This is a genomic window from Pantoea sp. ICBG 985, from assembly GCF_002928365.1.
In the GTDB taxonomy this organism is placed as follows: Bacteria; Pseudomonadota; Gammaproteobacteria; order Enterobacterales; family Enterobacteriaceae; genus Pantoea; species Pantoea dispersa.
In genome coordinates this window covers 1-115,343 of the sequence record NZ_POWM01000008.1, presented here as the reverse complement: position 1 = coordinate 115,343, position 115,343 = coordinate 1, and the positions used below count along the sequence as shown (strand labels likewise).

The 115,343-nt window shown below is 59.4% G+C and carries 94 protein-coding genes, 4 tRNA genes and 1 other RNA gene (1 of these 99 running past the window's edge); 75 read left to right on the top strand and 24 right to left on the bottom strand.

Translation table 11 applies throughout. The annotated features are described in order from the left end of the window. The 14 genes from dppA to C1Y42_RS20410 form a co-directional block, all read left to right on the top strand. On the top strand, positions 1 to 923 hold the 3' portion of the coding sequence (gene dppA, locus C1Y42_RS20475) for a dipeptide ABC transporter periplasmic-binding protein DppA (RefSeq protein WP_021507022.1). It extends 688 nt beyond the left edge of the window; only the last 923 of its 1,611 coding nucleotides appear in the window; the start codon falls outside the window, past its left edge; the stop codon is at positions 921 to 923. 245 nt (positions 924 to 1,168) lie between these two features. After that, a complete protein-coding gene (dppB, locus tag C1Y42_RS20470) occupies positions 1,169 to 2,188 on the top strand; it encodes a dipeptide ABC transporter permease DppB (protein ID WP_021507021.1) in 1,020 nt (339 codons plus the stop codon). Between the two features lie 9 nt (positions 2,189 to 2,197). Beyond that, entirely contained in the window at positions 2,198 to 3,100 is a 903-nt protein-coding gene (dppC, locus tag C1Y42_RS20465; RefSeq protein ID WP_021507020.1) for a dipeptide ABC transporter permease DppC, read from the top strand. Between the two features lie 12 nt (positions 3,101 to 3,112). Next, a complete protein-coding gene (gene dppD, locus C1Y42_RS20460) occupies positions 3,113 to 4,099 on the top strand; it encodes a dipeptide ABC transporter ATP-binding protein (RefSeq protein ID WP_021507019.1) in 987 nt (328 codons plus the stop codon). After that, the gene (dppF, locus tag C1Y42_RS20455) at positions 4,089 to 5,099 is read left to right on the top strand and encodes a dipeptide ABC transporter ATP-binding subunit DppF (RefSeq protein ID WP_021507018.1); all 1,011 of its coding nucleotides are present in this window, start codon (positions 4,089 to 4,091) and stop codon (positions 5,097 to 5,099) included. Before dppD ends, dppF begins: the two co-directional genes overlap by 11 nt. A 474-nt stretch (positions 5,100 to 5,573) precedes the next feature. Then, positions 5,574 to 6,206: a cellulose biosynthesis protein BcsO gene (gene bcsO / locus C1Y42_RS20450; protein WP_059010818.1), complete on the top strand. Its 633-nt coding sequence runs from the start codon at positions 5,574 to 5,576 to the stop codon at positions 6,204 to 6,206. After that, complete coding sequence (gene bcsQ / locus C1Y42_RS20445) at positions 6,197 to 6,997, top strand: cellulose biosynthesis protein BcsQ (protein ID WP_031279622.1); 801 nt, start codon at positions 6,197 to 6,199, stop codon at positions 6,995 to 6,997. The genes bcsO and bcsQ (C1Y42_RS20445) overlap by 10 nt, the downstream gene beginning before the upstream one ends. Before the next feature lie 61 nt (positions 6,998 to 7,058). After that, the gene (gene bcsA / locus C1Y42_RS20440; protein ID WP_021507015.1) at positions 7,059 to 9,164 is read left to right on the top strand and encodes a UDP-forming cellulose synthase catalytic subunit; all 2,106 of its coding nucleotides are present in this window, start codon (positions 7,059 to 7,061) and stop codon (positions 9,162 to 9,164) included. Beyond that, positions 9,161 to 11,698, top strand: coding sequence for a cellulose biosynthesis cyclic di-GMP-binding regulatory protein BcsB (gene bcsB, locus C1Y42_RS20435; RefSeq protein ID WP_104094237.1), 2,538 nt, complete (start codon positions 9,161 to 9,163; stop codon positions 11,696 to 11,698). Before bcsA (C1Y42_RS20440) ends, bcsB (C1Y42_RS20435) begins: the two co-directional genes overlap by 4 nt. A gap of 11 nt (positions 11,699 to 11,709) precedes the next feature. Then, complete coding sequence (locus C1Y42_RS20430) at positions 11,710 to 15,513, top strand: cellulose biosynthesis protein BcsC (protein WP_104094236.1); 3,804 nt, start codon at positions 11,710 to 11,712, stop codon at positions 15,511 to 15,513. Continuing rightward, positions 15,513 to 15,959 carry a cellulose biosynthesis protein BcsD gene (bcsD, locus tag C1Y42_RS20425; protein WP_058758083.1) on the top strand — a complete coding sequence of 149 codons (447 nt, stop codon included), beginning with the start codon at positions 15,513 to 15,515 and terminating at the stop codon, positions 15,957 to 15,959. The genes C1Y42_RS20430 and bcsD overlap by 1 nt, the downstream gene beginning before the upstream one ends. 9 nt (positions 15,960 to 15,968) lie before the next feature. Beyond that, positions 15,969 to 16,973 (top strand): glycosyl hydrolase family 8, encoded by a 1,005-nt coding sequence (locus C1Y42_RS20420; protein ID WP_031279620.1) that lies wholly within the window; start codon positions 15,969 to 15,971, stop codon positions 16,971 to 16,973. Between the two features lie 223 nt (positions 16,974 to 17,196). Next, positions 17,197 to 17,496: a BrnT family toxin gene (locus tag C1Y42_RS20415; protein WP_104094235.1), complete on the top strand. Its 300-nt coding sequence runs from the start codon at positions 17,197 to 17,199 to the stop codon at positions 17,494 to 17,496. Further along, the gene (locus C1Y42_RS20410) at positions 17,477 to 17,779 is read left to right on the top strand and encodes a BrnA antitoxin family protein (RefSeq protein WP_058781646.1); all 303 of its coding nucleotides are present in this window, start codon (positions 17,477 to 17,479) and stop codon (positions 17,777 to 17,779) included. The genes C1Y42_RS20415 and C1Y42_RS20410 overlap by 20 nt, the downstream gene beginning before the upstream one ends. Before the next feature lie 5 nt (positions 17,780 to 17,784). Here the strand turns inward: C1Y42_RS20410 and bcsC are convergent, their stop codons facing one another. Genes bcsC through bcsR form a run of 5 tightly spaced genes read right to left on the bottom strand, consistent with a single transcriptional unit; the run spans position 17,785 to position 27,008 of the window. After that, positions 17,785 to 21,165, bottom strand: a complete 3,381-nt coding sequence (gene bcsC / locus C1Y42_RS20405) for a cellulose synthase complex outer membrane protein BcsC (protein ID WP_104094234.1) — start codon at positions 21,163 to 21,165, stop codon at positions 17,785 to 17,787. Continuing rightward, positions 21,158 to 23,455 carry a cellulose biosynthesis cyclic di-GMP-binding regulatory protein BcsB gene (gene bcsB / locus C1Y42_RS20400; RefSeq protein WP_370445718.1) on the bottom strand — a complete coding sequence of 766 codons (2,298 nt, stop codon included), beginning with the start codon at positions 23,453 to 23,455 and terminating at the stop codon, positions 21,158 to 21,160. Before bcsB (C1Y42_RS20400) ends, bcsC begins: the two co-directional genes overlap by 8 nt. A gap of 15 nt (positions 23,456 to 23,470) precedes the next feature. Next, the gene (gene bcsA / locus C1Y42_RS20395) at positions 23,471 to 26,086 is read right to left on the bottom strand and encodes a UDP-forming cellulose synthase catalytic subunit (protein ID WP_104094232.1); all 2,616 of its coding nucleotides are present in this window, start codon (positions 26,084 to 26,086) and stop codon (positions 23,471 to 23,473) included. Beyond that, entirely contained in the window at positions 26,083 to 26,814 is a 732-nt protein-coding gene (bcsQ, locus tag C1Y42_RS20390) for a cellulose biosynthesis protein BcsQ (protein WP_058758088.1), read from the bottom strand. The genes bcsA (C1Y42_RS20395) and bcsQ (C1Y42_RS20390) overlap by 4 nt, the downstream gene beginning before the upstream one ends. Continuing rightward, on the bottom strand, positions 26,814 to 27,008 hold the full coding sequence (gene bcsR, locus C1Y42_RS20385) for a cellulose biosynthesis protein BcsR (RefSeq protein ID WP_021507005.1): 195 nt from the start codon (positions 27,006 to 27,008) through the stop codon (positions 26,814 to 26,816). Before bcsR ends, bcsQ (C1Y42_RS20390) begins: the two co-directional genes overlap by 1 nt. Before the next feature lie 197 nt (positions 27,009 to 27,205). On the opposite strand from bcsR, the gene bcsE reads away from it, so the two are divergent. The 6 genes from bcsE to C1Y42_RS20355 all read left to right on the top strand — a co-directional run bounded on the left by bcsE (position 27,206) and on the right by C1Y42_RS20355 (position 36,052). After that, positions 27,206 to 28,750 carry a cellulose biosynthesis protein BcsE gene (gene bcsE, locus C1Y42_RS20380; protein WP_104094231.1) on the top strand — a complete coding sequence of 515 codons (1,545 nt, stop codon included), beginning with the start codon at positions 27,206 to 27,208 and terminating at the stop codon, positions 28,748 to 28,750. After that, positions 28,747 to 28,935, top strand: a complete 189-nt coding sequence (bcsF, locus tag C1Y42_RS20375) for a cellulose biosynthesis protein BcsF (RefSeq protein ID WP_010617915.1) — start codon at positions 28,747 to 28,749, stop codon at positions 28,933 to 28,935. Before bcsE ends, bcsF begins: the two co-directional genes overlap by 4 nt. Next, positions 28,928 to 30,565, top strand: a complete 1,638-nt coding sequence (gene bcsG, locus C1Y42_RS20370) for a cellulose biosynthesis protein BcsG (RefSeq protein ID WP_104094230.1) — start codon at positions 28,928 to 28,930, stop codon at positions 30,563 to 30,565. The genes bcsF and bcsG overlap by 8 nt, the downstream gene beginning before the upstream one ends. 204 nt (positions 30,566 to 30,769) lie before the next feature. Then, complete coding sequence (gene hmsP, locus C1Y42_RS20365; RefSeq protein WP_021507002.1) at positions 30,770 to 32,782, top strand: biofilm formation regulator HmsP; 2,013 nt, start codon at positions 30,770 to 30,772, stop codon at positions 32,780 to 32,782. A 232-nt stretch (positions 32,783 to 33,014) separates the two neighbouring features. Further along, entirely contained in the window at positions 33,015 to 34,295 is a 1,281-nt protein-coding gene (locus C1Y42_RS20360) for a dicarboxylate/amino acid:cation symporter (RefSeq protein ID WP_031279619.1), read from the top strand. Positions 34,296 to 34,537: 242 nt separating this feature from the next. Further along, complete coding sequence (locus C1Y42_RS20355; RefSeq protein WP_058771050.1) at positions 34,538 to 36,052, top strand: pitrilysin family protein; 1,515 nt, start codon at positions 34,538 to 34,540, stop codon at positions 36,050 to 36,052. A 135-nt stretch (positions 36,053 to 36,187) separates the two neighbouring features. Here the strand turns inward: C1Y42_RS20355 and C1Y42_RS20350 are convergent, their stop codons facing one another. Continuing rightward, complete coding sequence (locus tag C1Y42_RS20350) at positions 36,188 to 37,060, bottom strand: alpha/beta hydrolase (RefSeq protein WP_058771051.1); 873 nt, start codon at positions 37,058 to 37,060, stop codon at positions 36,188 to 36,190. 396 nt (positions 37,061 to 37,456) lie between these two features. Beyond that, positions 37,457 to 38,395, bottom strand: coding sequence for a sugar kinase (locus tag C1Y42_RS20345; protein ID WP_058775504.1), 939 nt, complete (start codon positions 38,393 to 38,395; stop codon positions 37,457 to 37,459). A 283-nt stretch (positions 38,396 to 38,678) separates the two neighbouring features. Between C1Y42_RS20345 and pdeH the strand changes: the two genes are divergently transcribed. Together pdeH and C1Y42_RS20335 are read left to right on the top strand one after the other, a co-directional pair. Beyond that, a complete protein-coding gene (gene pdeH, locus C1Y42_RS20340; protein WP_021506997.1) occupies positions 38,679 to 39,452 on the top strand; it encodes a cyclic-guanylate-specific phosphodiesterase in 774 nt (257 codons plus the stop codon). Between the two features lie 61 nt (positions 39,453 to 39,513). Beyond that, the gene (locus tag C1Y42_RS20335) at positions 39,514 to 41,574 is read left to right on the top strand and encodes an AsmA family protein (protein WP_104094229.1); all 2,061 of its coding nucleotides are present in this window, start codon (positions 39,514 to 39,516) and stop codon (positions 41,572 to 41,574) included. Here C1Y42_RS20335 and ppiC read toward each other — a convergent pair whose 3' ends face one another. After that, complete coding sequence (gene ppiC / locus C1Y42_RS20330) at positions 41,575 to 41,856, bottom strand: peptidylprolyl isomerase PpiC (RefSeq protein ID WP_058758095.1); 282 nt, start codon at positions 41,854 to 41,856, stop codon at positions 41,575 to 41,577. Positions 41,857 to 42,022: 166 nt separating this feature from the next. On the opposite strand from ppiC, the gene rep reads away from it, so the two are divergent. Beyond that, positions 42,023 to 44,044, top strand: a complete 2,022-nt coding sequence (rep, locus tag C1Y42_RS20325) for a DNA helicase Rep (protein WP_021506994.1) — start codon at positions 42,023 to 42,025, stop codon at positions 44,042 to 44,044. Positions 44,045 to 44,182: 138 nt separating this feature from the next. Here rep and ppx read toward each other — a convergent pair whose 3' ends face one another. Both ppx and rhlB read right to left on the bottom strand, forming a co-directional pair. Next, positions 44,183 to 45,667 carry an exopolyphosphatase gene (gene ppx / locus C1Y42_RS20320; RefSeq protein ID WP_031279616.1) on the bottom strand — a complete coding sequence of 495 codons (1,485 nt, stop codon included), beginning with the start codon at positions 45,665 to 45,667 and terminating at the stop codon, positions 44,183 to 44,185. 6 nt (positions 45,668 to 45,673) lie between these two features. Next, positions 45,674 to 46,969, bottom strand: coding sequence for an ATP-dependent RNA helicase RhlB (gene rhlB, locus C1Y42_RS20315; protein WP_031279615.1), 1,296 nt, complete (start codon positions 46,967 to 46,969; stop codon positions 45,674 to 45,676). Positions 46,970 to 47,085: 116 nt separating this feature from the next. Here rhlB and trxA point away from each other — a divergent pair, with 116 nt between their 5' ends. The 19 genes from trxA (at position 47,086) to C1Y42_RS20220 (ending at position 62,856) form a co-directional block, all read left to right on the top strand. Further along, on the top strand, positions 47,086 to 47,418 hold the full coding sequence (gene trxA / locus C1Y42_RS20310) for a thioredoxin TrxA (protein WP_021313352.1): 333 nt from the start codon (positions 47,086 to 47,088) through the stop codon (positions 47,416 to 47,418). A gap of 346 nt (positions 47,419 to 47,764) precedes the next feature. Further along, positions 47,765 to 49,024: a transcription termination factor Rho gene (rho, locus tag C1Y42_RS20305; protein WP_021506991.1), complete on the top strand. Its 1,260-nt coding sequence runs from the start codon at positions 47,765 to 47,767 to the stop codon at positions 49,022 to 49,024. Positions 49,025 to 49,305: 281 nt separating this feature from the next. Beyond that, positions 49,306 to 50,382 (top strand): UDP-N-acetylglucosamine--undecaprenyl-phosphate N-acetylglucosaminephosphotransferase, encoded by a 1,077-nt coding sequence (wecA, locus tag C1Y42_RS20300; protein ID WP_021506990.1) that lies wholly within the window; start codon positions 49,306 to 49,308, stop codon positions 50,380 to 50,382. A gap of 37 nt (positions 50,383 to 50,419) precedes the next feature. Then, on the top strand, positions 50,420 to 51,469 hold the full coding sequence (wzzE, locus tag C1Y42_RS20295; protein ID WP_021506989.1) for an ECA polysaccharide chain length modulation protein: 1,050 nt from the start codon (positions 50,420 to 50,422) through the stop codon (positions 51,467 to 51,469). A gap of 10 nt (positions 51,470 to 51,479) precedes the next feature. Beyond that, positions 51,480 to 52,604 carry a non-hydrolyzing UDP-N-acetylglucosamine 2-epimerase gene (wecB, locus tag C1Y42_RS20290; RefSeq protein ID WP_104094228.1) on the top strand — a complete coding sequence of 375 codons (1,125 nt, stop codon included), beginning with the start codon at positions 51,480 to 51,482 and terminating at the stop codon, positions 52,602 to 52,604. Positions 52,605 to 52,606: 2 nt separating this feature from the next. Next, entirely contained in the window at positions 52,607 to 53,866 is a 1,260-nt protein-coding gene (gene wecC / locus C1Y42_RS20285) for a UDP-N-acetyl-D-mannosamine dehydrogenase (protein ID WP_058781637.1), read from the top strand. Next, on the top strand, positions 53,863 to 54,939 hold the full coding sequence (gene rfbB / locus C1Y42_RS20280) for a dTDP-glucose 4,6-dehydratase (protein WP_104094227.1): 1,077 nt from the start codon (positions 53,863 to 53,865) through the stop codon (positions 54,937 to 54,939). Before wecC ends, rfbB begins: the two co-directional genes overlap by 4 nt. 23 nt (positions 54,940 to 54,962) lie before the next feature. Beyond that, entirely contained in the window at positions 54,963 to 55,844 is an 882-nt protein-coding gene (rfbA, locus tag C1Y42_RS20275; protein WP_021506985.1) for a glucose-1-phosphate thymidylyltransferase RfbA, read from the top strand. Further along, a complete protein-coding gene (rffC, locus tag C1Y42_RS20270; protein ID WP_104094226.1) occupies positions 55,822 to 56,517 on the top strand; it encodes a dTDP-4-amino-4,6-dideoxy-D-galactose acyltransferase in 696 nt (231 codons plus the stop codon). The genes rfbA and rffC overlap by 23 nt, the downstream gene beginning before the upstream one ends. Beyond that, the gene (gene rffA, locus C1Y42_RS20265; protein ID WP_021506983.1) at positions 56,517 to 57,647 is read left to right on the top strand and encodes a dTDP-4-amino-4,6-dideoxygalactose transaminase; all 1,131 of its coding nucleotides are present in this window, start codon (positions 56,517 to 56,519) and stop codon (positions 57,645 to 57,647) included. Before rffC ends, rffA begins: the two co-directional genes overlap by 1 nt. Continuing rightward, complete coding sequence (wzxE, locus tag C1Y42_RS20260; RefSeq protein WP_058758104.1) at positions 57,647 to 58,900, top strand: lipid III flippase WzxE; 1,254 nt, start codon at positions 57,647 to 57,649, stop codon at positions 58,898 to 58,900. The genes rffA and wzxE overlap by 1 nt, the downstream gene beginning before the upstream one ends. After that, positions 58,897 to 59,967, top strand: a complete 1,071-nt coding sequence (locus C1Y42_RS20255; RefSeq protein WP_104094225.1) for a TDP-N-acetylfucosamine:lipid II N-acetylfucosaminyltransferase — start codon at positions 58,897 to 58,899, stop codon at positions 59,965 to 59,967. The genes wzxE and C1Y42_RS20255 overlap by 4 nt, the downstream gene beginning before the upstream one ends. Next, complete coding sequence (wzyE, locus tag C1Y42_RS20250; RefSeq protein WP_104094224.1) at positions 59,964 to 61,307, top strand: ECA oligosaccharide polymerase; 1,344 nt, start codon at positions 59,964 to 59,966, stop codon at positions 61,305 to 61,307. The genes C1Y42_RS20255 and wzyE overlap by 4 nt, the downstream gene beginning before the upstream one ends. Before the next feature lie 28 nt (positions 61,308 to 61,335). Then, positions 61,336 to 62,070, top strand: a complete 735-nt coding sequence (wecG, locus tag C1Y42_RS20245) for a lipopolysaccharide N-acetylmannosaminouronosyltransferase (RefSeq protein WP_021506979.1) — start codon at positions 61,336 to 61,338, stop codon at positions 62,068 to 62,070. Positions 62,071 to 62,229: 159 nt separating this feature from the next. Further along, positions 62,230 to 62,306, top strand: a tRNA-Arg gene (locus tag C1Y42_RS20240). A 90-nt stretch (positions 62,307 to 62,396) separates the two neighbouring features. After that, positions 62,397 to 62,472: transfer RNA gene (locus C1Y42_RS20235), tRNA-His, on the top strand. A gap of 16 nt (positions 62,473 to 62,488) precedes the next feature. Then, positions 62,489 to 62,575: transfer RNA gene (locus C1Y42_RS20230), tRNA-Leu, on the top strand. 36 nt (positions 62,576 to 62,611) lie between these two features. Next, positions 62,612 to 62,688: transfer RNA gene (locus C1Y42_RS20225), tRNA-Pro, on the top strand. 38 nt (positions 62,689 to 62,726) lie between these two features. Continuing rightward, positions 62,727 to 62,856: non-coding RNA, RtT sRNA (locus C1Y42_RS20220), on the top strand. 627 nt (positions 62,857 to 63,483) lie between these two features. On the opposite strand, the gene hemY is transcribed toward C1Y42_RS20220, so the two are convergent. From hemY to hemC, 4 genes are read right to left on the bottom strand one after another with little or no spacing between them, the layout of a single operon-like run. Next, the gene (hemY, locus tag C1Y42_RS20215) at positions 63,484 to 64,680 is read right to left on the bottom strand and encodes a protoheme IX biogenesis protein HemY (RefSeq protein ID WP_058775512.1); all 1,197 of its coding nucleotides are present in this window, start codon (positions 64,678 to 64,680) and stop codon (positions 63,484 to 63,486) included. 2 nt (positions 64,681 to 64,682) lie between these two features. Next, positions 64,683 to 65,813, bottom strand: coding sequence for a uroporphyrinogen-III C-methyltransferase (gene hemX, locus C1Y42_RS20210; RefSeq protein ID WP_058758109.1), 1,131 nt, complete (start codon positions 65,811 to 65,813; stop codon positions 64,683 to 64,685). A gap of 23 nt (positions 65,814 to 65,836) precedes the next feature. Further along, complete coding sequence (gene hemD / locus C1Y42_RS20205) at positions 65,837 to 66,577, bottom strand: uroporphyrinogen-III synthase (RefSeq protein WP_059012016.1); 741 nt, start codon at positions 66,575 to 66,577, stop codon at positions 65,837 to 65,839. Continuing rightward, positions 66,574 to 67,515 (bottom strand): hydroxymethylbilane synthase, encoded by a 942-nt coding sequence (hemC, locus tag C1Y42_RS20200; RefSeq protein ID WP_104094274.1) that lies wholly within the window; start codon positions 67,513 to 67,515, stop codon positions 66,574 to 66,576. The genes hemD and hemC overlap by 4 nt, the downstream gene beginning before the upstream one ends. A 317-nt stretch (positions 67,516 to 67,832) precedes the next feature. Here hemC and C1Y42_RS20195 point away from each other — a divergent pair, with 317 nt between their 5' ends. The 9 genes from C1Y42_RS20195 to C1Y42_RS20155 all read left to right on the top strand — a co-directional run bounded on the left by C1Y42_RS20195 (position 67,833) and on the right by C1Y42_RS20155 (position 78,794). Then, complete coding sequence (locus tag C1Y42_RS20195; RefSeq protein WP_104094223.1) at positions 67,833 to 70,391, top strand: class I adenylate cyclase; 2,559 nt, start codon at positions 67,833 to 67,835, stop codon at positions 70,389 to 70,391. 125 nt (positions 70,392 to 70,516) lie between these two features. Beyond that, positions 70,517 to 70,723, top strand: a complete 207-nt coding sequence (locus C1Y42_RS20190; protein ID WP_022548017.1) for a lipoprotein — start codon at positions 70,517 to 70,519, stop codon at positions 70,721 to 70,723. A 29-nt stretch (positions 70,724 to 70,752) separates the two neighbouring features. Then, a complete protein-coding gene (dapF, locus tag C1Y42_RS20185) occupies positions 70,753 to 71,577 on the top strand; it encodes a diaminopimelate epimerase (RefSeq protein ID WP_031279612.1) in 825 nt (274 codons plus the stop codon). Continuing rightward, positions 71,574 to 72,278, top strand: coding sequence for a DUF484 domain-containing protein (locus C1Y42_RS20180; protein WP_021506972.1), 705 nt, complete (start codon positions 71,574 to 71,576; stop codon positions 72,276 to 72,278). Before dapF ends, C1Y42_RS20180 begins: the two co-directional genes overlap by 4 nt. Further along, the gene (xerC, locus tag C1Y42_RS20175; protein ID WP_058781630.1) at positions 72,275 to 73,186 is read left to right on the top strand and encodes a tyrosine recombinase XerC; all 912 of its coding nucleotides are present in this window, start codon (positions 72,275 to 72,277) and stop codon (positions 73,184 to 73,186) included. The genes C1Y42_RS20180 and xerC overlap by 4 nt, the downstream gene beginning before the upstream one ends. After that, positions 73,183 to 73,899, top strand: coding sequence for a 5-amino-6-(5-phospho-D-ribitylamino)uracil phosphatase YigB (gene yigB / locus C1Y42_RS20170; protein WP_021506970.1), 717 nt, complete (start codon positions 73,183 to 73,185; stop codon positions 73,897 to 73,899). The genes xerC and yigB overlap by 4 nt, the downstream gene beginning before the upstream one ends. Positions 73,900 to 74,072: 173 nt before the next feature. Further along, a complete protein-coding gene (gene uvrD / locus C1Y42_RS20165) occupies positions 74,073 to 76,235 on the top strand; it encodes a DNA helicase II (protein WP_104094222.1) in 2,163 nt (720 codons plus the stop codon). 321 nt (positions 76,236 to 76,556) lie between these two features. Continuing rightward, positions 76,557 to 77,510, top strand: a complete 954-nt coding sequence (gene corA, locus C1Y42_RS20160) for a magnesium/cobalt transporter CorA (RefSeq protein ID WP_010617090.1) — start codon at positions 76,557 to 76,559, stop codon at positions 77,508 to 77,510. A 231-nt stretch (positions 77,511 to 77,741) separates the two neighbouring features. Next, positions 77,742 to 78,794, top strand: a complete 1,053-nt coding sequence (locus tag C1Y42_RS20155) for an AbrB family transcriptional regulator (RefSeq protein WP_058775517.1) — start codon at positions 77,742 to 77,744, stop codon at positions 78,792 to 78,794. On the opposite strand, the gene rarD is transcribed toward C1Y42_RS20155, so the two are convergent. Together rarD and C1Y42_RS20145 are read right to left on the bottom strand one after the other, a co-directional pair. Further along, positions 78,765 to 79,664, bottom strand: coding sequence for an EamA family transporter RarD (rarD, locus tag C1Y42_RS20150; RefSeq protein ID WP_021506967.1), 900 nt, complete (start codon positions 79,662 to 79,664; stop codon positions 78,765 to 78,767). The two genes, C1Y42_RS20155 and rarD, sit on opposite strands and share 30 nt — an antisense overlap. Positions 79,665 to 79,706: 42 nt before the next feature. After that, the gene (locus C1Y42_RS20145) at positions 79,707 to 80,177 is read right to left on the bottom strand and encodes a thioesterase family protein (protein ID WP_031279610.1); all 471 of its coding nucleotides are present in this window, start codon (positions 80,175 to 80,177) and stop codon (positions 79,707 to 79,709) included. Between the two features lie 164 nt (positions 80,178 to 80,341). Between C1Y42_RS20145 and pldA the strand changes: the two genes are divergently transcribed. From pldA to rhtC, 3 genes are read left to right on the top strand one after another with little or no spacing between them, the layout of a single operon-like run. After that, complete coding sequence (gene pldA / locus C1Y42_RS20140; protein WP_021506965.1) at positions 80,342 to 81,220, top strand: phospholipase A; 879 nt, start codon at positions 80,342 to 80,344, stop codon at positions 81,218 to 81,220. 20 nt (positions 81,221 to 81,240) lie between these two features. Continuing rightward, positions 81,241 to 83,064 carry an ATP-dependent DNA helicase RecQ gene (recQ, locus tag C1Y42_RS20135; protein WP_058758115.1) on the top strand — a complete coding sequence of 608 codons (1,824 nt, stop codon included), beginning with the start codon at positions 81,241 to 81,243 and terminating at the stop codon, positions 83,062 to 83,064. A 12-nt stretch (positions 83,065 to 83,076) separates the two neighbouring features. Next, the gene (gene rhtC / locus C1Y42_RS20130; protein WP_021506963.1) at positions 83,077 to 83,700 is read left to right on the top strand and encodes a threonine export protein RhtC; all 624 of its coding nucleotides are present in this window, start codon (positions 83,077 to 83,079) and stop codon (positions 83,698 to 83,700) included. 81 nt (positions 83,701 to 83,781) lie between these two features. On the opposite strand, the gene rhtB is transcribed toward rhtC, so the two are convergent. Next, the gene (gene rhtB, locus C1Y42_RS20125) at positions 83,782 to 84,405 is read right to left on the bottom strand and encodes a homoserine/homoserine lactone efflux protein (RefSeq protein ID WP_021506962.1); all 624 of its coding nucleotides are present in this window, start codon (positions 84,403 to 84,405) and stop codon (positions 83,782 to 83,784) included. Between the two features lie 103 nt (positions 84,406 to 84,508). Between rhtB and pldB the strand changes: the two genes are divergently transcribed. Beyond that, positions 84,509 to 85,504, top strand: coding sequence for a lysophospholipase L2 (gene pldB / locus C1Y42_RS20120; protein WP_058775518.1), 996 nt, complete (start codon positions 84,509 to 84,511; stop codon positions 85,502 to 85,504). A 32-nt stretch (positions 85,505 to 85,536) separates the two neighbouring features. Continuing rightward, complete coding sequence (gene yigL / locus C1Y42_RS20115; RefSeq protein ID WP_104094221.1) at positions 85,537 to 86,337, top strand: sugar/pyridoxal phosphate phosphatase YigL; 801 nt, start codon at positions 85,537 to 85,539, stop codon at positions 86,335 to 86,337. 34 nt (positions 86,338 to 86,371) lie between these two features. On the opposite strand, the gene glpT is transcribed toward yigL, so the two are convergent. Further along, positions 86,372 to 87,709, bottom strand: coding sequence for a glycerol-3-phosphate transporter (gene glpT / locus C1Y42_RS20110; RefSeq protein ID WP_104094220.1), 1,338 nt, complete (start codon positions 87,707 to 87,709; stop codon positions 86,372 to 86,374). Between the two features lie 405 nt (positions 87,710 to 88,114). On the opposite strand from glpT, the gene C1Y42_RS20105 reads away from it, so the two are divergent. Next, positions 88,115 to 88,993, top strand: a complete 879-nt coding sequence (locus C1Y42_RS20105) for a carboxylate/amino acid/amine transporter (protein ID WP_104094219.1) — start codon at positions 88,115 to 88,117, stop codon at positions 88,991 to 88,993. On the opposite strand, the gene C1Y42_RS20100 is transcribed toward C1Y42_RS20105, so the two are convergent. Continuing rightward, complete coding sequence (locus C1Y42_RS20100) at positions 88,990 to 89,472, bottom strand: DUF1456 family protein (protein WP_021506956.1); 483 nt, start codon at positions 89,470 to 89,472, stop codon at positions 88,990 to 88,992. The two genes, C1Y42_RS20105 and C1Y42_RS20100, sit on opposite strands and share 4 nt — an antisense overlap. 90 nt (positions 89,473 to 89,562) lie before the next feature. Continuing rightward, entirely contained in the window at positions 89,563 to 90,495 is a 933-nt protein-coding gene (gene metR / locus C1Y42_RS20095) for an HTH-type transcriptional regulator MetR (RefSeq protein ID WP_104094218.1), read from the bottom strand. A 226-nt stretch (positions 90,496 to 90,721) separates the two neighbouring features. On the opposite strand from metR, the gene metE reads away from it, so the two are divergent. Next, positions 90,722 to 92,992 (top strand): 5-methyltetrahydropteroyltriglutamate--homocysteine S-methyltransferase, encoded by a 2,271-nt coding sequence (metE, locus tag C1Y42_RS20090; RefSeq protein WP_104094217.1) that lies wholly within the window; start codon positions 90,722 to 90,724, stop codon positions 92,990 to 92,992. Between the two features lie 53 nt (positions 92,993 to 93,045). On the opposite strand, the gene C1Y42_RS20085 is transcribed toward metE, so the two are convergent. Continuing rightward, on the bottom strand, positions 93,046 to 93,885 hold the full coding sequence (locus C1Y42_RS20085) for a dienelactone hydrolase family protein (RefSeq protein ID WP_104094216.1): 840 nt from the start codon (positions 93,883 to 93,885) through the stop codon (positions 93,046 to 93,048). Positions 93,886 to 94,186: 301 nt separating this feature from the next. On the opposite strand from C1Y42_RS20085, the gene udp reads away from it, so the two are divergent. The 10 genes from udp to tatD all read left to right on the top strand — a co-directional run bounded on the left by udp (position 94,187) and on the right by tatD (position 103,574). Then, the gene (udp, locus tag C1Y42_RS20080) at positions 94,187 to 94,948 is read left to right on the top strand and encodes a uridine phosphorylase (protein ID WP_021506952.1); all 762 of its coding nucleotides are present in this window, start codon (positions 94,187 to 94,189) and stop codon (positions 94,946 to 94,948) included. Between the two features lie 100 nt (positions 94,949 to 95,048). Continuing rightward, positions 95,049 to 96,320, top strand: coding sequence for a hypothetical protein (locus C1Y42_RS20075; RefSeq protein WP_104094215.1), 1,272 nt, complete (start codon positions 95,049 to 95,051; stop codon positions 96,318 to 96,320). A gap of 117 nt (positions 96,321 to 96,437) precedes the next feature. Continuing rightward, entirely contained in the window at positions 96,438 to 97,949 is a 1,512-nt protein-coding gene (rmuC, locus tag C1Y42_RS20070; protein WP_104094214.1) for a DNA recombination protein RmuC, read from the top strand. Between the two features lie 75 nt (positions 97,950 to 98,024). Further along, a complete protein-coding gene (ubiE, locus tag C1Y42_RS20065) occupies positions 98,025 to 98,783 on the top strand; it encodes a bifunctional demethylmenaquinone methyltransferase/2-methoxy-6-polyprenyl-1,4-benzoquinol methylase UbiE (protein WP_021506949.1) in 759 nt (252 codons plus the stop codon). Positions 98,784 to 98,789: 6 nt separating this feature from the next. Then, a complete protein-coding gene (locus C1Y42_RS20060) occupies positions 98,790 to 99,395 on the top strand; it encodes an SCP2 domain-containing protein (protein ID WP_058758122.1) in 606 nt (201 codons plus the stop codon). Next, positions 99,392 to 101,029 (top strand): ubiquinone biosynthesis regulatory protein kinase UbiB, encoded by a 1,638-nt coding sequence (ubiB, locus tag C1Y42_RS20055; protein ID WP_021506947.1) that lies wholly within the window; start codon positions 99,392 to 99,394, stop codon positions 101,027 to 101,029. The genes C1Y42_RS20060 and ubiB overlap by 4 nt, the downstream gene beginning before the upstream one ends. A 110-nt stretch (positions 101,030 to 101,139) precedes the next feature. After that, positions 101,140 to 101,382: a Sec-independent protein translocase subunit TatA gene (tatA, locus tag C1Y42_RS20050; protein ID WP_010618194.1), complete on the top strand. Its 243-nt coding sequence runs from the start codon at positions 101,140 to 101,142 to the stop codon at positions 101,380 to 101,382. Positions 101,383 to 101,391: 9 nt separating this feature from the next. Then, entirely contained in the window at positions 101,392 to 101,919 is a 528-nt protein-coding gene (gene tatB, locus C1Y42_RS20045) for a Sec-independent protein translocase protein TatB (protein ID WP_104094213.1), read from the top strand. A gap of 2 nt (positions 101,920 to 101,921) precedes the next feature. After that, on the top strand, positions 101,922 to 102,683 hold the full coding sequence (gene tatC / locus C1Y42_RS20040) for a Sec-independent protein translocase subunit TatC (RefSeq protein ID WP_021506945.1): 762 nt from the start codon (positions 101,922 to 101,924) through the stop codon (positions 102,681 to 102,683). A 108-nt stretch (positions 102,684 to 102,791) separates the two neighbouring features. Next, positions 102,792 to 103,574: a 3'-5' ssDNA/RNA exonuclease TatD gene (tatD, locus tag C1Y42_RS20035; RefSeq protein WP_058758125.1), complete on the top strand. Its 783-nt coding sequence runs from the start codon at positions 102,792 to 102,794 to the stop codon at positions 103,572 to 103,574. Here the strand turns inward: tatD and rfaH are convergent. Next, positions 103,571 to 104,059: a transcription/translation regulatory transformer protein RfaH gene (gene rfaH / locus C1Y42_RS20030; protein WP_104094212.1), complete on the bottom strand. Its 489-nt coding sequence runs from the start codon at positions 104,057 to 104,059 to the stop codon at positions 103,571 to 103,573. The two genes, tatD and rfaH, sit on opposite strands and share 4 nt — an antisense overlap. Positions 104,060 to 104,268: 209 nt before the next feature. Between rfaH and pepE the strand changes: the two genes are divergently transcribed. The 3 genes from pepE (at position 104,269) to fre (ending at position 107,291) form a co-directional block, all read left to right on the top strand. Then, positions 104,269 to 105,000, top strand: a complete 732-nt coding sequence (pepE, locus tag C1Y42_RS20025) for a dipeptidase PepE (protein WP_104094211.1) — start codon at positions 104,269 to 104,271, stop codon at positions 104,998 to 105,000. A 73-nt stretch (positions 105,001 to 105,073) separates the two neighbouring features. Beyond that, on the top strand, positions 105,074 to 106,558 hold the full coding sequence (ubiD, locus tag C1Y42_RS20020; RefSeq protein ID WP_021506941.1) for a 4-hydroxy-3-polyprenylbenzoate decarboxylase: 1,485 nt from the start codon (positions 105,074 to 105,076) through the stop codon (positions 106,556 to 106,558). Between the two features lie 31 nt (positions 106,559 to 106,589). Further along, positions 106,590 to 107,291, top strand: coding sequence for an NAD(P)H-flavin reductase (gene fre, locus C1Y42_RS20015; RefSeq protein WP_021506940.1), 702 nt, complete (start codon positions 106,590 to 106,592; stop codon positions 107,289 to 107,291). Positions 107,292 to 107,378: 87 nt separating this feature from the next. On the opposite strand, the gene fadA is transcribed toward fre, so the two are convergent. Both fadA and fadB read right to left on the bottom strand, forming a co-directional pair. Beyond that, the gene (gene fadA, locus C1Y42_RS20010) at positions 107,379 to 108,542 is read right to left on the bottom strand and encodes an acetyl-CoA C-acyltransferase FadA (protein WP_031279606.1); all 1,164 of its coding nucleotides are present in this window, start codon (positions 108,540 to 108,542) and stop codon (positions 107,379 to 107,381) included. Between the two features lie 10 nt (positions 108,543 to 108,552). Then, positions 108,553 to 110,736: a fatty acid oxidation complex subunit alpha FadB gene (gene fadB, locus C1Y42_RS20005; protein ID WP_104094210.1), complete on the bottom strand. Its 2,184-nt coding sequence runs from the start codon at positions 110,734 to 110,736 to the stop codon at positions 108,553 to 108,555. Between the two features lie 185 nt (positions 110,737 to 110,921). Here fadB and pepQ point away from each other — a divergent pair, with 185 nt between their 5' ends. From pepQ to hemG, 4 genes are read left to right on the top strand one after another with little or no spacing between them, the layout of a single operon-like run. Then, the gene (gene pepQ / locus C1Y42_RS20000; protein ID WP_058758128.1) at positions 110,922 to 112,253 is read left to right on the top strand and encodes a Xaa-Pro dipeptidase; all 1,332 of its coding nucleotides are present in this window, start codon (positions 110,922 to 110,924) and stop codon (positions 112,251 to 112,253) included. Beyond that, positions 112,253 to 112,870, top strand: a complete 618-nt coding sequence (locus C1Y42_RS19995; RefSeq protein WP_021506936.1) for an IMPACT family protein — start codon at positions 112,253 to 112,255, stop codon at positions 112,868 to 112,870. Before pepQ ends, C1Y42_RS19995 begins: the two co-directional genes overlap by 1 nt. 27 nt (positions 112,871 to 112,897) lie before the next feature. Then, positions 112,898 to 114,349: a Trk system potassium transporter TrkH gene (gene trkH, locus C1Y42_RS19990; RefSeq protein ID WP_021506935.1), complete on the top strand. Its 1,452-nt coding sequence runs from the start codon at positions 112,898 to 112,900 to the stop codon at positions 114,347 to 114,349. A 17-nt stretch (positions 114,350 to 114,366) separates the two neighbouring features. Beyond that, a complete protein-coding gene (hemG, locus tag C1Y42_RS19985; protein WP_104094209.1) occupies positions 114,367 to 114,915 on the top strand; it encodes a menaquinone-dependent protoporphyrinogen IX dehydrogenase in 549 nt (182 codons plus the stop codon). Positions 114,916 to 115,343: the final 428 nt, after the last annotated feature.

The following is a 115,343-nucleotide window of genomic DNA, read 5'->3' as shown; positions in this document are numbered from 1 at the left end:
CGGACTTCTGGGGCACCAAGCCAAAAATCGATCGCCTGGTGTTCTCCATCACGCCAGATGCTTCAGTGCGCTACGCCAAACTGCAAAAAGGCGAGTGTCAGGTGATGCCGTATCCCAACCCGGCTGATATCGCCAGCATGAAGAAAGACACCAAAATCAACCTGATGGAACAGCCAGGGCTGAACGTCGGTTACCTGTCTTTCAACACCGAGAAAAAACCGCTGGATAACGTCAAAGTGCGTCAGGCACTGACCATGGCGGTGAACAAACAAGCGATCATTGATGCGGTCTATCAGGGCGCCGGTCAGGCAGCGAAAAACCTGATCCCACCAACCATGTGGGGCTACAACAATGACGTCAAAGACTACGCTTACGATCCGGCCAAAGCCAAAGAGCTGCTGAAAGAAGCGGGCATGCCGGATGGCTTCAGCATTGACCTGTGGGCGATGCCGGTACAGCGTCCGTACAACCCGAACGCCCGTCGCATGGCGGAAATGGTTCAGGCTGACTGGGCGAAAATCGGCGTGAAAGCCAAAATCGTTACCTTCGAGTGGGGCGAGTACCTGAAGCGTGCTAAAGCCGGTGAACACCAGACCGTGATGATGGGCTGGACCGGTGATAACGGGGATCCGGATAACTTCTTCGCCACCCTGTTCAGCTGCGCGGCAGCGAAAGACGGTTCCAACTACTCACGCTGGTGCTACAAGCCGTTTGAAGATCTGATTCAGCCAGCGCGTGCTGAAGCCGATCACAACAAACGTATTGAGCTCTATAAGCAGGCGCAGGTGGTGATGCACGACCAGGCGCCAGCACTGATCATCGCGCACTCAACCGTGTACGAGCCAGTGAGCAAGAAAGTGAGTGGCTATGTGGTTGATCCATTAGGTAAACATCACTTCGAAAACGTCGACATCCAGGAATAACCTTTCGGATTATCGCGGTCAGGGCCAGCATGGCTGGCCCTCGGGCGGCACCTTCGCCGCCCGTACTCCGCACTTTATTTCCGGCTAATTTCTTATAAACCCTCAATACCTTGCGCTGATGCAGCGTGAAGTATGACGGGGATTTTGAAGCGCTTCTTGCGTCGCGTCCGGCTATGCCGGCTGCGGATTGTGAGCAATGTAGTCCATGGCGTTAGCGCCACGGAAAATGACTGAGAATCCGGCTTATGCTGCAATTCATACTCCGACGTCTGGGCCTTGTCATCCCGACGTTCATCGGTATTACATTATTGACCTTTGCCTTCGTTCACCTGATCCCCGGCGACCCGGTGCTGATCATGGCCGGTGAACGCGGCATCTCCCCCGAACGTCATGCGCAGCTGATGGCCCAGTTTGGTCTCGATCAGCCGATGTGGAAACAGTACATCACTTACATCAACGGCGTGCTGCATGGCGACCTCGGCATCTCGCTGAAAAGCCGCATCCCGGTGTGGGATGAGTTCGTGCCGCGCTTTAAAGCCACGCTTGAGCTGGGCATTTGCGCCATGATCTTCGCCGTTGCCGTGGGTATTCCGGTCGGCGTGCTGGCGGCGGTGAAACGCGGCTCAATTTTCGATCACACCGCCGTGGGCATCTCGCTGACCGGCTACTCAATGCCGATCTTCTGGTGGGGCATCATGCTGATCATGCTGGTGTCGGTGCAGCTCAACCTGACGCCGGTCTCCGGCCGCGTCAGCGACACCATCTTCCTTGACGACAGCCATCCGCTCACCGGCTTTATGCTGATTGATACGCTGCTGTGGGGCGAAGAGGGTGATTTCAAAGATGCGGTGATGCACATGATCCTGCCGGCCATCGTGCTGGGCACCATTCCGCTGGCGGTGATTGTGCGTATGACGCGCTCCTCGATGCTGGAAGTGCTGGGTGAAGATTACATCCGCACCGCGCGCGCCAAAGGCCTGACGCGCATGCGCGTGATCGTGGTGCATGCGCTGCGTAACGCCATGCTGCCGGTGGTCACGGTGATCGGTCTGCAGGTGGGCACGCTGCTGGCGGGCGCCATCCTCACCGAAACCATCTTCTCCTGGCCGGGACTCGGCCGCTGGCTGATCGAAGCACTGCAGCGCCGTGATTATCCGGTGGTGCAGGGCGGCGTGCTGCTGGTGGCAATCCTGATCATTCTGGTCAACCTGCTGGTTGATTTGTTGTACGGCGTGGTGAATCCGCGCATCCGTCATAAGAAATAAGGGGGAATCATGTCTGCTGTTGATCCCGCAAGCGTCACCGCTGCACCGAAGCCGATGACCCCGATTCAGGAATTCTGGCACTATTTTAAACGTAACAAAGGCGCGGTTATCGGCCTGGTTTACATCATTCTGATGCTGCTGATCGCCATCTTCGCCGATGTGCTGGCACCGCATGCCCCGGCTGAGCAGTTCCGCGATGCGCTGTTGCACCCGCCGGTGTGGCAGGAGGGCGGCAGCTGGAAATTTATTCTGGGCACCGATGACGTCGGCCGTGACATCCTGTCGCGCCTGATGTTTGGTGCGCGCCTGTCGCTGCTGGTGGGCTGCATGGTGGTGGTGCTGTCGCTGATTCTGGGGGTGATTTTCGGTCTGATGGCCGGTTATCTCGGCGGCGTGGTGGATGCAGTGATCATGCGCCTCGTCGATATCATGCTGGCGCTGCCAAGCCTGCTGCTGGCGCTGGTGCTGGTGGCCATCTTTGGCCCGTCGATTGTCAACGCCTCGCTGGCGATCACCTTCGTCGCGCTGCCGCACTACATTCGCCTGACGCGCGCAGCGGTGCTGGTGGAAGTCAATCGCGACTACGTAACCGCCTCCAGCGTGGCCGGTGCCGGTACGCTGCGCCAGATGTTCATCAATATTCTGCCTAACTGCCTGGCACCGCTGATCGTGCAGGCGTCGTTAGGTTTCTCCAACGCCATCCTGGATATGGCCGCGTTGGGCTTTCTCGGTATGGGGGCGCAGCCGCCGACGCCGGAGTGGGGCACCATGCTCTCCGACGTGTTGCAGTATGCGCAGAGTGCCTGGTGGGTCGTGACCTTCCCCGGAGTGGTCATCCTGCTGACGGTTCTGGCCTTTAACCTCATGGGCGATGGTTTGCGTGATGCACTCGACCCGAAACTCAAGCAGTAAAGAGGCACCGAGATGGCGTTATTAAATGTAGAAAAACTGTCGGTGCATTTCGGCGACGAAAAGGCACCGTTCCGTGCGGTTGACCGCATCAGCTACCAGGTAGAACAGGGCCAGGTCGTCGGGATTGTCGGCGAGTCCGGCTCCGGTAAATCGGTCAGCTCGCTGGCGATCATGGGGCTGATTGACTATCCCGGCCGCGTGAAAGCGGAGAAGCTGGAGTTCAATCAGCGCGACCTGCAGCGCATCTCCGAAAAAGAGCGCCGCCAGCTGGTGGGCGCAGAAGTGGCGATGATCTTCCAGGACCCGATGACCAGCCTCAACCCGTGTTACACCGTGGGCTACCAGATCATGGAAGCGCTGAAGGTGCATCAGGGCGGCAGCAAGCGCACGCGGCGTCAGCGTGCCATCGACCTGCTGGAGCAGGTGGGCATTCCCGATCCGGCGTCGCGGCTTGATGTCTATCCGCATCAGCTGTCTGGCGGCATGAGCCAGCGCGTGATGATCGCCATGGCCATTGCCTGTAAGCCGAAGCTGCTGATTGCCGATGAGCCAACCACGGCGCTCGACGTAACCATTCAGGCGCAAATCATCGAACTGCTGCTGGAGTTACAGAAGCAGGAGAACATGGCGCTGATCCTGATTACGCACGATCTGGCGCTGGTGGCCGAAGCGGCGCAGCACATCATCGTGATGTACGCCGGTCAGGTGGTGGAAAGCGGCAAAGCGGTGGATATCTTCAAAGCGCCGCGTCACCCGTATACGCAGGCGCTGCTGCGTGCGCTGCCGGAGTTTGCCGCCGACAAAGCGCGGCTGGCGTCGCTGCCGGGCGTGGTACCGGGCAAGTATGACCGCCCTAACGGCTGTCTGCTCAATCCGCGCTGCCCGTACGTGACCGACCGCTGCCGTACTGAAGAACCTGAGCTGCGCGATATTCCGGGCCGCCAGTCCAAATGTCACTTCCCACTGGATGATGCCGGGAGACCGACTTATGAGTCTTGATAACACGAAGCAGGATTACCTGCTGCAGGCGATTGACCTGAAAAAACACTATCCGGTGAAAAAGGGTCTGTTCGGCCAGGAGCGCCTGGTGAAGGCGCTGGACGGCGTCTCCTTTAACCTCGAGCGTGGCAAAACGCTGGCGGTGGTGGGCGAATCCGGCTGCGGTAAATCCACGCTGGGTCGCCTGCTGACAATGATTGAAACGCCGACCGCCGGCGAGTTGTACTGGCACGGGCAGGATCTGCTGAAACACGATCCGCAGGCGCAAAAGCTGCGCCGGCAGAAAATCCAGATTGTGTTCCAGAACCCGTATGGCTCGCTCAATCCGCGTAAGAAAATCAGCCAGATTCTGGAAGAGCCGCTGGTGATCAATACCGCGCTGAGCAAAGCGGAACGGCGGGAAAAAACGCTGGAGATGATGGCTAAAGTGGGCCTGAAAACTGAGCACTACGATCGCTATCCGCACATGTTCTCCGGCGGTCAGCGCCAGCGTATCGCTATTGCACGCGGCCTGATGCTCGATCCCGACGTGCTGATTGCCGATGAGCCGGTCTCGGCGCTCGACGTCTCGGTGCGCGCTCAGGTGCTCAACCTGATGATGGATTTACAGCAGGATCTCGGCCTGTCCTATGTGTTCATCTCGCATGACCTGTCGGTGGTGGAGCACATCGCCGACGAGGTGATGGTGATGTACCTCGGACGCTGTGTGGAAAAGGGCAGCAAAGAGGCGATCTTCAGCAACCCGCGCCATCCGTATACTCAGGCGCTGCTGTCGGCCACGCCACGCCTCAATCCGGACGAACGCCGCGAGCGCATCAAACTGACCGGTGAGCTGCCGAGCCCGCTGAATCCGCCGCCGGGTTGTGCGTTCAACGCACGCTGCCGCCGTCGTTTCGGTACCTGCGTGCAGCTGCAGCCGAAACTGAAGCAGTATGGTGAGCAGCAAATCGCCTGCTTCGCCGTCGACCAGGATGAGAATCAGCCGGTGGCGACGCCGTAATTACGGCCAGCCAGTGCGAAAGGCTCCTGCGGGAGCCTTTGTTATTGGTGGCCTGATACATGAGTAAAATTAACCTGACGTGTCTTAATCGCCTGCGATGGCAGAAATGTATTACGCGACTGAATCTTTAAATCGCTGGTCCTGAACCACAGCGAAAAGGTTAAGGCAAATTCTGAATCCGTGCCGCATTGTGTGAGCGCCGTCACGGCCAGAGATAACTGCACATTTCAATAGTAAGTTGTTTATTATCAGTGTATTAGCTTAATTATCTTCCGGCTGCTATTTCCGTTAATCGATTTTTATTAATCCTGCTCAATTAATCAGTGCATGCTTTTTGCATCTGTATATTTTCAATCTTTCAGATAAAACTCTTTTGTCGAATCTGCGGTTTTAATAATCAGAATTCTCTCACCGTGTCTTAACGTGTGTGTTATATTCGCGGAAATTACCCCTCCGCTTTAACAGGCTCTGATCATGAAGAACTACGACGATCTGCAGCGTTTCCAGGAAAAAACGCAAACGCTGGACATTGCTTTTAAGGATATGTCCGGGCAATCGCTGGAAGCCGATCACAGCCAGTGGGCGATCATCCGTCAGCTGGCGACGGATGATGAGCCGGAGCTGGGTAGCGGCCAGCGCGTCGATCTGCCGCAGCCGCAGCCAATTCGCGGCGATGAGTTTGTCGCGCCGCCGCAGGCTCTCAATCCGGCGCCCGTCGCCCGCAGTGAAAAGGCATCGCTGCTGCAGAGCCTCGCCGCCAGCGCGCCGGCACCCGACACAGAAACACCGCGCAGCGCGTTATTCCCGCCAGCAAGCAGCGCGCCCACTGCCGCGTCCGTGTCGTCGCTGGCACCGGCAGCCACGCACGTAGCGCGTCAGGCGGCCACTTCACTGTTCCCACCGCCGCCGGTCAGCGCGCCGGTTGCTGAACAGGCTGTTGCCCCTGCTGCCGCAGCACCGGCCACTGCGCCCGCCGTGGCGCAGCCGGAGCCTGCTACGCCCTCGCGCTTTGGCGCACTGTTCCGCTCACGTGCGGCGGAACCGGTTCATTTATCTAAAGAAACACTGCTCAAACCGTTACTGGAGAAGATCGCGCTATGCCATTAGTTTGTGTGTGCTCGCCAAAAGGGGGAGTAGGAAAAACCACCATGGCGGCCAACCTGGCCTGGAGTCTGGCGCGTGCCGGCAGCAAAGTGCTGGCGATCGATTTTGACGTACAAAATGCGCTGCGCCTGCATTTTGGCGTACCGCTGCACGACAGCCGCGGCTTTGTGGCGCGCTCGGAAGAGCAGGCTGACTGGAGTCAGTCGATCCTCACCACCGGCAGCAACATCTTTGTCATGCCTTACGGTGAGGTGACTGAAGCGCAGCGTGAGCGCTTCGAACACAACCTGGCGCACGATGCCCATTTCTTAAAACGCGGCCTGGATACCGTCCTGAATTATCCGGGTCTGGTAATTATTGCAGATTTTCCGCCGGGACCCGGTCCGGCGCTGAAAGCCATGCAGGCGCTGGCCGATATGCATTTAGTGGTGATGCTGGCGGATACCGCCTCGGTGGCGCTGCTGCCGCAAATTGAAAACCATCGCATGATTGGCCAGCCATTAAATAATCAGCACGGTCATTATTTCGTGCTCAACCAAAGTGATAATCGCCGGAATATCAGCCGTGAAGTGACCGCATTTATGCAGCAGCGGCTGGGCGATAATTTACTCGGCGTGGTGCACCGCGATGAAAGCGTGGCTGAGGCCAATGCCTCGCAGCAGTCAATCTATGATTTCAGCCCGGCTTCAGCAGCGGCGTTTGATATTGAACTGGTGGCAAAACGGGTGGCGAATATCCTGAATATCAACGTAGGCAACGGCGAAGTTCAGGCACCGATCCGCAGTCATTATTAACAAGCCCGGCCGCCAGCGGCCTGGTTCAAATAATAACAACACAGCTTCTTCAGGGTGAATCATGAGTAAACTCGGGTTTTACCTGCTGCTGCTGGTGCTTGCACCGGTCGCTGCGGTAATCGTCATCACGCCTATGGACAGCCAGAAACAGTATATTTTTGGTTTGATCAGTATTGGCATGATGTTTTTACTGGGCTTCAGTAAAAGCCGTAAAATAACCATTGTGATGGTTTTTCTTTCCGCGCTGATGTCGACCCGATATATCTGGTGGCGCACCACGGAAACGCTGCAATTTAATTCCGAAATTGAAGCGATTCTCGGTATCGGCTTATATCTGGCCGAGCTGTACGTGTGGCTGATCTTAATTCTCGGCTTCCTGCAAACCAGCTGGCCATTAAAACGCACCATCGAACCGCTGCCGGATGATACCCGCTTGTGGCCGACGGTCGATGTCTACGTGCCGACCTATAACGAAAGCCTCGACGTAGTGCGGGATACCGTGCTGGCGGCGCAGTGTATCGACTACCCGCGCGATAAGATCAAAGTTTACCTGCTGGATGATGGCAAACGCAGCGAGTTCGCGGTATTTGCCGCCGATGTTGGCGTCGGCTATATCACCCGCGACGATAACCGCCACGCCAAAGCCGGCAACCTCAATCACGCCATGAAAATCACCAAAGGCGAGCTGATTTGCGTGTTTGACTGCGACCACGTGGCGACGCGCACGTTCCTGCAGGCCACCGTCGGTCCGTTCCTGAAAGATCCGAAGCTGGCGCTGCTGCAGACGCCGCACTACTTTTACTCGCCGGATCCGTTCGAACGTAACCTGCGCGCCGCGCGCAGCATCCCGAATGAGGGCTCGCTGTTTTACGGCCCGGTGCAGCAGGGCAACGACAACTGGAACGCCACGTTCTTCTGCGGCTCCTGTGCGGTGATCCGCCGCAGCGCGCTGGAACAGATTGGCGGCTTCGCGGTGGAAACCGTCACCGAGGACGCACATACCGCGCTGAAAATGCAGCGTCTCGGCTGGGGTTCGGCGTTCCTGGCAATTCCGCTGGCGGCGGGTCTGGCGACCGAACGTCTGGGTCTGCACGTGATTCAGCGTACCCGCTGGGCGCGCGGCATGACGCAGATTTTCCGTGTCGATAATCCGCTGCTGGGCCGTGGGCTTAAGTGGCAGCAGCGTCTGTGCTATCTCAACGCCATGCTGCACTTCCAGTTTGGCCTGCCGCGCGTGGCGTTCCTCACTGCGCCGCTGGCTTACCTGCTGTTTAACCTGAATATTATCCACTCGTCGGCGTCACTCATCTTCGCTTACGTACTACCGCATCTGGTGATGTCGCTGTACGTTAACTCACGCATGAACGGCAAATTCCGCTACACCTTCTGGGGTGAAATCTACGAAACCGTGATGTGCTTCCACCTGGTGATTCCGACGCTGCTGACCCTGCTGTCGCCAAAGCACGGCAAATTCAACGTGACGGATAAAGGTGGTCTGCTGGACCAGGGCTTCTTTGACTTCCACATCGTGCGGCCTCACGTCATCGTTGCCGCGCTGCTGTCGATTGGCATCGTGGCCGGCGTGGTGCGCGCCGTGGCGCATGATTACTTCGGGGTGGACCCGTATGTGATTGCGCTCAACGTCGGCTGGGCGGTGTTCAGCCTGATCATCCTGATGGCGGCGATTGCCGTGGCGCGTGAAACCAAACAGGTGCGTAAAACCATTCGTATCGAGGTGCAGATCCCGGCGGTGATTCACTATGCCAGCGGCATCTCTTCGCGCACGCAAACCAGCGATCTGTCGATGGGCGGCGCGCAGCTGGATGCGCCGGACAACCGGCATGAGCACGATGAAATCGAAGAGATCGATCTGCTGCTGAAATCGGGTGCCATCACCATTCCGGTGAGCAAGATCTCCGGTGATGAGGAGACCATTCGCCTGCGCTTTGGCGCGATGCCGCTGGCGCGCCGCCGTGAACTGGTGCGCGTGGTGCTGGCGCGGGCCGATGCGTGGATCCAGCCGGAATATAAGCAGGACAATCCGCTGGTGTCGCTCGGCACCATCATCCGTACCGTCTTTGAGCTGTTCTGGCTGAGCTGGAAAGATCGCCGTGAGGCGCGCAAGCGTGATGGCCAGGCAACGGCCAAAGAGGACAGCGCAGCATGAAAACATTGACGTACACGCTGCTGGCCAGCGCGCTGACCACCACGCTGCTGCTCGCCCCTGCCCTGGCAGAGACGTCGGCGGTAACCCAGGACAGCGCCGCGCTCTCCGACGTACCGCCGCCGCAGGGGCTGGATGGCAGTGCCGATCCGCAGCTGAAGCAGGCCGCGGGCGACGCGCCGTACACACCGGGCGCTGCCGCGCCGCAGCAGGAAAACACTGCGCCAGCACAGCCAGCAGCATCGGCTGCGCCTGTACAGTCAGCACCGCCAGCAGAGTCAGCAACGCCAGCAGCATCGGCGGCGCCTGACATCGTCATACCGCAGGTGGCTGCAGAGGCACCGGCTGCCGCTGAGCCCGCTGGCGCGCTGTTAAACCAGCCGGTGAGTAGCACCATTTCGGTGGCGCAGATGGGACAGCCGCGCGGCATCACCCTGACCGGCGGCCAGCTGCAGTCCGGTATTCTGTTTACCCTGCCGGGTGATGAGGTGATCACTAATGCGCGGCTCAACCTGTCGCTGCGCGTCTCTGCCGCGCTGGCGGCGCGCAACACGTCGCTGCAGCTGATGCTCAACGGCCAGCCGCTCGGCACGCTGCCGCTGGGTGCCAGCGACAGCGACGTCAGCGACTATCAGCTGGATATTCCGGCGGCGATGGTGGTTTCCAGTAATAACCTCAGCTTTAAAATTAACGATGCCGACAAGTTGCTGTGCGAAAAAGAGAGCGCGCAGCAGTATCAGGTCACCATTCTGCCGAAAACCACGCTCAGCCTTGAAGGCCAGCAGCTCAACATTGGCACCAGCCTGCGCAACTTCCCGCGTCCGTTTATTGATGTGCAGCGCATGACGCCCGCCAGCGTGACCTTTGGTTTTGCCGCTAACGTTTCGCCGGATAGCGTCAGCGCCGCCGCGCTGGTGGCTTCCTGGCTCGGCATTCAGTCGGATTACCGTGGCATCCGTTTCCCGGTGGTGCGCGGCGATCTGCCCGAGCACAACGGTATCCTGATCGGCCATCCGGGTGACAAAATCGGCAGCGTGACGCTGCCCGCAGCCCGTGGTCCGCTGCTGCAGGTGATCGATAACCCCAACAATCCGGTGTACAAACTGCTGCTGGTGGTCGGTGCGGATGATACCCAGCTGCGCCAGGCGGCCAACCGCCTGACCACGCAGCCGCTGGCCACCGATGCCAGCAGCCTGAACGTACCGCCGCAGCCGATTGGCACGCGCAAACCGTACGACGCACCGCGCTGGATCAACACCAGCCGCCCGGTGCGTCTCAGCGAGCTGCTGCGTAAAGATCAGAGCCTGACCACCACCGGTATCTGGCACGATGCGCTGCGGGTTAACTTCCGCGCGGCGCCGGATCTGTTCCTGTGGGACGGCGACGCGATTCCGGTCAATCTGCACTACCGTTTCCCGTCCGAAAGCTGGATCGATGAAAACAATTCGTTCCTCAACGTCACGCTGAACGGCACTTTCCTGCGCAACCTGACGGTGAATAAAGTCGGGCTGCTGGAGAGCGCCTGGCACCGGCTGGGCGGGGATGCACGCCAGGAGCAGTACACGCTGAAGCTGGAGCCATACCTGATTTACGGCGACAACCAGCTGGCGCTCTACTTCAACATCAAGCCAAAGGCGGATGCGCCGTGCGGCGTGCTGCTCAACAACAACATCAAGAGCCGTATCGAAGAGGATTCGTGGATCGATCTGAGCCACACGCGCCACTTCACCATGCTGCCGAACCTGTCGTACTTCGTCGGTGCTTCGTTCCCGTTCTCGCGGCTGGCGGATTTTTCGCAAACCACGCTGCTGCTGCCGGAGGCGCCGGGTGATGCCGAGATCGCGACGCTGCTGGACATGGCCGCGCGCGCCGGTAACGCCACCGGCGTGCCGCTGGTGCAGAACCAGGTGTTATTTGGCCTGCCGAACGGTGGCACCAATCTGACGCGCCTGCAGCACAGCGATGTGCTGGCAGTGAGCACCATGCAGCACAGCGCCTTCACGCAGCAGATGCTGGCTGGCACCGCTTACCAGACCAGCGGCAACACGCTGGGCGTCAAAGAGCCGACCACCGTCGATAAGCTGCGCGGCTGGCTGACCGGTGACTGGTCTCGCCAGCAGCTGGATGCCGATCGCTACTTCTCCTCAAATGAAGCGTGGCGCGGCTTTGTCAGCTATCGCTCACCGTGGAGCGCCGATCGTCTGGTAGTGATGACGGTCGCCACCAGCGATCAGCAGCTGCTGCGTTTGCACGATGATTTGAATTCGGCGCGCATCAACGCCGGCATCCGCGGTGATACCGCCATCATCACCGATGAGAATGGCATCCGCAGCTTCCGCGTCGGGCCGCAGTTCCCGAGCGGTGAAATGCCGTGGTACATGATGGTGGTGTGGTATGCCAACCAGCACTCGGTACTGATGGCGCTGGCGGCGCTGCTGCTGTCGGCGCTGATCGGCAGTGCGGCCTGGGTGATGCTGAAGCGTCATGCGTGGCGCCGTCTCCACCCGAAAGACGATAGTCACTCCGGCCGGAAGTAAGGATAAAAATAATGAAAAAACAGCTGATAAGTGCCGGTATTCGTCAGGCGTTGCTGCTGGGCGGCGCGCTGGCCTTCTCACAGCCGCTGCTGGCGGCGGAGAGCACCAATCCGGCGTTACAGGCACTGTTCGACCAGGCGGCCTACTGGCATCAGAAAGCGCATGACGATCTGGCGAAAGCCTCGCTGCAAAAGATCCTGATGGTGGAGCCGAACAATACTCAGGCGCTGTATCTGCTGGCGCTCTATTCACAGCAAAGCGGCAGCGCGGCCGATGCGGCACAGTGGCGCGCCCGCCTGAGTGCGGTATCGCCCAACGATCCGCATCTGACGGAACTGGACAACGCCCGGCAGCTGCAGAGCATTCCGCAGGCGCAGCTGTCGCTGGCGCGTCAGCAGGCGCGCAGCGGTAACATCGCCGCCGCGCTGCAAACCTGGCGCAATACCTTCAGCGGCAACGAGCCGCCACCGAGCGTGGCGGCAGAATATTATCTGACCATGGCCGGCGACCGCACGCTGCTGCCCCAGGCGGTGGAGGCGCTGCGGCAGTTTGCCGCCGACCATCCGCAGGATACCGGCGCTCAGCTGGCGCTGGGCAAAGCGCTGACCTATCAGGAAGCGACGCGCCGCCAGGGTATTGATGTGCTGGCCAGCATGGCGGACGGTAATAAAGAGGCCGATCGCTCGCTGCGTCAGGCGCTGCTGTGGCTGGCGCCGCAGGCGTCGGACGCCGCGCTGTACCAGACCTGGCAGCAGCGCCATCCGCAGGACAGTGCAGTGGTGGATTACTACCGCAAAAACGTCGGTGGCGCGGAGAAGGGCGCGGGCTTTAGCGCGCTGAACAGCGGCGACGTCAGTGGTGCGCAGAACAACTTTGAAAAAGTGCTGCAGGCCAACCCGCAGGACGCCGATGCACTGGCCGGTATGGGCTACGTGGCGCAGCGCGCCGGACGCTACGCCGAAGCCGCCGATTATCTGACGCGCGCCGCACAGCTGGGCGGCGATCAGAGCCAGCAGCGTCAGCAGCAGGCGGCCGACGCCCGCTTTTACGCGCAGCTGGCGAATGCCCAGCAGGCGCTGAAAAACGGTGACAGCGCGCAGGCGCTGGCGCTGAGTGAGCCGCTGACGCAGGCCGAGGGCGAAAAAGGCATATCGGCGAAGCTGTTCCGCGCTGATGTGCTGCGCCGCAGCAATCAGCTGCAGCAGGCGGAGCAAACCTACCGGGCCATTCTGCAGGGCGATGCCGATAACCGCAGCGCCAAAGAGGGGCTGTTTTATGTGCTGCGCCAGCAAAACCGCAGCGCCGAAGCCAATACCCTGCTGGCATCATTGCCCGACAGCGTGCGCCAGAGCGTGGCACCGCGCGGTAACAGCAGCGATCCGCTGCGTGCGCAGGCAAAACGCGAACTGGCGGCAGGCAACCGCAGTGCGGCCATTGCCACGCTGAACAGCGCCATTCAGCGCTATCCCAGCGACGGCTGGCTGCGACTCGATCTGGCGCGCATCTACCGCGCGCAGGGCGATAATTTACTGGCCGCCAACGTCATGCAGCCGACCCTGCGCAGCGGTGCCAGCACCAGCGAGCTGTATGCCGGTGCGCTCAACGCCAGCGAGAGCGGTGCCTGGCAGCAGGCCAGCCAGCTGCTGGCGCGCATTCCCAACGGCAGCAAGAACAGCGAGATGCGCGAACTGGCGCAGCGCGTGAATTTCAATCTGCAAATGGCCACCGCCGATCGCTATCTGGCGCAGGGCTCTGACGCGGCGGCGGCCAATACGCTGCGCGCGCTGGCCGCCACGCCGCCAGCCAATCCGGTCGATGCCGGTAATCTGGCGCAGAAACTGGCCAAAGCCGGCGATCTCACCACGGCGGTGACGGTGGTGCGCGGCAACATGCAGCGCGGCGTGCAGGGCAACGCGGGAGATTACGCCGCGCAGGTGGCGGTGCTGAATCAGGCCGGGCTGACGACCGAAGCACAGAGCTTCCTCAGCAGTCCGGAGCTGCAGGCGCGCAGTACGCCCACGCAGCTGGCCGGCATCCGCAACGGTTATCTCATCAATGAAGTCGATCGCCTGCGCGAGCAGAAGCAGTACGCCGCCGCCTATGACAAGCTGGTGGGTGCGCTGCAGCACGATCCGCAGAACCGCGATCTGATGTTTGCCATGGCGCGTCTGTATCAGTCCGGCAAGATGAACAAAGAAGCGGGCGTGGTGTATGACTATCTGCTGACGCAGGATACGCCCACTCAGGATGCGCGCACCGGTGCTATTGATGTGGCGCTGGCGCAGAACGACGTCGACAAAGCGAACACCTTAACCCGCGGCCTGCGCAATGAGCAGACGCCGGATCGCCTGTTACTGCTGGCACGCGTGGCGGAAGCCAACGGCGAGCACAGCCAGGCGATGAACTACCTGCGCAGCGCGCGCGGTCAGCTAATTGGTCTGCAGGGCGCACAGAGCGGCAGCGTGCCGACCGTCGGCGGCCTGGCGCTGGCGGACAATCCGTTTATCAACCGCAGCACCTCGCCGGTGTCCGGTTCGCCTTCCAGCTATGGCACAGTGATGCCGTGGCAAACGGCGCCGGCCACCAGCAGCAGTGCGCAGGATGTCACGCTGGCGAGCACCACGCCGGCGGTCCGGCAGAGCCAGACGCTGCGCCAGATTGACGAGATGATGGACAATCTGCAGGAGAAAACCGGCACCTGGGTGCAGGGACAGATGCAGGTGCGCGGACGCGACGGCGAATCGGGGCTCAGCAAGCTGACCGAAGCCAAAGCGCCGCTGACCTTCTCGACCGTGCCGTTCGGCGAGTCGCGCTTCGACTTTACTATGACGCCGGTGTCGCTCACCGCTGGCAGTGCGGCCGGTGATGCGTGGCGTCGCTTCGGCAGCAACGCGCTGGTGCAGGGCAATGTGGTGGCATCCGGCGCGGCCAAAATAGACGACACGCCGTCTTCGTCGACCGATTCGCAAAAGGCCACCGGCGTGGAACTGAATATGGCGCTGAAGGGCGACAGCTATAAGATCGATCTCGGCAGCACGCCGCTCGGCCAGGATCTCAGTACGCTGGTGGGCGGCGTGCAGTGGTCGCCGAAGCTGACCGATTTCCTGACGCTGATCCTCACCGGTGAACGCCGCGCCATGACCGACAGCCTGCTGTCGTACGTTGGCGTGGAGGACAAGACCAGCGGCAAGCGCTGGGGGCGCGTCACCAAAAACGGCGGCAACGCCATGCTGAGCTTCGATAACGGCGACGCGGGTTTCTACGTCGGCGGCGGCGCTTACAGCTATCTGGGCGAGAACGTGGCGAGCAACAACAGCGTGCAGGCCACGGCGGGCGCTTACGTGCGGCCTTACCACTACGACGACCGCGAGCTGAAGGTCGGCATGAGCCTGTCGTGGATGGATTTCTCCAAAAACCTGAGTTACTTCAGCTACGGTCAGGGCGGCTATTTCAGTCCGCAGAATTATGCCGCGGTGTCGTTCCCTGTCGACTTCAGCCGCAAGTTTGATGATCTGAAAGTCAACGTTGGCGGTTCGGTCGGCTATCAGTCGTACAGCCAGGACAAGAGCGCGTATTTCCCCAACGATCCGTCGCTGCAGTCCCAGCTGCAAAGCCTCGCCGATCAGGGCTTTGTCAAAAGCGCCTATTACAGCGGTGAGAGCAAAAACGGCATCGGCTATAACCTGCACGCCGGTGCCGATTATAAGATTAATAAAGATGTCACCATCGGCGGCCAGCTCGGCTATGACACCTTTGGCGATTACAACGAAAGCACAGCCAATCTGTACTTCCGTTATCTGTTTGGAGACAACTAATGAGTGAGCAACCGGGCGCACGCATCAGCCATCCGTATCAGCCGGGCTGGTTTGATCTGGTCAGCGTGATGATTGAGAGCATGCTGGACAACGCTGGCGCGGAGGCGGAAGCCTTCCTTAACGGCGTGGGCGAATTGCTGGCAACGCGCTATCCTTTGCCGGAGGCGCGTACGGTGCAGGATCTGGAGCGCGAAATTAATCTTCAGCTGGCGCGCTTTAACTGGGGCTTTGTTCAGCTACAGCCGCAGCAGAACGCGATTATGCTTGAGCACCATGCCCTGCCGCAGGGCGACAGCCAGCTTGATGCAGAACGCTGGCAGCTGGCGCTGAGCGCAGTGCTGGCCGGCGTGTACGCGCAGTGGCTACGTGCGCAGGGTGGCAGCGCGGCGGTACCGCTGACGCTGGAAAAAATCGACGGCGGCACGCTGCATTATCGATACCAATAGGAAGCTGTGATGAGAGTGATGCGGTTCTGGCGTCAGTGGATGCTGTGTTTCATGGTGATATTTTTCAGTGCTCAGGCGGCCGCCGATGGCTGGAGCAGTTACAAAAGCCGCTTTATGAGCAGCGACGGCCGCATCAGCGATACGGCCAACAACAACGTCAGCCACACCGAAGGTCAGGGCTACGGCATGCTGCTGGCGGTGGCGTATAACGATCGCGCCACCTTTGATTTGCTGTGGCAGTGGACGCGTACCCATCTGCGCAATCCGCAGAATGACCTGTTCTACTGGCGCTATACGCCGGGCGCAGCCGATCCCATCGCCGATAAGAATGATGCCTCGGACGGGGATGTGCTGATCGCCTGGGCGCTGCAGCGCGCGGCACAGAAGTGGGGCGGTGATTATCAGCAGGCGTCGGATCGCATTCAGCGCGCGGTCATCAAGCTAACGGTGATCGACTACGCCGGCCGCAAGGTCATGCTGCCGGGTGCGCAGGGCTTCAATAAAACCAGCTATGTGGTGCTTAACCCTTCCTATTTCCTGTTCGCCGCATGGCAGGAGTTTGCGCAGCACAGCCATCTGCGCGTGTGGAACACGCTGATTGATGATGGCCTTGCGCTGCTGGGCGACATGCAGTTTGGCAAAACCGGCCTGCCGCTGGACTGGGTGGCGCTGAACGCCGATGGCTCCGTCGCGCCGGCGGTCGGCTATTCCAACCGCTTCAGCTATGACGCGATTCGTATTCCGCTGAATATCTGGTGGTACGATCCGCAAAGCCTGCGGCTGGTGCCCTTCCAGCGCGTCTGGCAGGGCTACGCGCGCGACACCACGCCAGCGTGGTTTGATGTGCTGGCCAACACCCCGGCACCTTACAATATGGAAGGTGGCCTGACCGCGGTGCGCGACCTGACGCTCAACCAAACCGGCTACCTCAGCGACCGCCTGGCGCCGGAGCAAAACTATTTCTCCGCCAGCCTGCAACTGCTGACCTGGCTGGCTTATCAGGAGAAGCGATAGCCTCTCTGTGCCGGACGGAATCAACCTTCCGTCCGGCCGATCACCATCAGGCCCGCCCGCCTGGCTTCAAACCGCTGTTCCAGCGTTTCACTCGATTCAAGACCTGTCTGTATTTCATTTCATTCCTGTACTGACCGCGCAGCTATTGCGCCCGATCAACACCATCAGCGCGTACTACACGCAATTTGTCATGCTAAAATGTATAGACAAAAGTGTATGATAAATGCAAACGGAACCGGAGTTTGAGTGGGATACCACCAAGGCGGAAACAAATTTCCGCAAGCATGGTGTCCGCTTTGAAGTTGCAGCCCGCGTGTTTGAGGATCCTTTCCACCTGTCGGTGCAGGATCGTTATGAAAATGGGGAATATCGCTGGCAAACCATTGGTAATGTTATGGGGCATGTGGTCATTCTGGTGGCCCATACGGTGCGCTTCGAAACAGATGTTGAGCGAATAAGGATTATCAGCGCACGCCATGCAACGCGTATTGAGAGGAGGCGCTATGAGCAAAGTCAGGTTTAAACGCAGTGAATTACCGCCGCTCACCGATAAGCAACAGGCGGAGCTGGATGCTTTGAGCCGGAAACAGGACAGCGACATCAAGTGTGATGATATTGCGCCGTTAGACGACAGTTTCTGGCAGGCTGCCGAACGGGGGCGTTTTTACCGCCCGGTAAAAACCCAGGCTTCGATCAGAATCGATGCGGATATTCTTGAGTGGTTAAAGGCGCCTGGCAAAGGTTACCAGACGCGCCTCAACGCGATCCTGCGAGCCGCGATGCTAAGAGAACTGCAGGGTAAATAGTGTGCTTATTTAAAATCCGCATACGGTTCCAGTGGCTGTGGTGGCATATCCATGTCGCCGTTCCAGCCGGCCATTGAGTAGCGCACATACAGCAGTCCGTGGCTTGGGGTGTAATCTTTCGCCTGCTGAATGTCCATGGCCAAACCCAGCGACCAGTGCGGCGTGATGCGCCGCTCTATCAACGCCTGCACGGTATAGCCGAAACCGCGTCCGGAACTGCTGTCCGATGACGGATTGCTGGCCAGCGTAAAGCCGGGATTCACCGGGTAGCGCGCCTGAGCGTCGGTGGTTGACTGTGACCACGACACCGAGCCGCCGAGTTCATACGACCAGTTTTCCGTGCGCTGACGCCAGGTCAGCGGCACCGCCAGCGAGAAGTAGCGCTGCGGGCTGTAATAGCCGCCCTGGCCAAAGGTGTAGTCGCTCAAATCTTTCTGATAGTGCCACAGCATACTGTTCAGGCCGATGGTGGCGCGCTGGTTGTCGCTATTGATCAGCTTGTAGTAGTAGCCTGCCATCAGCCGTTCGCGGCTGTTGTCCGCCACGTTTTCACCGCTGATTTGATGGGCGCTGAGATCGGCCCACACCCCGTGCGCGCCGCCCCGATCGTAACTCAGGCCGATGCCGCCGCCGGTCGCGACGACGCCGCCCCAGTTTCTGCCGCCGTTGGTGGCCGGATCGCGCGCGCCGGCGTAAGCCAGCAGCGAACTGGAGATCGGGCGACGTGAAGCGGTAAAGGTCACCCCGAGATCGTCGATGTCAGTTTTCCAGCTTACGCCGCCGACCCAGTTAGTGACGGTAAAACCGAGCGGCGTGGTGCCGATATCGGCTGACCAGCGATCGTTGTGCCAGCCGACGCCCAGCGCGGTGCCTTCGTCCCGCTGGGTGAAATCGCGCCGGCAGCCCCCGGCGTTGGCGTCGTTACAGCTGCCGAACAGTTCACTGTGGCTGCCATCCGTGGTGGAAAACGTCCCGGCAGACACCTGTACGTGATCGATGCGCACAAAGCTGCGGCCATCGACCAGCGGGGTTTCCGCCTGCAGCATGGTGGTATGGGCGGTAAAGTCAGAGGTGCCACCGTTGCCCTTATCGCGCGAGTAGTCCTGTTCCAGCGTCACAGTGGTGTCCTGCTGGCGATACAGGTCAGCGGCGTCGCTGCGAATGCTGCGCTTCAGCCAGTCGTCCTGTGCCTGCGTGCGCGTCAGCCGGGTATAGCGGGCGTTATCGTCTGGCAGCGCAGGGGTGATGCCGCTGGCGACCATCGCCGCGCGGTAATCCTGCTGTGCCAGCGCGGGCTGGCGCTGCTGTCTCTCCAGCCGCGCGGCATCACGCAGCACCAGCGCTTTTTCCTGTGACGGCGCGACAGCGGCGGCGCGGGTTTTCAGCGCGCTGAACAGCTGCTGCGCTTTGAAGAGATCGCCGCTGTTTTGCCAGGCGAGCGCCACGCGCCGGCCGCTGTTCAGGCTCTGCTGCGCCACGCTGTCTGGCAGGCTGTGCAGCGCTGCGCGCGCTTCGGTGGTGCGCTGCAGCGCCAGCAGCGCCTCGATGCGGCCGAGCGCGGCATCGTTGTTGCTGGCGTCCTGCTGCAGCACCTGCTGATAACCGGCCAGCGCTGTTGTGGCATCGCCTCGCTCCAGCGCCCAGTCGGCCAGCGTAATGTCGCGGCGCGGCGAGGCCGGCTGCTGTTGCAGCAAGCGGATGGCGGCGGCTTCATCACCGCGGGCGCGTAGCTCCCCGGCACGCCCGAACGCCTGGTTTTGCGCCAGGCGGTCCGCCAGTTCATGCATGTTGCTGTCCCAGCGGGCGGTGGGTAAACGGTGCAGCGTGGCCAGCGCGGCGGCATCGTCGTCGCCGGATGACTGCCACAGTGCCGTGGCATACAGCGCGGCTGGCTGCTGCGGCTGCTGGCGCACCATCGCGGCCATTACCGCCGCGCCTGCCTGGTTGTCACCGCTGCTGCGTAGCGCATTGGCCAGCCGCCAGGCCAGCCAGACATCATCCGGTCGCGCCTGAGCCGCCTCACGGTATTTCGCTACCGCCTGCGGCCATTGCTGCTGCTGCGCCAGCGTGTCTGCGTCGGCCAGCAGGCTCTCAATACGTAAATTGCTCAGGCGCTGCTGCGCCGTGCCATTGCTGCGGTCAAGGCGCAGCGCCTGCTGCCAGTACTGCCGGGCTAACGCGCTGTTTTTACGCGCCTGCGCCACATCACCGAGGCCGATGAGCGCCCAGCTGTCATTACTGTCGATAGCCTGCGCGCTGCGGTACTGCCGCTCAGCGCCGGATAAATCCCCCTGCTTCAGCGCCGCGTCGCCGCTGTCGATAGCCAGCCAGTAACGATTGGTCTGTAACAGGGACTGCCACTTGCCGATTTGCGTGCTGGCCTGGCCCGCCTGAATCGCTTTCTGTAGCCAGCTGATGGCGGCGGCGCGGTGACCGGCACGCGCCTGTGCCTGGCCCATGGCACCGAGCAGTTCGGCGTCGTCCGGATTGGCCTTCAGCGCCGCCTGTAATGCGCCGATTGCCGCTGCGCCGCCGCCAGCTTCGACCAGCGCCAGGCCGCGCATGCGCTGGCGGAAGGCCGGATCGGCCAGCATTTTTTGCTGACGCGCCAGCTCATCCGCTCCGCGCTGTTGCGCATCGCCGCTGGTGAACACCTGCAGATACTGCTGCAGGCTGGCAACGCTGCGCTCGCTCACCGGCTGGTTCTGGATCTGCTGCAGCCACAATTCAGACGCGGCATCGCGGCCGCCGTCGCGGTTGGCCAGCTGACGCAGCTGGGTCACCGCCTGATCCGGCTGATTGTTATCAAACGCCATGCGCGCCAGCTGTAGCTCGACGCCGATATTGCCCGGATAACGCTGCTCCAGCGCCTGCAACTGACGCCAGGCGAGCGGCTGCTGGCCCGGCAGGCGCGCCACCAGCCGCCAGTACTCCAGTTCGGTGTTTACATCGGGAAAGACGCCGTGAAACAGCGCATCCCACGCTGCTTTGGCCTCCGGCAGCCGTCCGGCGGTGGCCAGCAGCCGCGCCTGCTGCAGCTGCTGACGCCCTTCGGGGCTCATCAGGCGCAAACCTGCCGCAGATTCGCGTGTGGCGGCGTCATCCGGTGCAGCCTTTTGCAGTGCATCGAACAGCTGCTGCGCTTTGGCCTGATCGCCCTGACGCAGCGCCATACGAATGCGTGCCGCCAGCACCTGCGGGTTATCCGGATCGATTTTTTCCAGCCGGTACAGCGACTGCTGCACCAAATCGTATTTGTTGGTGGATTCGCCGGTACGAATCTGCATCAGCAGCCACGCTACCGGCGCCACCTGCGGACCGGGCGCGGCCGCCACGCTGCCGGCCAGCGCACTGGCGATCAGCAGCGCAAGCGGTAACTTATTCATCGTCATCCAGCTCAGCCAGGCGACGACGGCTCACCATGCGCATCAGGCGCCAGGCCATCAGGGCGAACAGGATCACCACCAGCACGGCACACACGGCCAGCCATACCGGATGGGTGGCCAGCAGATTCCACAGCCGCTCCCACCACGGCAGATGCCCGACAAAGTAGGTATCGCCCACGCGCACGCTGTTGACGCCGGACTCCCGGACGATGCTGACAGAACCGAACATCGCCGCGCGCTTACCGCTGTCGCGCAGCGCACCGTTCAGCAACTCCCAGCCGCGCGGGCTGTCAGCCAGCAGCGCCACCACGCTGCGCTGATCGTGGAACGGCGACTGGAAGCCAACCAGGGCGCCGAGCGGACCGCGCGAACTGATGCCGGTCTGGCTTTCGGCAGTGCGCTCGCTGGCTGACAGTGGCACGTTGGGCGCGCTGCCCGGGCGCGATGGCATGTTGAGGGTGCTGCGCGTGCGATCCACCAGCAGATTGATCGCCGTGTCCGCCTGCAGATCCGGCGGAATGCTGCCGATCAGCAGCAGATCGGCATCGTGGTCTTTGGCGTTGCGCCAGTCATCGCTCATCTGCACGCGCAGTGCCGGATAGCCGGTCTGGGCGCCGATCGCCCCCAGCGCGTCAAGCAGCGTACTGACTTCGCCGCTCTCCGGTTTTGCCGGCACCAGCACCAGGGTTTGCGCCAGATCGGCGTAGCGGCTGAACGGGAAGCCAGCGCTGGCAAACGCGCCGAGCGAAGGCATTTCGATGTAGTGACGATAGCCGGAGAAATCGATGCTGGAGCGATCGTCGATCACCGCATGATGCGCGACGGGGGTGACGGTTTCACAGCGGCCATCGGCAGTGCCGCCGATAAAGGTATTGGCGTAGTCAAAATCAAAGCGCAGCTGGTTCACCACACCGAGACGCAGTGCCGGAATGGTCAGCTGACGGCTGTTGTCCTGCAGGCCCTGCATCAGCGGAATGCGCATCAGCTGCTGGCCCGCGCCATCTTTACTGGTCAGCGGATAATCCTGCATGAACTGGTTATTGAGATGCACCGCCAGCCGTGAGCCGTCCTGCTGCACCGGTGAGGTGTAGCGATAGATCAGGTCCATATCAATGCCGCGTGCGCGCACCAGGAACAGATCCGGTGGCAGGTTGAGCGTCAGGCTAATCGGGTTGGGTTGCAGGCCATCAGCCTGCAGCTGGTTCTGATACTGCGTCAGTTCACCAAAGGTGGTGCGGCGATCGGTGCGTACCCAGTTTGGCGCATCGTACGGCTGGCGCGGGGCCAGCAGTTTCACGCTGTCGATAGTGGCGCGATCGCCGCGCAGTAGCAGTTCACCCTGCGCAATGCCCTCTACTGCGGTGATCAGATCGTTATCGTCGCGGCCGAGAATCAGCAGCATCTTCTGATAGGGATTGTCCGGCTGGCTGACCATTTCCACGGTGGGTTTGTCCACCGGCGGCAGCGTTTGCAGGAAGTCAGGCCGGCGATCGTTGGTGGCGAACACCACCGCGTGCTGTCCTTCCGGCAGCTGGTTATACAGCACCGGGAAGGACTGGCCGCGCCACTGTGCCTGGCTACCGAACCACGAGGCCAGCAGGCCTGCCGCACGCTGTTGCTGCACATCCGGCTGGCCGCTGAACACCATCGGCAGCTGCAGCGGCCGGTTGTCGCGCGCGTCAAAGAATGGCTCCGGGAAATGAGAGAGATCGTTTTTCAGCGGCAGCTTCTGCAGCGTCAGGTCCAGTTTGCTCGCTTTACCGATATCCAGCCAGATGGTGCTGTTGGCCGGATTTTCACACACGTTGGCGTAGTGGCCGACCAGTTCCAGGCGGATGCGGTTGAAGTCGCTAATGTAGCGCGGGTCGATCGCCAGCTGCGTCTGGTTCTCTTTGCCGAGCTGATCGGCGGTGACGGTGACCAGTCCCACCAGTTCATCGTTGAGATACACCTTGAGTTGCGACTGCGTCGGCAGCAGCGCCGGCGAAGGCCGGTAGTTGAGCGTCAGCAGCGCGCGCGTGACCACCTCGTCGCTGCGCACGCCGAACTCAATCTGGCTGGTGGGGACGGTGCCGCGCAGCGTCATGCTACCCGGCGGCGGTGCCACCTGGGTAAACAGCAGCTGGCTATCGCGCAGCGGGGCGCTGGTATCGAGCGGTTGGTTCAAGTCGGACAGCGGCGCAGAGGTTGCCGCAGGCGGTGCAGCAGGAAGCGCCGCCGGAAGTGCCGCCTGCGCCAGAGACGCCGTGCCCAGCAGCAGGGCGGTGAACCAACTCAGTTTTCTCGTCATGGTCATATCATCAGCTTAGGTAAAATCAGTGTTGAGCGTTGCCGGTCGCGGACGGACGTTGTGCGGCAACAGCGTTGCCAGCCAGTGCAGTCCGGCGGTCAGGCCACGGAACAGGCGGCGCAGCGGTGCCGGACCATACTCCGCCAGCCGCAAATAGCCTTTGAAGCCGAGCAGCATAATGTCCGCCAGGCTCTGCACCGGTTTATCCTCCGGAAAACCGTCCTGCCACAGCGCCCAGGTATCGGCGCGCGCAAAGGTGCACTGAATAAATTCGATGTGCTGGCGGGTGGAGAGCTGGTGAAGGCGGATACCTGCGCGGCGGCCAAATACGCGCTGTACCTGGCATGGGAAGCTGAACTCCTGCTGTCCGCGCCGCAGCAGCAGCGACACGCTTTCGTTCTCGCGCAGTGCATCCGGCTCGCGCAGTTCGACGCCCACGCCGCCGTCAGAGTAGTCGCGCAGCGTGCACGGCAGCATATGACCATCGGCGCGTGCCAGCGCCGCCGGCATGGCGATCTCTACGCGGTGCGCTTCACGGATTTGACGCGCTTCCACCGACACCGCCACCGCGCCGCCGAGAATAATCATGTTGTAAACCACCCACACCAGACTGACCCAGATGGTGAGCAGCTCATTGGCCGGGCCGTGCGCCATGCGCCAGAAGCCCATGCCGATACCGGCAATGTTCAGCAGCACTAGCAGCATATAGGGTTTGGTGATCACCCAGTCGAGATGGCGCTCTTCTACCAGGCCCCCTTTGGCGGTCACGTTGAATTTGCCTTTGTGCGGATTAAACAGCGCGACGGTGGTGGGGCGGGCGATGTACCAGGCGAGCACGGTTTCATATACCTCGCTCCAGAACGAGTGGCGCCAGCGCCCCTGGATGCGCGAGTTGGTCAGGCTGGTATGCACAATGTGCGGCAGCACGTAGATGGCGATGGCCAGCGCGGGCGCATAGATGATGTAGGCATGGCACAGCAGGAACGCCAGCGGCGCCAGCAGAAAGATCAGCCGGGGGATACCGGCAAGAAAGTGCAGCATGGCATTGGCGTAACACAGCCGCTGTACCAGCTTCAGCCCTTTGCCAAACAGCGGATTATCGAGACGGAAGATCTGCACCATGCCGCGTGCCCAGCGGATGCGCTGGCCAATATGCGCTGACAGACTTTCGGTCGCCAGCCCGGCGGCCTGTGGAATGCGGATGTAGGCCGAGGTGTATCCGCGGCGGTGCAGTCGCAGCGAGGTGTGCGCATCTTCGGTAACGGTCTCTACCGCGATGCCGCCAATCTCATCCAGCGCGCTGCGGCGCAGCACTGCGCAGGAGCCGCAGAAAAAGGCGGCATCCCATGTGTCGTTACCATCCTGCACCAGACCGTAAAACAGCGAGCCTTCATTCGGCGTCTGGCGGAAGCGGCCGAGGTTGCGTTCAAACGGGTCTGGTGAGAAGAAGTGGTGCGGCGTCTGCAGCATGCCCAGCCGGTGATCTTTCAGGAACCAGCCCATGGTGAGCTGCAGGAATGAGCGCGTCGGCACATGGTCGCAGTCAAAAATCGCCACGTATTCGCTGCGGCAGGTGGTTTTCAGCGCATGGTTGATGTTGCCGGCCTTGGCGTGTTCGTGGCTGGGGCGCACCACGTAATTGACGCCCACGCTGGCGGCAAACTCGCGGAACTCCTCGCGCGTGCCGTCATCAAGAATATAGATGTTGAGTTTATCCTGCGGCCAGTCGATGCCCAGCGCAGCATAGATGGTGGGTTTGACCACGCTGAGCGGCTCGTTGTAGGTCGGCACCAGAATATCGACGCTGGGCCAGCTGGCGATCTCCGGCGGCATAGAGACCGGCTGGCGGTTGAGCGGCCACAGCGTCTGGAAATAGCCCAGCACCAGTACCGTCCACGCGTAGGTTTCCGCGCCAATCAGCAGCAGGCCAAACGTCAGGCTGAGCGGATCGTCCCAGTTAAGGGTTTCCGTATAGCGCCACCACAGATAGCGGCAGGAGATGGTGAGCGACAGCACGATCAGCATGATGGTCACCAGCCGGCCCGGCATACGGCGCACCAGCATGGCCAGCGCCCACAGCAGCAGCACAAACACAAACTGGGTGGTGATATCAAACGGCTGCGAGATGCACAGCAGCGCCAGCAGACTGGCGGCTATCGCCACTACGATGAACAGCAGCTGACGCACGCGCCGTGGCAGGCGCTGCAGCCAGCGTTCGCTGCGCTGCGGCACGCCGCTGTGCTCCAGCCGCGCCGGCAGCTGCGCCAGCCATTGATACAGCTGCTGGCGCCAGCGGAACAGCGAGCCAAAGGCGTTAAAACGTTTACGCTCGCTGCGCGCACTGCCGTCCAGCGGCAGCATGATAAGCAGCCACAGGCTCTGGAGTGCATAGCGCACAATATCGAGCGGACGCGGGCGCAGCGGAGAGATATGCGGGAAGTAGCGCTGACGCTGCTGCAGCACGCGCTGCCACGCCGGCGTTTCCAGCCGCAGCAGCGACCAGGCGAGCACGCACCACAGCAGATGCAGCGCGACCGTTAACCGCCCGGCGCCGTGCTGACGCGCCAGGTGCGCGCGCTGCTGCAATGCCTGCGAGGCCTGCGGCACCAGCAGCCAGCGCAGCGCATTCATGCGCCACCTCCGGCGACATGCAGCAGCAGCCAGTTGGCCAGCGTATTGATCTCTTCGCTGGCCAGCGCATGCGGACGCCAGGCGCCCACCGGCTGTTTCATCATCAGCGCTTCCGCCAGCGCTTCATCGCGATGAATTACCTGTGGAATCAGGTTTTTAAGCGAGCGCAGCCACAGCTGATGCAGATCCTGCTGCAGCTGGCTGTTGGCGTTGAACTGGTTAATCAGAAACAGCGTCTGCGGCGAAAAGTGCGCGCGGTGCAGGCGCAGCTGGCAGTTGGCATCCAGCGTTAACAGCTGAAGCAGCCGATCGGCGGCCGGGATGAACGCCTGCTGCCACGGCAGCAGATCCGCCGGAAGGTCGAAAATAATCCACTGATAGCGCTGTTTCAGGGCCGGCAAAGCCTTAAGCAGCGGTTGTGCAATTTCCGCTGTCGCTGCGTTTAAGGATAAGGTCTGCTGATGCGTGAGCGTGCCAGACGGCAGGAAATCCAGCCCCGGCTGATAGCGCAGCGCGCTGTGCTGCCACGGCTGGTTATCCAGCTGCGCACGCAGCCAGCCGTACGGCGTGTCGAGCGGCAGATTAAAGTGGGCCGCCAGTTGGTTGGCTGGCGAAAGGTCAATAAGCAGCACCGACTGCTGCAGCGCGTTTAGCGCCCAGCCCAGCGCAGCACTGAGTGCCGTCGCGCCACACCCGCCACGCAGCCCCTGTAAGGCGAGAACCGGCATTAGCGTGGTGACTCCGGTCCCTGCGTGCATTCCTGCAACAACGGCCAGCGCGACAGCAACTGTTGCAGACGCGCTTCACGGGCAATATCAATATAGCGAAACGCCTTCAGTGAAAAGGCGTCACTCAGGGCGTTAATATCATCCTGATCTTCGCTGCCGACAGCGATCAGTGAAAAAGCATTTTCAGTTTTCATTACTTTTTTGCCACCAAAGAAACGACAACGGATAAAGAGGGGTGATATTTTCTTGTCGCGTATAAAACCGCAGCCAGCGATTTCTGGCCCGGCAAAGTCAAACAGTCTGGCGCGTGCGCAGCTTTTTTTATTTCAGCAGTTCCAATCGTTGCCGTCTATATTAAACTAGCCTGGATTGTACAGATCGCGACGCTAATATGAAAAATCTTTATACGCTTGGCCTGCAGCAGGTACAACAGGAATTAATCGCCCTGCAGTCGCCGGGATTTTACTGGATAACCTGCCAGCGGCCCGAAGACGCACGAACGCTGTTACGTCAGGTGGTTAGCCAGCAAAAGGCGGCCACGCTGGTGAGCGCGGATGGACCCCCGCAGGCGCTGTTAACGCCCGATCCGCCCGGCGGTCCGGCACGTATTCCCTTATTTTCGCTGCCTGCCAATAAAGCCAGCCTGCAACATCTGGCCAGCGATATAGCGCGCGTAATGAATAAACGTAGCGGTCTGGTCATGTTTTATAGTCAGGCGGCGCTGTGGAGCAAATTATCCCCGGATGAACTGACCGTGTGGATAAAAGGCTTGCGCCGGGTTCTGTTAAAAAAACAAATGACGCTGCTAATGATCACCTGCGGAACCGCAATTATTCCCCTGCGAAATCATCTGCAGCGTTATTTTCGTCAGCTTGATGGTGTCGCTCATTTAGAATTTCAGCAGGATAGCTGGCAATATCGAATTAACTGGTGGTATTCCGCCGATAAATTGCTGGCCGACCGCGCTATCCGCCTGAACTGTATTGATAATCAGTTTATTGCGCAGGCTGAAGCCGCCGCGTCGCAGCCGCTGAGCCTCAATGATGAAAACCAGTTTCTGGCCCAGCAGGATGTGCTGGAAGGGGCGCCGCCGCTTTCCGCGCAGTGGCAACTGTTCAGCGATAACGAGAGCGTGTATGCGCGCGCGCAGCAGGCCAACGCCGCCACGGTCATCTTTAGCCTGGCCCATAATCAGGATGTGCCGACTCTGGCGAGCATGGTCCATGGTTTGCGGCGATCGCGCGGCAACGCGCTGAAAATCGTGGTGCGGGAACTTGGCACCAGCCTGCGCTACAGCGATGAACGTTTGCTGCTGGCGTGCGGCGTTAACAGCATTGTTCCGACGGCGGCGCCGCTGTCGCGCTTGCTGACCGCACTGGAAGGGGTGCAGGGCCAGCAGTTTACCCGCCACGTGCCGGCCGATCTGCCGGCGCTGGTGCAGGCGCTACAGCCGCTGCAGCAGAAAGGCTATTTGCCGCTGGAGCGATTCTGTGCGGCGGTACAGCAGTTGATGAACAATACGCTGCTGCCGGAAAACGACAAAGGGCTGATGGTGGCGCTGCGCCCGGTGCCGCAGCTGTCGCCGCCGCAGGTGCTGACGCTGTGTAAACCGCGTCGTTTTGGCGACCTGGTGACGCTGGTTGACGATCGGCTCTATTTATTCCTCTCTTCCTGCCGCTTTAACGACCTGGACATTGCCCTGAAATCGATATTTTCCCTGCCGCACGACGAGCTGTTTAGTAACCGCATGGTGTGGTTTGCCGACAACCAGATTTTGTCGGAGGTGAATAAAGTGCGGCAGCTGACGCCGGTGGCGCAGTTCGAACCGCTCAGGGTACCGGCCGCTGCGCAACCTGCCGCGCCGGCAGCGGCCGCGCCGCGCGGCCCTCAGACGCCGCAGCCGATCATCATCGACCTCGGGGAGCCGCACGTATGACGCTGATGGATGGTGTGCAGGTGGCGATCCTGCTGTTACTGATTTTGCTGTTCCTGAAATCGCTGTGGCGACGCTGGCTGCCGCAGCGCAGCACCAGCCTGCTGATGCGCCTGTTACCTGCCCGCGCCCTCAAATCGGAAGGGCAGTGGCAACGCCAATCGACCAAAACGGATAAACATGGATAACACACCTTCGACGCTGCACGCGGCGCGCTGGCGCGGCCTCGGCGGCTGGAACTTTTACTTTCTGATCAAATTTGGTCTGTTGTGGTACGGCTATCTCAACTTCCATGCGCTGAGTAATCTGGTGTTTCTGGCGTGGCTGCTGTTTCCGCTGCCATCAGCGCGGCTGCATCGTCTGCGCCAGTGGGTTTCGCTGCCGATTGGCTTCGCGCTGTTCTGGCACGATACCTGGCTGCCGGGTCTGAACTCGCTGCTCAGCCAGGGCAGCCAGGTGGCGGGATTCTCGCCGGCCTATCTGCTGGATTTGCTGCAGCGCTTTATTAACTGGGAGATGATCGGCGCGGCCTTTGTGCTGCTGGTAATTTACCTGTTCGTGGCGCAGTGGATTCGCGTCACCGTGCTGGTGTCACTGGCGCTGATCTGGCTGAACGTGCTGACGCTCGCCGGCCCGGCGGTCAGCCTGCTGCCCAGCAAAGCCGCCGTACCGCCGGTGGCGCTGAATGACAAACCGGCCGCCAGCCCGGCCGCGGCGGGACTCGATCAAAGCGCGCCGCCCACCAGCGCCAACCTCACCGCGTGGCTGAATCGCTTTTACGACAGCGAACGCCAGCGCGTCACGCACTTCCCGGATGCGCTGCCCGCCGATTCGCAGCCGTTCGATATTCTGGTGATCAACATCTGTTCGCTGGCGTGGTCGGACATTGATGTGGCACAGCTGCGTGACCATCCGCTGTGGAAGCACTTTGATATCGTGCTGAACAACTACAACTCCGCCACCGGCTACAGCGGTCCGGCTGGTATTCGCCTGCTGCGCGCCAGCTGCGGCCAGACCTCACACAGTAACCTGTATAAAGCCACCGACCAGCGCTGCTATCTGTTTGATAATCTGGCGAAGCTGGGCTTTAAGCAGCAGCTGATGATGGACCATACCGGCGTGTTCGGTAACTACCTGAAAGAGCTGCGCGAGGACGGCAACATGCAGGCGCCGCTGATGTCGCAGGCCGGGATTGCGCCGGAGCTGACGTCTTTTGATGGTTCGCCGGTGTACAACGACGGGCAGCTGATGCAGCGCTGGCTTGATGACCGCAGCAAAAGCAGCGATGCGCGCAGCGCCACCTTCTACAACCTGATTCCGCTGCACGACGGTACGCGCGAGCTGGGCAGCACCCGCACCGCCGAGTGGCAGCCGCGCGCACGGGTGCTGTTCGACCAGCTCGATACCTTCCTGACCAATCTGGAGAAGTCGGGACGCCGGGTGATGGTGCTGGTGGTGCCAGAGCACGGTGCGGCACTGCAGGGGGATAAAATGCAGATGTCCGGGCTGCGCGACATTCCGAGCCCGGGCATCACCCACGTGCCGGTTGGCATTAAATTTGTGGGCATGAAAGCGCCGCATCAGGGCCAGCCGCTGACCATCGATACGCCTGTCAGCCTGCTGGCAATTTCCGAGCTGGTGTCGCGGGTGGTGGACGGTCAGGTGTTTAACGCACCGAACGTCAACATGTCGGTGCTGGCGGATAACCTGCCGCAGACGCCGGTGGTGTCGGAAAATGATAACGCCGTGGTGATGATGTATCAGGGCAAACCGTGGATTCGCCTTAACGGCGGCGACTGGGTAGCCTATCCGCAGTAAAACCTGAGCGGCAAACGGTGCGGGCTGGCGCGCACCGTTTTGTCTCTGCGCCGCTAATGGCTGACAAAATGCTGAAACCGCGCGCAAAGCGGGGCAGTTGCGTGATTTTCGCCTTTATCCCGGCGCAAAAAAATGCTGACCTGGGATATACTTGCTGCGCATTCCGGCAACTGTCACGGCCCCCGGCGGCCAGGAGAGGTTTTGTTGCGCGTCAGTCGTTCGTTAACGATAAAGCAGATGGCCACCGTGTCCGCCGTGGCGCTGGTCACTATCTGTATTTTTATCGTCATCCAGTTATTCCATTTTGTGCAGCAGCGCAGGGTGGATTACGCCCAGCAGATGGAGAACGTCGCGCATACCGTGCGTCAGCCGCTGTCCGAAGCGGTGCTCAAAGCCGATATCCCGCAGGCCGAACGCATTCTGAATACCCTTAAGCCGGCGGGCATTCTGTCGCGCGCCGACGTGGTGTTGCCGAACGCCTTCCAGGCGCTGCACGCTGACTTCGCGCCGGAGAAACCGGTGCCGCGCTTTGTCGCCCGGCTGTTCGAACTGCCGGTGCAGATTACGCTGCCGCTCTATTCGGTCGAGCGCAGCGGGCTGCCGAAGCCGATTGCCTATCTGGTGCTGCAGGCTGATTCGTCGCGCGTTTATCAGTTCCTGCTCAGCACGCTGTCCACCATGATCACTACCTATCTGCTGCTGGCGCTGATTCTGTCCGTGGCGATCAGCTGGTGTATCAACCGGCTGATCGTGCATCCGCTGCGTAATATTTCGCGTGAGCTGCAGGAGCTGCCGCCGCCCGCCATTCTCACCCATAAGCTGGCGCTGCCGCACAATCATCGCGACGATGAGATCGGCATGCTGATTCGCAGCTACAACCGCAACCAGCAGGTGCTGGAGTCGATTCACGATGAGATGAGCCGGCTGACCACCCATTTCGCGGTGACCGATTTGCCCAACCGCGCGCTGTTTCTGGCGCTGCTTGATCAGCACATCCGCCATCGCCACAGCCAGCAGCCGTGGGGGCTGATGGTGATCCGCATCGAAACCCTGCAGGAAGCCAATGGTGTCCTGAGCGATGAACAGCGCGATACGCTGATGCTGACGCTGGTGGAAAAAATCCGCAGTACCATTGATGACCATACCCTGCTGGCACAGACCGGACCGAGCGACTTTGCGCTACTGATGAAGCGTGCGCACAACCCGTTTCGCGCCATGCGGCTGGCGCGCAACCTGATGCTACGCATCAACCAGCCGGTGAACCTGTATCAGCTGCAGCTGCGTCCTAACGCCAGCATTGGCCTGGCGCTGCATGACGACAACACCGTGTCCGCAGGCGAACAGCTGGCGCGCGCCACGTCGGCGATGATGTCGGCGCGCCATCAGGGTAAAAACCAGATTCTGTTCTTTGACCCGGCGCTGACCGAGCGGGCGCAGAAGCGCTTAACTCAGGAGCACGACATCCTGCAGGGTCTGCAGGATGGCCAGTTTGCGCTCTATCTGCAGCCGCAAATCAATATGGCCACCGGCGAGCTGGCCGGCGCAGAAGCGCTGCTGCGCATGCGAATGCCGGACGGCAGCTATGGTTTATCCGAAGAGTTCATCGCCAGTGCCGAAGAGATTGGCGTCATCTCCGCGCTCGGCCGCTGGGTTTTTGAAGAGGCGTGCCGCATTATCGCTGGCTGGCAGCGCCACGGCATCAATCTGCCGCTCAGCGTGAATATCTCCGCAGTACAGCTGCGCGATGCCAGCGTGGTGAGCCACCTGCAGGGGCTACTGGAGCGCCATCGCATTGCGCCGGGTAACTTCGTGCTGGAGATCACCGAAACCGCGCAGATTGGCGATGCTGAACAGGCGATGGCGCTGCTGCGCTCGCTGCAGCAAACCGGAGTGGCGGTCGCGCTGGATGATTTCGGCATGGGCTACTCCAACCTCAACTACCTGCATCAGTTCAAAGCGCTGCCGGTCAATAAGCTAAAAATGGATCGCAGTTTTGTCGCCGCGCTGCCGGATGATGACACCATGGTGCGCATCGTGGCGGCAATTGCCGATATCATCCACCTCGACGTGATTGCCGAAGGCGTCGAAACCGCCGAGCAGCGCGACTGGCTGCTGGCGCGCGGAATTACCATTGGGCAGGGCTACTTATATGCTGAAGCCCTGCCGTTATCGGTGTTTAACCAGCGCTGGCTGGCCAGCTCGTCACCATCTGAATAATCACCTTATTTATTGATTTTCCTTGCAGAATTGCACCGTTATGGGGTGCTGAAGCGTTTCAGTTCATAGTTAGAGTTTTGTAACTTTTGTAAGGAATGTAAGGGTATACTAATCCTGTTAACAGAGTGTTATTTTCCTCGCCATCGGTAAGGTCATACGCTTCCAGGCGGCTTGCCGCATGCGTTTCTCCATAACAATGGCGGTGAATGCCGTCTATACCTGGACACCTGTTATGAAACTGTTCAAAAGCCTCTACTTTCAGGTACTGGTTGCCATCGGCATCGGCGTCCTGTTAGGCCACTACTACCCTGAGTTAGGCGCGCAAATGAAGCCGCTTGGCGATGGCTTCGTTAAGCTGATCAAGATGATCATCGCCCCCGTGATTTTCTGTACGGTGGTGACCGGTATTGCCGGCATGGAGAGCATGAAAGCAGTTGGACGGACCGGCGCAGTAGCGCTGCTCTATTTCGAAATTGTCAGCACCATCGCGCTGATTATCGGTCTGGTGGTGGTCAACGTGATCCAGCCGGGCGCGGGAATGAACGTCGATCCGGCGACGCTGGATGCCAAAGCGGTTGCGGTCTACGCGCAGCAGGCTGAGCAGCAGGGCGTGATTGCCTTCCTGCTGGACGTGATCCCGAACAGCGTGGTCGGTGCCTTCGCCAGCGGTAACATCCTGCAGGTGCTGCTGTTCGCTATCCTGTTTGGCTTTGCGCTGCATCGCCTCGGTAACGCCGGCACCGTGATGTTCAACGTCATCGAGAGCTTCTCGAAGGTGATTTTTGGCGTGATCAACATGATCATGCGTCTGGCACCGATTGGTGCGTTCGGCGCCATGGCGTTCACCATCGGTAAATATGGTGTCGGATCGCTGGTGCAGCTCGGTCAGCTGATTATCTGCTTCTACATCACCTGCGTACTGTTCGTAGTGATTGTGCTCGGGATTATTGCCCGCTGGGCCGGCTTCAACATCTTTAAGTTTGTTGCCTACATCAAAGAAGAGCTGCTGATTGTACTGGGTACATCTTCTTCCGAGTCGGCGCTGCCGCGCATGCTGGATAAGATGGAGAAGCTGGGCTGTAAGAAATCGGTGGTCGGGCTGGTGATTCCAACTGGCTACTCGTTCAACCTCGATGGCACGTCGATTTACCTGACCATGGCGGCGGTGTTTATCGCTCAGGCGACCAACGCCCACATGGATGTCTTCCACCAGATCACGCTGTTAGTGGTGCTGCTGCTCTCCTCCAAAGGCGCGGCAGGGGTGACCGGCAGTGGCTTTATCGTGCTGGCGGCTACGCTGTCGGCGGTGGGACATCTGCCGGTGGCCGGTCTGGCGCTGATTCTCGGCATTGACCGCTTCATGTCGGAAGCCCGTGCGCTCACCAACCTGGTGGGTAACGGTGTGGCGACTGTGGTGGTGGCGAAGTGGGTCGGCCAGTTGGATGAAGCGCAGATGAAAGCGACGCTTTCTTCAGCGAAAAAGGTCAATAACGCTTCACAGACCAGCGCGTAATCCTCTATTTGCGTTAATTTGCCGTGAAATGCCCGCTGTCGCTTGCCCTGACAGCGGGCATTTGCATAATAACCCCATTGATTTTTTTCCCGATTTTTTTCCTCGTCGCGCGACATCCTGGCCTTCCTGTGGTCAAAGAGTCTGTCGTTGAATAAACGTGGCGGCAGCCTGCCGCCGTGGTTCGCTGAAAAGCGGCCGCCTATGGCGCGCACGAGCGTTTATCTGTTTGAGTAGGGGTTCACATGCAGGGCACCAGAATTCGGCTTTTGGTTGGCGGATGGCTGCTTGCGGCATCTGGCTTCGGCGTCCACGCCGAAACACTTCAGCCTGATCCCGCCTGGCAGGAAGGCAAACTGGACAATGGTTTCAGCTGGCAGCTGCTGACCACACCACAACGTCCGAGCGATCGCATCGAGCTGCGCCTGATAGTTAATACCGGTTCGCTGGTGGAAAGCGCCCAGCAAACCGGGTTCAGCCATCTTTTACCGCGTCTGGCGATGGTACATAACACCGCGCTGGATACCAATCAGCAGCGCGCACTGTGGCAACAGGCGATGGATCCACAGCGACCGCTGCCGCCGGCCATCTCGTCTTATGATTTCACTCAATACAATCTCAGCCTGCCGAACAACCGGCCGGAGCTGCTGAAAGAGGCGCTCAGCTGGCTGGCGGCCACCGCCGGTAAAATGACCATCAATGAGCAGGTGGTGTCGACCGCGCTGACCGCCACCGATCCCATCGCGACCTGGCCGCCCAATACGCAGGATGTGTGGTGGCGCTATCGCCTGAAAGGGTCGACCATGCTGGCGCATGATCCGGGCGAACAGCCGCGCGCGCCGGTGGATATCGCGCAGCTTAATGCCTTTTACCAGCAGTGGTACACGCCGGACGGCATGACGCTGTACGTGGTGGGCAACGTGGATAGCCGCAGCATGGCGGAGCAGATCAACAAAGCGTTCTCGCCACTGCAAGGCAAACGGGTGGCGCCCGCGGCGCTGCCCACGCTGTCGCCGCTGCCGCATCAGCCAATCAACCTGGTTAACGGCGGCATGATGCAGGATCGCCTGTCGCTGGTGTGGGATACGCCATGGCAGCCAATCCGCGACTCGCAGAATCTGCAGCGCTACTGGCAGAGCGATCTGGCGCGCGAAGCGCTGTTCTGGCACGTCCAGCGCGCGCTGGCCGACAGCAAAGCGCAAAACGTGCAGGTTGGCTTCGACTGTCGCGTGCTGTATCAGCGTGCGCAGTGCGCCATTAACATGGATTCGCCTAACGCGTCGCTGGCGCAGAACCTGAACCAGGTGGCGCGTGAGCTGGCCACCGTGCGTGATAAAGGTCTGCCGCAGGAGGAGTTTGATGCGCTGATGGCGCAAAAGCTGCTGGAACTGAACAAACTGTTTGCCACCTACGCGCGCACCGACACCGATATTCTGATGGGGCAACGTTTGCGCTCACAGCAGAATTCCGTGGTGGATATCGCGCCGGAGCAGTATCAGAAACTGCGTCAGGCGTTTCTCAGTGAGTTAACGCGCGACCAGCTCAACCAGGAGTTGCGCCAGCAGTTAACGCAGGAGCTGACCATGGTGCTGATTCAACCGCAGGGTGAGCCCGAAACCAACGTCAGGATGCTGCAGGACAGCTGGGACAAGGTGATGAAGGTTCCGGATGCGCCTGCCGCCGCTGCTACCCCGGACGAAGCTAAACCCGAAAATAATGGCAGCGCGAGCGCGACAGATCCGGCTCAACCCTCGTCATAACACAGGGCGCATAAATCCCCCGCAATAAGGTGCGCAGCAGCAAGGCGGCACGGGTGTTCATCCTCAGGAGCTTACGTAAGTGACCGGGATGAACGCGCGCCGCCAGCGCCGCTGCGGTTCAACGTAGCAGGGGCATCAGGTCTTTGCGCGCAGCCATTCGGTCACCAGCATCGGCCAGCTGGCCAGCGGCAGATCCGCCACGCCACGAATCCCAAAGCCGTGGCCACCTTTCTGATAAAAGTGAATTTCCGCCGGTACCTTGTGCTCCCGCAGGGCACTAAAAAACACCATGCTGTTATTAACGGAAACCGTCTCATCGTCAGCGGCGTGGATCAGCAGCGTCGGCGGAGTCTGGCCGTGCACGCGCGTCTCCAGCGAATAAGCCTCAATGCTTTTCTGATCCGGCCACGCGCCCAGCAGGCGGGTGCGTGAACTTTCATGCGCCAGACCGTCGCGCATGCTAATGACCGGATAAAGCAGTACCATCGCATCAGGCCGCGGTGACAGGCTGTCGGCCTGATCCTGCAGCGGATAGATTTTTTCGCCAAAGCGGGTGCCGAGGCTGGCGGCCACGTGCCCGCCGGCCGAAAAGCCCATCATCACGATGTACTTTCCGTTCAGGCCGCGCTGTGAGCGCTCGCGCAGCACGCGCACCGCACGCTGGGCATCAGCCAGCGGCGCATCCGGTCCTTCATGATGGCCGTCGTACGGCAGGCGATAGGTCATTACCGCCAGTGTGTAACCCATCGAGGTGAAAAAGGTGGCGAGGGCGCTGCCTTCGCGGTCGATCAGTACGCGCTGATACCCGCCGCCCGGTGCCACCAGCAGGGTGATACCGTTTGAGGTTTCCGGATGCCAGATCGCCATCTCCGGGCAGCGCACGCCGGTGGCGGCGCGGTCGTAAGGTTCGAACTCTCTGGCCAAATCGACGATCTGCGGCTGAGCGCGCGAGTCACTCGCGCCTGGCGCGTCGCCGTGCGGCCAGATATTGATAATTTCTGTGTGCATAAATCTGTCCTGAGCGAGTCATGTTGTCGTTATTGTGTTCGCGGTCGACCTGACAGCTTCCTGCTGTGGTTGATTAAAACATGGTCTTTTTTCGCGCGATCGTCCAGCCGAAAACCGCCGGCGTCGCCAGTTTCGGACTATGCCTGGCGGTCGGGTTTATCGTCGTAATGCATTGAATTTAAATCAGTCTGATTAGCGGCATTTAAGTGGTGAGCGTCAGGCAGAGAGGAGGCTGGATGGCGTGCGTCATTAGTAAAAATTGCCCGGTGAATCTGCGTCATTAAGCCAAATTTTCGCGGTGATATTTTTCAGCGTAATAATCAATTTGCCGTCAGGGCAGAGGGGAAATTGTCGCGACGCGTAGCAGGCAGCGCGGCGCGACACTCGTGTGCGGTATTAAACGGTTTTTGGCATCGCGCTGTGCGGAATAATCGCGCCGCGATGCTGGATCACCGTACTGGCGGTGAGATGGCCGCGCGCTGCGGCCTGCTCCACGCTGCCACCCGCGAGGCGCACCGCCAGATAACCAGCGCTGAAGGAGTCACCTGCGGCGGTGGTATCGACAATCTGCGCCGGAGCCAGTTTGATGGCCGCAATGTCCCGCAGCGGCTCGTCGCCGCGCGCCACCAGGCAGGAGTCAGCACCACGTTTGATCACAATCTCCTGCACGCCGGCGGCGCGCGTGCGCGCAATCACGTCCGCCAGCGGCTGTTCGCCCCACAGCAGGTGTTCATCATCCAGCGTCAGAAAGGCGATATCGGTGTGGCGTAGCATCGCCGCATAAGCCTGCTGCGCACTGGCGCTATCCGCCCACAGACGCGGCCGGTAGTTGTTGTCAAAAATCACGGTGCCACCGTTTTGCCGGCAGGCACTGAGCAGCGCCATCAGCTTTTCGCGGCTGGCCTGAGGCAGGATCGCCAGGCTGATGCCGCTCAGGTAGAGATAGTCGTAATGCGCCAGCTGCTGACAGATGGCCCCGGCCTGCGGGCTATCCAGCCAGAAGCGCGCGGCTGCATCGCTGCGCCAGTACCAAAAGGTGCGCTCGCCGTGGGCATCGGTTTCGATGAAGTAAAGCCCGGGCATTTTGTCCGGCAGGCGCTGCACCAGCTGCGTGTGCACCTGCTCCTGCTGCCAGGCCGCGATCATCTGGTCGCTGAAGCTGTCGGTGCCAAGCGCGGTGACATACTCCACACGCAGCTGGCTGGAATCGCTCTGCCGTGCCAGATAGACCGCGGTATTCAGCGTATCGCCGCCAAAGCCGCGTTTGATGTTCTCACCTTTTTCGGACAGCTCAATCATGCATTCGCCAATAATGGCGATGGTTTTCTGCGTCATGGTGTTTGGCCTGTAGTGAATGCTGCGCTCTAGTCTCGCGTCTGGTATGGCAGTCGTCAATGCTTTTTAAAACGCTGTTTTAATTTGCCTTAAGGCGTAAAACCGCGCTTCTGCACCGATTTAGCGGCCAAACCGGGGGTTGTTTTGCCGATTAAGCCGCAGACACGCTGCTAGACTCAACAGCTCGTGTGGCTGCGCAGACCAATAAAGTTATCCAGGGGAGAGCCGATACTTGCCACTGAGATGCTATTTGCAGGCACTCAATACCAACCAGGAAAACACCATGGTGATGAAGAATTTGAGTCATCGGCTGCCTTTTTCTCCCGAACTTGAGCAACAACAGGAAACCCGTCTCTACTGGCAGCAGTGCCAACGGTGCTACACTTTCCAGCCGATTTACCAGGTTTCTGGCCGCTTACTGGCTATTGAACTGCTTACCGCCGTGGTGCATCCCGCCGCACCTGAGCAAAACGTGTCACCCGAAGACTATTTCGAGGCGCTGACCATTGCCCAGCGTCTCGACATCGTCCAGGAGCAGCTTGAACTGTTATTACAGTGGGCTTCCTTCTTCAGCCAGCGTCAGCTGGTGGCCTCCGTCAATATTGATGGTCCCACATTATTGGCCATTCAGCAGCATGCGCCCGTGCGCGCGCTGATCGTCCAGCTGCCGTGGGTGCGCTTCGAACTGACCGAACATCACGCGCTGCCGCAGGAAGAGATGGTGGCGCAGATGCCGGAGCTGGGCCCGCTGTGGCTGGATGACTTTGGGTCCGGCATGGCCAACTTCTCCGCGCTGACCGAACTGCGCTACGACTACATCAAGCTTTCGCGCGAGCTGTTTATGCTGCTGCGCGCCAGTGATGAAGGGCGCTCGCTGTTCTCCATGCTGCTGGCGCTGATCAACCGTTACTGTAACGGCGTGATCGTCGAAGGGGTGGAAAACGAGGAGGAGTGGCAGCAGGTACGCAACTCGCCCGCCATGGCCGCACAGGGCTATTATTTTTCACGTCCGCTGCCGTTTAACCAGCTGGAAAACCTGGTACTTGAGCTTCCGTAATTCCGTTCTGCCACGTCTCGACTATCTTTAAGGAGACGTGGAAGGGCAAGGAGGAGGCAAAATGTCGCGTACAGGAAAAATAATTAGCTGGGTGGTCGGGATTTTATTGTTGCTGGTTGTGGTGGTCGTGGTGATTATCGCCACCTTTGACTGGAACCGCCTGAAGCCAACCATCAACCAGAAAGTCTCGGCAGAACTGAACCGACCGTTCGCTATTCGCGGCGATCTTGGCGTTGCCTGGGTGCGCAATCGCGAAGAGCCAGGCTGGCGCAGCTGGGTGCCGTGGCCGCAGGTGCACGCTGACGATGTTATGCTCGGTAATCCGCCCAGCGTGCCGGAAGTGACAATGGTGCATTTGCAGCGGGTGGAAGCCACGCTGGCGCCGCTGGCGCTGCTGCACAAAGAGATTTACCTGCCGTGGATTAAGATGCAGCAGCCGGATGCGCGACTGGTGCAGACCGCCGATAAGAAAAATAACTGGACCTTCAACCTCGCCAGCAGCGAAAACAGCGACCCCAACGCGCCGCCTTCGGCATGGTCATTCCGCCTTGATAATATCCTGTTCGATCAGGGACAGCTGCGCTATCGCGACGCCATCAACAAAGCCGATGTCACGGTGAAGATCAATCCGCTGGGCAAACCGGTGCCGTACGCGCAGGTCGCGGGCGGTAACGACCAGCAAAAAGGGGCCGACGATTTTGTGTTTGGCTGGCAGGCAAGCGGGACCTACAACAACCAGAAACTCGATGGCGACGGTAAGATTGGCGGTATGTTGTCGCTGCGCAGCAAAACCACGCCGTTCCCGTTGCAGCTCGACGTACGCAATGGCACCACACGTGTGCGCGTGGATGGCACCCTGCAGGATCCGCTCAATCTCGGCGGGCTGGATGTGCGGCTGCGCTTCTCCGGTGACACGCTGGCAAATCTGTACGGCTTAACCGGCGTGCTGCTGCCGGACACGCCACCGTATGAAACTGACGGCCACTTGATTGCGCGTTTCAATGAAGAGAAAGGGCCGCTGTTCCGCTACGAAAAATTCAACGGTCATATTGGTGACAGCGATATCCACGGTTCGCTCAGCTACCGTCAGGGTAAACCGCGTCCGACGCTGAGCGGCGAGCTGACGTCGAACCAGCTGCGTATGGCGGACCTTGGGCCGCTGATTGGGGTTAACTCCGGCAAGGGCAGTGAAAAAACGGCGCAGGCCAAAGCGCAGCGCGGTGAGGCCAGCACCCAGCCGGCGGATCGCGTGTTGCCACATGACAAGTTCGATACCAAAAACTGGGATGTGATGGACGCTGACGTGAAGTTCAGCGGCAAACGTATCGAGCACAGCAGCAAGCTGCCGCTCAGCGATCTCTATACCCATCTGCAGCTGAAAAATGGCGACCTGCTGCTGGATCCGCTGCGCTTCGGCATGGCCGGCGGCAGCATTAATTCGACCATCCATCTGGAGGGCGATCGCTCACCGATGCGCGGCCGCGCCGACCTGCATGCGCGCAAGCTGCAGCTGCGTCAGCTGTTCCCGGATGTCACCGCCATGCAGCGTAGTCTCGGCCAGCTCAACGGGGATGCCAGCCTGACCGGCACCGGCAATTCGGTGGCCGACCTGCTGGGCACCAGCAATGGCGAGCTGAAACTGTTGATGAACGATGGCCTGATCAGCCGCAGCCTGATGGAGATTGCCGGGCTGAACGTTGGTAACTATGTGGTGGGTAAACTGTTTGGCGACGATGAGGTGCGCATCAACTGTGCCGCGACCGACCTGAATATCCGTCAGGGACTGGCGACGCCGCGGCTGTTCGTGTTCGATACCGAGAACGCGGTGATCAACGTTACCGGCAACGCTAACTTTGCTAATGAGCGACTGGATCTGTCGATCAATCCGGAGAGCAAGGGCATTCGTATCATTACGCTGCGTTCGCCGCTGTATGTGCGCGGCACCTTCAAAAATCCGGATGCCGGAGTCAAAGCCGGTCCGCTGCTGGCGCGCGGTGCCGCAGCCGTCGCGCTGGGGGCCGTGGTCACGCCGGCGGCTGCTCTGCTGGCGCTGATTTCGCCGAGCGATACCGATGATAATCAGTGCAGCAACGTACTCCAGCAGATGAAAAGCAAAAAGTGATCAGTTACGCCACAGCACTTTGATGATGTGGTAGCCAAAAGCGGTTTTCACCGGTCCGTAAGGTTGCAGCAGCGGGCAGGTGAACACCGCTTTATCAAACGCCGGCACCATCTGCCCTTTGCGAAACTCCCCCAGATCGCCCCCGTTACGCCCGGACGGGCAGGTCGAGTGTTTTTTTGCCAGTTGCTGAAAGTTCGCGCCTTTTTCCAGCTGCGCCAGCAGCGCTTTCGCCTGCGCTTCCTGTTTCACCAGGATATGTAAAGCCGCCGCGGTTTTCGCCATGATGGTGTTCCGTTATGTATGTATAATATTCGACGCATTATAGCGTAGTGCGCGTCAGTTGTAGGGTCGCCATTGATGGCGACCTTTGCGCTCAGGTGCGCATCAATGCGCACCCTACGGCGCGATGTAAATCTTCCTGTCTGATTAAATTGAGTGATGTTTTTCTATGCGTCTTAATCCCGGCCAACAACGTGCTGTCGAATTTGTCACCGGTCCCTGTCTGGTGCTGGCCGGTGCGGGTTCCGGTAAAACCCGCGTGATCACCAATAAAATCGCCCATCTGATCCGTGAATGCGGCTATCAGGCGCGCCATATCGCGGCGGTGACCTTCACCAACAAGGCGTCGCGCGAGATGAAAGAACGTGTGGCGCAAACGCTGGGACGCAAAGAGGCGCGCGGCCTGATGATCTCAACCTTCCACACGCTGGGCCTGGAGATCATCAAGCGCGAATACAAGGCGCTGGGCATGAAATCGACCTTCTCGCTGTTCGACGATCAGGATCAGCTGGCGCTGCTTAAGGACCTGACCAAACAGTGGCTGGAAGAAGATAAAACCCTGCTGCAGCAGCTGATTTCCACCATTTCCAACTGGAAAAACGACCTGGTCGATCCGCAGGGTGCGGCCGGTCTCGCCAAATCACAGCGCGACCAGATTTTTGCCCACTGCTACGCGCTGTACGATCAGCATCTGAAAGCCTGTAACGTGCTGGATTTCGACGATCTGATTCTGCTGCCGACCCTGCTGCTGCAGCGGAATCAGGAGGTGCGCGAACGCTGGCAACAGCGCATCCGCTATCTGCTGGTGGATGAGTATCAGGACACCAACACCAGCCAGTATGAGCTGGTGAAGTTGCTGGTCGGCGCCCGGGCGCGCTTTACCGTGGTCGGCGATGACGATCAGTCTATCTACTCGTGGCGCGGCGCGCGGCCGCAGAACCTGGTGCTGCTGAAAGAGGATTTCCCGGCGCTGGAAGTGGTGAAGCTGGAGCAGAACTATCGCTCGACGCAGCGTATTCTTAAATGCGCCAATATCCTCATCGCCAACAATCCGCACGTGTTTGAAAAGCGGCTGTTCTCTGAGCTGGGCGAGGGCAGCGAGCTGAAAGTGCTGAGTGCCAACAACGAAGATCACGAAGCCGAGCGCGTGGCGGGCGAGCTGATTGCCCATCACTTTATCAATAAAACCCAGTACAAAGATTACGCGATTCTTTATCGCGGTAACCATCAGTCGCGCGTGTTTGAAAAGCTGCTGATGCAGAACCGTATTCCTTATCGCATCTCCGGCGGCACGTCGTTTTTCTCGCGGCCGGAAATCAAGGACTTGCTGGCCTATCTGCGCGTGCTGACCAATCCGGAAGATGACAGCGCGTTTCTGCGCATCGTGAACACGCCACGCCGCGAGATCGGCCCCGCGACGCTGCAGAAGCTGGGTGAGTGGGCCAATCTGCGCAACAAAAGCCTGTTTAACGCCAGCTTTGATATGGGGCTGGAACAGACGCTTTCCGGGCGCGGGCTGGAGCATCTGCAGCGCTTTACCCACTGGCTGAATGACATCGTTCAGCTCACCGAGCGTGAACCAGTGAATGCGGTGCGCGACCTGATTCGCGGCATCGACTACGAAAGCTGGCTGTTCGAAACTTCCCCCAGCCCGAAAGCGGCGGAAATGCGCATGAAGAACGTCAATACGCTGTTTCAGTGGATGACCGAAATGCTGGAGGGCGACGAACTTAACGAGCCGATGACGCTGGCGCAGGTGGTGACGCGTTTTACCCTGCGCGACATGATGGAGCGCGGCGAGAGCGACGAAGAGCTCGATCAGGTCCAGCTGATGACGCTGCACGCCTCGAAAGGCCTGGAGTTCCCCTATGTCTATCTGGTGGGCATGGAAGAGGGGCTGCTGCCGCATCAGAGCAGTATCGATGAGAACAATATCGAAGAGGAGCGTCGCCTGGCCTACGTGGGCATCACCCGCGCGCAGAAAGAGCTGACTTTTACCCTGTGCCGCGAGCGCCGTCAGTACGGCGAGCTGGTGCGTCCGGAACCAAGCCGCTTCCTGCTGGAATTGCCGCAGGATGATGTGGCGTGGGAGCGTGAGAAAAAGGTGATCAGCGCCGAAGAGCGGGTGAAAACCGGGCAAACGCGTGTCGCCGGCTTACGTGCGATGCTGGAGAACGCGAAGAAGGGGTAATGGTTTTGTCACAGCCGCAAGCCTGGCCTCTGGCGAAATCTGTTGCGCGCGCCGCAGAGGCAAAGCGCCCGGCAAAGCAAAGTTCACTCGCGTAAAAGCGCAGTTGCCGGGCGTTTTTCAATGCAGCAGCAGGTTCGATCAGGAAATCGTCAGCAGCCAGTGCACATACGACTGGTAATGGCTCTCCTGCTCCAGCAGCTCGGCGCGCAGCGGATGCGCAGCCAGCCAGCCTGCCGGCAGCGTCAGATGCAGCGCATCATCATCCGCCTGCAGACGCACCGCCGGCAGCGTGTCGTCGCGCCGCCGGCTGGAGAAGATGATTGCCAGCCGCAGCAGACGGCTCAGCCGCTCTGCCATGCGCGGCGGCACGGCGTTTTGCTGCGTCAGCAGCGCCAGATCAATGCTGCCGCTCTGGTTCTGCAGCAGGCAGGCCAGCATTTTTTTCTGTGCGGGGGTGAAACCAGGAAGATCGAGATGGCGAATCAGATACGCGGCGTGCTGCGGTGCCTGGCGGAAATCGACGCTCAGGCCAATTTCGTGGATTGAACAGGCGCTGAGGAGTAAATCGCGACATCGCTGATCCAGCTTCCAGCTGCTGCTCACCTGACGGAAAAAGCTCTCTGCCAGCTGGCGCACGCGGCCCGCCTGCTCAACATCAATGGCGAAACGACGCTGAACGTTCTGCAGCGTGCGGCTGCGAATATCGCGGTCAATCGGCAGATGCAGCATGCCGTACACCAGCCCTTCGCGCAGTGCGCCGCCGGCCAGCGTCATGCTCTCAATGCTCAGCTCGTGGAAGATGGCGATCAGAATCGACAGGCCGCTGGGAAACACCAGCGCGCGCTCCAGCGTCAGCCCTTCAATCTCCAGCTCCTCCAGCTTGCCGCACTGAATGGCACGCTGCTTGAGCTGCTGCAGTTTGCTCAGGGTGATGCGCTCATCCATGCCCTGCGCCACCATGATCTCCTGCAGCGCCTGGACGGTGCCGGACGCGCCCACGCAAATCTGCCAGCCTTTCTCTCGCAGTGCCGGCGCAATCGGACGGATCATTTCACGTGCGGCCTGTTCGGCCTGGGCAAAGTTCTCTTTGGCGAGATGACGATCGCTGAAGAAGCGCTCCAGCCAGGTCACACAGCCCATCGACAGGCTAAACAGCGTCGTGGCGTGCGCACCTTCGCCGGTCACCAGCTCGGTGCTGCCGCCGCCGATATCGACCACCAGCCGCTGGTCAGAGCCGCCGGTGGTGTGCGCAACACCCTGATAGATCAGGCGCGCTTCTTCTTCGCCGCTGATGACGTTCACCGCGCAGCCGAGAATCTGTTCCGCCTGAGTCAGGAAATCCTGCGCGTTGCTGGCAATGCGCAGCGTGGCGGTTGCCACCACGCGGATTTGTTCCGGGGGAATGTCCTGCAACTGCTCGGAGAACAGACGCAGGCACTGCCAGCCGCGCTGCATCGCCTCAGCCGAGAGATGGTTGGCCGCATCAAGACCTGCCGCCAGACGCACCTTGCGTTTAATTCGCGCGACGGTCTGAATACTGCCGGACACTTCGCGCACCACCAACATATGAAAGCTGTTAGAACCTAAATCAATCGCAGCATAAAGTGACGATGCGCTTAGCATGTGTGCTTAACCCGAACGTTTACGGTTGTTGTTGCGCGGGGCACCGCCGCGACGGTTGCTGTTGTTGCCACCGCGACGTGGACCGTTGCCCGAGCGGTTACGCTGCAGACGTTTTGGTGGCGGCAGGTCGCTCAGCAGGGCGTCGCTGTTATACTTGCTCACCGGAATACCGTGACCGATGTACTCTTCAATCGCCGGCAGGTTAAGCGCGTACTCTTCACAGGCCAGGCTGATGGAGTGACCGCTGGCGCCAGCACGACCGGTACGGCCAATGCGGTGCACGTAATCTTCGCGATCGTCCGGCAGGTCGTAGTTGAAGACGTGCGTAACTGCCGGGATGTGCAGGCCGCGCGCGGCGACGTCGGTGGCAACGAGGATATCCACGTCACCTTTGGTGAAGTCGTCCAGAATGCGCAGGCGTTTTTTCTGCGCCACGTCGCCGGTCAGCAGGCCCACGCGGTGACCATCGGCAGCCAGGTGGCCCCAGATATCTTCACAGCGGTGCTTGGTGTTGGCGAAGACGATGGCGCGGTCCGGCCACTCTTCTTCCAGCAGGGTCTGCAGCAGACGCATCTTCTCTTCGTTCGAAGGGTAGAACAGCTCTTCTTTAATGCGGTGGCCGGTTTTCTGCTCGGGCTCAACTTCAACGTATTCGGCGTTGTTCATGTGCTCGAACGCCAGTTCACGTACGCGATAAGAAAGCGTGGCCGAGAACAGCATACTCAGGCGCTGGGTGGCCGGCGGCATGCGGCGGAACAGCCAGCGAATGTCTTTAATGAAGCCGAGATCGAACATGCGATCCGCTTCATCCAGTACCACGACCTGAATGGCGCCGAGGTTGATGTGATTTTGTTTGGCGTAGTCAATCAGGCGTCCGGTGGTGCCCACCAGAATATCGACGCCGTCTGCCAGCACTTTCAGTTGCTTGTCATAGCCGTCGCCACCATAGGCCAGGCCCAGCTTCAGACCGGTGGCCTGCGCCAGCGGCTCGGCATCGGCATGAATCTGCACCGCAAGCTCACGCGTCGGTGCCATGATCAGCGCGCGTGGCTGATTAACCTGGCGGCCTTCAGCAGCAGGATGAGAAAGAAGATAATGAAACGTTGACGTCAGGAACGCCATCGTTTTGCCGGTACCGGTTTGCGCCTGACCCGCGACATCACGCCCTGAAAGCGCAAAAGGCAACGCGAGCGCCTGAATCGGCGTGCAGTTATGAAAGCCTTTCTTATCAAGGGCTTCCACTACCTGTGGGTGCAGGGCGAAGTCGGAAAACTTCTGTTCTGTTAAGTGTGTTTTGCTCATAGTGTGGTAGAATATCAGCTTACTATCGCTTTACGAAAGCGTATCCGATGAAATAAAGTCAACCTACGTTGGTATATTTTACGCCAATTCGCCAGGCATAATCTTTGGAGTTAAACATGAGCAGCGATAAAATCGTTCACCTGACCGATGACAGTTTCGACACTGACGTGCTGAAAGCCGACGGTGTGACGCTGGTAGATTTCTGGGCTGAATGGTGTGGTCCTTGCAAAATGATCGCCCCGATTCTCGACGAAGTCGCAGAAGAGTACGACGGTAAGCTTACCATCGCCAAGCTGAACATTGATGAAAACCCAGGTACTGCGCCAAAATACGGTATTCGCGGTATCCCGACCCTGCTGCTGTTCAAGAACGGCGAAGTGGCGGCGACCAAAGTGGGTGCGCTGTCTAAAGGTCAGCTGAAAGAGTTCCTGAACGCTAACCTGGCCTAAGCCCGGCGCGGTGTTTGTTCGGCAGTGGTGAATTTTTTCGCCACTGCTGGACGTCTCCCTTCAGGCGTGTTAAGTTGACCTCACTGCATTACGCACTTACCTTGTAGTTTGCATCTAAAGTTTTCCCTTGTCAGACCCAGCTCGCATTGAACGTTTTCGTGGTTTGGCAATCTGACGGCTAGCACATTCGGCATCACCTTTCGACCGTCTCCTCGCTTCCTATCGCCACATCTGACGATAACCGTCGAGCAGCGTTGAAAAAGAGCCATTAACAGGCATGGAATTTTTGCCATACCATTCACGACAAACATTTCGAGAATTACCCCGAGTTTAAGAACCCATCACTATGAATCTTACCGAATTAAAGAATACGCCGGTTTCTGAGCTGATTACTCTCGGCGAAAATATGGGGCTGGAAAACCTGGCGCGTATGCGCAAACAGGACATTATTTTCGCCATCCTGAAACAACACGCGAAGAGCGGCGAAGACATCTTCGGTGATGGTGTGCTGGAGATACTGCAGGATGGATTTGGTTTCCTCCGCTCCGGAGACAGCTCCTACCTCGCCGGTCCCGATGATATCTACGTTTCTCCCAGCCAAATCCGCCGCTTCAACCTCCGCACTGGTGACACCATTTCTGGCAAAATCCGCCCACCGAAAGAAGGTGAACGCTATTTTGCGCTGCTGAAAGTTAACGAAGTTAACTACGACAAGCCAGAAAACGCCCGTAGCAAGATTCTGTTTGAAAACCTGACGCCGCTGCACGCGAACAACCGTCTGCGCATGGAGCGTGGTAACGGTTCGACCGAAGACCTGACGGCGCGCGTGCTGGATCTGGCATCGCCAATCGGTCGTGGTCAGCGTGGTCTGATCGTCGCACCGCCGAAAGCCGGTAAAACCATGCTGCTGCAGAACATCGCGCAGAGCATCGCGTACAACTACCCTGACTGCGTGCTGATGGTGCTGCTGATTGACGAGCGTCCGGAAGAAGTGACCGAAATGCAGCGTCTGGTGAAAGGCGAAGTTATCGCATCTACCTTTGACGAACCGGCCTCGCGTCATGTGCAGGTTGCAGAGATGGTGATCGAGAAGGCTAAGCGCCTGGTCGAGCACAAAAAAGACGTTATCATCCTGCTGGACTCCATCACCCGTCTGGCGCGCGCCTACAACACCGTAGTGCCGGCGTCGGGTAAAGTCCTGACCGGTGGTGTTGACGCCAACGCCCTGCATCGTCCGAAGCGTTTCTTCGGTGCGGCACGTAACGTGGAAGAGGGCGGCAGCCTGACCATCATCGCCACCGCGCTGGTTGATACCGGTTCGAAGATGGACGAAGTGATTTACGAAGAGTTTAAAGGTACAGGTAACATGGAACTGCACCTGTCACGTAAAATCGCTGAGAAGCGCGTGTTCCCGGCTATCGATTACAACCGTTCCGGTACGCGTAAAGAAGAGCTGCTCACCTCTCAGGAAGAGCTGCAGAAGATGTGGATCCTGCGCAAAATCATCCATCCGATGGGTGAAATTGATGCGATGGAGTTCCTCATCAATAAACTGGCAATGACCAAAACCAACGACGAATTCTTCGATATGATGAAACGCTCGTAATCTGTTGCCGCCGGTAACGGCCTTGAGCCAGCCGGCTAACGGCACAAATTGCCAGGATTTATGACTAACGCCACGTCTTAACGTGGCGTTTTTCATTTGTGGGCATTAGGATTATGCCTGTCAGGAAGCAGACATATTGACTGAGGCAGCAAAGCGGCGGTTTTTTCAGCAAACGCACGCGCTGCGACAGAATTCAGACCAGGGATATACAGCAATGGCGGGAAAATTGCTTATTGTTGTCCATGATTTTAGCTGAGAGCGTTAACGTGAATTTACTCACTATGAGTACTGAGCTTGGTTTAGTTTTTCTTTTTTCTTTAGCGTTCCTGTTTTTTGCTCGTAAAGCGGCTAAAAAAATTGGGCTTGTGGACACGCCGAATTCCAGAAAACGACACCATGGCGCCATTCCGTTAGTCGGCGGTATCTCCGTGTATGCGGGGATTTGCTTCGCCTTTGCCATCTCAAATTATTATCTGCCGCACGCCGTGCTGTACCTCTTCTGCGCCGGGGTACTGGTGCTGGTCGGCGCGCTCGATGACCGCTTTGATATCAGCGTCAAAATCCGTGCCGTGGTTCAGGCGGCGATTGCCATCGTGATGATGGTCGGGGCAAAACTCTATTTACTGAGCCTGGGGTTTATCATTGGTCCGGTCGAGCTGATCGTCGGGCCTTTCGGCTATGTGCTGACGCTGTTCGCGGTATGGGCAGCGATCAATGCTTTCAATATGGTGGACGGTATTGATGGTCTGCTGGGTGGCTTATCCTGCGTCACCTTCGCCGCGATGGGCATCATCCTCTATTTTGACGGACAGACCAGCCTGGCGATGTGGTGCTTCGCGATGATCGCCGCCACTATTCCCTACATTCTGCTTAATCTCGGCTTTTTAGGCCGGCGTTATAAAGTGTTTATGGGTGATGCCGGCAGTACCATGATCGGCTTCACCATCATCTGGATTCTGCTGGAAACGACGCAGGGCCTCAGCCATCCCATCACGCCAGTCACCGCCCTGTGGCTGATTGCTATTCCGCTGATGGACATGGTGGCGATCATGTATCGTCGCCTGCGCAAGGGCATGAGCCCGTTCTCGGCCGATCGTCAGCATATCCATCACCTGATCATGCGGGCCGGTTTTACCTCCCGCCAGGCCTTTTTATTGATTACCGTGGCCGCCGCGCTGCTGGCCGGAATTGGCGTGCTGGGCGAATATCTGGCATTTATTCCCGAGTGGGTCATGCTGGCGCTGTTCCTCGCTGCTTTCCTCCTTTACGGTTATTGCCTGAAACATGCATGGCGCGTCGCGCGCAAAATCCGTCGTATCAAACGTCGCTGGCAAAGCAGCGGCGAAGAGAAAAAATAATTACCCAGATAAGTACCCGGATAAGGACACTTTTGTTATGACCTCTGTCGTTGTGGAGAACGAACTGGATGTACGCGGCCTCGGCTGCACGCTGTGGCGCGGCAAAGGCTGGATTATTGGCCTGGCGCTGCTGTTTGCGCTGCTGGCGTGGCTGGCTTCCATGTTAATGAAGCAATCCTGGAGCGCCACGGCGGTGACCGATCGGCCGACGGTGAATATGCTGGGCGCATTCTTTGTGCAGCAGCAGTTCCTCAATAATCTGGATGTGCGCAACGAGACCGTCAGCCTGAATACGCCAGCGCCGACGGTGATGGATGAGGTCTATCAGGAGTTCACCATGCAGCTGGCGTCGTGGGATACGCGTCGCGATTTCTGGCTGCAGACTGATTACTATAAGAGCCGAAAAAGCGGTAATGCACACAATGATGCCGCGCTGCTCGACGATCTGATCACCAACATTCAGTTCACCCCGGCCGATGCCACCCACAATACGCTGGATAACATTAAGCTGATCGCGGAGACCGCCGGCGACGCCAACAATCTGCTGCGGCAGTACATTGCCTATGCCAGCGAACGCGCCGCGCGTCATCTCAACGATGAGCTCAAAGGTGCGTGGCAGGCGCGCAGCGTGCAGCTGCAGGCGCAGGTCAGTCGTCAGCAGGAAGTGGCACAGGCGGTGTTTGATCGCCGTCGCCAGCGCATCGAGCAGGCGCTGAAAGTGGCCAGCCAGCAGGGCATTAAAGAGAATCGCGCGCCGGTCAGCGGAGAAGCGCTGCCGGACAGCGATCGCTTCCTGCTGGGGCAGCAGATGCTGCAGGCGCAGCTGGATACCCTGCAAGCCAGCGGACCTGCTTACGATTTAAGCTATGATCAAAACAGGGCGATGCTCAATACACTGCAGGCCGGACCGCGCCTGGATAAACCGTTCCAGACCTACCGTTACCTGCGCACGCCGGAAGAGCCGGTCAGCCGCGATAGCCCACGTCGTCTGTTTATGATGGTGATGTGGGGCGCGATCGGTGCGCTGGTGGGTGCCGGCGTAGCGCTGGTACGTCGTCCGCGTGCAACATTCGCCAACCGTCACTAAGAGAATCCGCGTGAAAGTTCTGACTGTATTTGGCACGCGCCCTGAAGCGATCAAAATGGCTCCGCTGGTGCAGGCACTGGCGCAGGATGCTGCCTTCGAATCGCGCCTGTGCGTGACGGCACAGCATCGTGAAATGCTTGACCAGGTACTGCGCCTGTTCCGGCTGCAGCCCGACTATGATCTCAATATTATGCGGCCCGAACAGGGGCTGACCGAGATCACCAGCCGCATTTTGCAGGGCATGAAAACCGTGCTGGCAGACTTCCAGCCAGACGTCGTGCTGGTGCACGGTGATACCACTACCACCTTTGCCGCCAGCCTGGCCGCGTTTTACCATCAGATTCCGGTGGGCCACGTTGAGGCGGGTCTGCGGACCGGTAACCTGATGTCACCGTGGCCGGAGGAGGCCAACCGCACCCTGACCGGTCATCTCGCCAGCTATCACTTCACGCCGACAGAAAATTCGCGGCAAAACCTGCTGCGCGAAAATCTGCCCGATGCGCGCATTTTCGTCACCGGCAATACGGTGATCGACGCGTTGCTGTGGGTACGCGATCGGGTGCTGGATGATGCCGATCTCAATGCCCGCCTGGCGGCGCGTTACCCGTTCCTTGAGGCCGGTAAAAAGATGATTCTGGTTACCGGCCATCGGCGCGAAAGCTTTGGCGAAGGCTTTGAACGCATCTGCAGCGCGCTGGCGCAGCTGGCGCGTCAGCATCCGCAGCTGCAAATCGTCTATCCGGTGCACCTCAACCCTAACGTCAGCGAGCCGGTGAACCGTATTCTGAGCGGTATCAACAACATCATTCTGATTGAGCCGCAGGAGTACCTGCCGTTTGTCTGGCTGATGAATCGCGCCTGGCTGATTCTTACCGATTCCGGTGGTATCCAGGAAGAGGCGCCGTCGCTGGGCAAACCGGTGCTGGTGATGCGTGAAACCACCGAGCGGCCGGAAGCGGTCGCGGCCGGTACGGTGAAGCTGGTCGGCACCGACGTGAATAAAATTGTTGCTGAAGTCAGCCTGCTATTGCAGGACGACGAGGCGTGGCAGGCGATGAGCCGCGCGCACAATCCGTATGGCGACGGCCATGCCTGCGCGCGCATACTGCAGGCACTTAAACAACACAGAGTTTAACTATGCGTTTTTCAACCATTTCCGTTATCGGACTGGGCTACATTGGGCTGCCGACGGCAGCCGTTTTTGCTTCGCACGGGAAACAGGTCATCGGCGTGGATATCAATGCGCGCGCGGTGGAAACCATTAATCGCGGCGAAATTCATATCGTCGAGCCTGAACTGGGCGACGTAGTACGTGCAGCGGTGCACAACGGCAACCTGCGCGCCACCACCCAGCCTGAAGCTGCCGACGCCTTTCTGATTGCCGTGCCGACGCCGTTTGTCGGCGATCATCAGCCGGATCTCAGCTACGTGCAGGCGGCTGCGCTGTCGATTGCGCCGGTGCTGAAGGCCGGCGATCTGGTGATCCTCGAATCAACTTCGCCGGTGGGCGCTACTGAACAGATGGCGCAATGGCTGGCGGCGGCGCGCCCGGATCTGCGCTTCCCGCAGCATGGCGAGCAGCCTGATGTGTTTATCGCTTACTGCCCGGAGCGCGTGCTGCCGGGGAAAGTGATGGTCGAGCTGCTGGAAAATGACCGCGTGATTGGCGGCATGACGCCGGCCTGTTCGGCGCGCGCCAGCGAGCTGTATCGCATTTTCCTGCGCGGCGAGTGTGTGGAAACTAACGCGCGCACCGCAGAGATGTGCAAGCTGACGGAAAACAGTTTCCGCGATGTGAACATCGCCTTTGCCAACGAACTGTCGCTGATCTGCGCCGAACAGGGGATCAACGTGTGGGAGCTGATTGCGCTGGCGAACCGCCATCCGCGCGTAAATATCCTGCAGCCGGGACCGGGCGTTGGCGGCCACTGCATTGCGGTCGATCCGTGGTTTATCGTGGCGCAAAACCCGCAGCAGGCACGGCTGATCCGAACCGCGCGTGAGGTCAACGATGCCAAGCCGGGCTGGGTGCTGGATCAGGTTAAACAGGCGCTGGCCGAGTGCCTGACGGCCAGCGGCAAGCGTGCCACGGACGTGACCATCGCCTGCTTCGGTCTGGCATTCAAACCTAATATCGATGACCTGCGTGAAAGCCCGGCGATGTCGGTGGCGCAGCGTATTGCGGGCTGGCACAGCGGCCGCACCTGGGTGGTCGAGCCGCATGTGGCGGATATTCCGCCGCAGCTCGCCGAACGCGCTACGCTGGTGCCGATGGCTGATGCCCTGCAACACGCCGACATCCTGGTGATGCTGGTCGATCATGCGCAGTTCCGCGCCATCACCCCTGAACAGGTGACGCAGCCGTGGATTGTGGATACCAAAGGAGTCTGGCGATGAAACAGTTTTTAGTCACCGGCGGCGCCGGTTTTATTGGCTCCGCGCTGGTGCGCTTCCTGATTGCCAATACCGACCACCGGGTGGTGGTGGTGGATAAGCTGAGCTATGCCGGCAATCTGGCGTCGCTGGCTCCGGTTGAGCAGGATGCGCGCTTTGCTTTTGAGCAGGTCGATATCTGCGACCGCGCCGCGCTGGATCACGTGCTGGCGCAGTACCAGCCGGACTGCATCATGCATCTGGCGGCAGAGAGTCACGTGGACCGCTCGATTGACGGGCCAATCGCCTTTATCGAAACCAACATTGTCGGCACCTACCAGCTGCTGGAGGCGACGCGCCATTACTGGAACGGCATGACGGATGAGCGCAAGAAAGGCTTCATCCTGCACCATATCTCCACCGACGAAGTGTTTGGCGATCTGCACGGCACGGAAGATTTCTTTACCGAAACCACGCCGTACGCCCCGAGCAGCCCCTATTCGGCGACCAAAGCCAGCAGCGACCATCTGGTGCGCGCATGGCTGCGCACCTACGGACTGCCTGTGGTGGTCACCAACTGTTCCAACAACTACGGGCCTTACCATTTCCCGGAAAAACTGATTCCCCTCACCATTATCAATGCGCTGGCCGGTAAGCCGCTGCCGGTGTACGGCAACGGCAGCCAGATTCGTGACTGGCTGTATGTGGAAGATCACGCCCGCGCGCTGTACACCGTGGTCAGCAGCGGCAAAGTGGGCGAGACCTACAACATTGGCGGCCACAACGAGCGGCGCAATATTGAGGTGGTCGAGACGCTGTGTGATTTGCTGGATGAGCTGGCACCGCAACAGCGCGCTGCCGGGCTGAGCAGCTACCGGGAACTGATCACCTTTGTTCACGATCGTCCTGGCCACGACCTGCGCTATGCCATTGATGCCAGTAAAATCGCCCGTGAACTGGGCTGGACGCCGCAGGAAACATTCGACAGCGGCATCCGCAAAACCGTGCAGTGGTATCTGGCCAATCCGCAGTGGTGGCAGGCGATTCTCAACGGCAGTTATCGCGGCGAGCGACTGGGCTTAGCCACCCCGCGTTAAGCGCGCATGCAGGAGGAGCAACGATGAAAGGTATCATCTTAGCCGGTGGCTCGGGCACGCGCCTGCACCCGATAACCCGGGCGATATCCAAGCAGCTGCTGCCGGTGTACGACAAACCGATGATCTACTATCCGCTGTCGGTGCTGATGCTGGCGGGGATTCGCGACATTCTTATTATTACCACGCCGGACGATCGCGCCCATTTTGAGCGGCTGCTGGGGGATGGCAGTGAATTTGGCCTGCAGCTGCAGTATGCCGAGCAGCCGAGCCCGGATGGCCTGGCGCAGGCCTTTATCATCGGTGAATCCTTCATTGGCGACGACAGCTGTTGTCTGGTGCTGGGCGACAATCTCTACTTCGGCCAGGGCTTCAGTCCGAAACTGAAAAAGGTGGCCGCGCGCAGCCACGGTGCCACGGTTTTTGCCTATCAGGTCATGGATCCGGAACGTTTTGGCGTGGTGGAGTTTGATGACGACTTCAACGCGCTGTCGATTGAAGAGAAGCCGCAGCAGCCGAAATCGCGCTGGGCAGTCACCGGCCTCTACTTTTACGATAACCGCGTGGTGGAGTTTGCGAAGCAGGTGCAGCCCTCGGCGCGCGGCGAGCTGGAAATTACCGCCATCAACCAGATGTATCTGGAGCAGGGCGAACTGGCGGTGGAGCTGCTGGGGCGCGGCTTTGCCTGGCTGGACACCGGCACCCACGACAGCCTGATTGAGGCCAGCGTGTTCGTGCAAACGGTGGAGAAACGCCAGGGCTTTAAAATTGCCTGCCTTGAAGAGATTGCCTGGCGCAACGGCTGGCTGAGCGATGAGCAGCTGCTGGCAGCGGCACAGGCGTTGACCAAAACCGGCTACGGCCAGTATTTGCTGGATATTCTGCATGCCCGTCCTCGTCAGTATTGATCCTCTCGCGTGGGAGAGCGACTTCTTCCGCTGCGCCACGGCGCGGCTGACGCTGGATGGCGATGTGCCGCTGGCCGAGGCGCTGCAGCAGCCTTACACGCTGTGGCAGGTTAAGGTGCCGGCGCAGGACAGCGCGGCGATAGATGCGCTGAGCCAGTATGGTTTTCAGCTGGTGGAAGGCGAAGCGGATCTGGCGATCAATATCAAACGCACCGAACGGCAGACCGGCGTGCGCATCGCGCGCGAAGCGCAGATCCCGCAGCTGCGCGCGGCAGCGGCCCAGGCGTTTAGCCAGAGCCGTTTTCGTGCTCCCTGGTTTGACGCTGAAGACAGCGGCCGCTTCTACGCACAGTGGATTGAGAACGCGGTGCGCGGCACTTTTGATCACCAGTGTCTGATCGCCTGCGACGAGCAGGGCGCGCTGCAGGGTTTCGTCTCCATGCGCGAAGTCGCCGGTGATGCGCGTATCGGTCTGCTGGCGGTGCTGCCGGCGGCGCAGGGCAACGGCGTCGGTCAGCGTTTGCTGCTGGCGGCAGCCGACTGGGGCCGGGTGCGCCAGCTCGAACGTCTGCGGATCGCGACCCAGCTCAGCAATCTTACGGCGATGCGCCTCTATTTACGCAGCGGTGCCCGGCTGGAAAGCACCGCCTACTGGTTTTACAGGAAAGCCTGATGATCCCATTTAACGCGCCCCCGGTTGTGGGCACTGAAGTTGACTATATGCAGTCGGCGATGGCCAGCGGCAAGCTGTGCGGCGACGGCGGCTTTACCCGGCGCTGTCAGCAGTGGATGGAGCAGCATTTTGGCAGCAAAAAAGTGCTGCTGACGCCCTCGTGCACCGCTTCGCTGGAGATGGCCGCGCTGCTGATCGATATCCAGCCCGGCGATGAAGTGATCATGCCGAGCTACACCTTTGTCTCCACCGCCAACGCCTTCGTGCTGCGCGGCGCCACCATTGTGTTCGTCGACGTGCGTCCGGATACGCTGAATATCGACGAAACGCAGATTGAAGCAGCAATCACGCCGAAAACGCGCGCCATCGTGCCGGTACATTACGCGGGCGTGGCGTGCGAGATGGATACCATCATGGCGCTGGCGGCAAAGCACCAGCTGTATGTGATTGAAGATGCGGCGCAGGGCGTGATGTCGCAGTACAAAGGGCGCGCGCTGGGCACCATCGGCCATATCGGCTGCTTTAGCTTCCATGAAACGAAAAACTACACCGCCGGCGGTGAAGGCGGCGCTACGCTGATCAACGAGGCGAAACTGATCGAGCGTGCGGAGATCATCCGCGAAAAAGGCACCAACCGCAGCCAGTTCTTCCGCGGACAGGTGGATAAATATACCTGGCGCGATATTGGTTCCAGCTACCTGATGGCGGATTTGCAGGCGGCTTATCTGTGGGCGCAGCTGGAAGCGGCGGAACGCATCAACCAGCAGCGTCTGCGCCTGTGGCAGAACTATTACGACGCGCTGCAGCCGCTGGCGGCCAGCGGGCGCATTGCGTTACCGGCGGTGCCGGCCAGTTGCCGTCACAACGCCCACATGTTCTATCTCAAATTGCGCGACAGTGAGGATCGCCAGGCGCTGATTAACTGGATGAAGGAAGCGGAGATCCTCACCGTGTTCCACTATATCCCGCTGCACTCCTCACCGGCCGGCACGCGTTTTGGCCGCTTCCACGGTACGGATGCGTTCACTACGCGCGAGAGCGAGCGCCTGTTGCGGCTGCCGCTGTTCTACAACCTGTCGGACAACAACCAGCGCACGGTAATCAGTTCGCTGCTGAGCTTCTTTGCCTGATGTCGTTAGCCAGAGCCTCAGTGTGGACCGCCTCGTCCACGCTGGTAAAAATTGTCGCTGGCCTGCTGGTGGTGAAACTGCTTGCGGTGAGCTTCGGCCCCGAGGGCGTCGGCCAGGCGGGTAACTTTCGCCAGCTGATTACCGTGCTCGGCGTGCTGGCCGGCGCGGGTATCTTCAACGGCGTAACCACCTATGTCGCGCAGTTCCGCCAGCAGCCGGCGCAGTTGCGCGCTGTGACCGGCACCGCGTCGGCAATGGTGCTGGGGTTTTCCACGTTGCTGGCGCTGCTGTTCCTGCTGGCGGCGGAGCCCATCAGCCGGGCGCTGTTTGGCCACGCCGCCTGGCAAAATGTGGTGCGTATCGTCGCCTTTTTGCAGCTGGGCATTGCCTGGGCCAACCTGACACTGGCGCTGCTGAAAGGTTTTCGCGATGCGCGCGGTAACGCGCTGGCGCTGATCGCCGGCAGCCTGATCGGCGTGGTGGGTTATGTGCTGTGCTGGTGGCTGGGTGGCTATGCCGGTGCGCTGGTCGGGCTGGCGCTGGTGCCGGCCCTGCTGGTCGGGCCGGCGCTGTGGATGCTGCGACGCCACCGCGAGGAACTGCCACTGCGCTGGCTGATGCCGCAGTGGCAGCCGGCGCTGGCGCGTAATCTGGCCAAATTTACCCTGATGGCGCTGATGACGGCCGTGACCCTGCCGGTAGCCTGGGTGATGATGCGTAATCTGCTGGCGCAGCAGCAGGGCTGGGCGCAGGTCGGGCTGTGGCAGGGCGTCACCAGCATCTCCGATGCGTATCTGCAATTTATCACCGCCACGTTCAGCGTCTGGCTGCTGCCAACGCTGGCACGGCTGGAGCATAAAGCTGACATCGCGCGCGAAATTGGCCGTGCGCTGCGCTTTGTGTTGCCGGCGGTGGCGGCGGCCAGCTTTTGCGTCTGGCTGCTGCGCGATGTCGCCATCTGGCTGCTGTTTTCCCCGCAGTTCAGCGCCATGCGCGATCTTTTTGTCTGGCAGTTGTGCGGTGACGTCTTTAAAGTAGGCGCCTATGTTTTCGGATACCTGGTGATCGCCAAAGCCTCACTGCGCTTTTATATTCTCACGGAAATCAGCCAGTTTGTGCTGCTGACCGCCTTTGCGCACTGGCTGATTCCACTGCACGGAACGGCGGGCGCGGCGCAGGCTTATATGGCGACCTACGTGCTCTACTTTGCCCTTTGCTGTGGCGCTTTCTTGATTTATTGCCGGAAAAAATGACGCTATTTCACGTGCTGGGCTCCGATATCCCGCATCACAATCACACGCTGCTGCGCTTCTTTAACGACGTCATGAGCGTTGAATCGCCAGCCGACGCGCCGCGTCAGTTTATGGTGGTATCGGCCGCGCCGGATACCCTGATGGCCTATCCTCAGCTGCAGATCGACGTGTATCCCAGCAAGCGCGCGCTGGCGCAGGCGGTGATCGCACGCGCCGCCGATCGCCGTCAGCGCTTCTTCTTTCACGGCCAGTTCAATCCGCGCCTGTGGCTGGCGCTGCTCAGCGGCAAGCTGCGGCGACAGCAGGCGTTCTGGCACGTCTGGGGCGCCGATCTCTACGAAGAGGGCGCCGGGCTGAAGTACCGCCTGTTTTATCTGCTGCGGCGTATCGCGCAGGGGCGCATGGCGCAGGTGTTTGCCACGCGCGGCGATCTGCACTTTTTCCAGCAGCGCCACCCGCGCGTGCCCACTTCGCTGCTCTATTTTCCAACGCGTATGCCGGAGGCCGCGATACCCGCACCTGCCGCCAGCGACAGCTTTACCATTCTGCTCGGCAACTCGGGCGATCGCAGCAACCGGCACATTGAAGGATTGCAGGCGATTCGCCGCCAGTTTGGTGAGCAGGTTAACGTGGTGATCCCGCTCGGTTATCCGGCCAGCAACTATGAGTACATCGATGAGATTGATGCTGCCGCGCAGCGCCTGTTTCCGCGCGGCCAGGTGACGCTGCTGCGCGACAAAATCGACTTCACTGCCTATCTGCAATTGCTGAGTCGCTGTCAGCTCGGTTATTTTATGTTCGAGCGTCAGCAGGGCATCGGTACGCTGTGCCTGCTGATTCAGGCCGGCATTCCGTTTGTGGTTAACCGTAAGAATCCGTTCTGGCGTGACCTGAGCGAGCAGGGGCTGCCGGTGTTATTTAGCGCTGATGCGCTGGATCGCACGCGCGTGGCGGAGGCGCAGTGTCAGCTGGCGCAGTGCGATCGTTCCGCTATCGCCTTTTTTGCCCCGGGCTATCTGGCGGGATGGCGCCACGCGCTGGCGGAGAGTGAAAGGGAGTCAACATGAGCCTGCTGCAGTTTAGTGGTCTGCTGGTGGTGTATCTGTTTTCGCTGGGCTTCATTCTGACGCTGACCTGGCGCGAATTTAAACGGGTGCGTTTTAATTTCCACCTGTTCTTTACCCTGCTGTTTTTGCTGACCTTTTACTTTGGCTTTCCGCTGACCAGCGTGCTGGTGTTCCGCTTTAACGTCAGCGTGGTGCCGGCAGACTATCTGCTGCAGGCACTGCTGGCCGCTACCAGTTTCTACGCCATCTATTACGTCAGCTACAAAGTGCGGCTGCGGCCTGCGCAGGCGGAGCCGCGCAAACCCTGGCTGACGATGAACCGGGTGGAAACCCATCTGACCTGCCTGCTGCTGGCGCTGGTGGCGGTGGGAACCGTCACGGTGTTCTTTATGCATAACGGCCTGCTGCTGTTCCGGCTGTCGGCTTACAATCAGATCTTTTCCAGCGAAGTGTCCGGCGTGGCGCTCAAACGTTTCTTCTACTTCTTCATTCCGGCGATGCTGATCCGCTATTTCCTTAATCCTACCCAGCGCCAGTGGCTGCTGTTTTTGCTGATCACGGTGGCGTTTGGTCTGCTGACCTATGCGCTGGTGGGCGGGACGCGCGCCAATATCATCATCGCCTTTGCACTGTTCCTGTTCATCGGCATTACGCGCGGCTGGATTACGCTGTGGATGCTGGTGGGGGCCGGCGTGATGGCGATTGGCGGCATGTTCTGGCTGGCGCTGCGTCGTTACAATCTCGACGTGGTGGGTGATGAAGCGTTTTACACGTTTCTCTATCTGACGCGCGACACCTTTTCGCCGTGGGAAAACCTTGCGCTGCTGCTGCAGAATTACGACAAAATCGATTTTCAGGGGCTGGCCCCGATCTGGCGTGATTTCTACGTGTTTATCCCGGGATGGCTGTGGCCGGATCGGCCCTCAATGGTGCTCAACAGCGCCAACTATTTCACCTGGGAAGTGCTGAATAACCACTCCGGGCTGGCGATTTCGCCCACGTTGCTCGGTTCGCTGCTGATCATGGGCGGCGCAGGCTTTATTCCCCTTGGGGCGATAGCGGTCGGGCTGTTGATGAAAGGGTTTGATTCTCTCTACCAGCAAGGGCGCGAAGCTGGCAACCGCTACAGCGGTGCCATTTTGCAAAGCTTCTGCTTTGGCGCGGTGTTCAATATGATCGTGCTGGCGCGCGAAGGGCTGGATGCATTCGGCTCGCGCGTGGTGTTCTTTTGCCTGATTTTCGCCGCCTGCGTTGGGCTGGCGAAGTTACTTTTCTGGCTGTTAGCGCGTGCCGGGCTGATTCGCCCGCGCGCGGAGCCAGTTTTATCGCGCTCTGCTTAACCTCCGGGCCTGACGGGAAATACCGACCATGGAAACCGATCATCCGCGTTATACCCTGCGCGGCATCGATTTACACGCTTTCGCTGATATGGCGAGCTTTCTTCACTTTCTGCTGCCGGACGGCAAGCCGCGCAGCGGCACGCTGGTGGCGATCAACGCCGAAAAGATGCTGACGCTGGAAGAGGATGCCCAGCTGCGCGCGCTGATCGCCGCCGCGGAGATCAAGTACCCGGACGGCATCAGCATTGTGCGTTCGCTGCGAAAAAAATACCCGCAGCTGACGGTGAACCGCATCGCCGGCGCCGATCTGTGGGAAGCGCTGATGGAACAGGCGGGCCGCAGCGGTATTCCGGTATTTTTAATCGGCGGGCGTGAGCAGGTGCTGCAGGAAACCTGCGATAAATTACGCCGTCAGTGGAATGTCAACATAGTGGGCAGCCAGAACGGCTACTTCGCCCCTGCCGAACGCGAGGCGCTATTTGCGCGCATTGCCGCCAGCGGGGCGCAGATTGTGACCGTGGCGCAGGGATCGCCGCGCCAGGAGCTGCTGATGCGCGACTGTCGCGAACACTGGCCGCACGCGCTGTATATGGGCGTCGGCGGCACCTATGATGTCTTTACCGGCCACGTCACGCGTGCGCCGCGCATCTGGCAGCAATTAGGGCTGGAGTGGCTGTATCGCCTGATACGTCAGCCATCACGCTGGCGTCGTCAGTTAAAACTGCTGAAATATTTACGCTATCACTGGCGCGGCGATCTGTAACGCGTCAGGAATAGTGCTGTAATTCCGGCAGGTTAAGCAGGCAAATTGCGTTATTTATCGACGGAATGCACAAAGCGTAAGCAAACGCGATTTTTTTATGAAAAAGCACTGGACAGCCTGGAGTCAAATACGTAGTATGCCCATCCGCAACGGCGCTACGCGCCCGTAGCTCAGCTGGATAGAGCGCTGCCCTCCGGAGGCAGAGGTCTCAGGTTCGAATCCTGTCGGGCGCGCCATTTAGTTTGTGCGCAAGAGCTTCGGTGGTTGGTTTAACCGCGTTATGCAGTGCATTGAGTAAGCGGTTACGCTTACGCACCAGAATTATGGTGGCTATAGCTCAGTTGGTAGAGCCCTGGATTGTGATTCCAGTTGTCGTGGGTTCGAGTCCCATTAGCCACCCCAGATTTTGCTGGGACATGCGAAGGTGGCGGAATTGGTAGACGCGCTAGCTTCAGGTGTTAGTGTTCTTACGGACGTGAGGGTTCAAGTCCCTCTCTTCGCACCAGGCAAAACAAGTAAGCAGTAACAGGCAGTACAAAATCGGCGAGTAGCGCAGCTTGGTAGCGCAACTGGTTTGGGACCAGTGGGTCGGAGGTTCGAATCCTCTCTCGCCGACCATCATTCAAGAAACCTGCTTTGCAAAAAGCAGGTTTTTTTTCGTCTGTAGCAAATAGAGGATGAGAACCTCCGAAGGAGGTTTGAGCCGAGCGAAGCGAGACAACGTTGCGTCAGCAACGGCCCGCAGGGCGCTTCTCGCAGAGAAGCGTAATCCTCTCTCGCCGACCATATTCGAAAAGCCCGCTTTGCAAAAAGCGGGCTTTTTTCGTCTGTAGCAAAAGAGGATGAGAATCTCTGCAGGAGGTTTGCGCCGGGCGCTGCGAAGGAAAAGCAGTCGGGGGAGTTGTCGCTATTACGCGACACCTAACCTGCTGATTTTTAACAGCCTTACCTTTCCTTGCACAGCCTGTCGCTCAGCGGAGACAGCTTTAAACCGGTCTGTCGCGTTTTCGCGACATCGTAACCGCTGTTAGCAGGCAGGGATTATCTAACTGACTGATATAAAATAACTTCCCGTGATTCATGCCATTCTGGCACGCTTTGTGCAATAATCTCAGCGTAGATGCTCATTCCACCTCTTATGTTTGCCAATGCAACATAAACCTGGGAATGATGCAGAGCCCCTTACGGTATCCGTTGTCCAGCTGGCAGTAACGTGCACGCGCTACTGCAGTAAGAAGGACATTACGTTGAGTCGGATACCATCAGTTGTCTTACCGACCTGATCTTACACCTGCTTCTGGCAGGTGTTTTTTTATCTGCCGTTCACGGATTGATGCCGCATTCCCTGCACGCTCTTTCAGGCAAAAAAAAGCCGGGACTGGCCCGGCGTGCACAAAAATAACAACAGTAAAATCAGGCGCCAGGATTGTTCTTCAGCGTCAGTAACAGACCTTCGCGACGCATTTTAGCCGCGTCTTCCGGGCGATGCAGGCGATCGTAAACGTCCGCCAGCCAGGCGTAGTCAAAGCCATCCGGACGCTGTGCCAGCGCCTGCTGGAAGGCTTCTGCGGCCTGCTGCCATTCACCGTGACGCATCAGCAGCTGGCCGAGCGTGCTGTGCAATAGCGGCGTGGCGCCGTGCTGCTTGATCTGCTGACGCAGCGCTTTTTCCAGCGCCTGCGGGTCACCGCTTTTGATACGCGGCATCAGCAGCACCAGCCGATCGTCATACTGACGCTTCAGCCCTTCCAGCACGATGCTTTGCGCTGTGTCCGGATCGTCGCACTCGATCAAATGCTCAGCCATCGCCACCTGCAGGGCAGTCTCCTGGCGGGTTTTACGACTCTGGTTCTGCCACCATTTTTTCAGGCCTTCGCTGCCCTGATCGGCCATAGCCTGATTCATCAGACCCAGCCACGCCTGCTGCTGCAGCGCGTTACGCTGGTTCTCATCGTTAATCTGCGCCTTCTGCATAGAGGGCAGGATATCCAGCAGTGCGCCCCAGGCGCCGGTGCGGATATAAGCCTGCTCGGCCAGACGCAGCACTTCCGGATGGCGCGGCGCCACTTCCAGCAGGCGATCAATACCGTGACGTGCGGCGTGATCTTCGTTACGCGCCAGCTGCAGGCGCACGCGGGTGATCTCAACCGGAATGGTATCGTTCTCGGAGAGCTCAGAGGCGCGCTCCAGGTGCTGGTTAGCACGGATTTCATCGCCGCGCTGCTGCGCTGCTTCCGCCGCCAGCAGATAGTTCGCCACCGGCTGATCGGCGTGATCGGCATTCTTTGACAGCAGCTTTTCTACCTGACGGTAATCACCTTCCGCCAGCTTCATCAGCGCGCTTTGCGTGTGACGCTGGGCGCTGCGACGTTTCCGCCCGGTGAACCAGCCGCGGGTGCGGGCGCCGGTGCGGAACAGGCGACGCAGAATCCATTCGACCAGCAGAATCACCAGCAGGCTGAGAATCAGGATGATGGCCAGACCGGTGACGCTGGTCTCAATGTTCCAGTTATCGGTCTGGATCAGCACGTAGCCCTGATGGCCGGCAACCATCGGTCCCAGCACAATGCCGGCAATCAGCAGCAGGAAAAGCACCAATACTTTCAGCATGGTTAGCCTCCCTGTTGATCAGCCGCAGCCGATGGCTGCGCCAGCAGATTGCGCACGCGCGTTTGCATCAGTTTTTCCAGCAGCGCCTGGCTCTCCAGCGTGTCCGGCACGTCCATCGAAATACTTTGCTGACTCAGCTCGTCGAGCTGGGCGAGGAAGGCTTTGGTTGCCGCATCGTTAGTGTCGTACCAGGCACGCACCCAGGTGGATACCGCATCGATGGACTGTTTGTAGATCTCATCCTGATGGCGCGGCACCGCCTGCGCAGCAATCAGCAGACGTGAACGGATGTTTTCGCGCAGATAAACATCCTGATTCGGTGCCAGCAGCGGCTGCGCGGTGTTATCGCGGCGGCGGATGGTGATGAAATCATCCATGAAGTTGTGCCAGCTCTTCACCAGATTCTGACGCCACTCGTGCAGCGAGCTGGAGAGCTCACCGCTGTCGGCATCCATCGGCGACTCATCGCTGTCGTTATCGGCCAGACGCAGATTATCCACGCCGTTCGACAACTGGTTCAGCTTGAGGATTATGCCGTCGTAGTCCACCTGGCTGACCGCCGCCAGTGAACTGATGTCCTGGGTCAGCGCGCGGCGCACGTTCATGATGCTGGGATCGTTCATCTCAGCCAGGCTGGTGTCCGCGCTTTTCAGCAGCGCTGCCGCGGTGGTGACGTCCTGATCGCTCCACAGTTTGCGACCCGCCAGTTTGACGAGGTAGTCGGCCTGCGCCAGCAGCCAGGTGCGGGTATCGTTGCCGGAAATAGTGGCCACTTTTTCACGCAGCGTTTCCAGCTCTTTCGCGCTGTTATCCTGCTGGCTGCGCGCTTCCTGCAGCGCGGTGTTGGCGTCCGCCAGCTGCTGCGAGAGCTGTTGTTTATCGCTGCCCAGTTGCTGCTGCAGGGCGCTCAGCTGCTCGCTCAGGTTCTGGTTAGTCTGAGCCTGTAAGTCGGCCTGGTGTTTCCCATTCAGGTAAAGTCCCGCGCCAATCGCCAGTGCAATGACAATTGCCACCGCGCTCAGCACCTTGCCGTCGCTCTTTTTCGCACGAGGCGGCTGGCTGGCTGGCGTCGGGGAAGTGTCCGCAGGGGTGGTTTCTTCAACCATGGCGGAGGAGTCTTTTTGTTCCGTCATTGTGGCTCATCCCAATGTTAAGTTCAGCGTAACGCACGCAGCAGCGCGTCGTTATCCGCACCATCGGCTACCTCAATCTCCTGCCAGCCTAATTCGGCGGCCTGGGTAGCCAAACGTTCACTGACGACCAGCAGTCGACAGTGCAGCAGCCATTCCCGCCGATCGATTGGCGGAAACAGCGCAAACAGTTGTTGTAACATTTCACCGCTGGTCACCACCAGCGTGGTAATACCGCGATCGCGCCAGCGACGGCCTTCAATCGCGCCGTCGTACTGCTTTTCACAGCGCTGATAGCACTCACAGTATTGCACGTCCGCACCGCGGGCGATCAGCGTCTCCGCCAGCAGTTCACGGCCCGGACTGCCGCGCAGAATCAGCGCACGCTTGCCGCTAACCTGCTGCAGGCGATTCAGCCGCACCAGCTCTTCGCTGGTTTCCCGCGCATGCGGATAGTCAACTTTCAGATTACTGACGGTGTGCAGCGCCAGCGCGGTGCTGCGACCAATGGCATAATAGTCGAGAAATGCCGGCCACGCGTTGCGCTGCTGCTGTAAAGCGGGCTGGGCAAAGTGCACCACCTGCTGCGACAGCAGAAATACCAGGTCACCGGGCTGCAGGGCGGCCAGCTTTAGCGGCAGTTGGGGGAGATCGCGACCCGGCGTAAATTCAATCAGCGGAAACGACCACGCCAGTTTGCCCTGGCTGCGCAGGCGCGCAACCAGTTCGCTGGCGGCGGGTTCCGGACGGGTCACGAGGATAGTCATGCGGGCGGCTGTCCCTGATAAACTTCACGCAGAATGTCACGCGCGCCGCCGTCCAGCAGCTCTTCGGCCAGTGAAATCCCCATCTGTTCGGCGTGTTCACGCGGGCCGCGGCGTTCGCCCACCACCATCTGGCTGCCATCCGGCGCACCGACCAGGCCGCGCAGCCACAGCTGATCGTCTTCCAGTACGGCAAAACTCCCGATCGGCACCTGACAGCCGCCTTCGAGACGGGTATTCATGGCGCGCTCGGCGCGCACGCAGACGGCTGTGTCGCTGTGGTTCAGCGCCTGCAGCAGTGTAATTAACGGCTGATCGTCGAGGCGGCACTCAATGCCGACCGCGCCCTGGCCCACCGCCGGCAGGGAAAACTCCGCCGGCAGCGCCTGGCGAATGCGATCTTCCAGTCCAAGGCGTTTCAGCCCGGCGGCAGCAAGAATGATGGCGTCATACTCGCCGGCGTCCAGTTTGCTGAGACGCGTACCGACGTTACCGCGCAGCGAGCGAATCACCAGATCCGGGCGCCGTGCGCTGATCTGGCACTGGCGACGCAGGCTGGACGTGCCGACCACCGCGCCCTGCGGCAGCGCGTCGATCGAGGAATAATGATTCGAGACGAACGCGTCGCGCGGATCTTCGCGCTCGCAGATGGTCACCAGTCCCAGACCGTCGGGAAAATCGACCGGCACATCTTTCATGGAATGCACCGCCATATCGGCACGGTTTTCCAGCATCGCCAGCTCAAGCTCTTTGACAAACAGTCCTTTGCCACCCACTTTCGCCAGCGGCGTATCAAGGATGACATCACCTTTGGTGACCATCGGCACCAGCTCAACCTGCAAGCCGGGATGCGCAGCCATCAGGCGCTGTTGGACATATTGTGCCTGCCACAAGGCAAGCGGACTTTGCCTGGTAGCAATTTTGAAAATTTTGTTTAACATGCTGTTAACCATTTTGATCGTTCATCGATTATCCTATCATTGATAGGGGAATGCTGTCAGTTTCAACGGATTGACCAGGCTGCAATCTCAGACCGGAGCCCGCTTTTTACGGCGTCAGATTCTGAGGCTGGAGTCCGAAAATGCAGGGCTACGTTTGGAACGTGCTAAACTGTCAGGTAGCGCAACTTTCTTTACGGTCAATCTTCCAGGTGTTAGATTGATCACGTTTCCAGCAATAATTTGCCCGACATCTTTATTATTAAGCGGCAGATTTTGGAAACAGGGTGCTTAACACTGGGACAATCAGGCGAAACGTCTTGTACCTCTACATTGAGACACTGAAACAGAGACTGGATGCGATTAACCAGCTGCGTGTAGATCGCGCACTGGCTGCCATGGGACCTGCTTTCCAGCACGTCTACAGTCTGCTGCCAACATTACTGCATTATCATCATCCGCTGATGCCGGGTTACCTTGAAGGTAGCGTTCCCCATGGCGTCAGCTTCTTTGCGCCTGATGAAAACCAGCAGCAACTGCTGCAACAGTTAGCGGGCGACCATCCGCTCGACCTCAGCAGCGCGGTGAAGGGCGAACTGCCTATCACCGGCATCTACTCGATGGGCAGCACCTCGTCCGTCGGCCAGAACAGCGTCTCCGATCTCGACATCTGGGTGTGCCATCAGTCGTGGCTCGATAATGAAGAGCGCCTCAACCTGCAGCGCAAGTGTACGCTCCTGCAAAAATGGTGTGTGTCGCTGGGTGTGGAAGTCAGCTTCTTCCTGATCGACGAAAACCGCTTCCGCCATAATGAGAGCGGCAGCCTCGGCGGTGAAGACTGCGGTTCTACCCAACATATTTTACTGCTGGATGAGTTCTACCGTACCGCCGTGCGCATGGCGGGCAAACGCATTCTGTGGAACATGGTGCCTGGCGAAGAAGAACATCACTACGACGATTACGTAATGTCGCTCTATTCACAGGGCGTGCTGACGCCGAATGAGTGGCTGGATCTCGGCGGTCTCGGCACGCTGTCGGCGGAAGAGTATTTCGGTGCCAGCCTGTGGCAGCTGTATAAAAGTATCGATTCGCCGTACAAAGCGGTGCTGAAAACCCTGCTGCTGGAAGCTTACAGCTGGGAATACCCAAACACGCAGCTGCTGGCGATGGATATCAAACAGCGGCTGCACGACGGCGAAATTGTCTGCTTCGGTCTCGATCCCTACTGCATGATGCTGGAGCGCGTGACGCGCTACCTGACCAGCGTCGATGACACCGCGCGCCTCGACCTGGTGCGCCGCTGTTTCTACCTCAAAGTGTGCGAAAAACTCTCCAGCGAGGAGCAGCATCCGCGCGCGGGCTGGCGGCGTGAAATTTTGTCGCAGCTGGTGAAAGAGTGGGGCTGGGACGATGAGAAGCTGGCGGTGCTGGATAATCGCGCGCAGTGGAAAATCGAACGGGTGCGCGAGGCGCACAACGAGCTGCTGGATGCGATGATGCAGAGCTATCGCAACCTGATCCGTTTTGCCCGTCGCAACAATTTAAGCGTCAGCGCCAGCCCGCAGGACATCGGCGTGCTGACGCGTAAATTGTACGCCGCGTTTGAAGCGCTGCCGGGCAAAGTCACGCTGGTGAACCCGCAAATCTCGCCCGATCTGTCGGAAGAGAACCTGACCTTTATTCATGTGCCGGCCGGGCGCGCCAATCGTGCCGGCTGGTATCTGTATAACCAGTCGCCGGACATGAGCTCAATCATCAGCCATCAGCCGCTGGAATATAACCGTTATCTCAACAAGTTAGTGGCATGGGCGTGGTTTAACGGACTGCTGACGCGCAAAACCCGTCTGCACATTAAGGGCAACGAATTCTGCGATCTGCCGCGCCTGCAGGAGCTGGTCAACGATGTCTCCAGCCACTTCCCGCTGCGTCTGCCGGCACCGACGCCGAAAGCGCTCTATAGCCCGTGCGAAATCCGGCATCTGGCGATCATCGTTAACCTCGAACACGATCCGACCTCGGCGTTCCGCAATCAGGTGGTGCACTTCGACTTCCGAAAGCTGGATGTATTCAGCTTTGGTCAGCAGCAGCAGTGCCTGATCGGCAGCATCGATCTGCTGTACCGCAACTCGTGGAACGAAGTGCGTACGCTGCACTTCAGCGGCGAGCAGGCGATGATTGAAGCGCTGAAAACCATTCTGGGCAAAATGCATCAGGACGCCGCACCGCCGGACACGGTGGAAGTATTCTGCTACAGCCAGCATCTGCGCGGTCTGATTCGTACCCGCGTGCAGCAGCTGGTGTCGGAATGCATTGAGCTGCGTCTGTCGAGCACGCGTCAGGAGCCGGGCCGCTTTAAAGCGCTGCGCATGGCCGGTCAGACCTGGGGTCTGTTTTTCGAACGTATGAGCGTTTCGGTGCAGAAGCTGGAAAATGCGGTCGAGTTTTACGGCGCGATTTCCAACAACAAGCTGCACGGTTTGTCGATCAAAGTTGAATCGAACCAGACGCCGCTGCCACCGGTGGTCAACGGCTACGCCAGCGAAGGCATCATTCAGTTCTTCTTTGAAGACACCAGTGACGATCGCGGCTTCAACATCTATATCCTTGATGAAAGCAACCGGGTTGAGGTGTATCACCATTGCGAAGGCAGCAAAGAAGAGCTGGTGCGTGACGTCAGCCGTTTCTATTCGTCGTCGCACGATCGCTTTACCTACGGCTCGAGCTTTATCAATTTCAACCTGCCGCAGTTCTATCAGATTGTGCACGCCGGCGATCGCTTTCAGGTGATTCCGTTCCGCAGCCAGACGCTGACGCAGCTGTGCGCCGCCCAGCCGGATAACGACAACGGCGACTTCCAGCCGCGCTACCAGATGCACTAAAGCCGCTGCGCTGTACGCAGTGGCCTGCCCCCGTTTCTGAACCTTCTGCCGGATATTTCCTGTTGCTTTTACAACGTCAACTGCGATGATAAGCAGCTGGGATTTGGATAAAAAGAGCAGACAGAATGATACGAGTGATGAGCCAGCTGGGTATGGCGCTGGCACTGGTCAGCCTGGTAGGCTGTGGCCTGAAAGGACCGCTGTATTTCCCGCCCAACGATCGGCCGCAACAGAAAAATCAGCCGGTGACTGAGCAGCAGCAGAAAGCGGCACAGGATGCGGATACCAGCGGCCTGGTCACCAGCAAACCGGCTGGCGTGCAGGCGAATTAAACCCGATGAGTCATCCGGCGGAGCAGAAAATGCAGTTCTCGAAAATGCACGGTCTCGGTAACGACTTTATGGTCGTCGATGCCGTGACGCAAAACGTCTTTTTTTCGCCGGAACTGATTCGCCGCCTGGCGGATCGGCATCTGGGGATCGGCTTCGATCAGTTGCTGATCGTCGAGCCACCTTACGATCCGGATCTCGATTTCCACTACCGCATCTTCAACGCTGACGGCAGCGAAGTGGCGCAGTGCGGCAACGGCGCGCGCTGTTTTGCCCGCTTTGTTCGTCTCAAAGGCCTGACCAATAAAAGCGACATTCGCGTCAGCACCCAGACCGGCCGCATGGTACTGAGCGTCACCAGCGATGAGCTGGTACGCGTTAACATGGGCGAGCCCAACTTTGACCCGCAGCAGGTGCCGCTGCGCGCTAACAAGGCGGAAAACCTCTATCTGCAGCGCGTGGCCGAGCAGACCGTGATGTTTGGCGCGGTATCAATGGGCAATCCACACTGCGTGATTCAGGTTGAAAGCGTGAAAACCGCCGCGGTGGAGACGCTCGGTCCGGCACTGGAGAGCCATGAGCGCTTTCCCGAGCGCGTGAACGTCGGCTTTATGGAAGTGGTCAATCCGGAACACATCCGTCTGCGCGTGTATGAACGCGGCGCGGGCGAAACCCAGGCGTGCGGCAGCGGCGCCTGCGCCGCAGTGGCCTGCGGCATTCAGCAGGGCATTCTGGCGGAGAAAGTGCGCGTCGATCTGCCCGGCGGCACGCTGCATATCGCCTGGAAAGGGGCCGGTCAGCCGCTGTTTATGACCGGGCCAGCCACACACGTCTATGATGGGTTTATTCATCTATGAAAAATATCGAAGAGCAGACCGACAGCGCGGTTTTGCTGGACGATCAGGCGGTGAGCGCCTGGCTGCGTCACAACCCCGATTTCTTTATTCGCAATGCGCGCCAGGTTGAGCAAATGATGGTGCCGCATCCGGTGCGCGGCAGCGTATCGCTGGTGGAGTGGCATATGGCGCGTCAGCGCAACCACATCCAGCAGCTGGAAGAGGAGATCACGCTGCTGATGGAGCAGGCAACCGCCAATCATCAGCTGTTCGATCGCCTGCTGGCGTTGCAGAGCCATCTCGCGGCGGCCGATAGCCTGCAGGAGATGCTGACGCGCCTGCATCGCTGGGCGCGCGAGCTTGGCCTGGCGGGCGCCAATGTGCGGCTGTTCAGCGACCGCTGGCGCATCGGCGCACCCTCCGATTTCACCCAGCTTGGTCTGTCACGCCAGGCGTTTGAGCCGCTGCGCATCCAGCGCTTTGGTCAGCAGCATCACTACCTTGGCAGCCTGAACGGACCGGAGCTGCTGCTGCTGCTGCCGCAGGCAAAAGCCGTCGGGTCGGTGGCGATGTCGCTGATGGGCGAGCAGGGCGATCTCGGCGTGCTGATCTTCAGCAGCCGCGACAACCAGCACTATCAGGCAGGCATGGGCACGCTGCTGCTGCAGCACTTGGCACAAATGCTGCCCGACCTGCTGTCTCGCTGGGTTGAGCGCGCATGAGCAGCGCCAGCCCGCTGTTGCCGGCCGTTGAGGGCTTTCTGCGCTATCTGAAAGTCGAACGCCAGCTCAGCCCGCTGACGCAAAAGAATTACCAGCGCCAGCTGCAGGCGCTTATCGCCATGGCGGATGACATGCACATCACCGCCTGGTCGCAGCTGGAACCGGCTCAGGTGCGCAGTCTGGCGGCGCGTAGCCGGCGCGGCGGTCTCGGTGCCAGTAGCCTGGCCCTGCGCATGTCGGCGCTGCGCAGCTTTCTCGACTGGCAGGTCAGCCAGGGCATGCTGAGCGCCAATCCGGCGAAAGGCATCGCCACGCCGCGCAACGCACGGCATCTGCCAAAAAATATGGATGTCGACGAAGTCAGCCAGCTGCTGGAGATCGACCTCGACGATCCGCTGGCGGTGCGCGACCGCGCCATGCTGGAAACCATGTACGGCGGCGGTTTACGTCTCGCTGAGCTGGTGGGCATCGACTGTCGTCATCTGGACCTGGAGAGCGGTGAAGTCTGGGTGCGCGGTAAAGGCAGCAAAGAGCGCCGCGTGCCGATTGGCGGCACCGCCGTCACCTGGCTGCAGCACTGGCTGCCGTTACGCAACAGCTTCGGGCCGCAGGATGATGCGGTTTTTGTGTCGACGCGCGGCAGCCGTATTTCGGCGCGCAATGTGCAGAAACGCTTCGCCGAATGGGGCATTAAGCAGGGCGTCGCCAGCCATATCCACCCGCATAAGCTGCGCCACTCGTTTGCTACCCATCTGCTGGAATCGAGCGGCGATCTGCGCGCGGTGCAGGAGTTGCTCGGCCACGCCAACCTCTCGACCACGCAAATCTATACCCACCTGGATTTCCAGCATCTGGCGTCGGTGTACGATGCGGCACACCCGCGTGCCAAACGAGGAAAGTCTGAATGAAGTTTTATCGCCCGCTGGGCCCGATCAAAGCCATCACCTTCGATCTCGACGATACGCTGTATGACAACTATCCGGTGATCCGCAAAACCACGGCGGAATCGCACGCTGCGCTGCAGGCGTATCACCCGGCGCTGCGCGAGTTTACGCCGGAAGATTATCAGGCGCTGCGCGATGAACTGCTGCTGCGTGAGCCGGAAATTTATCACGATGTCTCTGAGTGGCGTCGCCGCTCGGTAGAGCTGGCGCTGCTCAACGCCGGACTGCCGGCCGCGCAAGCCAGCGCAGGTGCCCGCGACGTGATGAGCGTGTTTCACCAGTGGCGCAGTGCGGTGGAGATGCCAGAAGAGACGCATCAGACGCTGGCCTGGCTCGGCGAGCGCGTGCCGCTGGTGGCGATCACCAACGGCAACGCCGACCCGCAAAAGCTCGGCATCGATCACTACTTTCAGTTCGCGCTGCGCGCCGGTCCGCACGGGCGCGCCAAGCCGTGGCAGGATATGTACCATCTGGCCGCCGAACGGTTGGGCATTGCGCCGCAGCATATTCTGCACGTCGGCGATGACCTGACCACCGACGTCGCCGGTGCGCTGCGCGCCGGTCTGCAGGCGTGCTGGATCAACCTGCGTGACGGCAATCTGATGAAAATTGATGACGCGCGCCTGCTGCCACACGTGGAAATTCATCAGTTGGCATCGCTGACCTCGCTGCTATAATGGCTGTAAATTTATCCAGTCGTATTCTGTATTCTGCAACGCGCGGCCGTGCAGGCTGTGTGTCACCAGCCTGATCGCTTAGCTGATTACGCCCTCGCAGATGTCTGCCCTTGCCGCCTGGCGGCAACGCGAACGGTGCAGGATACGCATCCTACTTGCTTAAAACGGTGCTTATGGACGTTTCCGATCTGCTTAACGGCTTGAATGACAAACAGCGCGAAGCGGTCGCCGCGCCGCGCAGCAATCTGCTGGTGCTGGCCGGAGCAGGCAGCGGTAAAACCCGCGTGCTGGTGCATCGCATCGCCTGGCTGTTGTCGGTAGAGAACTGCTCGCCTTACTCAATCATGGCGGTGACCTTCACCAACAAGGCGGCGGCGGAGATGCGCCACCGTATCGACCAGCTGATCGGGACCAGTCAGGGCGGCATGTGGATTGGTACCTTCCACGGCCTGGCGCACCGTTTACTGCGCGCGCACCACCTGGATGCCGGGCTGCCGCAGGATTTCCAGATCCTCGACAGCGAAGATCAGCTGCGTCTGCTCAAGCGCCTGATCAAAGCCATGAACCTCGACGATAAGCAGTGGCCGGCGCGTCAGGGCATGTGGTACATCAACGGCAAAAAGGATGAAGGGCTGCGGCCTAAGCACATCGAAAGCTACGGCAATCCGGTGGAGCAGACGTGGCTGCGTATCTATCAGGCGTACCAGGAAGCCTGCGATCGCGCCGGGCTGGTCGATTTCGCCGAACTGCTGCTGCGGGCGCATGAGCTGTGGCTCAACAAGCCGCAGATTCTCAATCACTACCGTGAGCGCTTCAGCAATATTCTGGTGGACGAATTCCAGGACACCAACAACATTCAGTACGCGTGGATTCGCATGCTGGCAGGCGAAAGCGGCCGGGTCATCATCGTTGGCGATGACGATCAGTCCATTTACGGCTGGCGCGGCGCGCAGGTGGAGAACATCCAGCGTTTCCTGCAGGATTTCCCAGGCGCGGAAACCATCCGTCTTGAGCAGAACTATCGCTCCACCAATAACATTCTGAAAGCAGCCAACGCCCTGATTGCCAATAACAATGGCCGTCTGGGGAAAGAGCTGTGGACCGATGGCAGCGACGGCGAAAAGATTTCGCTGTATTGCGCGTTCAACGAGCTGGATGAAGCGCGCTTTGTCGTCAATCGCATCAAAACCTGGCATGAAAACGGCAACGCGCTGCAGGATTGCGCCATTCTCTACCGCAGCAACGCCCAGTCGCGCGTGCTGGAAGAGGCGCTGCTGCAGGGCAGCATGCCGTACCGCATTTACGGCGGCATGCGCTTCTTCGAGCGCCAGGAGATCAAAGATGCGCTGGCCTATCTGCGGCTGCTGGCCAACCGCAACGACGATGCGGCATTCGAGCGCGTGGTCAACACGCCGGTGCGCGGCGTTGGCGATCGCACGCTCGACGTGGTGCGCCAGACCGCGCGTGAGCAGCAACTGACGCTGTGGCAGGCCACGCGCGCACTGCTGCAATCCAAAGCGCTGGCCGGCCGTGCCGCCTCGGCGCTGCAGCGCTTCTGCGAGCTGGTGGATGCGCTGGCGACGGAAACCGCTGAGCTGCCGCTGCACGTCCAGACCGATCGGGTGATTAAAGACTCCGGCCTGTGGCTGATGTATGAGCAGGAAAAGGGCGAAAAAGGCCAGGCGCGTATCGAAAACTTAGAGGAACTGGTTACCGCCACGCGCCAGTTCAGCTATCAGGACGAAGACGAAGATCTGATGCCGCTGCAGGCGTTTCTGTCGCACGCGGCGCTGGAAGCTGGCGAAGGCCAGGCGGACAAATGGCAGGATGCGGTGCAGCTGATGACGCTGCACTCGGCGAAAGGGCTGGAGTTCAGCCAGGTGTTTATCGTCGGCATGGAAGAGGGCATGTTCCCGAGCCAGATGTCGCTGGACGAAGGCGGCCGGCTGGAGGAGGAGCGTCGCCTGGCGTATGTCGGCGTGACGCGCGCGATGGAGAAGCTAACGCTCACCTACGCCGAAACCCGTCGCCTTTATGGTAAGGAAGTGTATCACCGGCCATCGCGTTTCATTGGTGAACTGCCGGAAGAGTGCGTGGAAGAGGTGCGGCTGCGCGCCAGCGTGAGTCGGCCGGTGAGTCATCAGCGCATGGGCACACCGGTGGCGAAGAGCGACAGCGGCTTCGCGCTCGGGCAGCGCGTGCGCCACGCTAAGTTCGGCGAAGGCACCATTATCAATCTGGAAGGCAGCGGCGAGCACAGCCGTCTGCAGGTGGCCTTCCAGGGCCAGGGCATCAAGTGGCTGGTGGCGGCTTACGCCCGGCTGGAAACCGTGTAGCGCGGTTGCGCTACCTTGACGACTTTTTCGTCTCAGCGTAACATGCGCGCACTATTATCATGAGAGGACAATGCCTTGGACGCGCCCAGTCGATGCTGGCTCTATACCCTGGTTAACAGGGACAATTTCTAAGGCTACCTCTTTAACGCGGGTAGCCTTAGCGGTTATCAGCGACCTCCCTTTTTGATCCCGTCGCACGAGTCAGCACTGATTTACCCTTGAAGCGAAAGTTTCCGCGTTCAGGCTTTGCCGTGCCCGTGGTGCCAGCAGCACTGCGGTTCACCGCCTTGTCCCATGTCGTCTGCAATGGGGAGTATTGCTATGCTGAGCGCATTTAAACTGGAGCGCGATCGCCTGACGCGCATCGAGCTGGAAGACAACAACGACAAACTCAACACCTCGGTGTGGGTCGATCTGATCGAGCCGGACGACAGCGAGCGTGAGCGCGTGCAGTCGGAACTGGGGCAGAGCCTGGCAACGCGCCCCGAGCTGGAGGACATTGAGGCCTCGGCACGTTTCTTCGAGGACGAAGACGGCCTGCACATCCACTCCTTTTTCTTTTTTGAAGATGCTGAAGATCACGCCGGCAACTCCACCGTGGCGTTTACCATCCGCGAAGATCGCCTGTACACACTGCGCGAGCGTGAGCTGCCGGCGTTCCGCCTGTACCGCATGCGCGCGCGCAATCAGCAGCTGACCGATGGCAACGCCTACGAACTGCTGCTCGATCTGTTCGAAACCAAAATCGAGCAGCTGGCGGATGAGATCGAGAACATCTATAGCGCGCTGGAAAAACTCAGCCGCGTGATCATGGAAGGGCAGCAGGGCGAAGAGTACGACGACGCGCTATCGCGCCTGGCGGAGCTGGAAGATATCGGCTGGAAAGTGCGTCTGTGCCTGATGGATACCCAGCGTGCGCTGAACTTCCTGGTGCGTAAAGCGCGGCTGCCGGGCAATCAGCTGGAGCAGGCGCGCGAGATCCTGCGCGACATCGAATCGCTGCTGCCGCACAACGAATCACTGTTCCAGAAGGTTAACTTCCTGATGCAGGCGGCGATGGGCTTTATTAACATCGAGCAGAACCGCATCATCAAAATCTTCTCGGTGGTGTCCGTGGTGTTCCTGCCGCCGACGCTGGTGGCCTCCAGCTACGGCATGAACTTTGAGTTTATGCCGGAGCTGAAGTGGAGCTTTGGTTATCCCGGCGCGATTGGCCTGATGATTCTCGCCGGGCTGGCGCCGTATCTCTATTTCAAACGGAAGAACTGGCTGTAATCGCACAGCATTGCATCATCGCACAGAACCGTAGCGGCGCGATTCATCGCGCTTTGTCTAACGGATGCTCAGCATATTGCGCCGTGGCATTCGCGTTATTAATACGCAAACCTGAGCGCAATAAATTGCGCCGCTACAACAGCGTGCGGTCTTTTGCTGGCGCCTTACCCCTGACGCGCCAGCGCTAATCTGCTAACCTGTTGCCTCAACTCACTTTCTGATTTCCACCTTATGGCGCGTTTCTCTTTGCGGCAGCAGTGGGCGCTGCTGCTGACGGCTTCGCTGGTGCTGGGCTGCCTGCTGCAGCTATTGCACCTGCCGGCCGCACTGCTGCTCGGTCCGATGATTGTCGGTACCATTATGGGGCTGAGCGGCGCAACCGTGCGCATCGACAAACGGCTGTTCGTGCTGGCGCAGGCGGTGCTGGGCTGCATGATCGGCCAGAGCCTGTCGCCTGCGATCCTCTCGCCGCTGCTTGATGACTGGCCGGTGGTGCTGGCGGTGCTGCTGCTGACGCTGGCGGCCAGCGGGCTGTCCGGTTTTCTGCTGGTGCGCTTTAGCTCGCTGCCGGGACCGACCGGCGCGTGGGGATCGTCGCCGGGCGGCGCGTCCGCAATGGTGGCGATGGCGGGCGATTTCGGCGCCGACGTGCGGCTGGTGGCGTTTATGCAATATCTGCGCGTACTGTTTGTCGCCACCGCGGCGGCCGTGGTGGCCCGCATCGGCCTCGGCAGCAGCGGTGCTGCCGCCCACATTGTCTGGCTGCCGCCGCTGCACAGTGGCTTCGTGCTGACGCTGCTGGTGATGGTGGCGGGCGCGTGGCTGGGGCAGAAACTGCGTATCCCGTCCGGCGCGCTGCTGCTGCCAGCGCTGATGGGTGCCACGCTGCACGGAACAGGTGTCGCGACGCTGCAGGTGCCGGAGTGGCTGCTGGCACTGGCCTATGCGCTGATCGGCTGGAGCGTTGGCCTGCGCTTTACCCGGCCGATCTTTTTGCTGGCGCTGCGCACGCTACCGCAAATGATCGCCTCGATTATCGGCCTGATGCTGCTGTGCGGGGGGCTGGCGTGGATGCTGACGCGCGTGCTGCACGTCGATCTGATGACCGCTTATCTGGCAACCAGCCCGGGCGGGCTGGATACGGTGGCGATTATTGCTGCTGGCAGCCGGGTCGATATCGCGTTTGTCATGGCGCTGCAGACGCTGCGTCTGTTTACCATTCTGCTCACCGGCCCGGCGATGGCCCGTTTTATCTCACGCTATGCGCACGCGCGTGCGGGCTGAAAACAGCAGCGCGTCCAGAATGAAGATCGCCAGCGCCAGCCAGATGAAGCCGAAGGTCACCATTTTATCCGGCGTCAGGCTCTCACCGTAAAACAGCACCGCCAGCAGGAACATCAGCGTCGGCCCCAGATATTGAAAGAAACCGACCGTCGACAGGCGCAGGCGCGCGCAGGCGGCGGCGAACAGCATCAGCGGAATGGTGGTAATGATGCCGGCGGCGATCAGCTTGAGGTTCAGGCTGAGCGGATTAGCGCTGAGGTGGCTGGTGGCGCTGTCGGCAAAGCCAAACAGATAGATGGCCGCCAGCGGGAACAGCCACGCGGTTTCAATCAGCATACCGCTCTGTGCATCTACCTGAATCTTCTTGCGCACCAGTCCGTACAGCGCGAAGCTCAGCGCCAGGCCGAGGCCGATGACCGGCAGCGAACCGAACTGCCACAGCTGCACCAGCACGCCGGTGGCCGCCAGCAGCACCGCCAGCCACTGCAGGCGGCGGAAGCGCTCACGCAGAAATAGCATGCCAAACACCACGTTAATCAGTGGGTTAATAAAGTAGCCGAGGCTGGCCTCCAGCATATGCTGATTATTCACCGCCCAGATAAACAGCAGCCAGTTGCCGCCGATGGTCAGTGCGGTCAGCGCCAGCAGCAGCACTTTTTTCGGCTGGGCCAGCACGCTGCGCACCTGACGCCAGCTGCGGCTCAGGGTAATCAGTCCCAGCATAAACAGGGCCGACCAAATCACACGGTGGGTCATAATTTCTGTCGGAGGCACTTCTTTGACCAGCTTGAAGTAGGCCGGTGCGATGCCCCAGATAAAGTAAGCGCCCAGCGCATAAAAAATGCCCTGACGCGTTTGTTGCGTATCCATCATCTATTCCAGAAAGCGGCGAGTGTGGCAGGCCGCGCGAAGTTAACCAATAAGATAGGTCGCAGTCGCAGTGGCGATGTAATCGCCCTGCTGATTGTGCAATTCGACGCGCGCAACCGCGACTTTATTCCCGGCGCGCAGCAGGCTGCTGGTGGCGACAAAGCGCTCGCCGCGGCCCGGGCGCAGGTAGTCGACGCGCATATCAATGGTGCCCATGCGCGACAAGCGCTGACGCAGCTCCTCTTCGCTGATGCTCTGCTGGCGCGACAGCGCATGGCTGACGCACACCAGCCCGGCGGCAACATCCAGCACTGAGGCAATCACGCCACCGTGCAGAATCTGCTGCGCGGCGTTACCCACCAGCATGGTTTTATTGGCAAAGCCGAGTTCGGCGTAATCGGCTTCAAGGCGATCCAGCTCAAGGCCCAGTGCCTGATTAAACGGCATGTGATAGACAAAAATTTCGCCAATCAGCCGGCGCGCTTCCTGCTGTGTCAGCATCGGGGATGACATTTTTCCTGCCTTAAGATGTTAAAGAATTGTGTATATTATGCCGCGTTCGCGCCGCTTTCCAGTTTCAGAAATCCGCGCTAATCAACCACCGGGTTTGCGTGTAGAATGGCGTGCTTTTTGAACCGTCGCCCGACGATAACTTTTGCAGCGCTCTGGAGAATTCTATGCGTAAGCAGTACGCCTTGCTGGCCGCGGCATTTATGGTTCCTGCGCTGGCGCAGGCCGATGAAGCCACCGTGAAAGAGGTTCATGACGCACCAGCAGTGAAGGGCAGTATTATCGCTAACCTGCTGGAAAAACACGATAACCCATTCGTGCTTTATCCCTATGAAAATAACTATCTGCTTTACACCTACACCAGCGACATGAATAAAGAGGCGATTTCCTCTTACAACTGGGCAGACAAAGCGAAAAAGGATGAAGTAAAATTCCAGCTCAGCCTGGCGTTTCCGCTGTGGCGCGGCATTTTGGGTGACAACTCGGTGCTGGCCGCGTCGTATACTCAGCGCTCCTGGTGGCAGCTGTCGAACCGGGGGGCTTCATCACCGTTTCGTGAAACCAACTATGAGCCGCAGATTTTTCTCGGCTGGGCCACCGACTATTCGCTGGGCGGCTGGACATTACGCGACGTCGAGCTGGGTCTGAATCATCAGTCAAATGGCCGCAGCGATCCCACGTCACGCAGCTGGAACCGCGCTTACGCCCGTCTGATGGCGGAGAATGGCAACTTCCTGGCGGAAATCAAACCCTGGTATCGTCTGCCGGAAAGTGCCAGCAACGACGATAACCCTGACATCACCAAATACATGGGCTACTACCGCGCGAAGCTGGGCTATATGCTCGGCGACAGCATTTTCAGCGTGGAAGGCAACTACAACTGGAATAGCGGCTACGGCGGTGCCACCTTCGCGTGGAGCTATCCGATTTCTGAACACGTGCGCTTTTACACGCAGCTGTTCAGCGGTTATGGTGAATCCCTTATTGACTATAACCATCGCCAGACGCGTCTTGGCGTCGGCGTAACGCTTAACGATCTGTTCTAACCAGTCAAAACAGGATTACCGTGGCAACATCGGCAGTGCTTAATCAGGAAATGCTGGCGCAGCAGGTATTACAGGATACCTTCGGCTATCAGCAGTTCCGTCCGGGTCAGCAAACCATCATCGAAACCGCGCTGTCAGGGCGCGACTGCCTGGTGGTGATGCCGACCGGCGGCGGCAAATCGCTGTGCTATCAAATCCCGGCGCTGGTGCGCGAAGGGCTGACGCTGGTGGTTTCGCCGCTGATTTCACTGATGAAAGATCAGGTTGATCAGCTGCTGGCGAACGGCGTGGCGGCGGCGTGCCTTAACTCGACGCAGACGCGTGAGCAGCAGCAGCAGGTGTTTGCGGACTGCCGCAGCGGCAAACTGCGGCTGCTGTACATCGCGCCGGAACGTCTGATGATGGATAACTTCCTCGACACCCTGCAGCACTGGAATCCGGTGATGCTGGCCGTCGATGAAGCGCACTGTATTTCGCAGTGGGGCCACGATTTTCGTCCGGAATATGGCGCGCTCGGTCAGCTGCGCCAGCGCATTCCGCAGCTGCCGGTGATGGCGCTGACCGCCACCGCCGATGAAGCCACGCGTAACGACATCGTGCATCTGCTGCAGATGCACGATCCGCTGATTCAGATCAGCAGTTTTGACCGTCCCAACATTCGCTACACGCTGGTGGAGAAGTTCAAGCCTACCGAGCAGCTGCTGCGCTATGTGCAGGATCAGCGCGGCAAAAGCGGCATCATCTACTGTAACAGCCGCGCCAAAGTGGAAGACACCGCTGCGCGTCTGCAGAGTCGCGGCATCAGCGTTGGCGCTTATCATGCCGGCATTGACAGCGAGCAGCGCGCACGCGTGCAGGAAGCCTTTCAGCGTGACGATTTGCAAATCGTGGTCGCGACCGTGGCGTTCGGCATGGGCATCAACAAGCCCAACGTGCGTTTTGTGGTGCACTTCGACATTCCGCGCAATATCGAATCCTACTATCAGGAGACCGGCCGCGCCGGGCGTGATGGCCTGCCGGCGGAAGCGATGATGTTGTACGACCCGGCCGACATGGCGTGGCTGCGTAAGTGTCTGGAAGAGAAAGCGCCCGGGCCGCTGCAGGATATTGAACGCCACAAACTCAACGCCATGGGCGCGTTTGCCGAGGCGCAAACCTGCCGTCGTCTGGTCTTGCTTAACTACTTTGGTGAAGGTCGCCAGCAGCCGTGCGGCAACTGCGATATCTGCCTCGATCCGCCGCGGCGCTATGACGGCCTGGTCGAAGCGCAAAAAGCGCTGTCGGGCATTTATCGTACCGGGCAGCGTTTTGGGATGAGCTATATTGTTGAAGTTTTGCGCGGCTCAACCAACCAGCGCATCCGCGATAACGGCCACGACAAACTGCCGGTGTACGGCCTCGGGCGCGAGCAGAGTCAGGAGCACTGGGTCAGCGTGCTGCGTCAGCTGATCCATCTGGGCATGGTGACGCAAAACATCGCCATGCACTCGGCGCTGCAGCTCACCGAGGCCGCGCGCCCGGTGCTGCGCGCTGAAGTGCCGCTGATGCTGGCGGTACCGCGTACCGTGACGGTGAAAAGCCGCAGCAGCGCGCCAAAAGTCTACGGCGGCAATTACGATCGCAAGCTGTTCGCCAAGTTGCGTAAGCTGCGTAAAGCCATCGCCGACGAAGAGAATATTCCGCCTTACGTGGTGTTTAACGACGCCACGCTGATTGAAATGGCAGAACAAATGCCGGTCAGCGCTTCAGAGATGCTGAGCGTGAACGGGGTCGGTCATCGCAAACTGGAGCGCTTCGGTAAGCCGTTCCTGCTGATGATCAAAGAACATCTTGATGAAGAATAAGGGAAATAAACCATGCTGATGTTATTTGCCACCGTCGCGCTGGTGCATCTGGTTGCGCTGATGAGTCCGGGACCGGACTTCTTTTTTGTCTCACAGACTGCCGCCAGCCGCTCGCGCAAAGAGGCGATGATGGGCGTGCTCGGCATTACGCTGGGGATTGTGATTTGGGCCGGTGTCGCGCTGATGGGCCTGCATCTGATTCTGGAGAAAATGGCGTGGCTGCATGAAATCATCATGGTCGGTGGCGGGCTGTATCTGCTGTGGATGGGCTGGCAGCTGCTGCGCTCGGCGCGTCAGCGTCACAAGCAACCGCATACGGAAGCGCCGGTGGTTGAGCTGCCAAAGCGTGGCATGAGCTTCCTCAAAGGGTTTCTCACCAACCTGTCTAACCCGAAAGCCATCATCTACTTCGGCAGTGTGTTTTCACTGTTCGTGGGCAACGATGTGGGCGCGATTGAGCGCTGGGGCCTGTTCCTGTTGATCGTCGGTGAAACCTTTGCCTGGTTTACCCTGGTGGCAGCGATTTTTGCCCTGCCGTGGATGCGCGATAAGTATCAGCGGATGGCGAAGTGGGTGGACGGTATGGCGGGCGTGCTGTTTGCCGGGTTTGGTATTCACCTCATCATCTCCCGATAAGATTCCGAAACGTAGCGGCGCAATTTATTGCGCGTTTCAACTGGGCGCGATAAAGCGTGCCGCTACGATCAGTGCCAATCGTTACGCCATTTTACGTGCGCTGGCCAGCAGTGCGCCGACCGCCATAAACAAGCCACCAAACACCCGGTTCAGCAGCTTCATCTGCTTCGGACCTTTGATCCAGCCAGCAATGCGCGTCGCCAGCGTGGCGTAACCAATCATCACAATGATGTCGACCACGATGGTGGTCACGCCGAGCACCAGATACTGCATCAGCTGCGGCTGGTGCGGCACGATAAACTGCGGAAACAGCGCGGCGAGAAACACAATGCTCTTTGGATTGGTGAGATTCACCAGCAGCGCTCGCTGAAACAGACGACGACGCGGCATCGCTTTGGCCACCGCATTGAGATCGATTCCGCCCGCTGAGCGCCACTGCTGAATGCCAAGCCACACCAGATAGGCCGCGCCCGCCCATTTCAGTACCTCAAACGCCAGCACCGACTGCGAAAATAGCGCGCCCAGACCGGCGCCCACCAGCACAATATGCACGGCGAGACCCAGCTGTAATCCGGTAATTGAGGCTGCCGCACCGCGATAGCCGTGGCTGATGCCGGTGCTCATGGTGTTGATCGCGCCGGACCCGGGCGAGAGGCTGAGGATGGTCGTGGTTAACAGGTAGGTTAACCACCATTCAATGGTCATGGGTGACATTCCCTGAAGAGAGTGAAGTGTGACACAATACGCCAGAAAATCGCGCTGCGCTATTAAGTGCAGAGCCGCGTTTGACGTTTTTTCAGGGGGACGGATGCAGCAGCATAAACAGAGTTGGCTCGGACGTGAGCACGCTTTTTCAGCCTTTGCTACCGGTCCGCTGCTCGACTTCTGGCGTCAGCGTGAAGAGTGTGAATTCAGCGGCGTGGGCAATCTGACCATTCGCTATGTGCGCTTCACCTCACCGCAACACCGCCGTGTCATCCTGATTGTGCCCGGACGCATTGAAAGCTACATCAAATACCCCGAGCTGGCCTATGACCTGTTCCACTGCGGCTACGATGTGGTGATTATCGACCATCGCGGTCAGGGGCGTTCAGACCGGCTGCTGGCCGATTCGCATCGCGGACACGTGGTGGAGTTCAGCGATTATGTCGACGATCTGGAAACGCTGTATCTGAAAGAGATCGTCAGCCATCACTATCAGCAGCGCTACGTGCTGGCGCACTCGATGGGCGGCGCAATTGTGGCGCTGTTCCTGGCGCGTCAGCCGCAGGCCTTCCACGCGGCGGTGTTTTGTGCGCCGATGTTTGGTATCGTGCTGCCGCTGCCGCCGTTTCTGGCGCACCGCATTCTCGACTGGGCGGAAAAGCTGCCCGCGCTGCGCGACGGCTACGCGCTGGGCACCGGACGCTGGCGCGCCAGCCCGTTTGGCATTAACCGGCTGACGCACAGTCGCGAACGCTATCGTCGCAATCTGCGCTTTTACGCTGACGATCCGGCGATTCGCGTCGGCGGCCCGACCTATCACTGGGTGCGGGAAGGGATTCAGGCCGGACGCCATATCCTTAATCAGGTGGCGCAGATTACGACACCGATTCTGCTGCTGCAGGCCAGTGAAGACGACGTGGTGGATAACCGCGCGCAGGATCTGTTTTGTGAGGCCATGGCGGCAGCGGGACATGCGGTGGAAGGCACCACGCCTTACATCATTCAGGGCGCGCGTCACGAGATCCTGTTTGAAACAGACGCCATGCGCGCCGAAGCGCTCAATGCGGTGGTCGACTTTTATCAGCGCCACCGTGACTAATGTATTCTTAGACATCAATACCAGAGGCCTACATGTACCACATCGTTGCATCCGACCTGGATGGCACGCTGCTTTCTCCGCAACATCGTCTGACGCCGTTTGCCCGCACCACGCTGCAGGAACTGGTGGCGCGCGATGTGCATTTTATCTTTGCCACCGGACGCCACTACATCGACGTCGGTCAGATGCGCGATAAGCTCGGCATTCCGGCGTATATGATCACCTCAAACGGCGCGCGCGTGCACAACGCCGACGGCGAACTGGTGTTCAGCCACAATCTGGACAGCGATATCGCCAGCGAGCTGTATGGCCTGAAGTATCACGATGAGAAAATCCTGACGCACGTTTACCGCGACGATGAGTGGCACATCAGCCGCCATAATCCGCAGGAAGCGGAGTTTTTCCAGGAATCGGTGTTCATCTATCAGGTGTATCAGCCCGGCATGCTGGCCACCGACGGCATCAGCAAAGTGTTCTTCACCTGCGACGATCCGGAGCATCTGGTTCCGCTGGAACAGGCGATTGAAGCGCGCTGGGGTGACCGGGTTAACGTCAGTTTCTCGCTGCCCACCTGTCTGGAGGTGATGGCTGGCGGCGTCTCGAAAGGGCACGCGCTGGAAGCGGTGGCGAAACAGCTTGGCTATTCGCTGAAAGAGTGCATCGCGTTTGGCGACGGCATGAATGATGTCGAGATGCTGAGTATGGCGGGCAAAGGCTGCATCATGCGTAACGCCCATCAGCGCCTGAAAGATACCCTGCCGACGCTGGAAGTGATTGGCAGCAACGCCGACGACGCGGTGCCGCAGACGCTGCGTAAGTTGTTCCTCGCCTGAATAAAACGGGCCGGTATGCACCGGCCCGCTCAGATTACGCCTGCTGCTTGTGGCGATGCTCGCTGACCATGGTCAGCAGCAGTAACACCACCGCCAGCACCGATCCGACAATCATCACTAAGAAACCGCCGTCCCAGCCGAAGAAATCCACGGTGTAACCGACAATCGCACTGGCCGCCACCGATCCGCCGAGATAGCCGAACAGACCGGTAAAGCCTGCCGCAGTGCCGGCCGCTTTTTTCGGTGCCAGCTCCAGCGCGTGCAGACCAATCAGCATCACCGGACCGTAGATCAGGAAGCCAATGACGATCATGCAGATCATATCTATGCCCGGATTGCCCGGCGGGTTCAGCCAGTAAATGATGGTGGCGATGGTCACCAGCGTCATGAAAAACACCCCGGTGGCGCCGCGATTGCCGCGGAATACCTTGTCCGACATCCAGCCGCACAGCAGCGTGCCCGGAATCCCGGCGTATTCGTACAGGAAATAGGCCCACGAGGATTTATCCAGCGTGAAGTGCTTCACCTCTTTCAGATAGGTTGGTGACCAGTCGAGGATGCCGTAGCGCAGCAGATAAACGAACACGTTGGCCAGCGCGATGTACCACAGCAGCTTATTCGGCAGCACGTACTGCATGAAAATCTGCTTCGCCGTCAGCTCCTGTTCGTGGTTCTCGCTGTAATCCGGCGGATAGTCATTCTTCCATGCCTCAATCGGTGGCAGCCCGCACGACTGCGGCGTATCGCGCATCAGCGCAAAAGCGATGATGGCGACGAGGATGGCACCAAACGCCGGCATATAGAGCGCGGCTTTCCAGTCGTTAAACCACGCCATGCCGAGCAGGAACAGCAGCGGAGGAATGCCGCCACCCACGTTGTGCGCGCAGTTCCATACCGACACAATGCCGCCGCGCTCTTTCTGCGACCACCAGTGCACCATGGTGCGTCCGCACGGTGGCCAGCCCATGCCCTGGAACCAGCCACACAGAAACAGCAGCACGAACATCACCATGATGCTTGAGGTTGCCCACGGCACGAAGCCCATCACCAGCATCACGGCGGCGGCGAGAATCAGGCCGGCGGGCAAAAATACCCGCGGGTTGGAGCGATCCGAGACCGATCCCATGATGAATTTGGAAAAACCGTAGGCGATGGAGATGCCGGAGAGGGCAAAGCCAAGGTCGCCGCGGGAAAAGCCCTGTTCGACCAGGTAAGGCATCGCCAGCGCAAAGTTTTTGCGCACCAGATAATAGGCGGCGTAGCCAAAGAAAATGCCGAAGAAGATCTGCCAGCGCAGACGACGATAGAGCGGATCGACGCGATCATCCGCCACCTGGGGCTGGTGTGGTGCAGGTTTAAAAATACTCAACATAAGAATGGCCCTCCAGGGCGCAATATAGTTATCGATTCCCAGCAGGTTGGGGCAAAAACAAGGTACGACGATGAACAGAAAGCAACCTTTCCATTTCGCGCACAGAATAGTGATGGTTACGCGCAGTTACTGTGACGTGTGACACATATGTTACAGTTTTATGACAATAAAGAGCGATATAAACCAGCAAATGTTGGATTTCGCGCATTTGTGCCAGAGGAAATGGCGCGCCGCCTCATAAAAATCGCCGCCCGCCGGTCAACCCGCCATGCGGACGCGTGCCTGCTGACCGGGCAGCGAAGATGCGATCGTGTTTAATTTCATCATATGTCAACCAGATTATCCCGCCAGCGCGCTGTAGTTTGTTTACACTAGCGCCAGTGTTGAACTTTAGGATGCATAACCGTGCTGTTGCTGATCGTTACCACCATTCTGTGGGCTTTTTCTTTTAGTTTAATCGGGGAGTATCTGGCGGGGCAGGTGGATACCTGGTTCTCGGTGCTGATGCGTTTAGGCCTGGCGGCGCTGATCTTTCTGCCGTTTCTGCGCTGGCGCGGTTATCGCGCCTCAACGTTGCTGCTCTATATGCTGGTGGGCATGCTGCAATTAGGCATCATGTATCTGATCAGCTTCGAGGCTTATCTCTATCTCAGCGTGCCGGAATTTCTGCTGTTTACGGTGATGACGCCGCTGTATGTCACGCTGATTTATGACCTGCTCAGCAAGCGCCCGCTGCGCATTGGCTATGCCTTCAGCGCGCTGCTGGCGGTGCTCGGTGCGGCCATTATCCGCTACGACAAAGTCAGCGATGATTTCTGGTTCGGGCTGCTGCTGGTGCAGGCGGCTAACATCTGCTTTGCGATTGGCATGGTGGGCTATAAGCGCCTGCAGGAAGTCCGCCCGATGCCGCAGCACACCGCGTTCTCGTGGTTCTATCTCGGCGCAGTGCTGATCGCGGTGATCGCCTGGTGCATCTGGGGCAATCCGCACAAGCTGCCGACCACCACGCTGCAGTGGGGCGTGCTGGTGTGGCTGGGCGTGGTTGCGTCCGGGCTGGGTTACTTCATGTGGAACTACGGCGCGACCCAGGTCGATGCCGGGACGCTGGGCATTATGAACAACATGCACGTGCCGGCAGGATTACTGGTGAACCTGGCGATCTGGCAGGAGAAGCCGCACTGGCCGAGCTTTATCGCCGGGGCGATAGTGATTTTTGCGTCCCTGTACGTGCATAAACGCTGGGTACTGGGACACACGGCCAAAAGCGGCAGCTCAGGCGCTTAGCTTTTTTTCGCGGGTGTCGATGGCCGCTGAATCAGCGTTAAGCCTTTCAGGAAGTTACGCAGAATCTGGTCACCGCACTCGCGATAATTTTTATGATCCGGGTTGCGGAAAATCGCGCCGATTTCAGCCTGTGACACCTTGAAGTTAGCCTTCAATAAGATATCCGGGATATCGGTGGTTTTCAGCGCGAAGGCGATGCGTAACTTCTTGAGAAAGATATTATTGTTCATGCGGCGCTCAACCGACGGGGCCGGCGCGTCTTCGCTTTTGCCGCGACGGTAGAAAATCAGACCGTTGAGGAAGTAGCCCATCAGCACATCCGGCAGTTTACGAAACGCCTCATCGTCATCTTTCTTCAGCCACGCCTGCACATCTTCACGCGGTACTTCACTGCCCGCCAGCGCAAAAATCTCCACCACTTTGCTGTCGCTCAAATCCAGCATATAGCGCACGCTGCGCAGCACATCGTTATTGGTCATGGTGAAACTCTCCGGTAGCGGTTAAGGCGGCGCATTATAGAGCAGGCAGGGCGGGGATAACAGCACGGGCGACATTGGCCGCCCGCGGCATCAGGGCGAGACCGGCTGCAGTGAACCGGGGCGCGAGGCATCGCGCACGTAAGGCAGGTGCTCGCAGGCGTGCTGACGGGCAAAGCGCACAAAGGCCTCCAGCACCGGCTGCCGCTGCTCGCCGTCGCGCATCGCCGCGTATAAACGGCTCCACAATCCGTCGCCCAGCGTGCGTGTCACCACCAGCCCCTGGTGCTCAAAGCTCTCTACCACCCAGTGCGGCAGCGCGGCAATGCCCATGCCGGCCGACACCATCTGGATCAGCAGCAGCGTATTATCCACGCTCTTCAGCGCCGGGCTGACGCCGGCTGGCTGTAAGAAGTTACGCCACACGTCCAGCCGCTGACGCTGTACCGGATAGATCATCAGCACCTCATCGGCCAAATCTTCCGGCGTGATGTGAGCCAGCTGCGCCAGGCGGTGATCCGGCGCCAGCACCAGCCGCACCTCAAAATCAAACATCGGCGCATAGAACAAACCGCTGCGCGGCAGAATATCGGACGTCAGCACCACGTCCAGTTCGCCCTGCTGCAGCGCCGGCTGCGGATCAAAGGTCACGCCGGATTTGAAGTCCATCACTACCTGCGGCCAGCTCTGACGGAAATTGTTCAGGGCCGGTGTCAGCCACTGGATGCAGCTGTGGCATTCGATAGCGATGCGCAACGTGGTCTGATGCGGCTCATGACAGGCCTGCAGCGCCTGCTGGATCTGCGGCAGAATCTGCTCCGCCAGCTGCAACAGAATCTCTCCCTGCGGCGTAAAACGGAGCGGCTGGCTCTTACGCACGAACAGCCGAAAGCCCAGCCGCTGTTCCAGGTCGCTGAACTGGTGAGACAACGCCGATTGCGTCTGATGAAGCTGGGCGGCGGCGGCAGCCAGCGAGCCGGTGTGCCGTAACGCCTGCAGCGTCCGCAGGTGTTTGAGTTCGATCATGAGAGTCCTTCACATCGAGATTGAACAAATTGCGCTTGAGACACATACAGTACCCGCAGATTATAGCGGTGTAAACATCTGGACGGCTAAACATCTCAGTCAGACGCGACGGCCACTTTACCTTTGTCCAGCTAACACGCTCAGCGCACGGCAGGATTGCCCGCTGGATGAACGTAAATCGGTTGCTGCGACTGTCGCACAGCGAACAACTTCTGGAGAATCTCACATGACCATTCTGAATCATACTCTCGGTTTCCCTCGCGTCGGACTGCGCCGCGAACTGAAAAAAGCGCAGGAAAGCTACTGGGCCGGGAACAGCTCACAGGACGAACTGCTGGCGGTGGGTCGTGAACTGCGCGCCCGTCACTGGCAGCAGCAGAAAGACGCCGGTGTTGATCTGCTGCCGGTCGGCGATTTTGCCTGGTACGATCACGTGCTGACCACCAGCCTGCTGCTCGGTAACGTACCGGCACGGCACCAGAATAAAGACGGCTCGATTGACCTCGACACCCTGTTCCGTATCGGTCGCGGTCGGGCGCCCAGCGGTGAGCCTGCGGCGGCGGCAGAGATGACCAAATGGTTTAACACCAACTATCACTACATCGTGCCGGAATTTACCCAGGGTCAGCAGTTCCGTCTCAGCTGGACGCAACTGCTGGACGAGGTGGATGAAGCGCTGGCACTCGGCCACACCATCAAACCGGTGCTGCTGGGGCCGGTGACCTATTTGTGGCTGGGTAAGGTGAAAGGTGACGCCTTTGACCGCCTGTCACTGCTGCAGGCCATTCTGCCGGTGTACCGTCAGGTACTGGCTGAACTGCATCAGCGCGGCATCGAATGGGTGCAGATTGATGAGCCGGCGCTGGCGCTGGAACTGCCGCAGGCGTGGCGCGAGGCGTTTAAACCGGCGTACGACGCGCTACAGGGCGAAGTAAAACTGCTGCTGACCACCTACTTTGACAGCATTGGTCAGAATCTTGATGTCATCAAAACGCTGCCGGTGCAGGGCCTGCATGTTGATCTGGTGCACGGCAAAGACGATCTTCAGCAGCTCAACCAGCAGATCCCGGCGGACTGGCTGCTGTCGCTGGGGGTGATCAATGGCCGTAACGTCTGGCGCGCCGATCTCACCCGCTGGTTTGAGCGCCTGCAGCCGCTGACCGGCCAGCGTCAGCAGCTGTGGATCGGTTCCTCCTGTTCGCTGCTGCACAGCCCCATTGACCTGAGCGTCGAAACCCGCCTCGACGACGAGGTAAAAAGCTGGTTCGCCTTTGCGTTACAGAAGTGTACGGAGCTGTCGCTGCTGAGTCAGGCGCTGAACCAGCACGATGCCGCTGCGCTGCACGCCTGGAGCGCGCCGATTCGCGCCCGGGCAAACTCTGCTCGCGTGCATAATCCCGCCGTGGCGCAGCGTCTGGCGCAAATCCAGGCCAGAGACACTGAGCGCAACAGCAGCTACACCGTGCGTGCTCAGGCGCAGCGTCAGCGCTTTAACCTGCCGGCATGGCCTACCACCACCATCGGTTCTTTCCCGCAGACCACCGAGATCCGCGGCCTGCGCCTCGACTTCAAAAAAGGCAACATTGACGGCGGCCACTACCGCACCGGTATCGCGGAACACATCCGGCAGGCGATTGCGGAGCAGGAGCGTCTGGGGCTCGACGTGCTGGTGCATGGCGAAGCCGAGCGTAACGACATGGTGGAGTACTTCGGCGAAAACCTCGACGGCTTTGTTTTCACGCAGAACGGCTGGGTACAGAGCTACGGCTCGCGCTGTGTTAAGCCGCCGGTGATCATCGGGGACGTCAGCCGCCCGCAGCCGATCACCGTCGAGTGGGCAAAGTATGCGCAGTCGCTGACCGACAAACCGGTGAAGGGCATGCTGACCGGACCGGTCACCATCCTGTGCTGGTCGTTCCCGCGGGAAGACGTGACGCGCGAAACCATCGCAAAACAGATTGCGCTGGCGCTGCGCGACGAAGTGCAGGACCTGGAAAAAGCCGGTATCGGCATCATTCAGATTGACGAACCGGCGCTGCGTGAAGGCTTGCCGCTGCATCAGTCTGACTGGGCAGCCTACCTGCGCTGGGCGGTGGACGCGTTCCGCCTCAACGCTGCGGTGGCGCAGGACGAGACGCAGATTCACACCCACATGTGTTATTGCGAGTTCAACGACATCATGGATTCGATCGCCGCGCTGGACGCCGACGTGATCACTATCGAAACCTCACGTTCTGATATGGATCTGCTGGATGCGTTTAAAGCGTTCGAATATCCCAATGAAATCGGGCCGGGCGTGTATGACATCCACTCACCCAACGTACCGAGCGTGGAGTGGATGGAAGATCTGCTGCGCAAAGCGGCGCAGAGTATTCCGCAGCAGCGCCTGTGGGTGAATCCGGACTGCGGCCTGAAAACGCGCGGCTGGAGTGAAACGCGTCAGGCGCTGGCCAACATGGTGAAAGCGGCGCAGAAGCTGCGCGCCGAAACCGTTTGATGGCAGGATAATACGTTGTGTTGTTGAGTTGGGGGGCGCTGGCGCCCCTTTTTTTATTCCGCGTTTGGCGCGACGCCATACTGCTTAAACCACGCCAGCATGCGCTGCCAGCCATCCTGTGCGGAATCGGCGTGGTAGCTCGGACGATAGTCGGCGTTGAAGGCGTGGCCAGCTTCCGGATACACCACAATCTCGGCTTTGGCATTGGCCGCGTGCAGGGCCTGGCGCATCTTATCGATACTTTCCAGTGGAATGCTTTCATCCTGGCCGCCGTACAGGCCGAGCACCGGTGCGTTCAAATCCACTGCAATATCAATAGGATGTTTCTGCTGCTTCAGCGTTTTCTCGCCCTCCAGACGACCGTACCAGGCGGCGGCGGCGCGCACCTGCGGATTATGAGCGGCAAACAACCAGCTGATGCGACCGCCCCAGCAGAAACCGGTGATCGCCAGACGACGGATATCGCCGCCGTGGCGCGCCGCCCAGTTGGCCACGTGGTCGAGATCCGACAGTACCTGCGAATCCGGCACTTTGCTCACCAGCTCTTTGAACAGGGTGGGGATATCGTTGTAATCGTTGGGATCGCCTTCGCGGAAATAGAGCTCCGGCGCCACGGCGAGATAGCCTTCCAGTGCGAGACGGCGGCACAGATCGCGGATGTGCTCGTGCACGCCGAAAATTTCCTGCACCACCAGCACGACCGGCAGCGTGCCGCTAAACTGTTGCGGACGAGCATAATAAGCCGGCAGGTTCTCACCCTGGCTCGGCACGGACGTCTCGCCCGCGTGAATGGCATCGCTGGCGGTAATGATGGTGCTGTCTGCGGTGGGCTGCACCGCTGGCGCAAAGCCGTCGGTAGCGGATTTTTGTGCCATATTGTCTTCGGTTTTCATGGTTCTCTCCGTGCTAGCAAGTGCGCAATCACGTAACTATAGCCTGGCCTTACGGCAAGGCTGGCGTAGGGTACGGGGGATGGTTAACCTGATCTGCTTCTCTATTAACACTGCCTTTTACGGTTACACAGCACCGCTTGTAGCAATTCAGCGCAGCAGACCGCTAATATGTGATTAGAGTCACACAATATTTTTAGTTCAATGTAACTTTCATTATTGATAGTGAATTCAGTCACATATTTATCCGGGCCGCTGTCGTAAAGTGGCGCGCTTATTCCCCCTTATCTTCCAGGAGTCTGATATGGCCCAGTCTGACGTTTTCCACCTTGGCATCACCAAAGCCGATTTGAAAGGAGCCACGCTGGCGATTGTTCCTGGCGATCCGGAGCGCGTGAAGAAAATCGCAGCGCTGATGGAGAATCCACAGCACCTCGCGTCGCATCGTGAATTCACCACCTGGCTGGCGGAGATTGATGGCAAACCGGTGGTTGTCTGTTCCACCGGTATTGGCGGTCCGTCCACCTCTATCGCCGTTGAAGAGCTGGCGCAGCTGGGCGTGCGTACCTTCCTGCGTGTGGGTACCACCGGCGCGATTCAGCCACACATCAACGTGGGTGATGTGCTGGTGACCACCGCCTCGGTCCGTCTGGACGGTGCCAGCCTGCACTTTGCGCCGATGGAATTCCCGGCGGTGGCTGATTTCGCCTGCACCACCGCGCTGGTGGCCGCGGCAGAAGCCTGCGGTGCGACCACGCATATTGGTGTCACTGCCTCGTCAGACACCTTCTATCCTGGCCAGGAGCGCTACGACACCTTCTCCGGACGCGTAGTGAGCCGCTTCCAGGGCTCGATGAAAGAGTGGCAGCAAATGGGCGTACTTAACTATGAAATGGAATCCGCTACACTGTTAACCATGTGCGCCAGTCAGGGACTGCGTGCCGGCATGGTGGCTGGCGTCATCGTGAATCGCACGCAAAAAGAGATCCCGGATGCGGCCACTATGAAGCAGACAGAAAGCGATGCGGTGAAAATTGTGGTGGATGCCGCGCGTCGCTTACTTTAGCGCGCCAGTCAGGGAATGATTTCGAGACCAGGCTTATAGGGAGCTCAGCAATTGCCTGATTAGAATGCGCGCAATTTCAGCCGATTCTGAGAAATTTCCTATGCGCAAAACGATCTCTGTCCCACGTCCGGGTTTTACCAGCCGCCCTGCTGCAATGCAGGCCCGCGTTGAGAGTGCCGCCGCGCGGTTTCGTCAGGCAATGGCCGCGTCAGATTATCCTCTGGCGCGCCAGTGCTGCGAAGAAGTGCTGCGCGTCATGCCTAACCAGATGCAGGTGCTCAGCGACTACGCGCTGACGCTGATGCGCGTCGGCGAACATAAAAAATCCTACAAGATTTACCAGAAAATCTATCAGGCACCGGCGGCGCAGCGCGCGCAGGCGTCGGAAACCTGGCTGGATGGCCTGACGGAAGTGTGTGGCTGGCTGGATAAGACAGATGAAGTGGCGCGTTATGGCCTCGAATCGCTCACCCAATCTGACATGCGTTTCAGTCAGGGCGCGAAAGCGACTTTTCCCACACCGGCGCCTGCGCCGATTAACCGCAGCAATCCGGCAGAAAATATCATCTCCTTCAGCCTGTACGGCGGTCAGCCGCGCTACTGCGAAACCCTGATTAAAAACGTTGAGGTGGCGCGCGAGCTCTATCCGGACTGGATGTGTCGCATCTATCTCGACGATAGCGTGCCGCAGCACGTGTGGCAGCGCCTGACCCAGCCAAACACCCAGCTGGTGGATATGTCGCAGGAGAAAACCATTTTCCCTACGCTGTGGCGCTTTCTGGTGATGGACGATGCCAGCGTAAAACGCTACATCGTGCGCGATGCGGATTCGCTGCTGTCAGAGCGCGAAGTGGCGGCCGTCGATGCCTGGCTGGCTTCGCCATTCTGGTTCCACCACATGCGCGATTATTACTCGCACACCGAGCTGTTACTGGCCGGCATGTGGGGCGGCTGTCACGGCGTGTTTCACAATGTGGAGCAGCAGATGCGCGACTTTATCGCGCAGTATGACGGCAGCGAGCGCTTTACCGACCAGTACTTCCTCAAGGTAGCGCTGTGGCCGACGGTGCGCGACAGCATCCTCAATCACGACGATATCTTTCACTTCCACCACGCGCAGCCGTGGCCGGCGCATGCGCCGATTCGCTGGCAGACCGACAGCTTCCACGTCGGCAGCAACGCCGGTTTCGCCAGCATGGCCGGCAAAGTGGCCAACGCCGAAAATGGCCAGCAGCAGGTGGAGCTGACCTACGGCGGCAACAGCTGGTGCTATCCGGCGAAGGTGAAAAGCGACAGCGAATGGGTGCTGCCGATGCCGTTTTTCCTGATCGACGCCTGGAAAGCCGGCGACCTGACCGTGCGCGCCCTGTAGTTGCCCGGACGGTGCCTATCGCGCCCGCGATAAAATCCGCGGGTTGCCATGAATGTTCTGGACATTCATACAGTGGCGCTCTACCTTCTCCTCAGCGAGACGATCCGCGGGGGGATTATGGATCAGCAACTTATCATCAGCGGCGCGCTGGCGCTGGCCGGTTTGGGCATTGGCTGGATTATTGCCCAGCTGCGCGCCGGCCATCAGCACGCCAGCTTCACCACCGAACGCCGCCTGCTGGAACAGGCGCAGCAGCGTCAGCAGCAGCAGCTGGAACAGCTGCAACAACAACTGCAGCAGCGCGAACAGGAGCTGCGCCAGCTACACGGCACGCTAAGCGGCGCGCAGGAGCGCCTGCAGCAGCTGGATTACTGGCGGGCCGAGAGTGAACAGCTCAGCCGCGAACTGCGCAATCAGCTGGAAGTAAACAGCGCGCAGGAAGCCGAACTGCGGGAAGTCACCATTCGATTAGAAGAGACGCGTTTCGCCGCTGAGGAGAAGCAGCGTCTGCTGACCAACAGCGAACAGCGCCTGAGTGCGCAGTTTGAAAACCTCGCCAACCGAATCTTCGAAAACAGCGGAAAACGCGTCGACGAGCAGAACCGGCAGAGCCTCAACAGCCTGATCGGCCCGCTGCGCGAACAGCTGGACGGCTTCCGCCGCCAGGTCAACGATAGCTTCGGCCAGGAAGCACGTGAACGCCACACGCTGGCGCACGAGATTCGTCAGCTGCAGCAGCTCAACGCGCAGATGGCGCAGGAAGCGATCAACCTCACCAAAGCGCTGAAGGGCGACAATAAAATTCAGGGCAACTGGGGCGAAGTGGTGCTCAGCCGGGTGCTGGAGGCGTCGGGCCTGCGCGAAGGCTACGAGTACCAGACTCAGGTCAGCGTGCAGCTGGAGCAGCAGGGCCGTATGCAACCGGATGTGATTGTGCGTCTGCCGCAGGGTAAAGATGTGGTAATTGACGCCAAAATGACGCTGATTGCCTATGAGCGCTACTTCAACGCCGACGACGAGCTGACGCGCGAACAGGCGATTCAGGAGCACATCAACGCGGTGCGCGGCCATATCCGGCTGCTGGGGCGTAAAGATTATCAACAATTGCCCGGTTTACGCTCGCTGGATTATGTGCTGATGTTTATTCCGGTCGAACCGGCGTTTCTGCTGGCGATCGACCGCCAGCCGGAGCTGATCAGCGAAGCGCTGCAGCAAAACATTATGCTGGTCAGCCCGACCACGCTGCTGGTGGCGCTGCGCACCATTAATAATCTGTGGCGCTATGAGCATCAGAGCCGTAATGCCCAGCGCATCGCCGACCGCGCTGCGCGCTTGTACGACAAGATGCGGCTGTTTGTCGATGACATGAGCGGCATCGGGCATAGCCTCGACAAAGCGCAGCAGAGTTATCAGCTGGCGATGAAAAAGCTGGCGCAGGGGCGCGGCAACCTGATCGCCCAGAGTGAGTCGTTTCGTGCGCTTGGCGTAGAGATCAAACGGCCCATCAACCCCCAGCTGGCAGAGCAGGCGCAGCCCGACGCGGCGGATGATGCATGGGCCGATGATAGCGAGCCCGCTGAAAATGCGGCAGATTCTTCCGCCGCTTCCCTGCGCCGCATCAACGAATAACACGCCGGTGGCGTGCTCGGATCGCCCGACTCTGATACACTTCGGGAAGTATTGTTTGTGGAACAGGTAAAACCGATGGCAGATGAATCACAGCAGGAAACTACCCATTTTGGCTTTCAGACCGTCGCCAAAAGTGAAAAGGCCGATAAAGTCGCGGACGTGTTTCACTCCGTCGCGGCGAAATATGACCTGATGAACGATCTGATGTCGTTCGGCATCCATCGCGTCTGGAAGCGTTTTACCATCGACAGTAGCGGCGTGCGCCGCGGTCAGCGCGTCCTGGATCTGGCCGGCGGTACCGGCGATCTGACGGCAAAATTCTCGCGCCTGGTCGGTGAAACCGGTCAGGTGGTGCTGGCGGACATCAACAGCTCAATGCTGAAGATGGGACGCGAAAAGCTGCGCAATCTCGGCGTAACCGGCAACGTCAGCTACGTGCAGGCTAACGCAGAAGCGCTGCCGTTCCCGGATAACTATTTCGACTGCATCACCATCTCCTTCGGCCTGCGTAACGTGACCGAAAAAGAGAAGGCGCTGGCGTCGATGTTCCGCGTGCTCAAGCCAGGCGGTCGTCTGCTGGTGCTGGAGTTCTCTAAACCGGTTTTCGATCCGCTGAGCAAAGCCTACGACACTTACTCTTTCCACATTCTGCCGCGCATCGGCCAGCTGGTGGCAAAAGACGCGGAGAGTTATCGCTACCTGGCGGAGTCGATTCGTATGCATCCGGATCAGGAAACCCTGAAGGCGATGATGAACGACGCTGGCTTTGAAAATACCAGCTACTACAACATGACCGGCGGCATTGTGGCGCTGCATCGTGGCTTTAAGTTCTGATTAATCATGACTTTTACCCCTCTCATCACCGGCGGTCTTGAGACCGCCCTGAACCGTGTGTTGTACCGCGATCGCAGCCTGAAAACCGCACGCCAGCGTCTGGCCGGCAAAGTCCTGCTGCTGCGCCTGCAGGAGCTGGATTTTCCGCTGGTGCTGGTGTTCAGTGAAAACCAGCTGGATGTGCTGAGTGACTGGCAGGACCGCAGCGACTGCAGCGTCAGCCTGCGTTTCAGCACGCTGCCTAAGCTGCGCGATCGTCAGCAGCTGACCAGCCTGATTCGCAGCGGTGAGCTGGACGTGGAAGGCGATCTGCAGGTGGTACAGCAATTCTCCGCGCTGATGGATCTGGCTGAACTCGACCCGGCTGAATATCTCGCGCCGTGGGTGGGCGACATCGCGGCACAGGGCATCAGCCAGGCCGCTCAGCGTGCGCTGGCCCAGCTCAGACAGCAGGTCACCCGCCGTCAGGATTATCTGGGGCAGGTGCTGACCGAAGAGTGGCGCGTGGCACCGGGGGCGCTGGAGCAGGCGTGGTTTTGTGAGGAGGTAGAAGCGATGGAACGTGCGCTTAATGCGTTTGAGGCGCGTTTGGCACAGCTGGAGGCGAAATGACGCTGGGAGAAATTCGGCGCTTATACTTCATTATCAAAGTTTTTCTGACCTACGGGCTGGATGAACTGATTCCGCATATGCGCATTACGCTGCCGCTGCGGCTGTGGCGGCGCTGTGTTTTCTGGATCCCCAACCGGCACAAAGAAGCCGAGATGGGCATCCGTCTGCGTCTGGCCATGGAACAGCTCGGTCCGGTTTGGATCAAGTTCGGTCAGATGCTCTCGACGCGCCGCGACCTGTTCCCGCCGAAAATTGCAGATGAGCTGGCGATTCTGCAGGACCGTGTGGCGCCGTTCGATGGCGTGAAAGCCAAAGCGCAGATTGAGCGTTCGATTGGCGGCCCGGTAGAAACCTGGTTCGACGACTTCGATATCAAACCGCTGGCATCGGCTTCGATTGCCCAGGTGCATACCGCGACGCTGAAATCCAACGGCCGCGAAGTGGTGATCAAAGTGATTCGCCCGGATATCCTGCCGGTAATCAAAGCTGACATGAAGCTGATTTACCGCCTGGCGCGCTGGGTGCCACGTCTGCTGCCGGACGGTCGCCGTCTGCGTCCGATGGAAGTGGTGCGCGACTACGAAAAAACGCTGATTGATGAACTCAATCTGCTGCGTGAAGCTGCCAATGCGATTCAGCTGCGCCGCAACTTCGACCAGAGCCGCATGCTGTACGTGCCGGAAGTGTTTTCCGACTACTGCAGCGAAACCATGCTGGTGATGGAGCGCATTTACGGCATTCCTATCTCCGACGTTGCCACGCTGGAGCAGCACGGCGTCAACATGAAGTTGCTGGCCGAACGTGGCGTGCAGGTGTTCTTCACCCAGGTGTTCCGCGACAGCTTTTTCCACGCCGATATGCATCCCGGCAACATCTTCGTCAGCTACGAGCATCCGGAAGATCCACAGTACATCGGCATTGACTGCGGCATCGTTGGCTCGCTGAACAAAGAAGATAAGCGCTACCTGGCGGAAAACTTCATAGCCTTCTTCAACCGCGACTACCGCAAAGTGGCCGAGCTGCACGTCGACTCGGGCTGGGTACCGCCGGATACCAACGTGGAAGATTTTGAGTTCGCGATTCGCACGGTGTGCGAGCCGATTTTCGAAAAGCCGCTGGCGGAAATCTCCTTTGGTCACGTGCTGCTCAATCTGTTCAACACCGCGCGCCGTTTCAATATGGAAGTGCAGCCGCAGCTGGTGCTGTTGCAGAAAACCCTGCTGTACATCGAGGGCATCGGCCGTCAGCTCTATCCGCAGCTCGATCTGTGGAAAACCGCCAAGCCGTTCCTGGAGGACTGGATTAAGGATCAGATTGGCATTCCGGCCATCCTGCGGGCGGTGAAAGAGAAGGCGCCGTTCTGGGCAGAGAAACTGCCGGAGCTGCCGGAGCTTTTTTACGACAGTATGCGCCAGCACAAGTTATTGCAGCACAGTGTCGATAAACTCGTCACCGATTTGAACGCGCAGCGCACCCGTCATCATCAGGCACGTTATCTGTTTGGCGTCGGGGCTACACTGTTATTAAGTGGCACCGCCGTGCTGTTGAGCCGGCCTGACTGGGACTTCTTCCCGGCGCTGTTAATGGCCGCCGGCATCGTCACCTGGCTCATCGGCTGGCGCAAGACAAACTGATTGTCTGCCTGGTGCAAATCGCGTAATGTCGCAGGCTTAAGTCCGGGTAAAAACGGACTTTCTGTGCGTTACAGTTAACCGTTTTTCACAGAATATTAGAGGCATATCTCATGGGCGGTATCAGTATTTGGCAATTGTTAATCATTGCCGTCATTGTTGTACTTCTGTTCGGTACCAATAAGCTTCGTAACCTGGGTTCGGATTTAGGCTCTTCCATTCGCGGCTTCAAAAAAGCCATGAGCGATGAAGACGAGAAAAAGGATCAACCGAAAGAGCAGGACGCTGACTTCAACGCCAAACTGGCAGACAAACAGCACACCCCGGCGAGCAAAGACGACGCCCGGGACAAGTAAGGTAAAACTGTGTTCGATATTGGTTTTAGTGAACTGGTATTGGTGTTCGTGATCGGGCTGATTGTACTGGGCCCGCAGCGCTTACCGGTTGCGGTGAAAACCGTTGTTGGCTGGATCCGGGCCATTCGCTCGCTGGCTGCTAATGTGCAGAACGAACTGGCCCAGGAGCTGAAACTGCAGGAGCTGCAGGACAGCCTGAAAAAGGTCGAAGAGGCAGGACGCGGCACGCTGTCGCCGGAGCTGAAGCAATCCATGGAAGAGCTGCGTAAAACCGCGGACTCCATGAAGCGCTCGGTGCAGCAAAGCATCGATATCGAGAAAGCGGAAGATGAAGCCAACACCATTCATCAGCCGCCCGCTGCCGCGCCACAGCCCGCTGCCGCACCGCAGCCCGCAGAGCCGCACAGCGTCGTGACGCCGGCCAGCGCGGCACATCAGGCCAGCGCCCCGGCGCAGGCGCCGCAGCCTGCACCAGCCACCAGCCACAGCGACTCCGTCGCGCCTGCGTCCACTCCTCCCGTAAAAGATGAACGATAAACATGGCCGTTGAAGATACCCAACCGCTCATCAGCCACCTGATTGAGCTGCGCAAGCGTCTGCTGAACTGCATCATCGCGGTGTTTGTTATCTTCCTGTGTCTGGTTTACTTCGCCAACGACATCTATCACGCGGTGGCAGCACCGCTGATTAGCCAGATGCCCGCCGGCGCCAGCATGATCGCCACCGACGTGGCCTCACCGTTCTTTACGCCGATCAAACTGACCATCATTGTGTCGGTGTTTCTTGCGGTGCCGGTGATTCTTTATCAGGTCTGGGCGTTTGTCGCCCCCGCGCTGTATCGCCATGAGCGCCGCCTGGTGATGCCGCTGCTGTTCTCCAGTACGCTGCTGTTTTATGTCGGCGTGGCCTTTGCCTACTTCATTGTGTTCCCGCTGGCATTTGGCTTCTTCGCCAAAACCGCGCCGCAGGGCGTCACCATCGCCACGGACATCACTAACTACCTCGACTTTGTCATGACGCTGTTCATGGCGTTTGGCGTGGCGTTTGAGGTACCGATTGCCATCGTGCTGCTGTGCTGGACCGGCATTACCAGCCCGGACGATCTGAAAAAGAAACGGCCGTATATTCTGGTCGGCGCGTTCGTGGTTGGGATGTTGCTCACACCGCCGGACGTTTTCTCGCAAACTTTGCTCGCTATTCCGATGTACTGCCTGTTTGAAGTCGGCGTATTCTTCTCCCGCTACTATGTGGGTAAAGGACGTCAGGCGGCAGACGATGAGGAACAGAACCCCGACGCCTGATGTCTTTTATGCAGGGCATCCCGCTGATGGGGTGATGATGAATCTTAACCGCCCGCCTGCCGGGCGGTTTTTTCTATCCGTCGCTTGAAGACGGAATGGGGAGCAAACATGTTTGATATCGGTGTAAACCTGACCAGCACGCAATTCGCAAAAGATCGCGATCAGGTGGTAAAACGCGCGCGCGAAGCAGGCGTCACCGGCCTGTTAATCACCGGCACCAATGCCCTGGAGAGCCAGCAGGCGCGTCAGCTGGCGACCCGGCACGCGGGCTACTGCTGGTCGACCGCCGGCGTGCACCCGCATCATGCCAGCGAGTGGTCGGCGGAAACCGCCAGTACGCTGCGCCGGCTGGCTGACAGCGAGCAGGTGGTCGCGATTGGTGAATGCGGACTCGACTTCAACCGGAATCTTTCCGCGCACGAGCAGCAGGAGTACGCGTTTGATGCGCAGCTCCAGCTGGCGGCAGAACTGCAGCTGCCGGTGTTTTTACACTGTCGTGAGGCGCATGAACGTTTTCTGGCGGTGCTGCAGCCGTGGCTGCCGAAACTGGTGGGCGCGGTGGTGCACTGTTTTACCGGCACGCGTGACGAGCTGGAAGCCTGCCTGGCGCTGGGCTTATCGGTGGGCATTACCGGCTGGGTGTGCGATGAACGGCGCGGAATGGCACTGCGTGACATGCTGCCGCTGATTCCGGCAGATCGTCTGCTGCTGGAGACGGACGCGCCCTATCTGCTGCCGCGCGATATGCGACCGCGTCCGACCTCGCGCCGTAACGAACCCTGCTTTCTGCCGCATATCGTTCAGCAGGTGGCGCACTGGCGTGGTGAACAGCCAGACGCACTGGCGGCACGCGTCGACCACAACGCACGTCAGCTATTCAGGCTGGCTTAAACCTTACGGAACTGCTTGTTGTCCACGCTGCGCATCACCTGTTTATTCAGCAGGTTAAGCAGCAGGATTGAGCGGGTTTCGCCATCGGGCTCGGCAAAGATAGCGCGCAGCCCTTCAAAGGTGCCGTCGGTGATCAGCACTTCATCACCGACCTGCGGCGTTTCCGGATCCAGCAGGATCTGCGGCGCATCGGTTTGCAGCGCTTCGATCACTTCATACGGCACCGTGGCGGGCATGGCACCAAAGCGCACAAAGTGGCTGACGCCGCGCGTGCTGCTGATGGTGGTGGTGTGAATCGCTTCCGGATCGAATTCGATAAACAGATAGTTGGGAAACAGCGGCTCACTCACGGTGGTGCGTTTGCCGCGCACCATCTTCTCCAGAGCGATCATCGGGCTGAGGCAATTCACCTCCTGCCGCTCAAGATGCTCCTTCGCGCGCAACAGCTGACCACGTTTGCAATAGAGTAAGTACCAGGATTCCATAACTGCTCCCAAATAATGGACGCTAAGAATAACAAACCTGTTGTCAGAGTTATAGCGCATCGGCGGCCGGAAACCCGGTCACACAAGAAAAATCTCTACGAATTTTCCGATTGGTGCGGCGAACTAACGCTTTTCAGCAAGAAAATTGACGTCTGGCGATCATCTGTATCAGACTGCCAACCCATTAGGCGAAGAAAAAGGACGGGCTGATGGAACTGTTTTTACTGAGCAATGGCAAAGTGGCCGACGATGCGCCGCTGCTGAGCTATGCGCATCCGCAGCTGCACGCGATGATTGCCCAGCGCGGCATCACCTCGGCGGTGCTGGTGCCCTACGCCATTATTCGTGACGATCACGCCCAGCGTGCGCAGGCGTTGTCTCAGTCACTGGGCATTCCGGTGAGCACGGTACACGAGTTCGAGACACCGGTTGCGGCCATTGAGCAGGCGGAGCTGATTCTGGTGAGCGGCGGCAATACCTGGCTGCTGAACCAGATGCTGCACGAGCAGGGGCTGATCGTGGCGATTCAGCGCGCAGTGCGCGAGCGCGACGTCCCTTACGTTGGCTGGAGCGCAGGCTGCAATGTGGCGACACCGTCGATTCGCACCACCAATGATATGCCGGTACGCAGCAGCGTGGTGCTGCCTGCGCTGGGGCTGTTCCCGGTGCAAATCAATCCTCACTATCTGGATGCGCACGTCAGCGGCCATATGGGCGAAACCCGTGATGAGCGTCTGGCCGAATTCTGCACGGTGAATCCGCAAGAGTCGGTGATTGCGCTGCGGGAAGCCAGCTTCCTGCACGTCAGTGAGAACCGTCTGCGCTACTACAGCGCGCGCGGTGAAGATTTCAAAGTGTTCCGTCACGGTGAAGCGATTGCCGCTTATCACGATGTGCTGGCCCTGCAGTCGCTGGTGCCGTTTTCCTGTCAGCCCGCCTGACGCAGAAACTCAAACACGCTGGCGTGAACAAACTTATAATGACGCTTCACTCTGGCCGGAAGACTAACGCCGCATGAAATATCAGGATTTACGAGACTTTCTCGCGCTGCTGGAACAGCGCGGCGAGTTAAAGCGCATCACTCAGGAGATCGATCCTGTCCTCGAGATGACCGAAATCGCCGACCGCACGCTGCGGGCCGGTGGCCCGGCGCTGCTGTTCGAAAACCCGAAGGGCTACAGCATGCCGGTGCTGTGCAACCTGTTTGGCACGCCGAAGCGCGTAGCCATGGGTATGGGCCAGGAAGAGGTCAGCGCGCTGCGCGAGGTGGGTAAGCTGCTGGCGTTTCTGAAAGAGCCGGAGCCGCCGAAGGGGTTCCGCGATCTGTTCGATAAGATGCCGCAGTTCAAACAGGTGCTGAATATGCCGACCAAACGGCTGCGTAATGCGCCGTGTCAGGAAGAGATTTTCAGCGGTGACGAGGTCGATCTGGCGCGCATCCCGGTCATGAAATGCTGGCCGGGCGATGCGGCGCCGCTGATTACCTGGGGATTAACCGTCTCGCGTGGACCGCATAAAGAGCGGCAGAACCTCGGCATTTATCGTCAGCAGGTGATTGGTAAAAATCGGGTGATCATGCGCTGGCTGTCGCATCGCGGTGGCGCGCTGGATTTCCAGGAGTGGTGCAAAGCGCATCCCGGTGAACGCTTCCCGGTGGCGGTGGCGCTGGGCGCCGATCCGGCCACCATTCTTGGCGCGGTCACGCCGGTGCCGGATACGCTATCGGAATATGCGTTTGCCGGTCTGCTGCGCGGCAACAAAACCGAGGTGGTGAAGTGCGTCTCGAACGATCTGGAAGTGCCGGCCAGCGCCGAAATCGTGCTGGAAGGCTACATCGAACCGGGCGACATGGCGCCGGAAGGGCCGTACGGCGATCACACCGGCTACTACAATGAAGTAGACAGCTTCCCGGTGTTTACCGTGACGCACGTGACCCAGCGGCGCAACCCGATTTATCACTCCACCTACACCGGCCGTCCGCCGGATGAGCCCGCGGTACTGGGCGTGGCGCTGAACGAAGTGCTGGTGCCGATTCTGATCAAACAGTTCCCGGAGATTGTGGATTTCTATCTGCCGCCGGAAGGCTGCTCTTATCGCCTCGCGGTAGTGACGATTAAAAAACAGTATGCCGGTCACGCCAAGCGCGTGATGTTCGGCGTGTGGTCGTTCCTGCGCCAGTTTATGTACACCAAGTTTGTGATTGTGTGTGACGATGACGTCAACGCGCGTGACTGGAACGACGTGATTTGGGCCATCACCACGCGGATGGATCCGGCGCGTGATACGGTACTGGTAGAAAACACGCCAATTGACTATCTCGACTTCGCTTCGCCGGTTTCCGGACTTGGCTCGAAGATGGGACTGGATGCCACCAACAAGTGGCCGGGTGAAACCCAGCGTGAATGGGGGACGCCGATTGTGAAAGATCCTGCGGTTACGGCGCGTATTGATGCAATCTGGGATGAGTTAGCGATCTTTGCCGAGCCGCCGCAGCGCTGATAGCGGCTGAGAACCATAAAAAAGGGCACCTATGACGACGTTAAGCTGCAAAGTGACTTCGGTTGAAGCAATTACGGACACGGTTTACCGCGTGCGGTTAATTCCGGCGGCGGATTTTAGCTTCCGCGCCGGCCAGTATCTGATGGTGGTGATGGATGAGCGCGACAAGCGCCCGTTTTCGCTGGCATCGACGCCAATGGAAAAGGACATCATTGAGCTGCACATTGGTGCCTCAGAGCTGAACCTGTACGCCATGGCGGTGATGGATCGCATCAAAAATGATCGGCAGATCACCGTAGATATGCCGCACGGCGACGCCTGGCTGCGTGAAGACAGCGCGCGGCCGATTGTGCTGATTGCCGGCGGCACCGGCTTCTCCTATGCGCGTTCGATTCTGCTGACCGCGCTGGCGCAGCAGCCGGATCGCGACATCGCTATCTACTGGGGCGGCCGCGAGCTGAGACATCTGTACGATCTGGATGAGCTCAATGCGCTGGCGGTGAAGCATCCGAACCTGAAAGTGATTCCGGTGGTGGAGCAGCCGGCGGAGGACTGGCAGGGGCGCAGCGGCACGGTGCTGACCGCGGTGATGCAGGATTATGCCAGCCTGAGTGGACACGATATCTATATTGCTGGCCGGTTTGAGATGGCAAAAATTGCCCGCGAGCGCTTCTGTGCCGAACGTGGTGCGTTAGAAGCGCAGATGTATGGCGATGCGTTTGCCTTTATCTGATGTGTGATGCGGTGCGCATGCACGTGCCGCTGCAAAAAAAGCCCGCCCGGTTGGGCGGGAACACGTGCAAGTGTAGTGGTCAACGTATTAAACCCGTTCGAATACCGTCGCGATGCCCTGGCCTAAGCCAATGCACATGGTTGCCAGACCAAACTGTGCATCGCGTCGCTCCATCAGATTCAGCAACGTGGTGCTGATACGCGCGCCGGAACATCCCAGCGGATGCCCGAGTGCGATTGCGCCGCCGTTAAGGTTCACTTTCTCATCCAGCTGCTCCAGCAGCCCTAAATCTTTCAGGCACGGCAGCGTCTGCGCGGCGAAGGCTTCGTTGAGTTCGAACAGATCGATATCCTGCACGCTCAGCCCGGCGCGCTTCAGCGCCAGCTTACTGGCCGGTACCGGGCCGTAACCCATGATCGACGGATCGCAGCCGACCACCGCCATGCTGCGGATGCGTGCGCGCGGCGACAGCCCCAGTTCGCGCGCGCGGCTCTCGCTCATGATCAGCATGGCGGCCGCGCCGTCGGACAGCGCCGACGAACTGCCGGCGGTGACCGTGCCGTTGACCGGATCGAACGCCGGACGCAGCGCGGCTAAGCCTTCAAGGCTGGTGTCTTCGCGAATCACTTCATCGCTGTCATAGCGTTTCAGCACGCCATCGGCATCGTGGCCGTAGGTCGGCACGATTTCGCGTTTGAAATCACCGCGCTGAGTGGCGGCCGCAGCGCGCTGGTGTGAACGCAGCGCGAAGGCATCCTGCTGTTCACGGCTGATGTGGTGCATGCGCGCCAGCATCTCGGCGGTCAGCCCCATCATGCCAGCCGCTTTCGCCACGGTGCGCCCCAGGCCGGGATGAAAATCCACGCCGTGGTTCATCGGTACGTGGCCCATATGTTCCACGCCGCCAATCAGACAGCTGTGGGCATCGCCGACCATAATCGCGCGCGCCGCATCGTGCAGCGCCTGCATGGACGAGCCGCACAGGCGATTGACGGTACTGGCCGGCACGCGATGCGGGATCTCCGCCAGCAGCGCGGCGTTGCGGGCGATATTAAAGCCCTGTTCCAGCGTCTGCTGCACGCAGCCCCAGATAATGTCATCCAGCGCGGCGGCATCGACGGCCGGATTGCGGCTGAGGAGTTCGCGCATCAGATGGGCGGAGAGATCCTCGGCGCGCACCTGGCGAAAGGCGCCGCCTTTGGAACGGCCCATCGGCGTGCGCACGGCATCAACAATCACTACGTTTTCCATGTTCATTACCTCAGGCAGTTTGCAGCGCCGCTGCATCAATCGGTTGAGCGACGGGATACCAGCTCTGATGCTGATGGGCTTTCTGAACCAGCAGCTCAGGCAGCGCGTACAGTGGGCCGAGCGCGAGGTAGCGTTTAGCCTGATCGACGACATTGCTGATACCCAGCGTGTCCATATAGCGGAACGCGCCACCGCGGAACGGCGGGAAGCCTAAGCCATACACCAGCGCCATATCCGCCTCGGCGGGGGAAGCGATGATGTTTTCTTCGAGGCAGCGCACCACTTCGTTGAGCATCGGCAGCATCATGCGGTTGGCGATCTCTTCATCGCTGAATACCCGCTTCGGTTCACATACCGGCTCCAGCAGCGCATCGACATCTGCATCGGCGCGCTTCTGCGCTTTGCCTTTTTTGTCCTGTTCCCAGCGGTAAAAGCCCTGGCCATTTTTCTGGCCGTAGCGTTTGGCTTCAAACAGCACATCAATGGCATCGCGGTAATCTTTCTGCATCCGCGACGGGAAGCCCTGCGCCATCACCTGTTGCGCATGATGCGCGGTATCAATGCCCACCACGTCCAGCAGCCACGCCGGCCCCATCGGCCAGCCAAACTGCTTCTCCATCACTTTATCGATCTGGCGGAAATCCGCGCCGTCGCGCAGTAGCAGGCTGAAGGCGGCAAAGTAGGGGAACAGCACGCGGTTCACAAAGAAGCCGGGGCAGTCATTGACCACAATCGGCGTTTTACCCATCTTGCTGGCCCACGCCACCACTTTACTGATAGTGGCTTCAGAAGTTTGCGCACCGCGAATCACTTCGACCAGCGGCATACGCGGCACCGGATTAAAGAAGTGCATGCCGCAGAAATTTTGCGGACGCTGCAGCGCCTGCGCCAGCTGGCTAATCGGAATGGTGGAGGTATTCGAGGCCAGCACGGCATCATCCCGCAGCTGCTGCTCGGTTTCAGCCAGCACTTTGGCTTTAATTTGCGGATTCTCGACCACCGCTTCGACCACCACATCGGCACGATCAAAGCCGCTGTAATCCAGCGTCGGCTGAATGCTCGCCAGCACACTCGCCAGCTTCGTGCCGTCGATTTTGCCGCGCTCCAGCTGCTTATTAAGTAGCTTGCTGGCTTCATTCATGCCCAGCGTCAGCGCCTGCGGATTAATATCTTTCATCTTCACCGGCACGCCTTTCCAGGCCGACTGCCAGGCGATCCCGCCGCCCATGATCCCTGCGCCCAGTACCGCCGCCTGCTCTGGCGTGCCGGCCGCGCTGCTGTGTTTCTTCGCCAGCCCTTTTACGTACTGGTCATTGAGGAAGATGCCGACCAGCGCGCGTGCCACATCACTCTGCGCCAGCGGCACAAAAGCAGCGGTTTCCAGCTTCAGCGCATCATCACGACCTAAGCCCGCTGCCGCTTCGATGGTTCGCACCGCGGCGATCGGCGCCGGATAGTGTTTACCGGCGGTTTGCTGCACCATGCTTTTGGCGAGGGTAAAACTCATCGCAGCTTCAATCGGACTCAGCTTAAGCGGTGCCAGCTTCGGCGCACGACGCGCCTGCCAGCTGCCCTGGGCTATGGCATCCTGCAGCATGGTCAGCGCCGCGCTGCGCAGCTTCTCGCCGCTGACCACCGCATCCACCAGACCGAGCTTCAGCGCGCTCGCGCCATCAATATCTTTGCCGGCGGCGATGATCTCCAGCGCGCTGTCGGCACCGAGCAGGCGCGGCAGACGCACGCTGCCGCCGAAGCCCGGCATAATGCCGAGTTTGGTTTCCGGCAGGCCAATGCGCGCGGTGGGCGTGGCCACGCGGAAGTCGGTTGCCAGCACACACTCGCAGCCCCCGCCCAGTGCGTAGCCGTCAATGGCGGCGATCGTCGGCACCGGCAAATCTTCCAGACGATTAAAGATGCTGTTGGCGAATGTCAGCCACTGGCTGAGCTGCTCAGCGGGCGCATCAAACAGCGACAGGAATTCTGTGATATCCGCCCCGACAATAAACGCCGGTTTGGCGGAAGAGAGCAGCAGGCCGCGCAGCGTGCTTTGCTGCTCCAGTACGCTCAGCGCCTCGCCTAAGGCGGCGACGGTTTTGGTATCAAGTTTGTTCACCGAACCGGGCGCATCAAAAACCAGCTCGGCGATGCCATCGTCAAGCCAGTGCACTGAAAGGGTATCGCCTTGGTAGAGCATGTCCGTCTCCTGAAACGCGAAAGGTGATCTGGTCATACCAGATGATCAGGAGTGTGGGTGTCATGTTAATTTTTTGCAAACGAGAGTTTGCTTATTTGATACGGCGATCACAGCGCGCGCAGCACGGCATCCCCCGCGCGGCTGTGCTACACTGCCGCCACTTTCGCGACATCGGAGACAAGTCCATGGATTCACTGAAAACCCTGTATCACGCGCATATCTCAACGCTGCAGCAGCGTGCGCAACAGGTGCTGGCGCGCTTTAAGCTGGACGCCATGCTAATTCATTCAGGCGAGTTGCTGACCGTATTTCTTGACGATCATGACTATCCGTTTAAGGTGAATCCCCAGTTTAAAGCCTGGGTGCCAGTGACGCAGGTGCCCAACTGCTGGCTGTGGATCGATGGCGTGAATAAACCCAAACTGTGGTTCTACTCGCCGGTCGATTACTGGCACAACGTCGAGCCACTGCCGGACAGCTTCTGGACCCAGGATGTCGAGGTCATCGGCCTGAAAAACGCTGACGATATCGCTCAGCTGTTGCCGGCACAGCGCGACAATGTGGCCTATATCGGGCCGGTACCGTCCCGCGCCACCCAACTGGGCATCCGCAGCGAGGGGATCAATCCTCAGGGCGTCATCGACTTCCTGCATTATCATCGCAGCATCAAAACCGATTACGAGCTGGCCTGTATGCGCGAAGCGCAGAAGCTGGCGGTGGCAGGCCATCGCGCAGCGAAAGAGGCGTTCTTCTCCGGCATGAGCGAGTTTGATATCAATCTTGCCTATCTGACCGCCACCGGCCACCGTGACATTGATGTACCGTATGGCAATATCATCGCGCTGAATGAACATGCTGCGGTGTTGCACTACACCCGGCTTGACCATCAGCCGCCGGCGAAACGTCACAGCTTCCTGATTGATGCCGGCGCAGAGTATCTTGGCTATGCGGCAGACCTGACGCGCAGCTACGCGGCGCAGAGCAAAACGCGCTACGCGGAAATGGTTGCCGCGATGAATAAAGAAGAGCTGGCGCTGATCGCCACGCTGAAAGCTGGCGTGCGCTATACCGATTACCATCTGCAAATGCATCAGCGTATCGCGCGTCTGCTGCTGAAGTTTGAACTGGTGCAGGGGCTGAGCGAAGAGACGCTGGTGGCGGAAAACCTCACCGGCCCCTTCATGCCGCACGGTCTCGGCCATCCGCTGGGCCTGCAGGTGCACGACGTTGCCGGGTTTATGCAGGACGACAGCGGCACGCATCTGGCGGCGCCATCGCAGTATCCTTATCTGCGCTGTACGCGGGTACTGCAGCCGGGCATGGTGCTGACCATTGAACCGGGCTTCTATATTATCGATTCACTGCTGGCGCCGCTGCGCAGCGGTAAGTTTAGTCAGCACTTTGACTGGCAGGCGATTGATGCCCTGAAGCCGTACGGGGGCATTCGTATCGAGGATAATGTGGTGATTCACGCCAGCCGCATCGAAAACATGACGCGTGACTTGCATCTGGCCTGATGGACGCTTACGACATTCCCGCTGAGGCCGTCAGTCTCAGCGAGGAGACCATCAAAAAGAGCCGCTTTATTACCCTGCTGGCGCATACCGATGGGGTGGCCGCTGCGCGCGCCTTTGTGCAGCAGGTAAAGCACGAACACCCGACCGCGCGGCATCACTGCTGGGCCTGGGTGGCAGGCGCGCCCGATGATTCACAACAGCTGGGGTTTTCTGACGATGGCGAACCCTCCGGCACGGCCGGTAAGCCGATGCTGGCGCAGCTGATGGGCAGTGGCGTGGGCGAGATCACCGCCGTGGTGGTGCGCTATTATGGCGGTATCATGCTGGGCACCGGCGGGCTGGTAAAAGCCTACGGTGGCGGCGTGCAGCAGGGGCTGAAGCTGCTGGCGCGCCAGCGCAAAGTGCCGATGCAACGTTTTACCCTGCAGTGTGACTATGCGCAGCTGAGCGATATAGAGCGCCTGCTGCAGCGTTTTGACGGCAGCATTGAACAGAGCCATTATCAGGATCGCATTACGCTACGTCTGGCGTTGCCCCATCCGCAGATTGATGGCTTCAGGCAAAACCTTTCTGATTACAGCCGGGGCGCTTTGGCGCTGATCCCGCTGGACAACTAACCGCATCTGTTTAAAGGAAACGGCTGAATGCATTTTCGCGCCATTACCCGCATCGTGGGCCTGCTGGTGATTCTGTTCTCGGTAACCATGATCCTGCCAGGCTTAGTGGCCCTGATTTATCGCGACGGTGCCGGGCGCGCGTTCAGTCAGACGTTTATGATGGCGATCGTCATCGGTTCGCTGCTGTGGTGGCCCAACCGCAAACAAAAAAGTGAGCTGAAACCGCGTGAAGGCTTTCTGATTGTGGTGCTGTTCTGGACCGTACTGGGCAGCGTGGGGGCAATGCCGTTTATCTTCGCCGAGCAGCCACACCTGTCGGTGACCGACGCCTTCTTCGAATCCTTCTCGGGCTTAACCACCACCGGTGCCACTACGTTAGTAGGGCTCGACTCGCTGCCGAAAGCGATTCTGTTCTATCGTCAGATGCTGCAGTGGCTTGGCGGCATGGGGATCATCGTGCTGGCGGTGGCCATTCTGCCGATTCTCGGCGTCGGCGGCATGCAGCTGTACCGCGCCGAGATGCCGGGACCGCTGAAAGATAACAAAATGCGCCCGCGCATTGCCGAAACGGCGAAAACCCTGTGGTTGATTTACGTGCTGCTGACGGTGGCCTGTGCGCTGGCGCTGTGGCTGGCGGGCATGCCGATGTTTGATGCTATCGGCCACAGCTTCTCGACCATCGCCATCGGCGGTTTTTCTACCCATGATGCCAGCATCGGCTACTTCAATAGCCCGACCATTAATACCATCGTGGCGATTTTCCTGCTGATCTCCGGCTGTAACTACGGCCTGCACTTCTCGTTGCTCAGCGGGCGAAACCTGAAAGTTTACTGGCGCGATCCGGAATTCCGCATGTTCATTGGCGTGCAGCTGACGCTGGTGCTGATTTGTACCCTGGTGCTGTGGTTCCATAATGTCTATTCCAGCGGCTGGCAAACCCTCAATCAGGCGTTTTTCCAGGTGGTATCGATGGCGACGACGGCGGGCTTTACCACCGACAGTATTGCGCGCTGGCCGCTGTTCCTGCCGGTGCTGCTGCTGTGTTCAGCCTTTATCGGCGGTATGGCGGGTTCGACCGGCGGTGGCCTGAAGGTGATTCGTATTCTGCTGCTGTGCAAGCAAGGGTCGCGCGAACTGAAACGCCTGGTGCATCCCAATGCGGTCTATACCATTAAACTGGGGAATCGTGCGCTGCCGGAACGTATTCTCGAAGCGGTGTGGGGCTTTTTCTCGGCTTACGCGCTGGTGTTTCTGGTCAGCATGCTGGCGATTATCGCCACCGGCGTGGATGACTTCTCGGCCTTCGCCGCGGTGGCGGCGACGCTGAATAACCTTGGCCCGGGTCTGGGTGTGGTGGCAGATAACTTCACGTCGATGAATGATGTCGCCAAGTGGATTTTAATCTCCACCATGCTGTTTGGACGCCTTGAAGTGTTCACGCTGCTGGTGCTGTTCACGCCCACCTTCTGGCGCGAATAATAAAACAGGAATGAGTGATGAAAGCGTTAATTCTTTATTCCAGCCGCGACGGGCAAACCCGTGAAATCGCGGCGCGTATTGCCCGCACGCTGACACCGCAGCAGCTGTGTGATGTGCTGGATCTGGCGCAGGCACCGCAGGTGGAGTGGGCACAATATGATCGCGTGCTGATTGGCGCCTCGATTCGCTATGGTCACTTCCAGCCCGAGCTGATGAGATTCGTCACGCAATATAAGGCGGAACTGCAGCAGCGCGTTAGCGGCTTTTTCAGCGTCAATCTTACTGCGCGCAAAGCCGATAAGTGCACGCCGGAAACCAATGCCTATACGCGTAAGTTCCTGGCGCAGTCACCGTGGCAACCGGATCGCTGTGCGGTGTTTGCCGGTGCGTTGCGCTATCCACGCTATCGCTGGTTCGATCGCGTCATGATTCAGTTCATTATGCGTATGACTGGCGGCGAAACGGATACCACCAAAGAAGTTGAATACACTGACTGGCAGCAAGTCACGCTTTTTGCCCAGGATTTCGCACAGTTACCAGGCAAATTGCCGCAAAATAACGCGTAGTGGTGAAATTTAGGCCGAACGATCATTTTTTTGCAATAAACCCTTGTCAGCCAGAATTAACTCCCTATAATGCGCCACCACTGAGACGGCAAAGCGGCAACGCAGACGGCTCAGCAGGGCGTGAAGTGATTCACCCCGCCGGAGAAAAACGCTGAAAAAAGTGTTTGACTCTGAAGGAGGAAAGCGTAATATACGCCACCTCGCGACAGCAGGCCGAACGCCGCGTCGCACCGCTCTTTAACAATTTATCAGACAATCTGTGTGGGCACTCGCAGGATTGATATCACAAGCCTACGGGCTTTAAAAAATATCAAGTCTTTGCTGAGTGAACACGTAATTCATTACGAAGTTTAATTCACAGAGCATCGCTGCACTCGTTGCAGCAAATCAAACTTTAAATTGAAGAGTTTGATCATGGCTCAGATTGA

Excerpts from the sequence above, each read along its gene's own strand:
- bcsO (WP_059010818.1), top strand. The coding sequence starts at position 5,574 with ATGAAGAACTACGACGATCTGCAGCGTTTCCAGGAAAAAACGCAAACG.
- rho (WP_021506991.1), top strand. The coding sequence starts at position 47,765 with ATGAATCTTACCGAATTAAAGAATACGCCGGTTTCTGAGCTGATTACT.
- C1Y42_RS19995 (WP_021506936.1), top strand. The coding sequence starts at position 112,253 with ATGGACGCTTACGACATTCCCGCTGAGGCCGTCAGTCTCAGCGAGGAG.
- rhtB (WP_021506962.1), bottom strand. The coding sequence starts at position 84,405 with ATGACCATTGAATGGTGGTTAACCTACCTGTTAACCACGACCATCCTC.
- ubiB (WP_021506947.1), top strand. The coding sequence starts at position 99,392 with ATGACGCTGGGAGAAATTCGGCGCTTATACTTCATTATCAAAGTTTTT.
- wecC (WP_058781637.1), top strand. The coding sequence starts at position 52,607 with ATGCGTTTTTCAACCATTTCCGTTATCGGACTGGGCTACATTGGGCTG.
- hemX (WP_058758109.1), bottom strand. The coding sequence starts at position 65,813 with ATGACGGAACAAAAAGACTCCTCCGCCATGGTTGAAGAAACCACCCCT.
- ubiE (WP_021506949.1), top strand. The coding sequence starts at position 98,025 with ATGGCAGATGAATCACAGCAGGAAACTACCCATTTTGGCTTTCAGACC.
- rfaH (WP_104094212.1), bottom strand. The coding sequence starts at position 104,059 with ATGGAATCCTGGTACTTACTCTATTGCAAACGTGGTCAGCTGTTGCGC.
- C1Y42_RS20350 (WP_058771051.1), bottom strand. The coding sequence starts at position 37,060 with ATGCACACAGAAATTATCAATATCTGGCCGCACGGCGACGCGCCAGGC.
- yigB (WP_021506970.1), top strand. The coding sequence starts at position 73,183 with ATGAAGTTTTATCGCCCGCTGGGCCCGATCAAAGCCATCACCTTCGAT.
- C1Y42_RS20415 (WP_104094235.1), top strand. The coding sequence starts at position 17,197 with ATGCAAACGGAACCGGAGTTTGAGTGGGATACCACCAAGGCGGAAACA.
- wzyE (WP_104094224.1), top strand. The coding sequence starts at position 59,964 with ATGAGCCTGCTGCAGTTTAGTGGTCTGCTGGTGGTGTATCTGTTTTCG.
- dppB (WP_021507021.1), top strand. The coding sequence starts at position 1,169 with ATGCTGCAATTCATACTCCGACGTCTGGGCCTTGTCATCCCGACGTTC.
- C1Y42_RS20060 (WP_058758122.1), top strand. The coding sequence starts at position 98,790 with ATGACTTTTACCCCTCTCATCACCGGCGGTCTTGAGACCGCCCTGAAC.
- dapF (WP_031279612.1), top strand. The coding sequence starts at position 70,753 with ATGCAGTTCTCGAAAATGCACGGTCTCGGTAACGACTTTATGGTCGTC.
- bcsG (WP_104094230.1), top strand. The coding sequence starts at position 28,928 with ATGGATAACACACCTTCGACGCTGCACGCGGCGCGCTGGCGCGGCCTC.
- bcsF (WP_010617915.1), top strand. The coding sequence starts at position 28,747 with ATGACGCTGATGGATGGTGTGCAGGTGGCGATCCTGCTGTTACTGATT.
- rmuC (WP_104094214.1), top strand. The coding sequence starts at position 96,438 with ATGGATCAGCAACTTATCATCAGCGGCGCGCTGGCGCTGGCCGGTTTG.
- udp (WP_021506952.1), top strand. The coding sequence starts at position 94,187 with ATGGCCCAGTCTGACGTTTTCCACCTTGGCATCACCAAAGCCGATTTG.
- glpT (WP_104094220.1), bottom strand. The coding sequence starts at position 87,709 with ATGTTGAGTATTTTTAAACCTGCACCACACCAGCCCCAGGTGGCGGAT.
- rhlB (WP_031279615.1), bottom strand. The coding sequence starts at position 46,969 with ATGAGCAAAACACACTTAACAGAACAGAAGTTTTCCGACTTCGCCCTG.
- dppD (WP_021507019.1), top strand. The coding sequence starts at position 3,113 with ATGGCGTTATTAAATGTAGAAAAACTGTCGGTGCATTTCGGCGACGAA.
- rffA (WP_021506983.1), top strand. The coding sequence starts at position 56,517 with ATGATCCCATTTAACGCGCCCCCGGTTGTGGGCACTGAAGTTGACTAT.
- hemD (WP_059012016.1), bottom strand. The coding sequence starts at position 66,577 with ATGACTATCCTCGTGACCCGTCCGGAACCCGCCGCCAGCGAACTGGTT.
- tatD (WP_058758125.1), top strand. The coding sequence starts at position 102,792 with ATGTTTGATATCGGTGTAAACCTGACCAGCACGCAATTCGCAAAAGAT.
- ppx (WP_031279616.1), bottom strand. The coding sequence starts at position 45,667 with ATGCTAAGCGCATCGTCACTTTATGCTGCGATTGATTTAGGTTCTAAC.
- bcsQ (WP_031279622.1), top strand. The coding sequence starts at position 6,197 with ATGCCATTAGTTTGTGTGTGCTCGCCAAAAGGGGGAGTAGGAAAAACC.
- xerC (WP_058781630.1), top strand. The coding sequence starts at position 72,275 with ATGAGCAGCGCCAGCCCGCTGTTGCCGGCCGTTGAGGGCTTTCTGCGC.
- fre (WP_021506940.1), top strand. The coding sequence starts at position 106,590 with ATGACGACGTTAAGCTGCAAAGTGACTTCGGTTGAAGCAATTACGGAC.
- rffC (WP_104094226.1), top strand. The coding sequence starts at position 55,822 with ATGCCCGTCCTCGTCAGTATTGATCCTCTCGCGTGGGAGAGCGACTTC.
- bcsC (WP_104094234.1), bottom strand. The coding sequence starts at position 21,165 with ATGAATAAGTTACCGCTTGCGCTGCTGATCGCCAGTGCGCTGGCCGGC.
- bcsD (WP_058758083.1), top strand. The coding sequence starts at position 15,513 with ATGAGTGAGCAACCGGGCGCACGCATCAGCCATCCGTATCAGCCGGGC.
- wecG (WP_021506979.1), top strand. The coding sequence starts at position 61,336 with ATGGAAACCGATCATCCGCGTTATACCCTGCGCGGCATCGATTTACAC.
- yigL (WP_104094221.1), top strand. The coding sequence starts at position 85,537 with ATGTACCACATCGTTGCATCCGACCTGGATGGCACGCTGCTTTCTCCG.
- C1Y42_RS20360 (WP_031279619.1), top strand. The coding sequence starts at position 33,015 with ATGAAACTGTTCAAAAGCCTCTACTTTCAGGTACTGGTTGCCATCGGC.
- corA (WP_010617090.1), top strand. The coding sequence starts at position 76,557 with ATGCTGAGCGCATTTAAACTGGAGCGCGATCGCCTGACGCGCATCGAG.
- bcsB (WP_104094237.1), top strand. The coding sequence starts at position 9,161 with ATGAAAACATTGACGTACACGCTGCTGGCCAGCGCGCTGACCACCACG.
- wzxE (WP_058758104.1), top strand. The coding sequence starts at position 57,647 with ATGTCGTTAGCCAGAGCCTCAGTGTGGACCGCCTCGTCCACGCTGGTA.
- bcsR (WP_021507005.1), bottom strand. The coding sequence starts at position 27,008 with ATGAAAACTGAAAATGCTTTTTCACTGATCGCTGTCGGCAGCGAAGAT.
- pdeH (WP_021506997.1), top strand. The coding sequence starts at position 38,679 with ATGGTGATGAAGAATTTGAGTCATCGGCTGCCTTTTTCTCCCGAACTT.
- fadB (WP_104094210.1), bottom strand. The coding sequence starts at position 110,736 with ATGCTCTACCAAGGCGATACCCTTTCAGTGCACTGGCTTGACGATGGC.
- bcsA (WP_021507015.1), top strand. The coding sequence starts at position 7,059 with ATGAGTAAACTCGGGTTTTACCTGCTGCTGCTGGTGCTTGCACCGGTC.
- hemY (WP_058775512.1), bottom strand. The coding sequence starts at position 64,680 with ATGCTGAAAGTATTGGTGCTTTTCCTGCTGCTGATTGCCGGCATTGTG.
- pldB (WP_058775518.1), top strand. The coding sequence starts at position 84,509 with ATGCAGCAGCATAAACAGAGTTGGCTCGGACGTGAGCACGCTTTTTCA.
- ubiD (WP_021506941.1), top strand. The coding sequence starts at position 105,074 with ATGAAATATCAGGATTTACGAGACTTTCTCGCGCTGCTGGAACAGCGC.
- ppiC (WP_058758095.1), bottom strand. The coding sequence starts at position 41,856 with ATGGCGAAAACCGCGGCGGCTTTACATATCCTGGTGAAACAGGAAGCG.
- wzzE (WP_021506989.1), top strand. The coding sequence starts at position 50,420 with ATGACCTCTGTCGTTGTGGAGAACGAACTGGATGTACGCGGCCTCGGC.
- tatA (WP_010618194.1), top strand. The coding sequence starts at position 101,140 with ATGGGCGGTATCAGTATTTGGCAATTGTTAATCATTGCCGTCATTGTT.
- rfbA (WP_021506985.1), top strand. The coding sequence starts at position 54,963 with ATGAAAGGTATCATCTTAGCCGGTGGCTCGGGCACGCGCCTGCACCCG.
- pepQ (WP_058758128.1), top strand. The coding sequence starts at position 110,922 with ATGGATTCACTGAAAACCCTGTATCACGCGCATATCTCAACGCTGCAG.
- C1Y42_RS20085 (WP_104094216.1), bottom strand. The coding sequence starts at position 93,885 with ATGAAAACCGAAGACAATATGGCACAAAAATCCGCTACCGACGGCTTT.
- wecA (WP_021506990.1), top strand. The coding sequence starts at position 49,306 with ATGAGTACTGAGCTTGGTTTAGTTTTTCTTTTTTCTTTAGCGTTCCTG.
- rep (WP_021506994.1), top strand. The coding sequence starts at position 42,023 with ATGCGTCTTAATCCCGGCCAACAACGTGCTGTCGAATTTGTCACCGGT.
- tatC (WP_021506945.1), top strand. The coding sequence starts at position 101,922 with ATGGCCGTTGAAGATACCCAACCGCTCATCAGCCACCTGATTGAGCTG.
- bcsA (WP_104094232.1), bottom strand. The coding sequence starts at position 26,086 with ATGAATGCGCTGCGCTGGCTGCTGGTGCCGCAGGCCTCGCAGGCATTG.
- pldA (WP_021506965.1), top strand. The coding sequence starts at position 80,342 with ATGCGTAAGCAGTACGCCTTGCTGGCCGCGGCATTTATGGTTCCTGCG.
- trxA (WP_021313352.1), top strand. The coding sequence starts at position 47,086 with ATGAGCAGCGATAAAATCGTTCACCTGACCGATGACAGTTTCGACACT.
- rarD (WP_021506967.1), bottom strand. The coding sequence starts at position 79,664 with ATGGATACGCAACAAACGCGTCAGGGCATTTTTTATGCGCTGGGCGCT.
- C1Y42_RS20335 (WP_104094229.1), top strand. The coding sequence starts at position 39,514 with ATGTCGCGTACAGGAAAAATAATTAGCTGGGTGGTCGGGATTTTATTG.
- C1Y42_RS20255 (WP_104094225.1), top strand. The coding sequence starts at position 58,897 with ATGACGCTATTTCACGTGCTGGGCTCCGATATCCCGCATCACAATCAC.
- fadA (WP_031279606.1), bottom strand. The coding sequence starts at position 108,542 with ATGGAAAACGTAGTGATTGTTGATGCCGTGCGCACGCCGATGGGCCGT.
- C1Y42_RS20410 (WP_058781646.1), top strand. The coding sequence starts at position 17,477 with ATGAGCAAAGTCAGGTTTAAACGCAGTGAATTACCGCCGCTCACCGAT.
- dppF (WP_021507018.1), top strand. The coding sequence starts at position 4,089 with ATGAGTCTTGATAACACGAAGCAGGATTACCTGCTGCAGGCGATTGAC.
- C1Y42_RS20420 (WP_031279620.1), top strand. The coding sequence starts at position 15,969 with ATGAGAGTGATGCGGTTCTGGCGTCAGTGGATGCTGTGTTTCATGGTG.
- pepE (WP_104094211.1), top strand. The coding sequence starts at position 104,269 with ATGGAACTGTTTTTACTGAGCAATGGCAAAGTGGCCGACGATGCGCCG.
- C1Y42_RS20345 (WP_058775504.1), bottom strand. The coding sequence starts at position 38,395 with ATGACGCAGAAAACCATCGCCATTATTGGCGAATGCATGATTGAGCTG.
- metE (WP_104094217.1), top strand. The coding sequence starts at position 90,722 with ATGACCATTCTGAATCATACTCTCGGTTTCCCTCGCGTCGGACTGCGC.
- C1Y42_RS20145 (WP_031279610.1), bottom strand. The coding sequence starts at position 80,177 with ATGTCATCCCCGATGCTGACACAGCAGGAAGCGCGCCGGCTGATTGGC.
- rfbB (WP_104094227.1), top strand. The coding sequence starts at position 53,863 with ATGAAACAGTTTTTAGTCACCGGCGGCGCCGGTTTTATTGGCTCCGCG.
- bcsE (WP_104094231.1), top strand. The coding sequence starts at position 27,206 with ATGAAAAATCTTTATACGCTTGGCCTGCAGCAGGTACAACAGGAATTA.
- C1Y42_RS20190 (WP_022548017.1), top strand. The coding sequence starts at position 70,517 with ATGATACGAGTGATGAGCCAGCTGGGTATGGCGCTGGCACTGGTCAGC.
- rhtC (WP_021506963.1), top strand. The coding sequence starts at position 83,077 with ATGCTGATGTTATTTGCCACCGTCGCGCTGGTGCATCTGGTTGCGCTG.
- C1Y42_RS20155 (WP_058775517.1), top strand. The coding sequence starts at position 77,742 with ATGGCGCGTTTCTCTTTGCGGCAGCAGTGGGCGCTGCTGCTGACGGCT.
- C1Y42_RS20075 (WP_104094215.1), top strand. The coding sequence starts at position 95,049 with ATGCGCAAAACGATCTCTGTCCCACGTCCGGGTTTTACCAGCCGCCCT.
- trkH (WP_021506935.1), top strand. The coding sequence starts at position 112,898 with ATGCATTTTCGCGCCATTACCCGCATCGTGGGCCTGCTGGTGATTCTG.
- hemG (WP_104094209.1), top strand. The coding sequence starts at position 114,367 with ATGAAAGCGTTAATTCTTTATTCCAGCCGCGACGGGCAAACCCGTGAA.
- C1Y42_RS20355 (WP_058771050.1), top strand. The coding sequence starts at position 34,538 with ATGCAGGGCACCAGAATTCGGCTTTTGGTTGGCGGATGGCTGCTTGCG.
- bcsQ (WP_058758088.1), bottom strand. The coding sequence starts at position 26,814 with ATGCCGGTTCTCGCCTTACAGGGGCTGCGTGGCGGGTGTGGCGCGACG.
- C1Y42_RS20100 (WP_021506956.1), bottom strand. The coding sequence starts at position 89,472 with ATGACCAATAACGATGTGCTGCGCAGCGTGCGCTATATGCTGGATTTG.
- C1Y42_RS20430 (WP_104094236.1), top strand. The coding sequence starts at position 11,710 with ATGAAAAAACAGCTGATAAGTGCCGGTATTCGTCAGGCGTTGCTGCTG.
- uvrD (WP_104094222.1), top strand. The coding sequence starts at position 74,073 with ATGGACGTTTCCGATCTGCTTAACGGCTTGAATGACAAACAGCGCGAA.
- C1Y42_RS20180 (WP_021506972.1), top strand. The coding sequence starts at position 71,574 with ATGAAAAATATCGAAGAGCAGACCGACAGCGCGGTTTTGCTGGACGAT.
- metR (WP_104094218.1), bottom strand. The coding sequence starts at position 90,495 with ATGATCGAACTCAAACACCTGCGGACGCTGCAGGCGTTACGGCACACC.
- bcsB (WP_370445718.1), bottom strand. The coding sequence starts at position 23,455 with ATGACGAGAAAACTGAGTTGGTTCACCGCCCTGCTGCTGGGCACGGCG.
- dppC (WP_021507020.1), top strand. The coding sequence starts at position 2,198 with ATGTCTGCTGTTGATCCCGCAAGCGTCACCGCTGCACCGAAGCCGATG.
- hemC (WP_104094274.1), bottom strand. The coding sequence starts at position 67,515 with ATGTTAAACAAAATTTTCAAAATTGCTACCAGGCAAAGTCCGCTTGCC.